The sequence below is a fragment of the Embleya sp. NPDC127516 genome, assembly GCF_044765325.1.
Lineage (GTDB): Bacteria > Actinomycetota > Actinomycetes > Streptomycetales > Streptomycetaceae > Embleya.
Map to the genome: position 1 here is coordinate 56,327 of NZ_JBIWJT010000003.1, position 112,855 is coordinate 169,181.

Sequence of the window (112,855 nt, forward strand, 5' to 3'; positions counted from 1 at the left end):
CGGGCACCGACGTGGTGTTCCACCTCGCCGCGATCCGGATCACCCAGTGCGTGGAGGAACCCCGGCTCGCGCTGGAGGTGTTGGTGGACGGCACCTACGACGTCATGGAGGCGGCGGTCGCCGCCGACGTGCGCAAGGTGGTCACCTCCTCCTCCGCGTCGGTCTACGGCCTCGCCGAGGAGTTCCCGACCACCGAGCGGCACCACCCGTACGACAACGACACGCTCTACGGCGCGGCCAAGCTGTTCAACGAGGGCCTGCTGCGCAGCTTCCGGGCGATGTACGGCCTGGACTACGTCGCGCTGCGCTACTTCAACGTCTACGGTCCGCGGATGGACGTGCACGGTCTGTACACCGAGGTGTTGATCCGCTGGATGGAGCGGATCGGCAAGGGGGAACCCCCGTTGATCTTCGGCGACGGCTTGCAGACCATGGACTTCGTGTACACCGAGGACATCGCGCGCGCCAACCTCCTTGCCGCGCGCGCCGATGCGAGCGGCGAGGTGTTCAACATCGCGTCCGGGAGCGAGACTTCGCTGCGCGGGTTGGCCGAGCGGCTGCTGGTGGTGATGGGCGCGGACGGGCTGGGGATCGAGTACGGCCCGGCCCGGGCGAGCGGCGGGGTGACCCGACGGCTGGCCGATACGACCAAGGCGGCAAGGGAGTTGGGCTTCACCGCCGAGGTGGACATCGACGAGGGGCTGCGTCGACTGGTGGCGTGGTGGCGGGACGCGGCCTGATCCGACCGGGGCACCGAGGGGGTTCGGTGCGTACCGGGTGCGGGCGGGCGCGGCGGGGACATGGGTTGGCAGGGCGGACCGGGCTGGGGGAACAGGCACGATGAGCATGGAACGAATTCCGGTGATGCGCCCCTGGATGGGCGAGGAGGAGGCCGCCGCGGCGGCCGACGCGGTGCGCTCGGGGTGGGTGGCCCAGGGGCCCCGGGTGGTCGCCTTCGAGCAGGCCTTCGCGGACCATGTCGAGGTGCCCGCGGCGATCGCGGTCTCCTCGTGCACCACCGCGCTGCACCTGGCGTTGATCAACGCCGGGGTGGGGCCGGGCGACGAGGTCGTGGTGCCCTCGTTGTCGTTCGTGGCGACCGCGAACGCGGTGCGCTACGTCGGCGCGCGACCGGTGTTCGCCGATGTCGATCTCGGCACCGGGAACCTGACCCCGGAGACGATCGAGACGGTACTCACCGCCGCGACGCGCGCGGTGATCCTGGTCGACCAGGGCGGCATCCCCGCCGATCTGGACGGCGTGCGGGCACTGGTGGACGGCCGGGGCATCGTGGTGGTGGAGGACGCGGCGTGCGCGGCGGGCTCGACCTACAAGGGCCGCCCGGTGGGCGCGGGCGCGATGTCCGCGACCTTCTCGTTCCACCCGCGCAAGCTGCTGACCACCGGCGAGGGCGGCATGCTCACCCTCGCGCGCGAGGGCGCGGCGCCTCGGCTGCGCCGGTTGCGCGAGCACGGGATGAGTGTGAGCGCGGCCGACCGGGACGCGGCGGACCGCGCGGGCGGGGCGCCCGTGGTGGAGAGCTACGACGAACTGGGCTTCAACTACCGGATGACCGACATCCAGGCGGCGGTCGGCCTGGTGCAACTCGGCCGGTTGCCGGCCATGGTCGCCCGTCGGCGCGAACTCGCGGCTCGTTACCACGAGTTGCTCGCCGACGTGGCGGGCCTGGAGACGGCTGCGGACCCGGCGTACGGACTGACCAATTATCAGGCGTTCTGGGTGCTGCTGCCCGAGGACTTCCCCGTGTCGCGCGACGACCTGCTCGGCGAGCTCGCCCGGGCCGGGATCTCGGCGCGTCGGGGGATCATGGCGGCGCACCTGGAGCCGGCGTACGCGGACGTCGAGCACGTGCCGCTGCCCGCGACCGAGCGGCTGACCCGGGACTCGCTGATCCTGCCGCTGTTCCACGAGTTGACCGAGGCGCAGCAGGACCGGGTGGTCGCCGCGGTGCGGGCGGCGGCCGGCGTCCGGGCGGCGGTCTAGTGTCCTTTCGCGACCTGCTCCTGGTCGGAGCCGGGGGATTCGCCCGCGAGGTCGCCGCGGCGATCCCGGAGTTCCGCGCGCCGCGCGGTAGTTCCGGATGGCGGTTGCTCGGTTTCCTGGACGATGATCCGGCCCGGTGGGACACCGAGGTGGACGGCTTCGCGGTGCTCGGCGGCGCCGACACGGCGCACAAGTGGCCGGACGCCCTGGTGGTGGTGTGTGTGGGGAGTCCGACGAACTGGTGGAGCCGCTCTCGGGTGGTGGCCCGGCTGGGCCTGCCGGACAGCCGCTGGGCCACGCTCGTGCACGTGAGCGCGGTGGTCCCGCGCACGTGCGAGGTGGGGCCGGGCGCGGTGTTGATGGCGCAGACGGTGTTGACCACCTCGGTCCGGGTGGGCGCGCACGCGCACGCCATGCCGCAGGTGGTGCTGACCCACGACGACGACGTGCGCGAGTTCGCCACGCTGGCCTCGGGGGTTCGGCTCGCGGGTGGGGTGACGGTGGGCCGGGAGGCGTACCTGGGGGCCGGTGCGCTGGTGCGCGAGCAACGCGTGATCGGCGCCCGGTCGCTGGTGGGGATGGGCTCGGTCGTGACGCGGGACGTGCCGCCGGCCGAGGTGTGGGCGGGGGTGCCGGCCCGCCGACTGCGGTCGGCGCCGATTCCCGCCGCCGAGCCGCAACGACGAGGGGGAGATGCGGATGAGTGCTGACCTGGACCGGATTCCGTTGGTGGACCTGGCCGCGGCACACGCCGAGGTGGCGGCCGAGGTCGAGGCCGGCATCGCCCGGGTGCTGGCCACGTGCGCGTTCGTGGGCGGTCCCGACGTCGCGGGCTTCGAGGCCGAGTACGCCGAGTTCTCCGGCGTCGCGCACTGCGTGGGGGTGGCCAACGGCACCGACGCGGTGGAGTTGGCGCTGCGGGTGCTGGGCGTCGGCGCGGGCGCGGGAGTGGTGATGCCGGCGAACACGTTCGTGGCGACCGCCGAGGCGGCCGTTCGCGCGGGCGCGCGGCCTGTGTTCGCCGATGTGGACGACGAGTACCTGTTGCTGGACCCGCAGCGGGCCGCCGAGGCGCTGGGCGGCCCGGTCGAGGTCCGTGCGCTGCTGCCGGTGCACCTGAACGGGCAACTGGCCCCGATGGGCGCGCTGCGGGCGCTGGCGGACGCACGCGGGCAGGCCCTGGTGGAGGACGCCGCGCAGTGCCAGGGTGCGACCCAGGACGGCCGCGGGCCCGGCACGTGGGGGCCCGACGCGATCGCGGCGACCAGCTTCTACCCGGGCAAGAATCTGGGCGCGTACGGCGATGGCGGCGCGGTGGTGACGAACAGCGAGGCGTACGCGCTCGCGCTGCGCGAGATGCGCGACCACGGCTCGTCGCGCAAGTACGTGCACACACGCCTTGGCTTCAACTCGCGCCTGGACACCATCCAGGCCGCGGTGTTGCGGGCCAAGCTGGGCCGGCTGGCGCAGTGGAACACACGGCGGCGGGCGGTCGCGGCCCGCTACGACGCGCTGCTGGCCGGGGTCGAGGGGGTGCGGGTGCCGCGGACCGCGCCGGGCAACGAGCACGTGTGGCACCTGTACGCGGTCCGGGTGCCCGAGCGGGACAAGGTGCTCGCGCTGCTGAACGAGGCGGGGGTCGGCGCCGGCGTGCACTACCCGGTGCCGGTGCACCTACAGCCCGCGTTCGCCGAACTGGGCTACGCGCGCGGCGACTTCCCGGTCGCCGAGCGGGCCGCCGAGCAGATCCTGACGTTGCCGCTGTATCCGCAGCTCACCGTCGCACACCAGGAGCGCGTCGTGGAGGTGCTCGCGGGAGCGCTGAGCCGGCTGTGAGGCCCGGGTCCGACGAACGGCCGGCGGGTGCGCCCGCGCCCGGCGCGATCCGCTATCTCGGCCACGCGGGCTTCACGGTCGCGCACGCGGGCGTCTCGCTGCTGATCGACCCGTGGTTCCATCCGGCCTTCCTCGGCGCGTGGTTCCCGTTCCCGGACAACCGCGAACTGCTGCCCGGGGTGCTCGCCGGCGGGCACGACCTGCTCTACCTCTCGCACCTGCACGAGGACCACTTCGACGAGCGGGTGCTGGACCGGCTCGACCGCGGCATCACCGTGGTGCTGCCCAGGTACCGGTCCAAGTCGATGGTCAAGCGGATGAGCGCGCTGGGCTTTCGCGAACAGGTGGTGCTGGGTCACCGGGAGTCGTTCACGCCCGCGCCCGGGCTGACCCTGACCATGTTGCTGGACACCAGCCACAAGGAGGACAGCGGCCTGCTCGTGGATCTGGCCGGCTTCCGCTTCCTGGACCTCAACGACTGCAACACCCCGCTGGGCGAACTACCGGGCGACATCGACCTGTTGTCCGCGCAGTACTCCGGTGCGATGTGGTACCCGAACGCGTACGCGTATCCGGAGGAGACCCAGCGCAAGAAGACCGCCGAGGTGCGCTCGGACCTGTTCGACACACTGGTGCGCAAGGTTCGGCTGACCGGGGCGCGCGCGTATCTGCCCTCGGCCGGTCCGCCGGTGTTCCTGGATCCCGAACTGGCCCGGTACAACGACCGGGAGGAGACGATCTTCCCGCTGTGGGACGCGTTCGCCGACGACTTCGCGGCGGCCTGTCCCGGCGTGCGGGTGATCGAGGCCGCGCCGGGCGACGACCTGAGCGCGCCGACCGGACCGGTGGCCCATTGGCGCACCGACGTGTACCTGAGCGCGTACCGGGACCGCCGCGAGGCCGAGTGGCGGGCGTACGGGGACCGTGCCTTCGAGCCGGTCACGGCGAACGAACTGGACGCCTATCTGGCCCGGTTGCAGAGCTGGAACAAGCGCTTCCTGGGCGACTGGCGCAAGGATGTGCGGCTGACCTCGGACGGCGGTTCGTGGTCGGTGCGGCTGGGTCGGATCGCGGGCGACATCGTGTTCGAGGAGGAACCGGTGGATCCCGCCTACACGATCGAGGTTCCGCAGCGGGCGCTGCGCGCGATCGTGGACGGCGCGGTCGGGTGGGAGGAGGCGCTGCTGTCGATGCGCCTGGGTCTGGCCCGCGACCCGGACGTGTTCGACCTGACCCTGATGAGCCTGCTGCGCTACGGCGAGCACCCGGCGCAGACCATGCAGATGGTCCGTGAGCGCGAATCGGCCGCGCACGGCGAGTCGATCGAGCGGTGCGGGGTGCGGATGCAGCGCTTCTGCCCGCACGCCGGCGAGGACCTGTCGCACGCGGACATCGAGGCCGGCGTGCTGGAGTGCCCGCGGCACCACTGGAAGTGGCGCCTGGACACGGGGGAGTGCGTGTCGGGCGGCACGGTGCCGCTGCGGGTCGAGCCGACCGGTCCGGATGCCCCGAGTCGGTGAGGGTCGCCGCCGCTCGCTCGAGACACACATTCGGGCCGCATGGGTTGACATAACGTCTCGCGCCTATCGGCAGTCGACCGGCTCGTCTTGTGTGCCGTCACCCTTGCGAGCGAGCCCGCGCAACCCGTTCGGCCTATTTGTAATAGAAGATCATTGATCGCGGTATTGCATCCTTTGTATGTCGATAACGACGCGTTAGGCATTCGAAAGGAGAACGTTCTTCTCCGGAACGTCCTGGTTTCGTCACGAGCGTGTCATGGCGTGTCGAGTGTCGGTCGCGCGGCGGTCACAAGTGCTGCGGTGTGGCCGTCCGAGTCATTCGCGTCCCTCGGTCGGGACGGGGTGGCGCCCGTGATGTCTGGGAGGTTGTCCATGAGCACCTGGGGATGGGTCTGCCAGGAGAACGGTTGTTCGTCGAAGTCCGACGGCGCCCGTCAGCGATACCGGTCGAAGGACGCGGCACAGGTGGCGGCCAAGGCGCACACCAAGGCCACCGGGCACAAGACGAAGATCGTCGAGTACAGGTAGTCGGCGGGCGTCACCCGCCGGACGCGGATGACGGCACGAGCGGGAACAGGCCGGGCCGGCGCGCGGTGGTCGACATCCACGACCACCGCGCGCCGGCCGGAACGGCCCTACAACACCTCGATGTTGGGCCCCGCGCCGAGCACCCGACGACAGTCGAGCACATAGTCGGCGGCACGCAGCAGATCCAGGTCGACGTCGTCGTGATCGACGAGCAGGACGACCGCGTCCGCGGCGGCCACCGTCTCCGCGGTCAACTCCACCCGCCGCAAACGGGCGTCCACGACCTGGGCGAGATCCACGTGCGGGTCGGCGGCGGTGACCTCCGCGCCCAGGCTCAGCAACAGCCGGGCCACGTGCGCGGACGGCGACTCCCGGGCGTCGCCGGTGTTCTTCTTGTACGCGAGTCCCACCAGCAGCACTCGCGAGCCGTTGACCGACCGGCGCCGGGTGTTGAACGCGGCGGTGAGCCGGCGGATCACGTAGTCCGGCATGTGGTTGTTGACGTCGTTGGCCAACTCCACGAAGCGAAAGCTCTGACCGAGCGCGCGCTGCACCCGCCAGGACAGGTACGACGGGTCGATCGGCAGGCAGTGCCCGCCGACGCCCGGCCCCGGGGTGAAGCGCAGGAACCCGAACGGCTTGGTCGAGCAGGCGTCGATCGCCTCCCACACGTCGATGCCCAGATCGTGGGCGAACATCGCGACCTCGTTGACGAGCGCGATGTTCACGTGCCGGAAGGTGTTCTCGATCAGCTTGACCAATTCGGCCTCCTTGGGCGAGGAGACCGGCACGACACGGTCGATCAGCGACCCGTAGAAGTCCTCCACGACCGCGAGCGAGGCGGCGTCCACCCCGGAGACCACCTTCGGGGTGTTCACCAGGTTCCAGGTCGGGTTGCCCGGGTCGATCCGCTCCGGGCTGTAGCCCAGGTGGAAGTCCCGGCCCGCGGTCAGGCCGGAGCCCTCCTCCAGGATCGGGCCGACCAACTCCTCGGTGGTGCCCGGGTAGGTGGTGGACTCGAGCACCACGCAGGCGCCGGGACGCAGGTAGCGGGCCAGTGTGCGCGCGCACTCCTCGATGTAGCTCAGGTCCGGGACGCCCTCGCGCAGCGGCGTGGGCACGGTGATCACCGCGATGTCGTAGCCGCCCAGGTCGCGCGGCTCGGCGGTGGCCCGATAGCTGCCCGCGTCCAGGATCGCCCGCACGTGCGCGGACGGGATGTCCTCGACGTACGACTCGCCCGCAGCCAGTCGCTTGACCCGCCCCTCGTCGACGTCGTAGCCGACCACCTCGTGGCCCACCTGTGCGGCCCGAACCGCCAGCGGCAGCCCCACGTACCCCTGACCGGCGATGACAACACGCATCCGAGAATCCCCCTCCTCGCGCAACCGCCCACCCCCGAGCGGCTGGTGACGCAACGTCAGGTGCGGCCCGGCACGTGATCGGCACGCGGCTTGGCCACCACCCAGGACGACACGAGCCCGGCCACGCGTTCGCCGCGCACCACCGCCCCGGGAAAGCGCGAGAGCAACTCGCCCCGCCGGGCCGGGAAAACCGCGGGCGCCGAACCGACGACCCGCGAGCGCACCCGGTCCGGCATCAGATGCAGCGCCGGCAGCGAGGTCTGCGGATCCAGCGGGTGCTCCCGGGCGGCGGCGCGCAGCCAATAGCGCTCCGCGCTCGCGTGCACGACGTCGGCCAGTCGGGCCCGCGCGGTCGGCACGGCCAACCGATCCAGCAGCCCGTCGCATACCACCAAGTCGCAACTCCCGGACCACTCCAGCGGATCGGCCGCTTCGCGGACCAACCACGAGGCGAGCTCCGCGGACTTGTCCGCGGCGTCGACCACGCGCACGTGCGCCGGCCGGACCGGGGCGTGCCACCAGAACTCGGCCGAGCCGCCCAGGTCCACCACCCGCAACCGCTCGATGTCCGGGAACGCCTCGCGGAACCACAGCCATCGCCGCGCCCGCGCCCCGGCTTCCACCTGCGTGCGCGCGGCTCCCGCGCGCACCGACCAGGCCCGGACCAGACGTTGCGGTGGTGACATCGTGCGCGATCCCCCCTGACGAGCCCGCGACCGAGCGCCCCGGGCCGAGCTCAGGTTATGGCCATAACCCGACCCCCACGCGGGAAACCGGCGAACCCGGGACGGCCCGGACGCGAACATGCGAACGGCCCCGGGGAAGGATCCCGGGGCCGTTCGCGGTCATCGCGAGCGGTCAGGCACTGGGCCAGACGATGCTCTGGATCTCGCTGTAGGCGGCCAGTCCGTACGAGCCGCCGTCGCGGCCGACACCGGACTGCTTGAAGCCGCCGAAGGCGGCCTCCATGTTGCGCCCGACGGTGTTCACACCGACACCGCCCGAGCGCAGCCGGCGGGCGATCCGATAGGCGCGCGTGCTGTCGCCGGAGAACACGTAGGAGAGCAGACCGTAGTCCGAGTCGTTGGCGATCCGGATCGCCTCCTCCTCGTCCCCGTCGAACGGGATCACCGTGACCACCGGGCCGAAGAACTCCTCGCGCGCGATGGTCATCTCGTTGGTCGCGTCCGCGAACAGCGTGGGCGCGACGTAGAAGCCCTTCTCGAAGTCCGGCCGCTCGCCACCGACCACCAGGCGGGCGCCCTCCTCGCGGCCCTTGGCGATCAACGCCTCCACCCGGCCGCGCTGCACCGCCGAGATGACCGGGGTGACCTGGGTCGCCGGGTCCAGCGGGCTGCCGACCTTCAGACCGCGCGCGTGCTCCGCGAGCCGCTCCACCAGCCGGTCGTAGATGCCGCGCTGGGCGATCACCCGGGTCGGCGCGGTGCAGATCTGGCCCGCGTAGAAGCTCCACACGGTGCCGATGCCGTGCACGGCCGCGTCCAGGTCCGCGTCGTCGAGCACGACGCACGCGCCCTTGCCGCCGAGCTCCATGAGCTGACGCTTGAACGTGCGACCGGCGACCTCGGCGATCCGCGAGCCGATCAGCGTCGAACCGGTGAAGCTGATCATGTCCACGTGCGGCGAGGCCACCGCCGCCTCGGAGACGTCCACGCCCGAGCCGGTGATGATGTTCAGCACGCCGGCGGGCAGCCCGGCCTCGGCCAGCGCCTCGGCCATCCGGTACACCGCCAGCGGGTCCTGCGGCGCGGGCTTGACCACGACCGTGTTGCCCATCGCCAGCGCGGGCGCGACCTTGCCCGCGGTGTTCGCGAGCGGGTTGTTGTACGACGTGATGCAGGTGACCACACCGACCGGCTGGCGGATCTCCTGCGCGCCGAAGATGCCCGCGCGGCTCAACGCGGTCTCCGGGGTCGGCTGCGGGTTGAGCGCGAACTCGGTCGGCTCCAGCGCGCCCTTGGCGTAGCGCTTGAAGCGCGAGTACGTGGTGCCCAACTGCATCATGCCCGCGACCGCGAGCGTGGCGCCGGTCTCGGCGGAGGCGAGCGGGACCACCTCGGCGCCCATCTGCAGGAACAGGTCCGCGGCCCGGTCCAGGATGCCGGCGCGCTCCTCGGGAGTGGTCCTCGACCAGGTGTCGAATGCCTCGGCCGCCGCCGCCGCGGCCGCGTTCGCCTGCTCCACCGACGCCTCGGGCGCCAGGCCCACGACCTCCTCGGTCGCCGGGTTGATCACTTCGTAGTGACCACGCTCCGGCTCGACCCATTCGCCGCCGATGTAGAGCTTCTGCTGCGCGCTGCTCATCGTGTCCGTCGTCTCCCCTGGTCCAGCCGCTGCCCCGGACTCCCGACGCGCCGTCGAAAATCCGACGACCCGTCAGATTCCTGTTCGCAGGCCATTGGACCCCCTAACAGTCGCATTGCCAAGAGGGTGGGGTAGGCGGTGCTGGTCACAGTCACGCATTGTCATCGCGGGCCACACGGACCCCTTCGGGCGTAGGGTTGTCGGGGAACCCCGGTCCTTTTCCAAGGTCGGGGCCGTTCGCGTTGCGGAGGATCCAACCGGCCCATGAGCCTGACCGGTCTGCTAGACATCGTCGTCCAGGACCCCGCCGTCGCCGAGGCGGTGCGGGCCGCGTCCGAGGGCCGCGGTACCGCCCTCGACCTCGTCGGACCACCGGCACTGCGCCCGTTCGTGGTGGCCGCCATCGCGGCCCGCGCGGATCGGCCCGTGCTCGCGGTCACCGCCACCACCCGCGAGTGCGAGGACCTGGTGGCGGCCCTCGGGTCGCTGCTGCCCGAGGACTCCGTCGTGGAGTACCCCTCGTGGGAGACACTGCCGCACGAGCGGCTCTCCCCGCGCTCGGACACCGTCGGGCGCCGCCTCGCGGTGCTGCGCAGACTCGCGCACCCGACCTCGGGCGGCCTCGCCGACTCCGGCACCGGAACCCTCAAGGTCGTCGTCGCGCCGATTCGCAGCGTGCTCCAGCCCCAGGTCAAGGGGCTGGGCGAGCTGGAGCCGGTGGCCCTGACCGCCGGCCTGGGCATCGCCCTGGACACCGTCGTCGAGCAGCTCGCGGCCGCCGCCTACTCCCGGGTCGACCTGGTGGAGAAGCGCGGCGAGTTCGCGGTGCGCGGCGGCATCCTGGACGTCTTCCCGCCGACCGAGGAGCATCCGCTCCGGGTCGAGTTCTGGGGCGACCAGGTGGAGGAGATCCGCTGGTTCAAGGTCGCCGACCAGCGCTCCCTGGAGACCGCCGAACACGGTCTGTGGGCACCGCCGTGTCGCGAGTTGCTGCTCACCGACGAGGTCCGCGAGCGGGCCCGCGAGTTGCTCGAGGAGCACCCGGGTCTGGTCGAGATGCTCGGGCGGATCGCCGAGGGCATCGCGGTCGAGGGTATGGAGTCGCTCGCGCCCGCCCTGGTGGACGACATGGAGCTGCTCCTGGACGTGCTGCCGGCCGGGAGCCATGTGCTGGTCTGCGACCCGGAGCGGGTGCGCACCCGTTCGGCGGACCTGGTGGCCACCAGTCGCGAGTTCCTGGACGCCTCCTGGGCCGCCGCGGCGGGCGGCGGGGAGAGCCCGATCGACCTGGGCGCGGCGTCGCTGTGGAGCCTGGCGGACGTGCGCGAGCACGCCCGCGAGATCGGCGTGCCGTGGTGGTCGCTGAGCCCGTTCAGCGCGGACGCCGACGACGCGGGCACCGAGATCGGCGCGGTCGAGGTCGAGGCCTATCGGGGCGACGCGCAGCGGGTGCTGGCCGAGATCAAGGGCCGGCTCGCCGAGGACTGGCGCGTGGTGCTGGTCACCGAGGGCCACGGCCCGGCCGCGCGCTTCGTCGAGACGTTGTCCGGCGAGGGCGTGGCCGCCCGCCTGGACGGCGACCTGGCCCAGGTGCCCGACACCGGCATCGTGCACGTGACCACGGGCTGCATCGGCCACGGCTTCAGCTCCGAGCCGCTGCGCACGCTGGTGCTCACCGAGGAGGACGTCTCCGGCCAGCGCACCTCCACCAAGGACATGCGCCGGCTCCCCAGTCGACGGCGCAACATGGTCGACCCGCTGCAACTGCGGGCGGGTGACTTCGTGGTGCACGAGTCGCACGGCGTGGGGCGCTACGTCGAGATGGTCCAGCGCACCGTGCAGGGCGCGCAGCGCGAGTACCTGGTCCTGGAGTACGCGCCGGCCAAGCGCGGCCAACCCGGCGACCGGCTGTTCGTGCCCACCGACCAGCTCGAGCAGGTGACCAAGTACGTCGGCGGCGAGAGCCCGTCGCTGCACCGGCTCGGCGGTGCCGACTGGGCCAAGACCAAGGCCAAGGCGAAGAAGGCGATCAAGGAGATCGCGGGCGACCTGATCAAGCTCTACTCGGCCCGGATGGCCGCACCCGGACACGCGTTCGGCCCGGACACCCCGTGGCAGCGCGAGCTGGAGGACGCCTTCCCCTACATCGAGACGCCCGACCAGCTCTCCTCGATCGAGGAGGTCAAGGGCGACATGGAGAAGCCGATCCCGATGGACCGGCTGATCTGCGGCGACGTCGGCTACGGCAAGACCGAGATCGCCGTGCGCGCGGCGTTCAAGGCGGTCCAGGACGGCAAGCAGGTGGCCGTACTCGTGCCCACCACGCTGCTCGTCCAGCAGCACTTCTCCACCTTCTCCGAGCGCTACGCGCAGTTCCCGGTCGTGGTCAGGTCGTTGTCGCGGTTCCAGACCGAGACCGAGGCCAAGGCCGCCCTGGAGGGCCTGCGCGAGGGCTCGATCGACATCGTGATCGGCACCCACCGGCTGTTCTCGTCCGAGACGAAGTTCAAGGACCTGGGCCTGGTGATCGTCGACGAGGAGCAGCGCTTCGGCGTGGAGCACAAGGAGCAGCTGAAGAAGCTGCGCGCGAACGTGGATGTGCTGACCATGTCCGCGACGCCGATCCCGCGCACCCTGGAGATGGCGGTCACCGGCATCCGCGAGATGTCCACGATCACCACGCCGCCCGAGGAGCGGCACCCGGTGCTCACCTTCGTCGGTCCGTACGAGGAGAAGCAGATCGGTGCCGCGATTCGGCGCGAGCTGCTGCGCGAGGGCCAGGTCTTCTACATCCACAACCGGGTCGAGTCGATCGACCGCACGGCCGCGAAGATCCGCGAGATGGTGCCCGAGGCCCGGGTGGCCATCGCGCACGGCCAGATGCACGAGAACGCGCTCGAACAGGTGGTCGTCGACTTCTGGGAGAAGGAGTTCGACGTCCTGGTGTGCACCACGATCGTCGAGTCCGGCATCGACATCTCCAACGCGAACACGCTGATCGTGGAGCGGGCCGACAACTTCGGCCTGTCCCAGCTCCACCAGCTCCGCGGCCGGGTCGGCCGAGGCCGCGAGCGCGCGTACGCGTACTTCCTGTACCCGCCGGAGAAGCCGCTGACCGAGACCGCGCACGAGCGGCTCGCCACCATCGCCCAGCACACCGAGATGGGCGCGGGCATGTTCGTGGCGATGAAGGACCTGGAGATCCGCGGCGCGGGCAACCTGCTCGGCGGCGAGCAGTCCGGGCACATCGCGGGCGTGGGCTTCGACCTGTACGTGCGCATGGTGGGCGAGGCGGTCAACCAGTACAAGGAGCTCGCGGCGGGCGGCGGGGGCGTGGAGGAGACCCCGGAGATCCGGGTCGAGCTGCCCATCGACGCGCACGTCCCGCACGACTACGTGCCCGGCGAGCGACTGCGGCTGGAGGCGTATCGGCGGATCGCGGCGATCACCTGCGAGGCGGACATCGACGCGGTGCGGGCCGAACTGGTTGACCGTTACGGGCCGTTGCCGCAGCCGGTGGAGAACCTGTTGGAGGTGGCCCGGTTCCGTGCGCACGTGCGCGGCGCGGGCGTCGCCGATGTCACCCTCCAGGGCAACTTCGTCCGGTTCGGGCCGGTCGACCTGCGCGAGTCGCAGCAGTTGCGACTCCAGCGGCTCTACCCGAAGACCCTGGTCAAGACGGCGACCCACCAGATCCTGGTGCCCAAGCCGATGACCGCGCGGATCGGTGGTCAACCACTGCGCGACGTCGCGCTGCTGGCGTGGGCGCGAGACCTGGTGGACGCGATCCTGCTGGAGCCGATCGGCGCGGCGAAGAAGTGACCAGGAATCCCGGGCCGGCGCGACCCGCCGGCCCGGGACCCGGTGCGGCCCGCCGGCCCGAGACGTCGCCGGTCCGCCGACCCGGCCCGGATGATCTTGGCCAAAGTGCGGACTTCGAGCGTGCCCACCCGTATCTTTGATCGTTGGTCATGGGTCGCACGCCTGCCGTGGCCGACAGTCGCACCGCCGTACAGCGCCATCGAGCCCCGGGAGTTCGTGTGAGTCGCACGTCGCGTTCCGTCCCTGTCGATTCCGCGCACCGCCGGCGCCGGTCCGCGGCCCGGGCCCGGGTGGCCGCGCTGGGCCTGGTGCTCGTCACCGGTTTCGCGCTCACCGGCTGCTCGGAGTCCAAGGCCGGCGCCGCCGCCGTGGTCGGCGGGGACCGGATCGAGATCTCCACCCTGAACGCCAAGGTCGACAAGCTGGAGCAGGCGTTCTCCCGGAACAACCTGTCGCTGGCCGGCACGAGCGCCCAACTGGAGGCCAATCAGGCCGAGTTGGTGCAGCTCATCTCGCGACGGGTGGTCGACGAGGCGGCCCGGCGCAACCACATCACGCTGAACGCGACCCAGGTGCTCGCGGCCCGGCGCACACTGGAGGCGCGCTTCCCCAGCCCGGAGGCGCTGCAGGTCCGGCTGTTGCAGACCGGTGTGCTGCCCGGCGAGGTGGACGACTTCGTCCGCACCGAGGCGCTCAAGCCGGAGATCGCCAAGGCACGCGGGATCCAGCTCGGCTCGGCCGATGCCCAGGAGCGGCTCGAGGCGTACCTGAGCGACGTGGCGAGCTCGATGAAGATCACGGTCAACCCCAGGTACGGCATCTGGGACTCGGCGAAGCTGACCACGGCCGCCGCGGCGTACTCGTGGCTCGCCCCGGGCACCCAGCCCGCCGGGGCCGGCCTCACCGAGGTCGTGCCCGGCGCGGGGGGCGGCGCCTGACCCGGACCGTAGGCTGGCCGGGTGAGTGACTCGCCTGCTTCCGCGCCGCCCGCCCGTCTCGTCCTGCTCGCCGGGACCCACCGGGTCGCACCCGGTCTGTTGAGCTGGCCCGCGTGGCACACGCTGCGCGAGGCCACCGACACGCCGACCGGCCGCGTGTTGTCCGCCGACGCCGACCACCCGCAGCTTCCATATCTGCGCGAGGCGGGGGTCGAGGTCGAGATCCTCGACCCGGACGCGGGCTCGCGGGTGCTCGCGCGCCGGCTGCTGGAGCGGGCCCGGACCGGCCTGGTGGTGTGGCTCGCGGCCACCGACGACGATCCGGGCCTGGGCGCCGCGCTCGCGCAGGTCGCGGCGGGCGGTGAGGACACCGAGCCGATCCCGGAGATCGAGCTGTTGCCCGGCGCGTGGGACCTGCCGGGCGCGCGACTGCTCGACCTGGTCGCGGTGATGGACCGGCTGCGCTCGCCCGGCGGTTGCCCGTGGGACGCGAAGCAGACCCACGAGTCGCTCGCGCGGTATCTGGTCGAGGAGACCTACGAGCTGGTCGACGCGATCGACTCGGGGGACCGCGAGCACCTGCGCGAGGAACTCGGCGACGTGCTGATGCAGGTGTTCTTCCACGCCCGGGTGGCCGAGGAGGACGAGGCCGACCCGTTCTCGATCGACGACGTGGCCGGCGCCATCGTGGACAAGCTGATCAGCCGTCACCCACACGTGTTCGCGGACGTCGAGGCGGATACGCCGGAGGCGGTCGAGGCCAACTGGGACGCGCTCAAGGCGGCGGAGAAGAGCGACCGGGACTCGGCACTGGACGGGGTGGCGCTGAGCCAGCCGGCGCTGGCGCTGGCGGCGAAGTTCCTGTCCCGCACCCGCAAATCGGGTCTGACCGTGCCCACACCCACGCTGCCGACGGCCTTCGAGGACGACGACTACACCGGCCCCGAGGCGATCGGCGACCTCCTCCTGGCCGTCACCGAACTCGCGGCCCGCCACGGCGTCGACGCCGAGACCGCACTGCGCGCCGCGACCCTGCGCCACGGCGACCGGGTCCGCGCGGTCGAGCGCGGCTAGAAACGCACGAGGGCCCGGAACCGATCGGTTCCGGGCCCTCCTCGCGTCAATCGATCACACGCGGCGGAAGATCAGCGCACGCTTCACTTCCTGGATCGCCTTGGTGACCTCGATGCCACGCGGGCACGCCTCGGTGCAGTTGAAGGTCGTACGGCAGCGCCACACGCCCTCCTTCTCGTTGAGGATCTCCAGGCGCTCCTCGGCGCCCTCGTCCCGCGAGTCGAAGATGAACCGGTGCGCGTTGACGATCGCGGCCGGGCCGAAGTACTGCCCGTCGCTCCAGAACACCGGGCACGACGTGGTGCACGCCGCGCACAGGATGCACTTGGTGGTGTCGTCGAAACGCTCGCGATCCTCCGGGCTTTGCAGACGCTCGCGCGTCGGCTCGTTGCCCGACGTGATCAGGAACGGCATCACGTCCTTGTACGCCTGCATGAACGGGTCCATGTCGACGACGAGGTCCTTCTCCAGCTTCAGGCCCTTGATCGCCTCGACCGTGATCGGCTTGGACATGTCCAAGTCCTTGACCAGGGTCTTGCAGGCCAGCCGGTTGCGACCGTTGATCCGCATCGCGTCCGAGCCGCAGATGCCGTGCGCGCACGAGCGCCGGAAGGTCAGCGATCCGTCCTGCTCCGCCTTGATCTTCATCATCGCGGTCAGGATGCGCTCGGTCGGGTCGGCCTCGACCCTGAAGTCCTGCCAGTACGGCTCCGCGTCGGTCTCCGGGTTGAACCGGCGGATCCGCAGCGTGATCGTGATCAGGGTGTGGTCACGCTCGGCGGCCGTGGCTCCGTGCCCCTTGCCGGGCGCGGTCTCTTCCACTACGGCAGTCATCAGTACTTACGCTCCATCGGCTGGTAGCGGGTGACCACGACCGGCTTGTAGCCCAGGCGGATCGAGTGCTCGCCCTTCGCGTCGACCTCGCGGTACGCCATCGTGTGCTTCATGTAGTTCTCGTCGTCGCGCGCCTGGAAGTCCTCGCGCGCGTGCCCGCCGCGGGACTCCTTGCGGTTCTGCGCGCCGACCACCAGGACCTCGGCGAGGTCGAGCAGGAAGCCCAGCTCGATCGCCTCGAGCAGGTCGGTGTTGTACCGCTTGCCCTTGTCCTGGATGGAGACGTCCAGGTAGCGCTTCTGCAGGCTCTTGATGTCCGCGAGCGCCTGCTTGAGCGTCTCCTCGGTGCGGTAGACGCCGGCGTTGGCGTCCATCGTCTCCTGCATCTCGGCGCGGATCGCGCCGACCCGCTCGGTGCCCGCGCTGTCCCGCAGCCGCTCGATCAGCTCGACGACCGTGGCCTCGGGGGCCTCCGGCAGCTCGACGAAGTCGTGCGTCGTGGCGTATTCGGCGGCGGCGATGCCGGCGCGCCGACCGAACACGTTGATGTCGAGCAGCGAGTTGGTGCCCAGGCGGTTGGAGCCGTGCACCGATACGCAGGCGACCTCGCCGGCCGCGTACAGGCCGGGCACCACCGTGGTGTTGTCCGAGAGCACCTCGGCCTCGACGTTGGTCGGGATGCCGCCCATCGCGTAGTGCGCGGTGGGGTACACCGGGACCAGCTCGGTGGTCGGCTCGACGCCCAGGTAGGTGCGCGCGAACTCGGTGATGTCGGGCAGCTTCTCCTCGATCTGCTCCGCCGGCAGGTGGGTCAGGTCGAGGTAGACGTAGTCCTTGTTCGGACCCGCGCCGCGGCCTTCGAGCACCTCCAGGACCATCGAGCGCGCGACGATGTCACGCGGCGCGAGGTCCTTGATGGTGGGCGCGTAGCGCTCCATGAAGCGCTCGCCGTCCGCGTTGCGCAGAATGCCGCCCTCGCCGCGCGCGCCCTCGGTGAGCAGGATGCCCAGGCCCGCGAGGCCGGTCGGGTGGAACTGGTAGAACTCCATGTCCTCCAGCGGCAGCCCGCGGCGCCAGGCGATGCCCATGCCGTCACCGGTGAGGGTGTGCGCGTTCGAGGTGGTCTTGAAGACCTTGCCGAAGCCGCCGGTCGCGAAGATCACCGACTTGGCCTGGAAGACGTGGATCTCGCCGGTGGCCAGCTCGTACGCCACCACGCCCGAGGTGGTCTTGTTGCCCGCCTCGTCCTCGGCCAGCAGCAGGTCGAGCACGTAGAACTCGTTGTAGAACTCGACGTTCTGCTTGACGCAGTTCTGGAACAGCGTCTGCAGGATCATGTGGCCGGTGCGGTCCGCCGCGTAGCACGAGCGGCGCACGGCCGCCTTGCCGTGGTCGCGGGTGTGGCCGCCGAAGCGGCGCTGGTCGATCCGGCCCTCGGGGGTCCGGGAGAAGGGGAGGCCCATCTTCTCCAGGTCCAGGACGGCGTCGATCGCCTCCTTGCACATGATCTCCGCGGCGTCCTGGTCGGTGAGGTAGTCACCACCCTTGACCGTGTCGAACGTGTGCCACTCCCAGTTGTCCTCCTCGACGTTCGCGAGGGCGGCGCACATGCCGCCCTGCGCGGCGCCGGTGTGCGAACGCGTCGGGTACAGCTTGGTCAGTACGGCGGTACGGCTGCGCTTGCTCGACTCCAGGGCCGCGCGCATGCCGGCGCCGCCCGCGCCGACGATGACGGTGTCGTACTTGTGGGTCTGCATGATGCTCGTTCAGTCCTCGGGGTACTGGTCAGCTGCCGATGTTCGGGTCGAAGGTGAAGATCACCAAGGTCCCCAGGAAAAGCACGATCAGCGCGGACGTGTAGAGCAGCGCCTTGAGCCAGAACCGGGTCTGGTCCCGCTCCGCGTAGTCGTTGATGATCGTGCGCAGACCGTTGACACCGTGCAGCTCGGCGAGCCACAGCATGATGAGGTCCCACGACTGCCAGAACGGCGAGGACCAGCGGCCCGCGACGAACGCGAAGCCGATCTTGGACACACCGCCGTCCAGGACGAGCTGAATGATCAGGTGGCCGATGACCAGGACGACCAGGAGGACGCCCGACAGCCGCATGAACAGCCAGCCGTAGAGCTCGAAGTTGGTCTTGGTCGAACGCGGTGAGCGCTTGCTGCGCGGAGACTCGATCGACGGACCGCCGCCGTGGATCTTGGGCGCGTTTTCGATGGTGGCGGACACTTCAGCTCCCGAAGATGGTCTTGATCGAGTGCTGCAGGATCGGGTAGGCACTCCCGGCCATCAGCACGACCCAGACGCCGACGACAGTCCAGAGCATCTGCTTCTGGTAGCGCGGGCCCTTCTCCCAGAAGTCCACCGCGATGATCCGCAGACCATTGAGTGCGTGGAACAGGATGGCCGCGACGAGCCCGTACTCGAGCAGGTTGACGAACGGGTTCTTGTAGATCTCGATCGTCTCGTCGTACGCCTCGGGCGATACGCGAACGAGTGCGGTGTCGAGGACGTGCGCGAACAGGAAGAAGAAGATGAGGACGCCGGTGACTCGATGAGCCACCCATGACCACATGCCTTCCCGGCCGCGGTAGAGCGTTCCAGCCGGCACGGAAACTACCCTCCGGGTGCGGTACAAGGGGGACGCGGCCGGCTGGGAGGGTGTCCGCATTCCGTGTCGGACCCTCTGGTTGTCGGTCGGCCCGGCCGGGTATCGGTCGCCCGGCCCCGGCCATGGTAGCCACCGATGAGGGAGCCTCTTGTGCCAGGGCGCGCGATGTGATCCATTCCGCATGACGGAGTGGAACCATCCGGGTGACCCGGACGTCGAGGGTCACGATTCGCTGACGCCCCGTCAGCACCCGTACGGGTGAAGCCGCACGGGTGCGGACGAAAGATCGAGGCAAGCGCTGCGCCGCAGGTCGAAGATGTGACCGGCGGGTAGGGCCGGCATCACATCGGCAGTGCGTATTCATCGGCCCCGTCGGTCCATACGATGCGACCCATGACGGAGGCTACTGTCGATGGCGGCACGTCTACCGGGTCCACCTTCGCGAGCCAATTCCCGCAGCCCACGCGGGAACAATGGCAGCGCCTCGTGGCCGGCGTGCTCCGCAAATCGAAGGTGCTGGGCGAGAACGACGCGCCCGAGCACCCCGAAGACCTGCTGGCGACCACTACCTACGACGGCATCAAGCTGTCCCCGCTGTACACGGAGGCGGCCGCCCGGCCGGGCGTGCCCGGGCTGAGTCCGTTCGTCCGGGGCTCGCGCGCGGCCGGACACGCCGCCGACGGTTGGGACGTGCGCCAATCGCACGCCGACTCCGATCCGGCCCGCGCCAACGAGAGTGTGCTCGCCGATCTGGAGAACGGGGTCACGTCCGTCTTCCTGCAGGTGGGCGACGGCGCGCTGGCGCCGGCGGACCTGGCCCGCGCGCTCGACGGCGTGCTGCTCGACCTGGCACCGGTGGCCCTGGCCACCGGTGCCGACTTCGTCGCGGCCGGCGACGCGTTGCTCGCGGTGTTCCGCGCGAGCGGCATCGCGCCGGGCGAGCCGCGCGGCAACCTGGGCGCCGACCCGATCTCGCACCACGCGCGCACCGGGGCGGGCGCCGACCTGGTGGCCGCCGCGGACCTGGCGGCCCGCGCGCACGCCGAGTTCCCCGGCCTTCAGGCGATCGCCGTGGACGGGCAGCCGTACCACGAGGCGGGTGGCTCGGAGGGCCAGGAGCTGGGCGCGGCCACCGCCGCCGGTGTCGCGTACCTGCGCGCGCTGACGGCTGCCGGGCTCGACGTGGACACCGCCCTGGGCCTGGTCGAGTTCCGCTTCGCGGCCACCGCCGAGCAGTTCCCGACCATCGCCAAGCTGCGCGCGGCCCGCCGGTTGTGGGCCCGGGTCGCGCAGGCGTCCGGTGCCTCCCCGGCGGCCGGCGCGCAGCGCCAACACGCGCTCACCTCGTGGGCGATGACCACCCGGCGCGACCCCTGGGTCAACATGCTGCGCACCACGGTCGCCTCCTTCGCGGCCGGCGTCGGCGGCGCGGACGCGGTCACCGTGCGCGCCTTCGACGCGGCGATCGGCCTGTCCGACCCGTTCTCGCGGCGGATCGCCCGCAATACCCAGGCGCTGCTCCTGGAGGAGTCGCACCTCGCGCAGGTGATCGACCCGGCCGGCGGCTCGTGGTTCGTCGAGCAACTCACCGACGACCTCGCCCGCACCGGCTGGGCGTTCTTCCAGGAGATCGAACGACGCGGCGGGATCGTCGCGGTGCTCGACTCGGGCTGGCTCGGCGAGCGCCTGGCCGAGGTCCGAACCCGGCGGGACCGGGACATCGCCCACCGGACCGACCCGATCACCGGCGTCAGCGAGTTCCCGAACCTGACCGAGGCGCCCGTCGTGCGCGAACCCGCGCCCGACGTCCCGGTCTCCGCCGCCGGGCTGCCCCGGGTGCGTTACGCCGAGGCGTACGAGTCGCTGCGCGACGCCTCGGACGCGCTGCTGGCCGCGTCCGGCGAGCGCCCGAGCGTCTTCCTGGCCACCCTGGGCCCGCTCGCGCAGTACACCGCGCGGGCCGGCTTCGCGACCAACCTGTTCGCCGCCGGTGGCATCGCCGCCGTCGAAGCGGGCATCACCGCGGTGGACGAGGGCGCGGTCGAGCAGATCCTCGAGCGCTGGACGGCGGCCGGCCGCCCGGCGACCGCCGTGCTCGCCTCCTCGGAGAAGCTGTACGCGACCCTGGCGGCACCGGTGACCGCGGCGCTGCGCGCGGCCGGCGCCCGCCGGATCCTGATTGCGGGCCAAAAGGCGCACGGAGCGGAGCCGGACGGGTACGTGTACACCGGGTGCGACGCGCTCGAGGTCCTGCACGCCACGTACCAGACCCTGGCGGAATCCCCGGAGGGGGCGAAATGAGCATTCCCGACTTCACCCAGGTCGAGCTCGACGCGCCCGCGTCCGGTGACCTCGACGCGTGGCGGGACGCCGTGCGCGAGGAGACCGGCAAGGACGCGGACGCGCTGACCCACGACACCCCCGAGGGCATCCCGCTCAAGGCGCTGTACACCGAGGAGGACCTGGAGGGGCTCGACTTCCTGGGCACCTACCCGGGCATCACGCCGTTCCTGCGCGGTCCGTACCCGACGATGTACGTCAACCAGCCGTGGACGATCCGCCAGTACGCGGGCTTCTCCACCGCCGAGGAGTCCAACGCCTTCTACCGGCGCAACCTGGCGGCGGGCCAGAAGGGCCTGTCGATCGCGTTCGACCTGGCCACCCACCGCGGCTACGACTCGGACCACCCGCGGGTGACCGGCGACGTGGGCATGGCGGGTGTCGCGATCGACTCGATCTACGACATGCGCCAACTCTTCGACGGCATCCCGCTGGACCGGATGTCGGTGTCGATGACGATGAACGGCGCGGTGCTCCCGGTGCTCGCGCTCTACATCGTCGCGGCGGAGGAGCAGGGGGTGGCACCGGAACACCTGACGGGGACGATCCAGAACGACGTCCTCAAGGAGTTCATGGTCCGCAACACCTACATCTATCCACCCAAGCCCTCGATGTCGATCATCTCCGACATCTTCGCGTACACATCGCAGAAGATGCCGAAGTTCAACTCGATCTCGATCTCCGGCTACCACATCCAGGAGGCCGGGGCCACCGCCGACCTGGAGTTGGCGTACACGCTCGCGGACGGCATCGAGTACCTGCGCGCCGGTGTCGCGGCGGGCCTGGATATCGACGCGTTCGCGCCGCGTCTGTCGTTCTTCTGGGCGATCGGGATGAACTTCTTCATGGAGGTCGCCAAGCTGCGCGCGGCGCGCCTGCTGTGGGCCGACATCGTCAAGTCGTTCGGCGCGAAGAACCCCAAGTCGTTCTCGCTGCGCACGCACTCGCAGACCTCGGGCTGGTCGCTGACCGCGCAGGACGTGTTCAACAACGTGGTGCGCACCTGCCTGGAGGCGATGGCCTCGACCCAGGGGCACACCCAGTCGCTGCACACCAACGCGCTCGACGAGGCGCTCGCGCTGCCGACCGACTTCTCCGCCCGGATCGCGCGCAACACCCAGTTGTTGCTCCAGCAGGAGTCGGGCACGTGCGACGTGATCGACCCGTGGGGCGGCTCGGCCTACATCGAGCGGCTCACCCACGACCTGGCGGTCCGCGCCCGCGAGCACATCGCCGAGGCCGAGCGGGCGGGCGGCATGGCGTCGGCGATCGCCGAGGGCCTGCCCAAGCTGCGGATCGAGGAGGCGGCGGCGCGCACCCAGGCCCGGATCGACTCGGGCCGGCAGTCGGTGATCGGCGTGAACAAGTACCTGGTCGCCAGCGACGAGGCGATCGACGTGCTCAAGATCGACAACAAGGCGGTCCGCGAGGGCCAGTTGGACAAGTTGCGCAGGTTGCGCGAGGAGCGCGACGAGGACGCGGTGCGCCGCGCGCTGGCCGCGCTGTCCGGCGCGGCGCAGGCCGACGTCGAGGGCACCCGGCCGCGCGACCTCGAACACAACCTGCTCGCGCTCGCGGTGGACGCCGCGCGGGCCAAGGCCACCGTCGGCGAGATCTCCGACGCGCTGGAGTCGGCCTACGGGCGCCACCAGGCGCAGATCCGCACGCTGACCGGGGTGTACCGGGAAGAGGTGGGCATGTCGCCGAACGTCGAGACGGCCCGCTCGCTGGTCGCCCGGTTCGAGGAGTTGGAGGGCCGCCGCCCGCGCATACTGGTCGCCAAGATGGGCCAGGACGGGCACGACCGGGGCCAGAAGGTGATCGCCACCGCGTTCGCCGACCTCGGCTTCGACGTGGACGTGGGCGCGCTGTTCCAGACGCCGGGCGAGGTGGCCCGACAGGCGGTCGAGGCGGACGTGCACGTGGTCGGTGTGTCCTCGCTCGCGGCCGGTCACCTCACCCTGGTGCCGGCGCTGCGTCAGGAACTCGCCGCGCTGGACGCCGAGGAGATCATGGTCGTGGTCGGCGGGGTGATCCCGCCCGCCGACGTACAGCCGCTGCTGGACATGGGCGCCACGGCGGTCTTCCCGCCCGGCACGGTGATCGCGGACGCCGCGGTGGACCTGCTCAGGGGCCTGTACAGGCAGTTGGACCACGAGCTGCCGGTCGACTGATGGCACGCGTGATCGACGTCGGCGCGTACGCCGAGGGCGTGCTCGCGGGCAACCGGACGATCCTGGCCCGGGCGGTCACGCTGGTCGAGTCCACCCGGGCCGACCACCGCGACCTCGCGCAGGAGTTGCTGGTCAAGTTGTTGCCGCACGCCGGCGGTGCCCACCGGGTGGGCATCACCGGCGTGCCGGGGGTGGGCAAGTCCACCTTCATCGAGACGCTGGGCACCCGGCTGACCGGCGAGGGGCATCGGGTCGCGGTGCTCGCGGTGGACCCGTCCTCCTCGCGGCACGGCGGCAGCATCCTGGGTGACAAGACCCGGATGGGTCGACTCGCGGTGGACGACAACGCGTTCGTGCGCCCCTCGCCGACCGCCGGCACCCTGGGCGGCGTCGCGCGGGCCACCCGCGAGTCGATCGTGCTGATGGAGGCGGCGGGCCACGACGTGGTGCTGGTGGAGACGGTCGGCGTGGGCCAGTCCGAGACCACCGTGGCGAACATGGTCGACTGCTTCCTGTTCCTGACCCTCGCGCGCACCGGCGACCAGCTCCAGGGCATCAAGAAGGGCGTGCTGGAACTGGCCGACGTGGTCGCGGTGAACAAGGCGGACGGCGAGTACGCGCTCGCCGCCCGCCGCGCGGCCCGCGAACTGGCGGGCGCGCTGCGGCTGATGCGACGCGCGGGGGAGTCGTGGACCACGCCGGTGCTGACCTGTTCCGGCCTGTCCGGGGAGGGTCTGGACGAGGTCTGGGAGACCATCCTCAAACATCGGCGCACGCTGGAGGAAACCGGCGAATTGGCCGAATTGCGCCGCCGGCAACAGGTCGACTGGACCTGGGCGACGGTGCACGACTCGCTGCTCGCCGAGCTGCGCGGGCACCCCTCGGTTCGGGCTATCGTGCCCGACCTCGAACGCGACGTCCGCGACGGCCATCTCACCGCGACGCTTGCCGCGTCTCGCATCCTGGACGCGTTCCATGGGCGGCAAGGGCAGTCCTGATCAATGGGGCGCTTGGTTGATACGCGGCCGAGTGGGCAGAAGCCCGCCAATGACGAAACGGACGGACAGTCATACCCCTACCGGCGGTAGCGCATGCGCCGGCGGGAGGCTTTTTTCTCACCCGAACGGGGGTAATTCGCTCTCTACCACGTCGCGAAGGCCGATGCAACGTACTCTTGCGTGGGTGAGCGAATCCCTCCACGCCCAGGCCGCCGCCAAAGCCGCGGCTTTCGCCGACGAGCTGGTCGCCTTTCGACGCGACCTGCACATGCATCCGGAGCTGGGTCGGGAGGAGTTCCGTACCACCGGGCTCATCCGGGAACGGCTGGTACGCGCGGGCCTGAGCCCGCGGCTATTGCCCGGCACGGGCCTGGTGTGCGACATCAGACCCCAGCGGGCCTCGCCCGGCACCCGGACCGCGAGTGAGCGGATGATCGCCTTCCGCGGCGACATCGACGCGCTGCCGGTGGACGACGTCAAGGACGTGGCCTACCGCTCGACGGTGCCCGGCCGCGCGCACGCGTGCGGCCACGACGTGCACACCTCGATCCTGCTCGGCACGGGCCTGGTGCTCGCGGAGTTCGCCCGGGACGGGCTGTTGCCCCGACCGGTGCGGCTGATCTTCCAGCCCGCCGAGGAGAAGCTGCCGGGCGGCGCGCTCGACGTGATCAAGGCGGGCGGCCTCGCGGGTGTCTCCGAGATCCACGCCATCCACTGCGACCCCAAGGTCGAGGTCGGCCGGGTCGGGCTGCGCGCGGGCGCGATCACCTCGGCCTGCGACCGGGTGGTGGTCACCCTCACCGGCGCGGGCGGCCACACCGCCCGTCCGCATCGCACCACCGACCTGGTCACCGCGCTGGCCAAGCTCGCCTCGGAGCTGCCCTCGGCGTTCTCCCGGCGGATCGACCCGCGCTCGGGCGCGAGCCTGGTGTGGGGGCGGATCCAGTCCGGCTCCGCGCCGAACGTGATCCCGCAGCACGGCGAGCTGGAGGGCACCCTGCGCTGCCTCGACCTGGAGGCGTGGCGGCAGGCTCCGGACGTGATGCACGAGCTGGTGGACGCGATCGCCTCGACCTACGGCGCCAAGTGGGAGCTCGAACACCACCGGGGCGTGCCGCCGGTGGTCAACGACCCCGACGCGGTCGCCTCGATGCGCACGGTCGCCACCGGGGTGCTGGGCGCGAGCGCGGTCGAGAGCACCGAGCAGAGCCTGGGCGGCGAGGACTTCTCGTGGTTCCTGGACCAGGTCCCCGGCGAGCTCACCCGGCTCGGCGTGCGACCCGCCGGGCACCCCGTATACGACCTGCACCAGGGGAGTTTCGACGTCGACGAGCGGGCGATCGGGGTCGGGGTGCGACTCTTCGCCGGGCTGGCGTTGCGGCCCTTTCGTTGACCCCGACCGGACCGGGTGCGCGCCGCGCGGGCGGGTGCGCCGAGAAGGGACGTATGCGGAACTGTTAACCGCCGCGACCCCGGTCCCCGTTCCTCCCGCGTTCGTAAGTCTGTAATGTTCCGACCCGGTGCCGTTCGATCACGTGCGGCACCGGGTCTTTTCCGTCTGTCACGTCGCGGACTGCCCGGTTCCGCGCCGACCCGTTTCCGCTCCGGCTACTCGGCCGGGCTAACGGGGCGTGTTGCGGTGGCGATTCACGGTTTTTGTCGCTCATATTCTTTTACTAGGTATGCTCTCCGACGGCTAGCAGGTCTACGCGCGTTTACCAGGGATGCAAGCGCGTCAGAGTCTGCATCTGGGAGCAGCGCCCGAAGGGGCGCTCATCGGAAGGAGACACCCGTGCGCCGGGTATCCAAGGTGACCGCGGCTGCGGTCGGCGTCACTCTCGCCCTTACTGCCACCGCCGCGTGCGGTAGCAAGCCCAAGGACGACGACAAGAAGTCGAATGGCAGCAGTGCCACCCCGGGTGGTACGCAAGCGACCAAGATCGACTTCAAGGCATGCATGGTGACGGACACCGGCGGCATCGACGACCGCTCCTTCAACGCCTCCTCGTGGGCGGGTCTGCAGCAGGCCAAGTCGGAGCTCGGCGTCGACGTGAAGTACATCACCTCGAAGACCGAGAACGACTACGTGCCGAACCTGAACAGCCTCGTGAACGACAAGTGCGGCCTGATCATCGCGGTCGGCGGCCTGATGGCCGACGCGACCAAGGCCGCCGCGACGACGCACAAGGACCAGAAGTTCGCGATCGTCGACTCGTCCAGCATCGAGCCGAACGTGCAGGGTCTGCAGTTCAACACGGCCGAGGCCGGCTTCCTCGGCGGCTACCTCGCCGCGGGCTACTCCAAGACCGGCAAGGTCGCCACCTTCGGCGCGAAGGCGATCCCGCCGGTCACCGTGTTCATGGACGGCTACGTCCAGGGCGTCAAGTACTACAACCAGACCAAGGGCAAGAACGTCCAGGTCATCGGTTGGGACGAGGTCAAGGGCGACGGTTCGCTCACGGAGAAGTTCGACTCGCCCTCCGACGGTGAGCGCACCGCCAACGACTTCATCGCCCAGGGCGCCGACGTGATCATGCCGGTCGCCGGTCAGACCGGCCTCGGTGCCACCTCCGCCGTGCAGAAGAGCAACGGCAAGGCGAGCGTCATCTGGGTCGACACGGATGGCTACGAGAGCGCCTCGCAGTACAAGACGGTGTTCCTGTCGACCGTGACCAAGGACATCAAGGGCCAGGTGTTCAACGCGGTCAAGGCCGCGGCGACGAACCAGTTCACCACCAAGTCCACGATCGGCACGCTGGCGAACAACGGGGTCGGCCTGGCGCCGTTCCACGACTTCGACGCGAAGGTCCCCGCCGACCTCAAGAGCGAGCTGGACACGGTCAAGGCCGACATCATCAGCGGCAAGATCAAGATCACCTCGAAGAACCAGCCGAAGAGCTGACTTCGACGATCGGGCGCCGCGGAAGCAGATTCCGCGGCGCCCGTGTCCGTACCGCCCGGGCCCCGAGGGGACCCGGGTCGAACCCGTAGCGGCCCCTCGCGGGGGGCGTAGCCGAGGAGGTCTCCGCGTTGAAGCTCGAACTGCGCGGAATCACGAAACGGTTCGGGTCGCTGGTCGCCAACGACCACATCGACCTGACCGTCGAGCCGGGGGAGATCCACTGCCTTCTCGGTGAGAACGGTGCCGGCAAGTCGACCCTGATGAACGTGCTCTACGGGCTCTACGAGCCCACCGAGGGCGAGATCGTGGTCGACGGCACCCCCCGCAAGTTCCGGACCGCCGGCGACGCGATCGACGCGGGCATCGGCATGGTCCACCAACACTTCATGCTGGTCCCGGTCTTCACCGTCGCCGAGAACGTCATGCTCGGCCACGAGGAGACCAAGCCGCTGGGCTGGCTGGACCGCCGTCGGGCCCGCAAGAAGGTGCTCGACCTCGTCGACGAGTACGGCCTCAAGGTCGACCCGGACATGTTGGTCGAGGACCTCCCCGTCGGTCTGCAACAGCGGGTGGAGATCCTCAAGGCGCTGGTGCGCGACGCCAAGGTGCTCATCCTGGACGAGCCCACCGCGGTGCTCACCCCGCAGGAGACCGAGGAACTGTTCCGGGTGATGCGCGCGCTGCGTGCCTCCGGCCACTCCATCGTGTTCATCACGCACAAGCTCAAAGAGGTCAAGGCGGTCGCCGACCGGATCACCGTGATCCGGCGCGGCAAGGTCGTCGGCACCGCGGACCCCGCCTCCTCGGAGAAGGAACTCGCGTCGCTGATGGTCGGCCGGCCGGTCAAGCTGGTGGTCGACAAGCCCGAGGCGAAGCCGGGCGCGGTCCGGCTGGAGATCGACGACCTGACCGTGCTCGACGGCAACGGCCAGGCCGTGGTGGACCGGGTCGACCTGCGCCTGCGCGAGGGCGAGATCCTGGGCATCGCGGGCGTGGACGGCAACGGCCAGAGCGAGTTGACCCAGGCCATCCTGGGCCTGCGTACGCCCGCCGCCGGGAAGATCAGCCTGGACGGACACGACCTCGCGGGCCGCACCCCGCGGCAAATCCTCAACTCCGGCGTCGGCTTCGTGCCCGAGGACCGTCAGCACGACGGCATCGTCGGCGAATTCACGGTGGCCGAGAACCTGGTGTTGGACATGGTCACCCAGCCGCCGTTCGGTCGCCGCGGATCGATCAACCCGGGCGCGGTGCGCGACAACGCGCGCAAGCGGGTCGAGGAGTTCGACATCCGCACCCAGACCATCGACTCGCCGGCCGGCACGCTGTCCGGCGGCAATCAGCAAAAGGTCGTCGTGGCGCGCGAACTCTCTCGCCCACTGCGGCTGTTCATCGCCTCGCAGCCCACCCGAGGGGTGGACGTGGGGGCGATGGAGTTCATCCACAAGCGGATCGTGGCCGAGCGCGACGTCGGCACCCCGGTGATCATCGTGTCCACCGAGTTGGACGAGGTGGTCGCGCTGGCCGACCGGATCGCGGTGATGTATCGCGGTCGGATCGTGGACATCGTGCCGCCCACCACGTCCCGGGGCGACCTGGGTCTGCTGATGGCCGGCGTGATCCCGAACCGGGACGGGGCCCAGGCGAGTGCACCGGCCGGCGCCACCGCGGCGACCACGAAGCCGGACGCGGCCGAGACCGCCATCGACAGCGACGAAACCCCGGGGGAGGAGGACCCAGCGTGACCGAGGACAACAAGAGCACGCCCGGCGAGCCGAGCGAGGCGAAGCCGGCCCTGAACGAGAAGACGGCCGGGCCGGGCGGGGCGAGCCCGTCGGCGCCGCCGAAGCCCTCGCTCGGTCGGGCCGTGCTCGACGCGATCATCACCGGCAACTCGGCCGTGGTGACCTTCCTGGCGATCGTGCTCGCGCTGGTCGTCGGCGGCATCCTGATGATCCTCGCGGACCAGGACGTGCTCGACGAGTACAAGTACTTCTTCGCCGCCCCCGGCGAGGCGCTCTCCAGCTCCTGGACCCTGGTCTCGGACGCCTACACGGCGATGTTCAAGGGTGCGATCGTCAACCCGGACACCTTCTCCGACGGTTCGGTCGAGGAAATCTTCCGGCCGATCTCCGAGACGATCACCCAGGCCACGCCGCTGATCTTCGGCGGTCTCGCGGTCTCGATCGCCTTCCGGACCGGGTTGTTCAACATCGGTGCGCAGGGCCAGATCATCGCCGGCGCGGTGTTCGCGTCGTGGGTCGGGTTCGTCGTCGACCTGCCACCGGTGATCCACCTGGTCTTCGTGATCCTCGCCGGCGTGATCGGCGGCGGCCTGTACGCGGGCATCGCCGGTTTCCTCAAGGCCCGCTACGGCGCGCACGAGGTGATCGTGACGATCATGCTCAACCACATCGCGGTGCTGCTGCTCGGCTGGCTGCTGACCACCGACGCCTTCCGCCGGGGCGGTCAGTCGCAGCCGATCGGCAAGGACGCGAACGAGAACGCGGTGCTGCCGAACCTGTTCGGCGACAACCTGCGGATCCACTTCGGCATCATCCTGGCGCTGCTCGCGGCCGGGGTCTACTGGTGGCTGCTGAACCGCTCCACGCTCGGGTTCGAGCTGCGCGCGGTGGGCTCCAACCCGGACGCGGCGCGTACGGCGGGCATGAGCGTGGCCCGCGCGCAGATCCTGGCGATGGTGATAGCCGGTGCGATGGCCGGTCTCGCCGGTGTCTCGCAGGTGATGAGCTCGACCAACCCGGCGCACACGCTGACCCCGAGCATCGACGCCGGTATCGGCTTCGACGCGATCACCGTGGCCCTGCTCGGCCGTACCAAGCCGCTGGGCACCGTGCTGGCCGCACTGCTGTTCGGCGCGCTGCGCGCGGGCGGCTCGACCATGCAGGCGTCCGCGAACGTGTCCGTCGACATCGTCATCGTCATCCAGGCCGTGATCGTGCTGTTCGTCGCCGCGCCGCCGCTGGTGCGCTCGATCTTCCGGCTGCGCGGGGCCCGCAAGGGTGCCGAGGGCGGGCCGTTGGCCGCCAAGGAGACCGTGGGGGTCCAGGCATGAGCGAGCGGAACCCTGAAGGAGGCACGCAGGTGGCGGACACCGTGATCGCCCCCCACGTGGAGGCACCGGTGAACCCCACCGGCGAGGCCGCCGACGTGGTGCGGGCCGCGGCTCGCAAGAAGGCCCTGATCACGGGCATCGGCTTCGTCCTGGTCGGGCTGTACGCGCTGTGGGCGTTCGGCTTCGGTACCAAGAGCGGCGTCGACGCGGTCTTCGGGATGAACGTGCCCAACCGCGACACCACCGAGGTCGGCGACCTGTCGCTGCCCGCGCGGGCCGTCGCGATCGCGATGTCCGTGGTGTGCATGATCGCGGGCGGGCTGCGGATCGCGCTGGATCGCTCGCGCCTGGCGATCCGCCTGAGCATCGCGCTGTTCCTGGTCGCGTTCGTGATCGCGTTCCTCGTGTGGGCGGTCGCGGGCAAGCAGATGTCCTTCGCCGGCGCCCTGCAGAACACGCTGCTGGCCGCCGTGCCGCTCGTGCTCGGCGCGCTCGCGGGCGTGATCGGCGAGCGCTCCGGCGTGGTCAACATCGCCATCGACGGTCAGTTCCTGTTCGGCGCGTTCGCCGCCGCGCTCACCGCCTCGGTCACCGGGTCGCTGTGGGCGGGGCTGGCCGCGGGCGCCGTGGCCGGTGGGCTGATCGGCGCCCTGCTCGCGGTCTTCGCGGTGCGCTACCTGGTCGAGCAGGTCGTCCTCGGTGTGGTGATCAACCTGCTGGTCACCGGCATCACCGGCTTCCTGTACACGCAGCTCCTGCAGAAGGACCCCGAGGGTTACAACAACCCGGGCGTGTTCGAGAACATCCGGATCCCCGGCCTCGCCGACATCCCGGTGATCGGCCCGGTGCTGTTCGACGTCAACATCATCGTGTACCTGATGTACGCGCTGGTCGTGATCGTGCAGCTCGGCCTGTTCCACACCCGCTGGGGTCTGCGGGCCCGCGCGGTGGGCGAGCACCCGACGGCGGCGGACACGGTGGGCATCAAGGTCAACGCGACGCGCTACCGCAACGTGATGATGGCGGGCCTGATCGCCGGCATCGGCGGCGCGTTCCTGACCATCGGCACGGTGGGCACGTTCTCGAAGGACATGACCTCGGGCGCGGGCTACATCGCGCTCGCGGCGGTCATCTTCGGGCGCTGGCGTCCGCTGGGCGCGGTGGCCGCGGCGCTGCTGTTCGGCTTCACGAGCGCGCTGGCCACGTCGTTGCAGCCGCTGAACACGTCGATCCCGAGCCAGTTCCTGCAGATGATGCCGTACGTCGTGACGATCTTCGCGGTGGCCGGTCTGGTCGGCAAGGTGCGCGCGCCCGCGGCGGCCAACAAGCCCTACACGAAGGGCTGACGGGGGTGCCGGAGATTGATTGGCGCGCGCTGCGGGACGCGGCGACCGCGGCGATGCGGGGTGCGTACGCGCCGTACTCGAAGTATCCGGTCGGCGCCTCGGCGCTGGTGGACGACGGCCGGATCGTGTCCGGGTGCAATGTGGAGAACGCGTCGTACGGTCTCACGTTGTGCGCGGAGTGCGGCCTGGTGTCCGCGCTGCACGCGAGCGGCGGCGGCAGGCTCGTGGCGTTTTGCTGCGTGGACAGCGAGGGCGCGGTCCTGATGCCGTGCGGGCGCTGCCGACAACTGCTGTGGGAGCACGGCGGCGCCGAGATGTTGTTGGAAACCAAGCACGGGGTACGGCCGTTGCGGGAGATCCTGCCGGATGCCTTCGGGCCCGACGATCTTCGCTAGCACGAGCTCGTGACCCGAACAGGTCGCCTCGGCGGCCAAGAGAGAACGGACAGCATGGACGCGATTTCGGTCATCCGTACGAAGCGGGACCGCGGTGAACTGACGGCGGCTCAGATCGACTGGGTGGTCGATGCGTACACGCGCGGCGAGGTCGCGGACGAGCAGATGTCCGCGCTCGCGATGGCCATCCTGCTCAACGGCATGAACGCGACCGAGATCAGCCGCTGGACCGAGGCGATGATCGCCTCGGGCGAGCGGATGGACTTCTCGGGGCTGTCCCGGCCGACCGCGGACAAGCACTCGACCGGTGGCGTCGGCGACAAGATCACCCTGCCGCTCGCGCCGCTGGTCGCCGCGTGCGGCGTCGCCGTCCCGCAGTTGTCGGGGCGCGGGCTGGGCCACACCGGCGGAACGCTGGACAAGCTGGAGGCCGTGCCCGGGTGGCGTGCGGCGCTGTCCAACGACGCGATGATGCGCGTGCTCGAGGACGTCGGCGCGGTGATATGCGCGGCGGGCGACGGTCTCGCTCCGGCGGACAAGAAGCTGTACGCGCTGCGCGACGTGACCGGCACGGTCGAGGCCATACCGCTGATCGCCAGCTCGATCATGAGCAAGAAGATCGCCGAGGGCACCGGGGCGCTGGTGCTCGACGTCAAGGTCGGCTCCGGCGCGTTCATGAAGGACCTGGCCGACGCGCGCGAACTGGCGCGCACCATGGTCCGGCTGGGTGTGGACCACGGGGTCAAGACGGTCGCGCTGCTGACCGACATGTCCACCCCGTTGGGGCTGACCGCGGGCAACGCGCTGGAGGTCCGCGAGTCGGTCGAGGTGCTCGAGGGCGGCGGTCCGGCGGACGTGGTCGAGCTGACCCTCGCGCTCGCGCGCGAGATGCTCGCGGCGGCCGGGCAGACCCGGATCGACCCGGCGGACGCGCTGCGCGACGGCTCCGCGATGGACGTGTGGCGCCGGATGATCCAGGCCCAGGGCGGCGACCCGGACGCGAAGCTGCCGGTGGCGCGCGAGACCCAGGTGGTCACCGCGGCCTCGTCCGGCGTGCTGACCCGGATGGACGCCTACGAGGTCGGCGTCGCGGCCTGGCGCCTGGGCGCGGGCCGGGCCCGCAAGGAGGAGCGGGTCCAGGCCGGCGCGGGCGTCGAACTGCACGCCAAGCCGGGCGACATGGTCACCGCCGGGCAGCCGCTGATGACTCTGCACACGGACACGCCGGAGCGGTTCGACTACGCCAGCGAGATCCTCGCCGACGCGGTCACGATCGCGCCGGCCGGCACCGCCTTCGAGGCCACCCCGATCCTGATCGACCGGATCGGCCCGACGGCCTGACGCTCCCCCGCGCACGACGAGGCCCTCGACTCCCGACCGGGAGCCGAGGGCCCGTTCGTGTACGGGCAGGCTCGCGTCCGGCAGCCGTCCGCGCGGCACCCGGGGCACGACACATCGGTCCTCCCGCGCGCCGACGGACCCGCCGAGATCCCGGGACGGATCCCGGTCACGACCCCGCGGCGCCGTATCGGCCGTGGAAGACGTTGCGCTCCAGGGCCCGGCGCCCGGGATGGCGCCGCTCCTCGGCCGGTCGGCCGACGGCGACGATCAGCGCGATCGCCAGGTCGTCGCGGTCCGCGACGCCGATCGCCCGTTTGACCAGGTCCTCGTCCCAGCCGTTCATCGGCGACGTGGCCAGACCCAGTTCGGTCGCGGCGAGCATGACGTACGTGGCGGCGATCATCGCGTCCTTGACCGCGTACTCGCGCAACAACCCGCGCGCCGCCAGGCCTTGCTGGAACTCCTGGGAGGCGGCCGCGAACATGGTCACGAACTCCTCGCTCCAGGCGCCGTTGCGGCGTGCCGACGCGTACACGTCGGCACGCTCCTCGCGCCAGGCCTGCGGCTCGGCGACGAAGACCAGCAGGACCGGCGCCTCCAGGGCCTGCGGTTGGCCGCCGGTGGCCTCGATCAGGCCCGCGCGGCCCACGTCGTCGGTGACCACCACGATCGAACGGTCCTGGAGGTTCCAGCTCGTGGGGGCCTCGACGGCGAGTTCGAGCAGCGTGCGCAGGGTTTCGGCGGGGACCGGCTCGGGGCGGTAGTGGCGGACGGTGCGGCGGGTGCGGATGGCCTCGGCCACCGAGTGGGCCCGGATCGAAGTGCCGTTGCCCAACCCGTGGTCGGCCGGTGTGCGGGTGTTCGACGTGTGGTTGCTCATGGCCACAATTCTTGGAGAGTCACTCTCCAGAAGGAAGTAGGCACTAATTGGTGCGCTACTCTCCTCTCATGGTGACCATCGTCGAATCGGTCGGCCTCCCCGCCGACGTCTACAGCGCCAAGTGCGCGACGCGTCAGGTGCTGGACCACATCGCCGGCAAGTGGACGGTGCTGATCGTGGACGCGCTGCGGGACGGCACGATGCGGTACACGGACCTGAGCCGGCGGATCGAGGGGGTGTCGCAGAAGATGCTCACGCAGACCCTGCGCAGCCTGGAGACGGACGGCTTCGTGCTGCGTACGGTGACCCCGACCATCCCGCCCCGGGTGGACTACGAACTCACCGAGCTCGGCCGCAGCCTGGGCGGGCCGATCCGCGCGCTGCGCGAGTGGACCGAGACGCACATCAACGAGATCGAGCGGGCCAGGATCGTGACCGCCGAGCGCAAGGCGGCCCAGGGCTACTGACCGCGTCGGTCACAATGCCCGCAGGAGCAGCGCGGTGATCGCCACGGCCGAGGCGAGGATCACGAACAGGCAGCCGAGCAGCGCGCAGCCCGCGCGCACGGTGTGCGGTCGGTACACCCGGCCGAAGTCGTCGCGGTCGCCCGGGCGGGGTCCCGGGGACGGGTCGTGCCGCTCGTCCATGGCGCCCCGGCATGCCAAAGCCGGCGGAGGGCCCGATCGGGCCCTCCGCCGGCCTGTGCGCACCGTTCAGGCGGTGGAGCGCACGTGTTGCGCGCGGGGCCGCCGCCGGATCGCCGCGGACGCCGTCGCCGCGCCGGTCACCCGGCCGTTGAGCCCGAAGGCCACCCACCCCGCCGCCGCCATCAGCACCAGCACGAGGAGCACCGCGCCCGCCCAGCCATGACCGTGGAAGGCGACGCCGCCGATCGGTCCGCCCACGCTCGCGCCGAGGTAGTAGGCCGCCAGGTACAGCGCGGACGCCTGCGCGCGGCCCTCGGTGACCCGCAGGCCCACCGCCGAACTGGCCGCCGAGTGGCCCGCGAAGAAACCCGCCGTGAGCACGATCAGGCCCACCACGACCAGCGCCAGGTTGTCCGGCAGGGTCAGCAGCGCGCCCGCGGCGGTGATCGCCGCCGCGGCCCACAACGTCGCGCGGTGCCCGATCCGGCCGACCAGTCGACCCGACGCGGCCGAACTGAAGGTGCCCGCCAGGTAGATCACGAAGATCGCGCCGACCACCGTCTGCGGCAGCCCGAACGGCTCGGCGAGCAGCCGGTAGCCGAGGTAGTTGTAGACCGTGCCGAACGCCGCCATGAAGACCATGCCGAGCAGGTACAGCCGGCGCAGCACCGGATCGGCCAGGTGCGAGCGCAGCACGCCGGTGAGTTGCCGGGCGGTCATGGTCGAGGGGGTGAAGTTGCGCGACGGCGGCAGCAATACCCGGAAGGCGACCGCCGACCCGAGCGCCAGCAGGCCGACAGCCACCAGCGCGACCCGCCACCCGCCCAGGTCCGAGGCCAGGCCGGTGACCAGTCGGCCGCCCATGCCGCCGATGCTGTTGCCCGCCACGTACAAGCCCATCGCCGAGCCGAGCGAGGGGCCGTCGACCTCTTCGGCGAGGTAGGCCATCGCGGTCGCGGGCAACCCGGCCAGCGCCACGCCCTGCACCGCGCGCAGCGCCACCAGGGTGCCGAAGTCCGGTGCGAACGCGGCCAGTACGCCCAGCAGGGCCGCGCCGAACACGGAGATCGTCATCACCCGGGAGCGGCCCCACCGCTCGGACAACATGCTCACCGGGATCACCGCCAGGGCCAGTGCGCCGGTGGTCACCGACACGGACAGGCTGGCCGTCGCGGGGTCCAGGTGGAACCCGTCGGACAACTCCGGCAGCAGCGTCTGGGTGGCGTAGAGCATCGCGAAGGTCGAACAGCCCGCGGCGAACAGTGCCAGGTTGACCCGACGGTAGGCGCGCGAGCCGCGCGTGTGCCGGACGGGAGCGGCGGTGATCGGGTCGGTGGTTGGGGCGGGGTCCGAAGCACTGTTCGATGCGGGCATGTGTACGAAACTAGGCCGCGTCGTTTCATGCGTCCAATGCATGTTTAGGCCACAATCCATGCTGTGTCGTATGACAGCAGATCAGCCGAGGTTTCCGCGGCCATCGCCCCGCTCCTGACGCAATTCGCCGCGGTCGCACGCGAGGAGCACATCACGCGGGCCGCCGCCGGGCTGGGTGTTCCGCAGCCCACGCTCAGTCGCACGATGGCCCGACTGGAGGCCGACGTGGGTGTCCCGCTGCTGGCCCGGACCGGGCGCGGGGTCGTGCTCACCCGGCAGGGTCACACCCTGCTCGGCTACGTGGAACAGGCGCTCGCGCTGCTGGAGCGCGGGCTGGACGAGGTGATCGAGGACGCGGGTGGGGCGCGCGGCAAGGTCGCGTTCGGGTTCCTGCACACGATGGGCCCCGAGGCGGTGCCCGGCCTGCTGCGCGCCTTTCGGGTACACCACCCCGGAATCCGGTTCCAGTTGGTCCAGGACTCCGCCTCGGCGATGTTGGAGCGGATGCGGGCCGGCGAACTCGACCTGTGCCTGACCGCGCCGCTGCCGGACGCGCCGGACCTGGCCGTGCGCGCGCTGGACGATCAGCGGCTCTACCTGGTGGTGCCGGCCGACCATCGGCTCGCGCACCGCCGCCGGGTGCGGTTGGCCGAGGCGGCCGAGGAGGTGTTCGTGTGCATGGAGCCGGGCTACGGGATGCGCCGGATCACCGACGCGCTGTTCGCCGAGGCGGGGTTCGTGCCCAGGATCGCCTTCGAGGGCGAGGAGGCCGAGACGTTGCGCGGCCTGGTCGCGGCGGGCCTGGGCGTGTCGCTGCTGCCCGCCCCCGACGCCCCGCGCCCGGGCACCGTACACCTGGCCGTCACCGCCCCCCGGGCCTTCCGCACGATCGGCCTCGCCTGGATGCCGGCCCGCCCCGAAACCACCCCCGTACGCCTGTTCCGCGAATTCGCCCTCGGCCGCCGCGGCCATCTCCTGCACCCCGAGCATGCCCAGCCCACCCCTCGCGACCCGGCGCCGCCACAAGCCGCCCGGTAGGCCACCCGCAAAGCCGGCCCGAGGAAGAGCAGATGATCTACGCGCGTAGGCAGTAAAGTCCTTTCATGTACAGCAGTCACCCGAACACGCCCGCTGCCTCGCCCACGGTCGAGCAGATCCGGCGCGCACCCAAAGTCCTGCTCCACGACCACCTCGACGGTGGGCTCCGCCCCGCCACGATCATCGAACTCGCCGAGGCAATCGGATACGACCGCCTCCCCGACACCGACCCCGAGGCGCTCGGCACGTGGTTCCGCGAGGCAGCCGACTCCGGCTCGCTGGAGCGCTACCTGGAGACCTTCGACCACACCGTGGCGGTGATGCAGACCCGCGAGGGCCTGTTCCGGGTCGCCGCCGAATGCGCCGAGGACCTCGCCGCCGACGGTGTCGTCTACGCCGAGATCCGCTACGCCCCCGAACAACACCTGGAAGCCGGCCTGACCCTGGACCAGGTGGTCGAGGCGGTCGAGGCGGGTTTCCGCGAGGGCGAGCGCCGCGCGGCCGAGGCGGGCAACCGGATCAAGGTCGGCGCGCTGCTCACCGCGATGCGGCACGCGGCCCGCTCGCTGGAGATCGCCGAACTCACCAACCGGCACCGCGACATGGGCGTGGTCGGCTTCGACATCGCCGGCGCCGAGGCGGGCTTCCCGCCCACGCGCCACCTGGACGCGTTCGAGTACCTCAAGCGGGAGAACAACCACTTCACCATCCACGCCGGCGAGGCGTTCGGCCTGCCGTCGATCTGGCAGGCGCTCCAGTGGTGCGGCGCGGACCGCCTGGGCCACGGCGTGCGGATCATCGACGACATCACGGTCAAGGACGACGGCGGTGTCGAACTCGGCCGGCTCGCCGCATACGTGCGCGACAAGCGCATCCCGCTGGAGATGTGCCCGACCTCGAATCTGCAGACCGGCGCCGCCACGTCCTACGCGGATCACCCGATCGGCCTACTGCGCCGACTCTATTTTCGGGTGACCGTGAACACTGACAACCGTTTGATGAGCGGTACGTCGATGACCCGGGAGTTCGAGCACCTCGTCGAGGCGTTCGGCTACGGCTTGGACGACCTGGCCTGGTTCACCGTGAACGCGATGAAGAGCGCCTTCCTGCCCTTCGACGAGCGGCTCGCGATGATCAACGAGGTGATCAAGCCCGGCTATGCCGCGCTCAAGTCGGAATGGCTTTTCGGTCGGAACTGACCTTTCGTGGGTGCGCCCGACCGATTAAGACCGATTCAGACAGATTCGGACCGGTTCGGATCGCGGGCGCACCCCGAGGCCCCTCCGGGTTCGGGTGAACGGTCCGGCCCGGCTCGAAGGGGATGTTTTGCGCATTCCGCGTCCGATTCGCTACGTTGCGGTCTCACTTCGTAACGGGGTGTGTCTCGCCCCGCCCGAATCGAGAAACCGAGGATGCACATGCGATCGGTAACGCGTAAGGCGGCCATCACGGCCGGGCTCGGCGCGGCAATGGCAGCGGGCGCCGCAGGCTCCGCGAGCGCCATGCCGGTGACCGACCTGGTCGAGGGACTGGCCCCGGCCGCCGCAACGGCCCAGGCGGCCCTGCCGGATGCCGCCGCGCCGTTCCCGCTGTCCCAGGTCACCGACCAGCTCCCCGTCGGCGAGGTGCTCACCCCGGGCCACACGGCCGGGACCATGGCCCGCAGCATGGAGCAGGGTATGACCGGCTTCGCCGCGCAGGGCGCCCCGGCCAAGGGCGGCCTGGGCTCGCCGCTCAACACGCTGCCGACGGGCGAGTCCTCGCCGCTTGGTGGTACGCCGCTCGGGGACCTGCCGCTGGGTGGCCTTTCTCTCTGACACCCGCATCGGGTTCCGCACCTGCCGCCGGGCCGGGTCGTCGGCGCGGAACCGGTCGGTCCTGTCGTGCCACGGGCCGTGTCCATCGCGCGTCGATCCTGCGCGAGGACACGGCTTCGTCGCGCCGCACGCACGGCGTCGCCGCGCCCGCACGGCTTCGGCCCGCCGGCCCCGCCCCCTCACCCGCCGCCGACCCGTCACCGGCCGGCGACCCGTCACAGCGAGTCGTACATGTCCTTCGCCACATCGCCCAGATACGGCCCCGTCATGGTGCGCGAGTTCCGCGTGGTCACCCCCAGCGAGACGTTGCTCACCAGGTAACTTCGCCCGTCCACCTCGGCGAACCAGCCGCCGCCGGAGGACCCGCCGGTCATCGTGCAGCCCATCCACAACATGTCCGGCTGCGGCCAGCCGTCCTCACGGAAGTCCGTGGTCGGCGACGAGCACGTGTAGAGCGCGGTGCCGTCGTAGGGCGTGTCCCCCGGGTAGCCGAACGACTGCACGCGAAGGTGTCGCGGCGCGTTCCAGAGCACGTCCGCGCCCGCCCCCGCCGTGTCCTCCAGAGTGCGCCCGCCGCGCGAGTCGACGATGAAGGCGCCGTAGTCGAACGGTGACGCGCTCGCGTCCCTGCCGCCCGGATCGGCGTTCTGCGCCCACTGGTTGCTCACCGTGATCCGCCGGGCCGGCCACCGTCCGTACGGTTCGCGCTCCGCCGGGGTGCGACCCGCGCCGTTGTACGCGGGCACGAAGGTGACCCTGTCGTAGAAGTCCCCGTCCCGGCCACCGTGCAGACAGTGCGCCGCCGTCCACACCATGTTGCCGGTGGAGTGGTGCACGACCGTGCCGCTGCACTCGGCGACGCCCTCCGGCGTCCGGAAGAAGATCTTGCCCCGGATCGCCGTGTCGGGCTCGGTGTACGGCGGGGTCACCCGGCGCGCCTGGATCGTCGGCGGTTGGCGGTAGTCCGCCTCGGGCTGCTGCTGCTCCTGGTCGGGCAACTGCGGCGGCTGTTGGTCGGGCGAGATCTCCGCGCCCCGGGGCTTGGCCTCGTCCTGCCGGTCCTGGTCCCAGAACCCCCGGGTGTCCTCGACGTCCCTGTCGCTGTACTGCTTCGAGTTCATCGCCTGGGTGCGCCCGGCCTCGACCGCCAGCGTGCCGCTGAGCACCAGCCCGACCAGGGTCACCAGGACGCCGGCGAACACCGACATCGTGATGATGAGGTTCTTGTTGTGCGTGCTTCCCGGTTGCATGTCCCCGCCCCCCGACCGAGCGCACGGCCCGGAACCCTCCGGTCCCGCGAGACCACTCGATCGAACCGCCTACCCATCCGTTGATCGGATGATAGGCGCCGATGCGGTCGGGCCGTTGCCCCGTCCCGCCCGGCTCAGTCCTGGGGCAGCAGGATCCACAGCGCGATGTACAGCAGGAACTGCGGGCCCGGCAGCAGGCAGGAGAGCACGAACACCACGCGGACGGTGGTGACGGACCAGCCGTAGCGGCGGGCGATGCCGGCGCAGACGCCGGCGATCCGGCGGCCGTGACGCGGGCGACTGAGGGTCGCGGTGCTCATGGTCATGGCGGTTCCTCCTCGATGCGGCGGCGCCTGACGCGGCGTCGTCGTACTTCGAAGGTAGGACGATTCGGACCCGGCCACATCCATCGCAGGACCCGCCTTGCTCATCCGCCTTGGGGAGTAAGGGTCTTCCCGGAGGGGCGGGACTGCGGCCAGTCCTTGTCGAACGCCGACGGCGGACCGGAGGCCCGGGCGCCGGGGGACGGCGTGGCAGTGGTCTTGCGGCTGATGTCGAGGTAGTTCTCGCACCGGTAGCTCTCCGGCGGCGTGCGCCGACCCGCGAGCAGCACCGTGTCGCCGCCGGACGCGCTCTGCAGCGTGCAGACCACCTGCCCGAGCGCGATCGTGGCCAGCGCCGACAGCGGCGCGTCCAGCCGGAAGAGGGTGGGCGGGTCACCCTCGCGCCGGTCGGCCGCGATCAGGCCGCCGGCGGGCAGCGCGGTGGTGTACCCCTCCAACGCCTCGGCGTCGTTGGGGCCCAGGTGCAACTCCTCCAGGAGCTGGTTGACCTGGTCGGTGCGTGGCTTGTCCGGGACCGCCTCGGCGGGCCGCAGCACCAACCGCCCGCCCCGGGGCAGCGCCTGGAGCCGGTTGTCCTTCACCAGGTAGACGATGTGCCGCTCCGAGCCGGGCAGCCGGCTCTGCGCGGACGGCGCCGTACGATTGGCCGGCTTCCCGGCCCCCACCGGTCCCTCGGTCGGCCGGATCCCGCACGACGTGAGCGCGGCGAGCACCCCGGTCGTCGCGAAGATCACGATCGGAAGCCGCCGGCGGGGTCTCAACGCCTGTCTCCTCGCTCGTCGTGCGTGCCGGCACCGTTGCCGCCGAGGTCGGCGCCGGCGTGCTCCGGGTGCTCCGCGTTCTCGGCGTCCAGGTCGGCGTGCACACCGTCGTCCTCGACGCCCTCGTCCGGGTCGATTATCTCTTCGAGCTCGGGTGGCACCAGCGGCAGGCGCAGGGTGAACTTGGCACCGCCGCCCGGCATGTTCGACGCGTACGCGGTACCGCCGTGGATCCGCGCGTTCTCCATCACGATGGACAGTCCCAACCCGCTGCCCTCGGACCGCGCCCGCGAACTGTCCGCCTTGTAGAACCGGTCGAACACGTGCGGCAGTACGTCCTCGGGGATGCCCGGGCCGGTGTCGGAGACCTCGATCACGAGATCCTCCTCCGGACCGGCGAGCATTCCGGGTATCGCCACGCGCGGTTCGTGGTGGATCTCGACGGTCACCGGCGAGCCGCCGTGCCGCAACGCGTTGCCGACCAGGTTGGAGACCATGACGTCCAGTCTGCGCGGGTCCACCCGGGCCAGGATGCCCCGGGGTGCCCGAAGGTCCACCGCGTCCATCCAGGCGCGCGCGTCCAGGCACGCGGTGACCAGGTCGGTGATGTCCACCTCGTCCGCGACCAGCGCGGCGGTGCCCGCGTCGAAGCGGGACACCTCCATCAGGTCCTCGACCAGCGTGGCCAGCCGCTCGATCTCGGCGACCACCAACCGGGCGGCCGGCGCGCCCTGCTCGCCGAGGCTGTCCGCCTCCTCCTCGAGCAACTCGCTGACCGCGGTCATCGCCGCCAACGGGGTGCGCAGTTCGTGCGAGACGTCCGCGACGAAGCGGCGCGAGGACGACTCCAGCGCGCGCAACTCGGCGACGCTGCGCTCCAGCTTCTCCGCCGCGTCGTTGAACGTCCGGGACAGGTCGGCGAGTTCGTCCGAGCCGCGCACGTCCAGCCGGGTGTCCAGGCGACCCGCGCCCAGCTCGCGCGCGGCGTGCCCGAGCCGGCGTACCGGGCGCAGGATGTGCCGCGCGGCGAACAGCGCGACCACCGCCGCCGCGCCCAGCGCCAGCAGGGTGCCCACGATCAGGTAGCGGGCCAGCGAGTTGAGGTCGGCCTGTTCGTCCTTGAGCGACTTGAACATGTAGCCGGTGGGCCCGTTGGGCACCACCTTGGTGCCGCCGACCAGGTAGGGCTGTCCCTCGATGTCGATCCGCTGGAAGTACATGTGGAAGCCGCCACCGCCGTCCGCGGTCTGCACCACGCGCTGCAGCTTCGCGGGCACCCGCTCCAGCGGGAACCGGGTCGGGTCGGAGGCGACCGGGCGGCCGTCGGTGCCGACCAGGACCACGGAGTAGCCGAAACTGCTCTCCCGCATCTGGTCGACGGCGGGCCCCAGATCGGCCTGGTCCGGGTGCTCCGGGAGACCCGCGGAGACTCGGCCGAGGTTGTCCCGGAACTCGGTGAGCACCGAGTCCTGCGCGCGCTCCAGCACGGCGGTCCGGGTCAGCCAGTAGGCGATGCCGGACGCGGCGACCGCGGCGATCAACGCGACCAGCGCGAAGGCGACGAGTACCCGGAACCGCAACGAGCGCAGCTTCAGGGTCGGGGCGACCCGGCGGACGATCCGGCGTACCAGCGGCGGCCGGCCCGTCACTGGGGCGGGTCGAGGCGGTAGCCGACGCCCCGGACGGTGCGGATCAGTGTCGGCGCGGACGGGGTCTGCTCCACCTTGGCGCGCAGTCGCTGGACGCACGCGTCCACCAGGCGCGAGTCGCCGAGGTAGTCGTGCTCCCACACCAGGCGCAACAACTGCTGCCGGGAGAGCGCCTGACCGGGCCGCCGGCTCAGCTCGACCAGGAGCCGCAGCTCGGTCGGGGTGAGCTGGAGCTCCTCGCCGGCCTTGGTCACCGTCATCGCGTTGCGGTCGACCACCAGGTCGCCGAACACCGACGCGTCGGACACCTCGCGCTCGCCGCGGCGCAACACCGCGCGGATGCGGGCGTCCAGCACGCGCGGCTGGACCGGCTTGACCACGTAGTCGTCGGCGCCGGACTCCAGGCCGACCACCACGTCGATGTCGTCGTTGCGCGCGGTGAGCAGGATGATCGGCAGCGAGTCGGTGCGGCGGATCCGCCGGCACACCTCGAAGCCGTCGATGCCCGGCAACATCACATCGAGCACGATCAGGTCGGGGCGCTGCTCGCGCCACCGTTCCAGGCCGGCCTCACCGGTGGCGGCGGTGACCACGCGATGGCCCTGGCGCCCCAGGGCGAGTTCGAGTCCGGTTCGTACGGACTCGTCATCCTCGATAAGCAGCAGGTAGGGCACGCAGGCCATTGTGTCTGACGTCACGGCTGGGAAGAACACGGGGAGGCCCCTTCCGGTTCGCCGCCCGAGGTCGCTGTTGCATACCTGTGACAGCTCGCCGACCTGACGATGAAGCCCGCCCAGCAGGCTGTACATCGTGAACGAGCGCCGAACCGGGGGAGAAGTCATGCAGTCCCAGACGCAGTCGCAGGGCATCCGCAAGGACAACCGCCGTACCGTCGTCGCCCTTGCCCCGCTGAACGGCAACGCGCGTAGTGCTTCGTGCACGGACAGTGTCGACGACGAATTCACCGCGTATGTCCGTGAGCGCCGGTCGGCGCTGTTCGCCACCGCGTACCACCTCACGGGTGACCGCAACGAGGCCGAGGACCTGTTGCAGAGCGCGTTGATGAGCACGTACCAGGCGTGGGGTCGGATCCAGGACAAGGCCGCGCTGGGCGGTTACCTGCGCCGCACGATGACCAACCTGCATATATCGGCCTGGCGTCGTCGCCGGATCAACGAGTACCCCTCGGAGGAGCTGCCCGAGCGTCCGGACGGTTCGGACTCGATGGGCGACACCGAGTTGCGTGCGGTGCTCTGGCGCGCGCTGGCCAAGCTGCCCGAGCCGCAGCGCACCATGCTGGTGCTGCGCTACTACGAGGGTCGCACCGACCCCGAGGTGGCCGAGGTGCTCGGATGCAGCGTCGGCACGGTCAAGTCGAGCATCTGGCGCGCGCTGCGCCGGCTGCGCGAGGACGACGCGCTGAGCTTCGGTGCCGACGAGGCGTTCGCCGAACTCGTCGCCTGAGCCCGGGACTTCGTCGCCCGAGCTGTGCCCGGTCGGCCGATCCCACTCGTGTTCGCGATCCGCGTGCGCCGTGCGCACTCGCTCGCCCACGTCTTTCTCTCGTGTCGCGGTATCCCTGTGCAGTTGTGCGTCGTACCGGTGTCGATGCGTCCCGGGCCGAAGGTGTGTCATCGGCAGGGACGGCGGATGGGGCTGTGACGGTTCCGTCGAATTGGGAGCGAATTCGGGACATCGGCGCACGGGGCGCCGAATTGCGCTCGACGTAGCCGAGTGGCTACGTTGCGTGGTCAATCTCCTAGTCGACTGGGAAGGGCCACCGCCATGTCCTCCGTTCTTCGCACCGTGCTCGCCGCCACATCCCTCGGCGCCGCCGCCGCGTTCGGCATCGCCGGGAGCGCCACGGCCGCGCCCGTCGCGCCCGACGAGATCTCCCGTACCGACGTGCCCGCGGCCGGCCAGGGCGCCGCCGCGGCGACCGGAGCCGTGCTCGGCGTCGTGGAGCGCGCGCAACTCAACCCGATGAACGGCGGCGGCCTGAACCCGCTGTCCAACAGCGTCGGCACCGACGTGGGTGACACGCCGGTCGGCACCAGCCTGGTCACCGGCGACCTCGCCGACGGGATGACCGTGCAGGAAGCGCTCGATCGGCTCTGAGCCGGCCGGCCACCGCACCCGGCGCCCGTCGGCGCCCTGCCGCGAGGCCCGTGCCCGTCTACCCTGAGCCGCGAACACGGCCACGGGGAGGCAGTCGGATGCGGCAGGAAACGGATCGTTTGCGGGAACCGGCGGCATGGGCGCTGGTCGGCTTCGTGGCACTGCAGTTGGCGGTCGACGCGTTGCGCGTCCTGTTCGGCGTGGGCTCGGGGGTGCACGGCTTCCGGGCGCGTGCCTACGGCGGTCAGTCCGCCCTGCTCGACGTGCTCACGCCGGTGCTGCTCGCAGGCGCGGTGCTGCTGGCGACCCATGCCGGCCGGCCCACGCCCAGGGCCCGGGTGATCACCCGTGTCGCGCTCGGAGTGCTCGCCGTACAGGGCGCCGTGGGACTTACCGCGGCGCTGGGCGGGCTCGCCTACGACGGCGGCGGGTTCGCCGACATACCGGCCGGGGCCCGGGTCGAACAGAGCGCGATCAACGTGGGTGTCCTGGTCATGTTCGCGCTGTGCGCCTGGTTCCTGATCGTGGTCCTGGGCGCGCCGGTCACGCCGACGGTCACCCGCGGCAAGTCGCTGCCGCATCAGGAGTGGCTCTCGCACGGGCGGGACGCGACGGGCGCCGGCCAACCGGTGAGCACGTCCGGGCAGTACCCGGCGTACTCCGGGACGGGCACCCGGTACGCCGGGTCCACCGGTGAACACGTCACCCCGACGGACGCGGACCGGACCCGGGCGAGGGGTTCCGAACCGAGTGCCGAGCCGGCGTCCACGCCGCCGCACGGCGCCGCGACCGGGCCACGGGCCGCCGTTTCCGAGACCGGCCCGCAGACCGTCGTCTCCGCGAGCACTCCGGGCACCGGCACCCCGGCCGTGCCGCCCCGGCCGGCCACTCCGCCGGCGCCACCCACACACGGAGGGACCCGGCCGTGACCGCCGAGGTCGAGACCGAGTCGGTGCGGGAGATCCCGCCGCCGCCTCGGCTGTGGCGGTTGCGCCGGCGCACCCGCACGTTCGGCCGCAGCGTGGTCGGCCTGATCTTCGCGGGCGCGGTGCTGGTGACGGGGGCGCGGCTGCTCGTGTTCGACGCGATGTGGCCGGTCGCACTCGTGACCGTCTTCGCCCCGTACGCGGCGGCGGCCTCGGTGCTCGTGCTGCTCGGGGCCGCGCTGCTGCGGATGCGGCTGACCCTGCTCGTCGCACTGGGTCTGGTGGTCGTCCACACCCTGTGGATGTTGCCGAGGCTGACCCCTGCCGATGCTCCCGCGCCCGGCGGCGCGCGGTTGCGTGTGATGACCTCGAACGCCTACTTCGGCAAGGCGGATCCGGTACGGATCACCGACCTGGTGCGCCGCGAGCGGGTGGACGTGCTGGCCGTGGAGGAGTTGACGCCCGAACTGGCGGCGGGCCTGGAGCGGGCCGGCCTCACCCGGGAACTCCCGTACTCGGCCGGGACCGGCGAGCCCGGCGCGGCCGGACTGGCGATCTACGCGCGCCGGCCGCTGACCGAGGAGCGGCTGTTGCCCGAGCGGACCACGATGCCGATGCCCGGCGCCACCGTGGAGGTGTCCGGGCGCCCGGTCCGGATCCAGGGCGTGCACACCATCCCGCCGATGCGCGGGCAGGCCGGGAAGTGGGCCCACGACATGGACGCGCTGCGCCGCGAGGCGGAGCGGCGCACCCTGCCCGCGATCTTCCTCGGCGACTTCAACGCGACCTCGGACAACGCCTCGTTCCGCGCGCTCACCGGCGCCGGGCTGCGGGACGCGCACGAGGAGCGCGGCCGGGTCCTGGCGCGCACCTGGCCGATGGCGTACTTCCACGGCTTGCCGCCGCTGTTCGGGATCGACCATGTGCTGGTCACGGGCGGGATCGAGGTGGTCTCGGTGTCCGAACACCGCGTGCCGCACACCGATCACGCCGCGGTGATCGCCGAGCTGTCGCTGCGCTGACCACTCGTCAAGATCCCGTCGGGAATGCCCTCACCCGCGTCGACGCCGCGTCAACAGGCCCGAGACGGTCGCCGCGCGCGGCCGGCGTCGAGTCTCGCAAGGCGGTTCGCCCGGCGACCGCACCTTCGCAACTGCGAGGATTCGATCGCATGTCCGCTCTGTTCGCCCTCTTCGCCGTCGTCGTGATCGTCCGCGTCCCGGCCACCTGGAAGCTCTCCACCCGGCGGCCCGCCGACGCGAAGGGCCCGGCGACGCAGACCCGCGCCGATCGCGTGCTCGCGGCCTGAAGACGCGAGGACCGTCACCCGCGTGGGTGACGGCCCTCGCGCTGTCGCCGCCCGGAGCGCTCCGGCGATCAGTGCCCGGTCGGGTGCCAGACCGTGCGGGTCTCGGTGAACGCCAGCATCCGACCCGTGCCCGGGTCCGCCGACCAGTCCGGCTCCTTGGCCTCGGGGCGCAACACGCGCTTGAGGTTGTCCGCCGCCGCGATCTCCAGGTCGCGCGCCGACGCGACTCCCGCGTCCGGCGCCACGCCGGTCAGGTCGATCGCGTTGACGTCCTGGTGGGACGCGAGCGTCGGGGCGATCTCCGCCGGGTGTCCGGTCAGGATGTTGATCACCCCGCCCGGCAGGTCGGACACCGCGAGCACCTCGGCGAAGGACAACGCGGGCAGCGCCGAGGCGCCGGCCGCGAGCACGACGGCGGTGTTGCCGGTGGCGATCACCGGCGCGACCGCGCTCGTCAGGCCCAGCAGCGACGAGCGCTGCGAGGCGATCACCGCGACCACGCCGGTGGGTTCGGGCGTGGACCAGTTCGCGAACGGACCCGCGACCGGGTTGGCGCCGCCCGCGACCTGTGCGAGCTTGTCGGTCCACCCGGCGTACCAGACCCAGCGGTCCACGGCCGCGTCCACCGACGCGAGCGCCTTGGTCCGGCCGATGCCCTCGGCCGCGGCGACCTCGGTCGCGAACTGCTCGCGCCGACCCTCCAGCATCTCGGCGATCCGGTACAGGATCTGACCCCGGTTGTAGGCGGTGGCGCCCGACCAGCCCGGGAATGCCTTGCGCGCCGCGACGACCGCGTCACGGGCGTCCTTGCGGCTGCCGCGCGGCGCGTTCGCCAGGGTCCGGCCCTTGCTGTCGGTCACCGCGTACACCCGCCCGCTCTCGGACCGGGGGAACTTGCCCCCGACGTACAGCTTGTAGGTCTTCAACACCTCAAGGCGCTCAGACATCGAGGTAGGCCTCCAGCCCGTGGCGGCCACCCTCGCGGCCGAAGCCCGACTCCTTGAACCCGCCGAACGGCGAGGCCGGGTCGAACTTGTTGAACGTGTTGGTCCACACGACGCCCGCCCGCAACCGCTGCGCGGTCCACAGGGCCTTGGCGCCCTTCTCCGTCCACACGCCGGCGGACAGGCCGTACGCGGAGTTGTTCGCCTTCTCCACCGCCTCGGCCGGGGTACGGAAGGTCTGCACGGTCAGCACCGGGCCGAAGATCTCGTCCCGGGCGATCCGGTGTGCCTGCGTGACGTTGGTGAACACCGTCGGCGGGAACCAGAAGCCCTTGCCGGGCAGCTCGCCGGCCAACGACCAGCGCTCGGCGCCCTCGGCCTCGCCCGCCGCGACCAGTTCCTGGATCCGGGAGAGTTGCGCTGCCGAGTTGATCGCGCCGACGTCGGTGTTCTTGTCCAGCGGGTCGCCCACGCGCAGCGTCTTGATCCGCCGGGTCAGGCTCGCCAGCAGCTCCTCGGCCACCGACTCCTGCACCAGCAGCCGCGAGCCGGCGCAGCAGACCTGGCCGCCGTTGAAGAAGATGCCCTCGACGATGCCGTCCACGGCGGAGTCGATCGCGGCGTCGTCGTAGACGATGTTGGCTGCCTTGCCGCCGAGTTCGAGGGTGACCCGCTTGCGGGTGCCCGCGATGGTGCGGGCGATCTCCTTGCCCACGGCGGTCGAGCCGGTGAACGCGACCTTGTCCACGTCCGGGTGCGCGATCAGCGCGCGACCGGTCTCGCCGGCGCCGGTGACGATGTTCAGCACACCGTCCGGCAGCCCGGCCTCGACGCAGATCTCGGCGAATCGCAGCGCGGTCAGCGGCGTGCTCTCGGCCGGCTTGAGCACCACGGTGTTGCCGCCCGCGAGGGCCGGCGCCACCTTCCAGGCCAGCATCAGCAGCGGGAAGTTCCACGGGATGACCTGACCGGCCACACCGATCGGCTTCGGGTCGGACCCGAAGCCGGCGTGCGCGAGCTTGTCGGCCCACCCCGCGTAGTGGAAGAAGTGCGCCGCGACCAGCGGGATGTCCACGTCGCGCGACTCGCGGATCGGCTTGCCGTTGTCGATCGACTCCAGGACCGCGAGTTCGCGCCCGTGCTCCTGGATCAGCCGAGCGATCCGGAACAGGTACTTGGCCCGCTCCGCGCCGGGCAGCGCCGACCACGACTTGAACGCCTTGCGCGCGGCCTTGACCGCGCGGTCCACGTCCGCCTCGCCGCCGACCGCGATCTCGGCCAGCACCTCCTCGGTCGCCGGGTTCACCGTCTTGAGCCGACCGCCGTCCGCCGCGTCGGCGAACTTTCCGTCGATGAACAGCCCGTACGCCGGGGCGACGTCGACGATCGCGCGCGACTCGGGCGCGGGCGCGTACTCGAATGGGTTGCCCATGGCTGTCAGTCCACCGTCACGTAGTCGGGGCCGGAGTAGCGGCCCGTGGCCAGCTTCTGGCGCTGCATCAGGAGGTCGTTGAGCAGGCTGGAGGCACCGAGCCGGAACCAGTCGGGGTCCAGCCAGTCCGAGCCCACCGTCTCGTTGACCAGCACGAGGTACTTCATCGCGTCCTTGGTGGTGCGGATCCCACCGGCCGGCTTGACGCCGACCTGCGTACCGGTGGCCTCGCGGAAGTCGCGGACCGCCTGGAGCATCACCAGCGTCACCGGCAGTGTCGCGTTGACCGCGACCTTGCCCGTGGACGTCTTGATGAAGTCGGCACCCGCGAGCATCGCGAGCCACGACGCGCGGCGGACGTTGTCGTACGTCGACAGTTCACCGGTCTCCAGGATCACCTTGAGGTGGGCACTGCCCCCACCGGCGGCGGCGCCGCGGGCGCACGCCGCCTTGACCGCGACGATCTCGTCGAAGACTGCCCGGTAGCGACCGGACAGGAACGCGCCCCGGTCGATGACCATGTCGATCTCGTCGGCGCCGGCGGCCACCGCGTGGGCGACGTCGGCCAGCTTCACGTCGAGTGCGGCGCGTCCGGAGGGGAACGCGGTCGCGACGGCCGCGACATGCACTCCCGAATCGCCGAGCGCGGCCCTGGCCTCGGCGACCAGGTCGCCGTAGACGCAGATCGCGGCGGGCCGGGGCGCGTCCGGTGCGCCCGGGTCCGGATGCAGCGCCTTCGCGCACAGGGCCCGGACCTTGCCCGGGGTGTCGGCACCTTCCAGTGTGGTCAGGTCGATCATCTTGATGGCGAGGTCGATCGCGGCGACCTTGGCCTCGTTCTTGATCGAGCGGGTGGCGAGCATTGCTGCCCGCGCTTCGGTCCCGACCCTGTCGACGCCGGGAAGCCCGTGCAGAAAGCGTCGAAGGGCCGCTTCGGACGAGGTGACCTCGGCCGGGTCGGCGAGAATTGCAGACGGCATGCTCACAAGACGAGCATATCTACTCGCGTAGCGTCGGGCCCAGTGGTCCGGTCGAGCCAAACCCGGCCGGTGTCGTGCGGCACAATCACCGGTCATGAGCAGCGACGAGGACATCACCACGTATCGCTCCCGGCCGGCGATGGCCGTCGGGGTGCTTCTGATCGCCGCCGGGGTGTGGATGGTGATCGACACGCTGATCCGCGGCGAAGGCAGCACCAAGTGGCTCGCCATCGCCGTCGTGGTCTTCTTCGCGGTCCTGGTGGTCGCGCTCACCCTGCGCTCGGCGGTGCTGGTCGGGCCGGAGCACCTGGTGATCCGCAACCCGTTCCGCACCATCGTGGTGCCCTGGGGCGCGGTGGAGCGGGTCCGGGCCGAGTACTCGATCGAGGTGCGCGCGGACGAGAAGTCGTTCCACATCTGGGCCATCCCGGTCTCCCTGCGCGAACGCAAGCGGGCGCTGCGCCAACAGGGCCGCTCGGCGGCGGAGGACCCGTACGGCCACGGCGCGCACGACCTGCCCCAACTCTCCCGTGCCGACCAGGTCGTGGACGACCTGCGCGGGATGAGCGAGCAGTTCGCCGCGAAGTCCACCGGCCCGGTCCGAGTCCAGTGGTCGATGGAGATCCTCGGCGGCCTCGTGCTCTCGGGCGCGGCCTCGCTGGTGCTGGGCCTGATCTGAGGTGCCGGCCCTGATCCGATCCGATCGGGCCCGGAACGACACGAACGCCGACCGAGCCTTGTGCGGGCCCGGTCGGCGGGTGGTGCGCGTCGGTCGTCCGGCCGCGTTCAGCGACCCCGTCGGCGCAGTACGCGCGCGGCGCTGTACAGCACGATCAGAGCGGCGGTGACGGCGAGCGCGGCGCCCGTGACCGGCTCGACCACCGCTCCGCCGAAGCCGCGTCCGGCGGTGAGATCGTCCGCCGAGGTGTCGAAGAGGGTGTCGGCGACGCCCGAGAACAGCGGATAGGCCGACACGAACGCGAGCACCGGCAGGATCAGCAGGCCGACGAAGGTCGCGAGCGCGGGGACGGAACGCCCGGCCTTCGCCCACTGCCAGACGTGCCGCGGCCGGATGCGCGGGGCGGTGTTCGGAGCGGGGAACTCGGACAGGGTGCTCATGGCGTCCTCTGGGAGCCGGGGGATCGACTGACCCTTCCACGATCCGCCGGCGACCCGTTCGGGCACATCCACCCGAAGAGCCGGCTCCGCCCCGTACCGCGGTACCACGCGCCCCCGGGCCCGTCCTCCGAAGGGCTGGGCCCGGGGGTCGTACGCGAGCGGGGCGGGACGGTCGATCGACCGTCCCGCCCCGCTCGCCCACCGGTCCGTGTCGGCCGGGAGGCGTCCTACATGCCCAGCGTCGCGGCCAGGTCCCGCTTCAGTCGCTCCAACGCCGCGTACGCCGCCGCGCGGGCGCCGTCGACACCGACCTCGGCGATCCGCTTCGGGGCGACCACGACCTCCAGGTAGGCCTTGAGCTTGGGTTCGGTCCCGGAGGGCCGCACCACGACGCGGCCCGCGAGCAGGTCCACGCCGTCGCCGGCCAGCGTGTAGCGCAGACCGTCGGTGGGCGGCAGGCCGTCGGCCGGCGGGTGCAGCAGGTCCTCGGCGCTCGTCACGGCCAGCCCTCCGAGCGTGCGCGGGGCCCGCTCGCGCAGCCCCCGCATCGCGTCCGCGATCAGTTCGAGGCGATCCACCCGCACCGAATACTGGTCGGTCGCGTACAGCCCGTACCGGGTCGCGACGGCGTCCAGCAGGTCGGGGAGCGTGCGGCCGTCCCGCTTGGCGCGGGCCGCGAGTTCGGCCAGCATCAGCGCGGCGGTGACGCCGTCCTTGTCGCACACCCCGGCCGGGTCCACGCAGTAGCCCAGCGCCTCCTCGTACGCGAACGCCAGGTCGGGCACGCGGGCGAGCCACTTGAAGCCGGTCAGCGTCTCGGTGTGGGCGATGCCGTTCGCGCGCGCGATCGCGCCCAGCAGCGAGGAGGACACGATCGTGGTGGCCAGCACGCCGTCGGTGCCCCGGCGGGCCACCTCGTCGCCGAGCAGCGCGCCGACCTCGTCGCCGCGCAACATCCGCCAGCCGCCCGCGACCGCCGGGTCCGGTACCGCGACCGCGCACCGGTCGGCGTCCGGGTCGTTGGCGATCACCACGTCCGCGTCCTCGGCGAGCGCGGTGCGGAACGCGAGGTCCATCGCCCCGGGCTCCTCCGGGTTCGGGAAGGCCACGGTCGGGAAGTCCGGGTCCGGGTCGGCCTGTTCGGGCACCGGTCGAACGTCGGCGAAGCCCGCGCGGTCGAACGCGCCGAGCATCACGGTGGTGCCCACGCCGTGCATCGCGGTGTGCACGATCCGCACGGCGCGCGGCCCGGCCGGGTCGACGACGGTCACGGCGCGGTCGAGGTAGGAGTCGATCAACGCCTCGCCGAGCGTCTCCCAGCCGTCCTCGGCCATCGGCACGTCGGCCAGGGAGCGGACCGCCGCGATGTGCCCGGCGATCTCCGCGTCGGCGGGCGGCACGATCTGCGACCCGTCGCCGAGGTAGACCTTGTAGCCGTTGTCGCGCGGCGGGTTGTGGCTCGCGGTGACCATCACCCCCGCGACGCAGCCCAGGTGCCGGATCGCGTAGGCCAGCACCGGCGTGGGCAGCGGGCGGGGCAGCAGCAGCGCGTGCAGCCCGGCCGCCTCCATGACGGCGGCGGTGTCCCGGGCGAACACGTCGGACTTGTGCCGTGCGTCGAACCCGATCACCACCGCGTTGCGGGTCGCGGCGGGCGCGGCGGTGTCGGTGACGTACGCGGTCTTGAGGTACGCGGCCAGACCCGCCGCCGCGCGGATCACCACCGCGCGGTTCATCCGGTTCGGCCCGGCGCCCAATTCGCCGCGCAGCCCCGCGGTGCCGAACTGGAGCAACCCGGCGAAACGATCCGCGAGGCCCTCCCGATCGTCCGCCTCGAGCAACGCCTCGAGTTCGGCCCGGGTGTCCGGGTCCGGGTCCTCGGCCAGCCAGGCGCGTGCGATCTCGATGACGTCGCTCAACACGGACTCCTCGGTGCGGAAAGGATCAAAGAGGACGGGAACGGTACCGCGGGCGCTCAGATGCGCGGCAGCACCCGGGTCAGCAGTCGGCCCATGCGCTCGGCGGACGCGCGTCCGGCGGCCAGGACCTCTTCGTGGTTGAGCGGCTCGCCGGTCATGCCCGCGGCGAGGTTGGTGACCAGCGAGATGCCCAGGATCTCGGCGCCGGCCTCGCGCGCCGCGATCGCCTCGATGGTCGTGGACATGCCGACGAGGTGCCCGCCGATCGCGCGGACCATGCCGATCTCGGCCGGGGTCTCGTAGTGCGGGCCGGGGAACTGCACGTACACGCCCTCTTCGAGGTCGGGCTCGACCTCGCGACACAACGCGCGTAGCCGCGGCGAATAAAGGTCGGTCAGGTCGACGAAGTTGGCCCCGACGATGGGCGACGCGGCGGTCAGGTTGATGTGGTCGCTGATCAGCACCGGCTGACCGGGCACGAAGGACGGGCGCAGGCCGCCGCAGCCGTTGGTCAGCACGACGGCCTTGCAGCCGGCCGCGACCGCGGTGCGCACACCGTGCGCGACGGCCGCGACGCCGTGCCCCTCGTAGAGGTGGGTGCGGCCGAGGAAGACCAGCGCGCGGCGGTCGCCGATGACCAGCGAGCGGACGGTGCCGGCGTGGCCCTCGACGGCGGGCGGCGGGAAGCCGGGCAGCTCGGTGACCGGGAACTCGTGCTCCGGGTCGCCCAGCATGTCGGCGGCGGGCACCCAGCCAGAGCCCATGACGAGCGCGATGTCGTGCGTCGCGGCACCGGTGAGCCGCTGAAGGCTTTCGGCGGCCTCGGCGGCGGCCGTGTACGGGTCGTGGCTATCCAATACGTTCACATCGATGAGCGTAAATGCTGTACCCGCAAAGGGCGCGAGCGGGGTCTATGCGCGTAGAAGACTGTGATACGACCGCAATGACAGCGGGGGACGACTGGTGCGGGTTTGTGGCGATACGTCCGTTCAGACGATCCGGTCGGACCGGGATCGTGTCGGTCGCCACTCGGACGCGCGAGACCTCGACGCGGCGGGTGTACACACCTGGGGTCGGCCGCCCGAGGGTGCCCCCGGCCCGGCCGGCCGGATCGGTCTTCGGGCCCGGCCGGGTGTGCCGCGGGCTACGTGCAGGGGCGGTTGCGGAGTTCCTTGACGTAGTCGTCGGGGGCGCCGGCGGACTCGGCCGACTCGGCGACCATGCCGAGGTAGCGCGCCGAGGGCAGGCCACCCTCGTAGTCGTTGAGCACGTACAGCCACGCGACCTGCTCGCCGAACAGGGACTCCACCCGGACCCGGACCTTGCGGTACAGGCCCAGCGGCATGCCCTCCCACCGGTCGAGGTCGGGCTCGTCCATCTCGGCCAGGTCGTACAACGCGACGAATACCTGGGACAACTCGTCCTCGACGACCGTGGCCAGCGATCCGTCCCAGCCCAACTGCTCGCCGCCGAAGGTCAGCCGCCAGCCGGGCAGCCAACCGGTGTGGCGCAGAGGGGAGTGCGGGGCACGCCGAGCCATCTGCCGCGCGTCGAGGTTGCTTGCGTACGCGGCGTAGAGGGGCATGGCCGCAGCCTACGCGACGCGCGGTCATGGGAGAGAATGACACCCGTGACTCGGATTGTGATCGTAGGCGGAGGACCCGGCGGGTACGAGGCGGCTTTGGTCGCGGCACAGCTCGGAGCCGAGGTGACGGTGGTAGAGCGCGAAGGGGTGGGTGGTGCGGCGGTACTGACGGACTGTGTCCCGTCCAAGACCCTGATCGCCACGGCCGAGGTCATGACGAACTTCGCCGACTCGCACCACGAGCTCGGCATCTACGTCGACGACGGCACCCCGGGCACGCTGGATCGCCCGATCGTGGGCGTGGACCTGGGCGTGGTCAACCGACGCGTACTGCAGCTGGCCAAGGCCCAGTCCAACGACATCGGGCAGAGCGTCACCCGCGCCGGCGTGCGGGTGCTGCGCGGCACCGCCCGGCTGGACGGGCCGCGCCGCGTGGTGGCCGACCTCGCCGACGGCTCCGAGCGCACGCTCGACGCGGACGCGATCCTTATCTCCACCGGCGCCCACCCGCGCGAGATCCCGGGTGCTGAGCCGGACGGCGAGCGGATCCTGAACTGGAAGCAGATGTACGGCCTGTCCGAGCTGCCGCGCGAGCTGATCGTGGTCGGCTCCGGGGTCACCGGCGCCGAGTTCGCCGGTGCCTACCAGGCGCTCGGCTCCAAGGTGACCCTGGTCTCCAGTCGCGACCGGGTGCTCCCGGGCGAGGACCCGGACGCGGCCGAGGTGCTCGAAGGCGTCTTCCGGCGGCGCGGGATGCGGGTCATGTCGCGCTCGCGCGCGGAGAGCGTCAAGCGGGACGGGGACAGCGTCATCGTCACCCTGACCGACGGTCGGATCGTCGAGGGAAGCCACTGCCTGGTCGCGGTCGGCGCGATCCCCAACACCGCGGGCATCGGGCTGGAGGAGGCCGGCGTCTTCCTCAAGGACACCGGACACGTGCGGGTGGACCGGGTTTCGCGCACCACCGCGAACGGGGTGTACTCGGCGGGCGACTGCACCGGCGTGTTCGCGCTCGCGTCGGTGGCGGCGATGCAGGGCCGGATCGCGATGTACCACATGCTCGGCGACGCGGTGGCGCCGCTGAATCTCAAGGCCGTGTCCTCGAACGTGTTCACCGACCCCGAGATCGCCACGGTCGGATATACCCAGGCCGCGATCGACGCGGGCGAGATCGACGCGCGCGGCGTCAAGCTGCCGCTGTCGCGCAACCCGCGGGCCAAGATGCAGGGCATTCACGACGGCTTCGTGAAGCTGTTCTGTCGGCCGGGCACCGGCATCGTGGTCGGTGGTGTGATCGTGGCGCCGCGCGCGAGCGAGTTGATCCACACCGTCGCGCTCGCGGTGGACCTGCACCTGACGGTCGACCAGATCGCCAGCGGATTCACCGTCTACCCGTCGCTTTCGGGTTCGATCGCGGAAGCCGCCCGGCAATTGCACCGGCGCGAGCGTTCCTGACCAAGCGGCCGAATCGGCCGGGTCGAATCCGCCGGGTGGATCCCGGGGTGTCGGGCCGATCCTTATCGGCGCGGGACACCCCGGGCGGCCCCGATGTCAAGATCATCGCAGCCCGGGCCGGGTGGCTCCGGCGCGCGAGGGGCGCGCGTAATTCGGATTCCGCGCCCCTGTGCACTCCACTTACGGGTGGCTTTTCTCGAACATCCGCTGTCCTTCGGGGCCGCCGCGCATACTCGAATCGGACCGGGTGTGATCGCCTCCTCGCGGTGTGTTCGGCGTCCGTCGAGACCGGCTGACGCGGAATCAAAATCTGTGTACAGCAGTGCTATCCGCTTCCCGGTGAGCAGCGTTATGGTTGGCCCTCGCGAACGCTGCGGCTTCGCTGCGCCCGGAAACCGAAGCGGTCTTATCACTTTGATGAACAAGTTCGGGTAAGAGTCGCAAGCGGCTGATAAGAGCCGGTCGTTCGCGTTACCTTCGTCACGTGTTCGCAGCAGAGCGTCGTCAACTGATTCTTGAAATGGTGCGGGCCAACGGAGCGGTGTCCCTTCGGGAGCTCGCCCGGGTGGTCCAGACGTCCGAGGTGACGGTTCGGCGGGACGTGCGGGCCCTGGAAGCCGAAGGGCTGCTCGACCGTCGGCACGGTGGAGCGGTACTGCCCGGTGGGCTGTCCCGTGAGCCGAGCTATTCGCAGAAGACCCACCTCGCGGCGGCGGAGAAGGCGGCCATGGCCGACCTCGCGGTCTCCCTCGTCGACGAGGGGGACGCGATCGTCGTGGGCGCCGGCACCACCACGCAGGAGCTGGCCCGCAGGCTGGCCCGGATCCCGGGCCTGACCGTGGTCACCAACTCCCTTCTTGTCGCGCAGGTCCTCGCCCACGCCAATCGGGTCGAGGTCGTGATGACCGGCGGCACGCTGCGCGGGTCGTCCTACGCGCTGGTGGGCAGCGGAGCCGAACAGGCCCTCGCGGGTCTGCGCGTGCGCCGCGCGTTCGTGTCCGGCAACGGGCTCACCGCCGAGCGTGGCCTGTCCACCCCCAACATGCTGTCCGCGAGTGTGGACCGCGCCCTGATCCAGGCCGCCCACGAGGTCGTCGTCATGGTCGACCACACCAAGATCGGTGTGGACACCATGTTCCAGACGGTGGCCCCCGAGCGGATCACCCACCTCGTCACCGACGAGGACGCTCCCGGTCCGGAGAGCGAGGCCCTGGCCGAGCTGGGCGCACAGGTGCACATCGCCCCCCTTCCGCAGCGAGCCGTCCCCGGCGCCCGCGCGGAGTTCAACGGGGAGCGGATGCGCGACATGCGCGTCCCGGGGGTGATGCCCGACCAGTGAGCAGGACCTTGCCGCCAGGTGTCACTCGCCGACCGCCCGGCGCCCCCCGGGCAACGCGCGCCGCACCTGTTCGACCAGGTCTCCGCCGAAGGCACCGAACCCCGTCGCCGACCACACGCTCCGCTCGGCCGGGACCTCGTAGTAGGGCAGGTACGCCCCGTCGGCGACCCGCGCGGTGAGGATGTCCGGCACCATGCGCTCGCTCCCGGCGACCGGACACGCCCAGCACGCCGGTACCGGCGCGGTCAGTCCTCGCATCACCCATCGCATCGTGGCGTGCGCTGCGCCGTGCAACGGATTGAACAGACACCGACACCTCGAACCGACGATCCGGGCCGAGCTCGTCGACGGAATCGGCCGCCGCGGCCACTTCCAGCGCCCGGACTCCGTGCCACACCAACACCCACGCGCCCGCGAGATCGGGGAGATCGTCGGCTTCCCGCAACACCCACGAAGCCGCCTCGCCCGCGTCCAGGGCCCGCAGTTGTGCCGCCAAGGTGGCCGGCCGCTCGGCCGGTACGAGCGCCTGCGTGCGCCGAGCCAACTCGGCGAGTCGTTCGATCACGTCTTCGCGCAGCCACACGACCAACTCGGACCGTGCCCGCTCGAGCAACTCGGGCGGGACCGAGAAGACGGCCGGTTCACTTGACGCGATGGCACGCGGGGACGGGTGCGACGAGCGGGCGCCGCGTCGACGATCGGACCACCGCACGCCCAGGGCGGCTCCGGTGCCGCCGGCAGCGCGGACGGTGGCGATCAGGAACCAGTGGTCCACGCCGAACCCCCTCCGGCGTGCGCATGGACGACCGCCCCCGCGCCGACGTGTCGGGCGGGGGCGATCGTGGCGTGCGTCGGGATCGTGGGTGATCCCGGTGGGTGTGCGCCCGGGTCAGTCCTTGATCTCGCAGAGCACCGCGCCGGACGTGACCGTCGCGCCGACCTCGGCGACCAGGCCCTTGACCGTGCCGGACCGGTGGGCGTTGAGCGGCTGCTCCATCTTCATCGCCTCGAGGACCACGATCAGCTCGCCCTCGGCGACCTGCTGACCTTCCTCGACCGCGACCTTGACGATGGTGCCCTGCATCGGGCTGGCCAGCGAGTCGCCGCTCGCCGCGGCGCCGGCCTTCTTGCCGCCGCCGCGCTTGGGCGCCTTCTTCCCGGCGGCCGGGGCCGCCGCGCCGGACGCGCCGAGGCCCGCCGGAAGGGTGACCTCGAACCGCCGACCGTTGACCTCGACCACGACGGTCTCGCGCTCGCCGGCCTCTTCGGCCCCGTCCGCGCCGCCGCCGAACGGGGCGATCGTGTTCTCGAACTCGGTCTCGATCCACCGGGTGTGCACCGTGAACGCGTCGGTCGAACCGTCGAGCTCGGGCGCGAACGCCGGGTCCACCACCACCTCGCGGTGGAAGGTGAGCGCGGTCGCCATGCCGTCCACGACGAACTCGTCCAGCGCGCGCTTGGCCCGCTGGAGCGCCTGCTCGCGGTCGCGGCCGGTGACGATCAGCTTCGCCAGCAGCGAGTCCCACGCCGGGCCGATCACCGAGCCCTGCTCGACGCCCGAGTCCAGGCGCACGCCCGGGCCGGACGGCGGCAGCCACGTGGTGACCTCGCCGGGGGCGGGCAGGAAGCCACGCCCCGGGTCCTCGCCGTTGATCCGGAACTCGAACGCGTGCCCGCGCAGCGGCGGGTCGTCGTAGCCGAGCACCTCGCCGTCGGCGATCCGGAACATCTCGCGCACCAGGTCGATGCCGGTGACCTCTTCGGTGACCGGGTGCTCGACCTGGAGGCGGGTGTTGACCTCCAGGAAGGAGATGGTGCCGTCCTGGCCGACCAGGAACTCGCAGGTCCCGGCGCCGACGTAGCCGGCCTCCTTGAGGATGGCCTTGGACGCGCGGTACAGCTCGGCGTTCTGCTCGTCGGACAGGAACGGCGCGGGCGCCTCCTCGACGAGCTTCTGGTGCCGGCGCTGGAGCGAGCAGTCGCGGGTGGACACGACCACCACGTTGCCGTGGGTGTCGGCCAGGCACTGGGTCTCCACGTGCCGCGGCTTGTCCAGGTAGCGCTCGACGAAGCACTCGCCGCGGCCGAACGCGGCCACCGCCTCACGCACCGCCGAGTCGTACAGCTCGGGGACCTCTTCGAGGGTGCGAGCCACCTTGAGGCCGCGCCCGCCACCGCCGAAGGCGGCCTTGATGGCGATCGGCAGGCCGTTGGCCCTGGCGAACTCCACCACTTCCTCGGCACCCGAGACCGGGTCCGGGGTGCCGGCGACCAGGGGCGCGCCGGCCCGCTGGGCGATGTGTCGGGCGGCCACCTTGTCACCGAGGTCGCGGATCGCCTGCGGCGGCGGTCCGATCCAGGTGAGGCCGGCGTCCAGCACGGCCTGGGCGAATTCCGCGTTCTCCGACAGGAACCCGTATCCGGGGTGGATGGCGTCCGCGCCCGAGTCCTGGGCGGCCCGCAAAACCTTGGCCACGTCCAGGTAACTCTCGGCCGGAGTGTTCCCGCCGAGCGCGTGGGCCTCGTCGGCCACCCGCACGTGCAGAGCATCCCGGTCCGGCTCGGCGTAGACGGCCACACTGGCGATACCGGCATCCCGGCATGCTCGGGCGACGCGGACCGCGATTTCCCCACGGTTGGCGATGAGTACCTTGCGCACGATCTGGCTCCCTCCTCAACTGCGGAGAGTCTAGGGATTCGGAGGCGGGCACCCTCGGCCGCCCCACCTCGTCATGGGTACGGCTACCCGCCACGTTCATGGCCATCGGTGGAGCTGCCGGCCACGTTGCCGGTGGGGTCAACGTACTCCGGACGAGGTCGGCGCCGACGCTCGGGTACGGCTGTAACGTGTTTCAGTTTATCGTCGTCCGGTCAGCCGCCCAGGCAATCGCCGCCGGACGCGTGTCCGAGCAGTCCGCTCTCGGGTACGTTCGCCCCGGCCATCTTCCCGCAGTGCTTGCAGGCCTTGGCCCACGGATTGCCGGTCGGTCCGTCGGGCCCGTACTGATACACCCACTCGTGGTCGTCGTGACCCTCGGCACACATGTCCCACGCGTTGCCCGGTTCCCGCACGTCTCGCGTCATTCGCCCTCTCCTCGCGTCTGTCGTGCGCAGGCTACGAGCGCACACGGGCAATGGAGGCCGAAACACGCGAATCGCCTGGCGCCGGGCCGGGGGTGGGGTGTGTGGGTGGGGGCGGGGCGGTTGCTCGACCGGGGGTATTCGGGCCGTGGTGTTTCCCCCGGGCGGGGCCGGCTGCCACGATGTGAGCGTCTACGGCATCCCATGCCTGGGCAGGAGGTACTGGTGGCAGAGGTGTTCTTGCGCCGGCTGACCCGTTGGCAGGCCGACCAACAGCGGGAATCCGTCGCGGATACGTACGTCAAGAGCTACGGCGAGGATCCGCCGGGCCGCCCCGATTTCCTGCGGCGCTATGCCGAGCACATCCAACAGCCGGGGTTCGAGATGGTGGTCGCGAACGGCGCCGGCGCGGCCGGTTGCACCTACGGCTTCCCGCCTCGACGGGCGAGTGGCTGGTGGACCGGCTTCCACGGCGACCTGCCCGAGGACGTGGCCGAACTGGCCTCGGCCGGAAAGGTGTTCGTGATCGTCGACCTGATGGTCGTGCCGCAGCACCGGCGGCAGGGGCTGGCCGGCCGGATGCGGGAGAGGCTGCTCGCGGGCACCGACGCGAAGTTCGCCGCGGTCCGGGTGCACCGGGACAACCACGCGGCGCTCGCCGCGTTCCGCTCCTGGGACTGGGCCCGACTGGGCGAGTGGCAACCCGACCCGGTGACCGAGCCCGCCGAGGTGTGGGGATACCGGATCCGCGCCTGAACCCGGGGCCCGGGACGCGCGCCGCCGCGGTCGCTCGCCGTGCGACGGTCCGCGCCGCCCGGGGTCAGTCGCCGTGCAACTCGCGCAGGATCTGCCCGGTGCGCTTGTCCGCGGGATAGAACGACTCGATCGAGATCTCGGCCACGGTGATGTCGACCGCGGTGCCGAACGTGGCCACGGTGCTGACGAAGGACAACACCTCCCCGCCGAACCGGATGCCCAGCGGGATCGCCGGCGCGCCGGGGCCGGCCGCGTTCGGCGGCTCGCCGCCCGGGTAGCCGCTCACCTCGTCGTACAGCGCCTGCACCAGCGGGTCCGCGGTGATCGCTGCCTGCCGACGCAGCCGGTGCAGCAGGTGCGCGCGCCACTGCGCGAGGTTGACGATCCGCGGCGCCATGCCCTCCGGGTGCAGGCTCACCCGGTAGGCGTTCAGCGGGTCGGTGAGCAACTCGGGGGCGACGCCCTCGGTGAACAGCGCGATGCTCGGCGTCGCGTCGACGATGTTCCACGCCCGGTCCACGATCACCGCCGGGAACGGACCGTGCCCGACCAGGATCTGGCGCATCGCGGCCATCACCGCGTCCAGTTCCGGCGCGTCCAGGCGGCTCTCGTTGTACACCGGCGCGTGGCCCGCCGCCTGCAACATGCGATTGCGTTCGCGCAGCGGGACCTCCAGGTATTCGGCCAGCCGCAGCACCATGTCCCGGCTGGGCACCGCGCGGCCGGTCTCGATGAAGCTCAGGTGCCGGGTGGACACCTCGACCTCCACGGACAACTCCAATTGGCTCAACCGCCGGTGCTGCCGCCAGTGGCGGATCAGCTCGCCGCTCGACCGCCGGCCGGCGGCGCGGCCGGCGGGCCGCTCGGTGGCGATGCCTGCGCTTCCCGAACTCATGGCACCAGACCGTACGCGGTGTTCCACGATCTCGGCACGGTGCGTCCGGAACGGTCCGCCGGCTCCTCTGCGTACGGTCATCGCACGGACTTGCGTGCCTTGCGCAGGGCGAACATCTGGACGTCGGCGAAGCCGAGCACCGCGATCGCCTGGAGCACGATCAACGTGGTACCCAGGCCGGTCGGGTCCATCCAGCCCGCGACGGCCGTCAGCACGCTGTCCGCGAACCACAGCAGGTTGAGTCCGATCACCACGCGCACCGCGGTGCGATGCGGCGTGGCGCGCGCGGCCACCCGCCAGACGCCGAGCGCGTAGAGCACCAGGAAGGCGCCGAGCCCGGCCAGGAAGGCGGTGGACAGGCCGAGCGCGCCGTCGAACGCGGCGCAGCCGACCAGCGCGGCCAGGCCCACCGCGCCGGTGGCGATCGCGTCGAGCCGAAGCGCGATCCGCAACAGGCCGGTGTCGCCGCGGACGGAGCCGTCCGCACCGGAACCGGCGGCCGCGAGTGTGGAGTGCAGGGACTGGGCGCTCATGGGATCCTCCAGGGTCGATTGCCGACATCGACGACTGTGCTGGAGCCCGGGTGGGGCGGTCGATTCCCTCCGAGGTAATGTCCGGCGATCGACGGGCCCGCGCGGGGGCCGGCGCACGGACGTTCCGAGGGATGGTCGAGGGACTTCCGGCGAATCCGAAACAGGCGGGTCCGCGTCTCCCGCTTCGGGAGCGGACGAGCGTCGTCCTTCCCTAAGCTGCGTGTAAAACGACCCGGGGGAGACGGCCATGGCCGGCGGAGTGGTACGCAAGGCCTACGAGGCCGGCGCCGGATTCGCGGAGGGCCGCGCGCGGCGCCCCGAACCGGTGGGCCGGCTGTCCCTGGAGTGGGTGCCCGGTGTGCTGCTGGTCGTGCTCGGCACGGCCGCCGCCCTGGTACTGCTCCGGGCGGGCATCGACCCGTCCGCACCGGCCCCGGCCGTCGCGGACCCGGACACGTACGGGTCGGCGCCGGCGCCGGTGAGCCCGGGCGCCGGCGACTGGTCGGTGTGGGACCTGATCGCGGTGTTGTTGCCGTGGGCGGTGCCGTTGGTGATCGGCGGGGTCGGGCTCACCGACAGCGTGTTCACCCACCGCCGCGGCGCGGTCGGCGGCGTGCTGGTGATCGGCCTGGCCGGCGCCGCGCTGACCACCGCGCTCGACCCGATCGCCGCGCACTACGACGGCTCGGGCGACGCGCGCTGGCTCGGCTTCGTGTACCTGCTGCGGTTCGGCTTCGCCGTCCAGGTGCTGGTCGGCGTGGTGTTGTGGATCCACCTGGCGGTACCCCGGCACCAGGCGCCGTTGAACGCCGCGTTCGCGGCGACGCTCGCGGCGGGTGTGCCGCTGCTGTTCGTGCTCGGCGGGCGGGACGTGCTCGACCCGATGTGGGAGTCCGGTGCCGGTCTACAGACCTGGCTGCCGCTCGCCGCGTTCGGCTACCTGCTGATCCTGCTGCCCACCGGTCGGGTCCTGGTGCCGCCGGGGCGCGGCTGGCAGGAGTCCCAAGTGGGCGCCTTCGGCGGGGTGTTCCTGCTCGGCCTGGCCGGCGTCGGGGTGTCCGCCGCGACCATCGTGATGGGCGACGACAAGCCCCGGGTGCTCGGTCTGTGGCCGATCGTGGCGCTGGCCGGCTGCCTGGTCGCCGCGCTGCTGACCTACCGGGTGGACGGGATCCGCTCGGTGGCGGGCGCGCTGCTGGCGATGGCGGTCGGGCTGGCCGCGTTCCCGGCCGCGCTGTTCGCCTGGGACCGCACCGAGGGCAATCCGGGCCTGGGCCTGGACGGACCGGGCGAATACGTGCCGTGGCTGCTCGGGCTCACCGTCGCGGGCATCGTGGGTGCGGTCGCGGCCCGCATGCTGGGGTCGTACGCGATCGGCCTGGCCGCACTCGCCCTGGTCCTGGCCGAGTTCATCGGTCCGGCGGCCGGCTCCGGGCATCAGCTCGCGGTGCGCTGCGCGGGCGCGGCGGCGATCGGCGTGGTGGTCGGCGGGCTGCGTCCGGAGGCCGCGATCGCGGGATTCGGGCTGGGCGCGGCGTGCGGACCGGTGTGGCCGGAGCTACAGGCCGCGTCGGCGGACTACGCGTGGGTGGAGTGGCTGACCAGGAAGCCCGGCGGCGTACCGCTGCCGCTGCTCGTGCTCGCGGCGATCGCGCTGCCGCTGGCGGTCCTGGCCGGGATGCGCGGCACGCCCACGCCGCCCCCGCGAACCGGTCCCGGGCGCGGGCCCGGATCCGGCCCGGTCGGCGCCCCGGTGCCCGGTGGCGGTCCGTGGGCCCCGAACGCCTACGCCGAACCCGCCCCGCAGCCCTATCTGCCGCAGCAGCCCGACGCCGGCTCGTACCAACCGCAACCGCCGTCGTCCGGGCTGCCCAACCTGGGCCCCGGCCCGGTCCGCCGGGACCTGAACCGGCCGGACGGTTCCGCCTCCTGAGGATCGTCGGCGCCCGGGGCGGAAGCGCCCCGGGCCGCGTCGCCCGATCAGGTCCACAGGTCGACGATCCGCACGCCCACGCCGTCCAGGAGCCGGCGCAGCAGCGGCAGTGACAGGCCGATCACATTGCCCGGGTCGCCGTCGATGCCGTCCACGAACGGCGACGCGTACCCGTCCAGGGTGAACGCGCCCGCCACGTGCAGCGGTTCGCCGGTGGCGATGTACGCGGCGACCTCGTCGTCGGACGGCGTGCCGAACCGCACCGTGGTGGCCCCCACGTCGGACACCCGCAGGCCGCTGCGGCGGTCGATCACGCAGTGCCCGGTCAACAGCACCCCGGAGCGCCCGCGCATGGCCTGCCAGCGGGCCAGCGCGTCGGCGGCGTCGACCGGCTTGCCCAGCGCACGACCGTCCAACTCCAGCACCGAGTCGCAGCCCAGGACCAGTTCGTCGGCGCCCAGGTCGGCGGCGACCGCGTCGGCCTTGGCCTCGGCGAGCAGCAGCGCGAGTTCGCGCGGGGAGGCGGCGGTGAGCGCGTCCTCGTCGACGCCGCTGACCACGACCTTCGGATCGAGCCCGGCGTCGCGCAGCAGCTTCAGGCGCGCGGGGGAGGCCGAGGCGAGCACGAGGGAACGGGAGGGGGTGCGGTCGGTCATGCCGCCAACGTACCGGGCGCCGGATCGCGGGCCGGTCACAGTCCGAGCAGGAGCAGGCCGAGGATCACCACCACGGGCAGGATCCACACGGCGCGCCGAAGCTGGGCCACGGCGCGCCGGGTTTCCTCGGAGAACTCGTCACGCTCACGCATGCGTCCATCGTGGGCCGCGCACCACGGTGCGTTCTTGAGTACGGGTACTCAAGTCGGGTCGTGCGATAGACCGACAACGCATATGCCGATGGACCGAATGGCCGATCGTCGCAGAAACGGGCTCGGTCAGGACGGCCAGGCGCTCGCGCGCCAGGCCCCCGGCCCGGGACGCAGTTGCCGGCGCACCAGCCGGGCCGGCGCGTTCCACTGCGAGGGCGCCGCCGGCTCCGGCGCGACACCGCCGCCGCGCGCCTTGGCCGCCACCACGGTGACGATCACGGCCAACTCCTCCGGGGTGGGTTCACCCCGCACCACCTTGATCATGGGGACCTCCAGGCCCTGACCGGGTCGGCCCGCCGCGCACGGCGCCGCGGGACCGACTCGGTGTGGTCCGACTACAGCGGGATGTTGCCGTGCTTCTTCGGCGGCAGCGTCTCGCGCTTGCCGCGCAGCGCGCGCAGCGCCTTGACCACGTGCGCCCGAGTCGAGGACGGACGGATCACCGCGTCGACGTAGCCGCGTTCGGCGGCCACGTACGGGTTGCACAGCGTGTCCTCGTACTCCTGGATCAGCCGCGCGCGGGTCGCCTCGGGGTCGTCGGCGGCGGCGATGGTGCGCCGGTGCAGGATGTTCGCCGCGCCCTGCGCGCCCATCACCGCGATCTGCGCGGTCGGCCAGGCCAGGTTGACGTCGGCGCCCAGGTGCTTGGAGCCCATCACGTCGTACGCGCCGCCGTACGCCTTGCGGGTGATGATCGTCACCAGCGGCACGGTGGCCTCGGCGTACGCGTAGATCAGCTTCGCGCCGCGCCGGATGATGCCGTTCCACTCCTGGTCGGTGCCCGGCAGGAAGCCCGGCACGTCCACGAAGGTCAGCACCGGGATGTTGAACGCGTCGCAGGTGCGCACGAAGCGCGCGGCCTTCTCGGACGCGTCGATGTCCAGCGTGCCCGCGAACTGCATCGGCTGGTTGGCCACGATGCCCACGGACCGACCCTCGACCCGGCCGAAGCCGACCACGATGTTCGGCGCGAACAGCGGCTGGACCTCCAGGAAGTCCGCGTCGTCCAGGACGTGCTCGATCACCGTGTGGATGTCGTACGGCTGGTTCGCCGAGTCCGGGATGAGCGTGTCCAACTCGCGGTCGTGGTCGGTGGTCTCCAGGTCGGCGGCCTCGTCGAAGGACGGGGCCTCCTCCAGGTTGTTGCTCGGCAGATAGGACAGCAGGCCCTTGACGTACTCCAGGGCGTCCTTCTCGTCCGCGCCCATGTAGTGCGCGTTGCCGGACTTGCTGTTGTGCGTGCGCGCGCCGCCGAGGTCCTCCATCGTGACGTCCTCGCCGGTGACCGTCTTGATCACGTCGGGACCGGTGATGAACATCTGCGAGGTCTGGTCGACCATCACGACGAAGTCGGTGAGCGCGGGCGAGTACACGTGGCCGCCGGCCGCCGCGCCCATGATCAGCGAGATCTGCGGGATCACCCCGGAGGCGATCACGTTGCGACGGAAGATCTCGCCGTACAGGCCGAGCGAGACGACGCCCTCCTGGATGCGCGCGCCGCCGCCCTCGTTGATGCCCACCAGCGGGACGCCGGTCTTGATCGCGAGGTCCTGGATCTTGACGATCTTCTCGCCGTACACCTCGCCCAGGCTGCCCCCGAACACGGTGACGTCCTGGGAGAACACGCACACCTGGCGACCGTCGACCGTGCCGGAACCGGTCACGACGCCGTCGCCGTAGGGGCGGTTGGCCTCCAGGCCGAAGTTGGTCGAGCGATGCCGCGCGAACTCGTCGAGTTCGACGAACGAGCCCTCGTCGAGCAGGTACTCGATCCGCTCGCGCGCGGTCATCTTGCCCTTGGCGTGCTGCTTCTCGACCGCTCGGGCGCTTCCGGCGTGAACCGCCTCGTCGATGCGACGCTCGAGGTCGGCCAGCTTCCCGGCGGTGGTGTGGATGTCGGGATCGCCCTGTACTGGGTCCATCGTGCTGGCTCCTGTCAAGTCGAACGGCGGCGATCGGTAGCGTAGCCGCGCCACGCCGGCGAGCATCACCGCCCTGCCCCGCGGTGCCTTCTAGGGTGATCGGATGGACTCTCCTTTCACGGATCTGGACCGCCCGCCCCTGAATGAGGCGGCGCTGCGCCGGGCCCTGCTGGTACCGGGTGGATTGTGGCGCGAGGTGGACGTGCTGCCCGAGACCGGATCGACCAACGTCGACCTGGCCCGCAGGGCGGACGAGGCGGAGGGCCTGATCCTGGTCGCCGAGTCGCAGGTGGCCGGGAAGGGCCGGCTGGACCGGCGCTGGAGCGCGCCGCCGCGCTCGGGCATCGCGGTGTCGGTGACGCTGGCGCCGAACGAGGTGCCGGTCGCGCGCTGGGGCTGGCTGCCGCTGCTGGCCGGGGTGGCCGCGGCCGCGGCGGTGTCCCGGGTGGCCGGTGTGCAGGCACGACTGAAGTGGCCCAACGACCTGCTGGTGGGCGAACGCAAGCTGGCCGGGATCCTGGCCGAGCGGGCCGGCGCGGGCGTGGTCCTGGGCATCGGCCTGAACGTCTCGCTGCGCGAGGAGGAACTTCCGGTACCGACCGCGACCTCGCTGCTGCTGGCCGGCGCCGAGAGCATCGACCGGGATCCGATCCTGCGCGCGATCCTGCGCGAGCTGGAGGACTGGTACACCCGCTGGCGGCTGGCCGGCGGCGACGCGCGTACGAGCGGCCTGCTCGCCGCCTACACCGGCGCGTGCGCCACGATCGGGCGCCGGGTCCGGGTCGAACTCCCGGCGGACCGCACCCTGGAGGGCCCGGCCACCGGCATCGACGACGACGGTCGGCTCCTGGTCACCACCACCGACGGCCCCACCGCGGTCGGCGCCGGCGACGTGGTCCACGTCCGCCCCACCACCGACTGACACCCGCCCCACCCACCCCACCCGCGCCCACCACCGGCCGCGCATCGCACGTTCGCCCTTTCCCGCCACGCACGCCGCGAGGCCGGCTCGGCTCCACCCCTCGCCCGCGTTCCGCAGCCTCCGCACCTTGCGCAACGGGTGGGCGGGTGGGCGCAAAAACCGTGCCTTCGGCACGCCTCCGGGCCTCCCGCCCAAGGGACCCGCACAATCGTGGGTGACCCATCAGGAGGCCCGGTGTTCCCCATCACAGCCGAGGTCGACGACGACACGCTCTTCGTCGTGCGTCCGCACTGGATGCACCTCGTCCGCCCCGCCCTCGCCCTGTTCGCCACCGTCGCGGTCACCGGCTTCCTCGCCGCGCTGACCCCGCCGGACGCCGCCGCCGGCTGGCTCCAACCCGCCGTGCTCCTGGCCGGCCTCGCGGTGCTGATCCGCTGGAGCGTCGTCCCGTGGCTGGCCTGGCTGGGCACGCTGTACTCGGTCGCCGCCGACCGGCTGACCGTGCGTACCGGCACGGTGACCCGGGAGATCCGGGTGATTCCGTTCGCGCGGGTGGAGGACGTACTGGTCGAGCACGAGTCGTTCGCGGACCGCGTGCTCGGCGCGGGCACCGTCGTGCTGGTGCCGGTCGGCGACCGGGACCAGCTCGAACTGCCCGGTCTGCCGCGCGTGGTGCGGCTGCAGAGCGAGCTGCTCGTGCTCGTACGGCGGGCCGCCGCCGAGCGCGGGAAGCAGCCGGCTCCGCCCGACCCCGAACCTTTGTGACCCCCGACACGTAGTGTGGCTCCGACGAGACCATCCTTCGCACACCGGTGGAGCCACATGCCCGAGGAACGGACCCGCGTGGAGCCCGGCGCGGGCGCCGGGGCCGACGCGGCCGATCAGCACGCCCTGCCCGACCTGTCCGACATCGAGGCGGTCAACAACACCATCGCCGACGTCGAGCAGGTCGTCCTGGGCGCACCCCGGCGATACACCTCGGGCCAGGTCGCCGACCTGGTCGGAGTGCCCCTCGACGAGGCCCGCAGGTTGTGGCGGGGCCTGGGCTTCGCCGACTTCGGTCCCGCCCGCGCGTTCACCGACGCCGACGTCGCGGCGCTCAAGCACCTGCGCGAGCTGACCGAGTCCGGGCTGCTGCCGGCCACGGTCGCGGCGCAGTTCGTGCGCTCGGTCGGCCAGACCATGGCCCGGTTCGCCGAATGGCAGACCGAGGCGTGGGTGGAGTACATCGGCAACGAGCTCACCGGCAGCCGCTCCGAGCAGGTGGTCACCACCGCGGGCGACGTGATGCTCGAACTCGAACCGCTGGTCATCTACGCCTGGCGGCGACACCTGGCCGCGGCCAGCTCGCGGGCGATGCAGGGCCTGACCGATCCGCAGACGGTGGGCCAGTCGCTGGCCGTCGGCTTCGCCGACCTGGTCGGGTTCACCCGGCTGTCGCGCAATCTGGAGGAGGCCGAGCTCGGCCGCCTCGTGCAGACCTTCGAGGACACCGCCGTCGACGTGATCGCCGAGCAGGGCGGGCGGCTGGTCAAGACGCTGGGCGACGAGGTGCTGTTCGTGACCTTCTCGCCGGACTCGGCGGTCGAGCTGGGCCTGCGACTGGTCGAGGCGATGGCACAGGAGGAGATCCTGCCCGCGCTGCGGGTGGGGATCGCGTACGGCCACGTGCTCTCCCGGATGGGCGACGTGTTCGGCACCACGGTCAACCTGGCCAGCCGGTTGACCGCGCTGAGTCCCAAGGACGCGGTGGTGGTCGACCGCGAACTGGCCGCGGCGCTGGAGGGCGACAACCGCTACGAACTGCACCCGATGTGGCGCCGCCCGGTGCGCGGCCTGGGCCTGGTCGAACCCTGGACGGTCTGCCGCCCGGGGAGCCCGCTGCCCGATCCGCTCGCCCCGGCGGTCGGGTGAGGCCGGGATCCGGTCCGGGACACCCGGCGCCCCGGTGTCCGCGACGCGGTCAGGCGAAGGCCGCCCGCAGGTCGCGCAGCGCCGGCCGCATTACCACGTGTTCGAGCTCGCGCAGCACCGCGAGTTGTTCGGCCGGCGTGCTCTCGAACCGGACCGACCACACCACCAGGCACATCGTGCCGCCGGCGATCGATTCGAGTGCGAGCCGGCCGAGCAGCGGCAGGCCGTCCAGCGCCCGGTAGGTATAGGTATGGCGTGCCGCGTCGTGCGAGACCAGCCGTTCGCGCACGGTCGAGCCGTCGGGTCTGCGGACACGTCGTTCGTTCCCGTCGTGCTCGTCCACCGGCCACGGGTACCACCCGGACGGGTCCTCGAAGTCTCCTACTGCCTCCCAGATCCGGATGGCCGGTACGTCGATCGCGGCGATGACGGAAAGCGTGGGCACGCGTCGCTCCTTCGGGCTGTGCCCGCGACCGTACTCTTTCGGTCGAGATCGTGGGACCCCTCCACGTTGTCTTCACAACCTCGTGCCCCGATGCGTCCCGTCGCGCTACGGAGCGGACACGGGGCGTTGCGGGCGCGAGGCACAGGAGTAATGTGCGCAGGACGCGAAGCCGGGGTATACAAGCGCTTCGCTCGCACCGGAGCGAGCCCCCGGGCTCACGCGCGGGCGCACGGCGGCCACGTCGGCGCCGGCCGGGGCCCACAACTTGGAACACACGCGAACAGCGACCCGTCGAGGTGGCGGCATGACGCGGGTGCACGTTGCCGTGAATCGGGCAATATATGACATATCCTCTGGTCTCGGTGCTGGTGGATTGGGGGTGAGAACCGTAGCTTCGCGACCCGATTCGAGCGCTTCCGGAACCGAGGGTTCGGGCGGCCTGCCCGACGATCTGCCGGGCATGCCCGGAGACACGTGCCCGGAACCCGTCGCCCTGGTCGAGGGACCGGACGCGGCCCGCAGGCTGCACGCGATCATCCATCTGGCCAAGACGCTCGCCACCACCCACCACTTCCCCGAGGTGGTCCGGGTGTCCGCGGCCCAGGCCCGGTCGGCGATGGGCGCCGCGCACGCCTCGATCTCGGTCTGGGAGCGGGACACCGGACGGCTGCGCGTGCTGGTCAACGACGGCGAACTCGCCGAGGGCGAGGAACCGCTGCCGGCCGCGGAGACGTACCCGGTCACCGACTTCCCGGACATCATCGAGTCCGAGTCCTGGCCCACCACGTGGTCGCGCTGCGTGGACGATCCCGAGCACGCGCGCGACCCCGAGCGGGTCGCGGCGATGCTGCGCCGGGGCCGGCACGACTGCATGGTCGCGCCGATCATGGTCGAGGGCCGGGTGTGGGGCGAGCTGTACCTGGCCCGGCGCTCCGACCAGCCGCGGTTCGAGCCGGTGGACGCCGAGTTCGCCGGGGTGCTCGCCGCACAGATCTCGGCCGGGCTGGCCCAGGCCGAGCACTTCGAGCGGATCGAGAAGCTGGCCTTCACCGACCCGCTGACCGGCCTGGCCAACCGGCGCGCGATCGACGCCCGGCTGGACGAGGCGATGGCCCGGCACTACCGCGACGGCGTCGTGGTCAGCCTGATCGTCTGCGACGTCAACGGTCTCAAGCGGCTCAACGACGAGCGCGGCCACGACGTCGGCGACCGCCTCCTGGAGCGGTTCGCCGACCAGCTCTCCGCGTGCGGCGCGATGTTGCCGGGGGCGATGGCGGCCCGGCTCGGCGGCGACGAGTTCTGTGTGCTCGCCGAGGGCTATCCGCCGGACGACGTGGTCGCGGTCGCCGAGGAACTGTGTCGGCGCGCGCTGCGGATGCACGACGGCGAGGGCGTGGCCTGCGGCGTGGCCTCCACCGGCGATCCGGTGGGCCCGGTGACCAGCGCGGACCGCCTGTTCCGGCTCGCCGACGCGGCCCAGTACCGGGCCAAGGGCTCGCGCTCGACCCGGCCGGTGGTCGCCGGGCGCGGCCAACAGCCCGACCTGACCCTGTCCCTGGCGCGCGAGGCGCAGGACGACGCGCAGGCCGAGGGCCCCGGCCCGCATCGCGACCGCCGCCGCTTCCGCGGCGCGCTGCACAACGCCGAACCGGGCCGGTTGCTCGCGGCGGTACTCGCGGTCCTGGACGAGCGCGAGCCCAAGAGCGTGCACCGCGCGGACACGCTCGGCCGGCTGGAAATCGTCGCCGACACCTTCGCGCGGATGCTGGACGGGGTCGCGTGGTGGGTGTCCTACCTGCCACCGGGCGGCCGGGTGCTGCGCACCGTGCGCTACTCGATCCACCGTTTGACCGGCGCGCAGAGCCAGGCGGGGCAGCGCTACGACGCGGTCACCGCCGAATACGACCTGGCGCACTATCCGGCCACGGCGCACGCGGTGCAGGGCGGCAGCTTCGTCGCCGAACTCGGCGACCCGGGCACCGACCCGGCCGAGGAGGACCTGCTCCTGGTCGGCGGCTACAAGGCGATGGTCGCGGCCGGCGGCAGCAACGCGGCGGGCGGCTGGCTGGTCGAGGTCTACGCCGACGACCTGAGCCTGAGCGTCACCGGCCTGGCCCCGGTGCTGCGCGCGCTGGTGGCGGTCGCGCTGACCGGAGGCGCCTCGCTCCCGGAGTGACGGCGAGGACGGGCGCCCGGCTTCCGCGGCGACCGCACGCACCGGCCCTTCGCCGACACGGTGACCGCGACTCTCGCAAGGACCCGGGCGGCCGGGCTCGGACCGCCCCCGCGATCAGGCCGACGGCCGGGACGAGCGCACCGTGACCCGATCCTGGTGGCTGTACACGTTCGCCGAGCGCCCGCGCAGGAAGCCGACCAGGGTCACCCCCGCGTCCGCGGCCAGGTCCACCGCCAGCCCGGACGGGGCGGACACCGCGGCCATCACCGGCACCCCCGCCATCGCGGCCTTCTGGGTCAGCTCGAACGAGGCCCGCCCGCTGACCATCAACACGTGGCCGGCCAAGGGCAGCAGGCCCTCGCGCAGCGCCCAGCCGACCACCTTGTCCACCGCGTTGTGCCGACCCACGTCCTCGCGCACGCACACCATGTCGCCGGCCGCGGTGAACAGGCCCGCCGCGTGCAGGCCACCGGTGCTGGCGAACACCTTCTGCGCCGCCCGCAGCCGATCGGGCAGCGCGTACAGCACCTCCGCGTCCACTCGAACCGGGTCCGCGAGCACGTCGAAGCGCGACATCCGGCGCAGTCCGTCGATCCCGGTGCTGCCGCAGATCCCGCACGCGCTCGAGGTCCACACCCCGCGCATCAGGCCCGGATCCGGGGCGGGCACGTGCGGCGCGAGCACCGCGTCCACCACGTTGTAGGTGTTGTGGCCCTCCTCGTCGGTGCCCGCGCAATAGCGCATCGCGGTCAGGTCCCCGGCGGCGCCGATCACGCCCTCGGCCGCCAGGAACCCGGCGACCAGGTCGAAGTCGTCACCCGGTGTGCGCATGGTCACCGTGATCGTGCGCCCGCCGATCCGGATGTCCAGCGGCTCCTCGGCGACGAGCGTGTCGGTGCGGGTGACGGCCGGTGCGTCGCCGCCCAGTCGCAGGACCTTGTGGCGAGAGGTGACCCGACCCACGGCACTGCCTTTCCTCGGTTGTCTCCGGGCGGTCGGATCCGCTCCGGACGGCGCACGACCGGTGGCACGGAAACGACGCGAACGTGCCGTACGCCTTCCGGCACGGTAGCCGCCCTGGCGTTGTCGCGATCCATGCACATAATGTTCGAGTGAATAATGATCTGCACAGCGCCCCCGAGACCGCCCCCGCCACCGTCCTGATCGGCGAGGCCGGGATGTCCCCGCAGGACGTCCTCGCGGTCGCCCGCGCCGGCGCGCGCGTCGAACTCGCCGAGAGCGCGATCAAGGCGATGGCCGCGTCGCGCGCGGTCGTCGAGGGCCTCGCCGCGCGCACCGAACCCGTGTACGGGGTGTCCACCGGCTTCGGCGCGCTCGCCGTCCGGCACATCAGCCCCGAACTGCGCACCCGACTCCAGCATTCGCTGGTCCGCTCGCACGCCGCCGGAATGGGCCCCCGGGTCGAGGACGAGGTGGTCCGCGCGCTGATGCTGCTGCGGCTGAAGACGCTGTGCTCGGGACGCACCGGGGTACGGCCGATCGTCGCGCGGACCATGGCCGGACTGCTCAACGCGGGCATCACGCCGGTGGTCCGCGAATTCGGCTCGCTCGGGTGCAGCGGCGACCTGGCGCCGCTGGCGCACTGCGCGCTCGTGCTCACCGGCGAGGGCGAGGCGGCCGGTCCCGACGGTGTGGTGCGACCCGCCGCGGAACTGCTCGCCGCGGCCGGGCTGGAGCCGATCGAGCTCAAGGAGAAGGAGGGCCTGGCCCTGATCAACGGCACCGACGGCATGCTCGGCATGTTGTTGATGGCCGGGGCCGACCTCGCCCGCCTGTTCACCACCGCCGACATCACCGCCGCGATGACGATGGAGGCGCTCCTGGGCACCTCCCGCGTGCTCGACCCGGCGCTGCACGCCATCCGCCCGCACCCGGGCCAGGCGGCCAGCGCGGCGAACATGCTGCGGGTACTGGAGGGTTCGGCGCTGACCGGGCACCACCAGGACGCCGCGCCGCGCGTCCAGGACGCCTACTCGGTGCGCTGCGCGCCGCAGGTCGCGGGCGCCGGCCGGGACACCCTCGCGCACGCGCTGCTGGTGGCCGACCGCGAACTCGCCTCCGCCGTGGACAACCCGGTGATCCTGGAGGACGGCCGGATCGAGTCCAACGGCAACTTCCACGGCGCGCCGGTGGGCTACGTGCTCGACTTCCTGGCCGTCGCGGTGGCCGACCTCGGCTCGATCGCCGAGCGACGCACCGACCGCCTGCTCGACCCCTCCCGCTCGCACGGCCTGCCCGCGTTCCTCGCCGACGACCCCGGCGTCGACTCCGGCCTGATGATCGCGCAGTACACCCAGGCCGCGCTGGTCTCCGAGTGCAAGCGCCTGGCGATGCCCGCGTCGGCCGACTCGATCCCCAGCTCGGCGATGCAGGAGGACCACGTCTCGATGGGCTGGAGCGCGGCCCGCAAGCTGCGCCGCGCGATCGACAACCTCAACCGCATCCTGGCCATCGAGCTCACCACCGCCGCCCGCGCCCTGGACATGCGGGTCGCCGCCGGCCTCGGTGCGCCCGCGCCCGCCACCGCCGCGGTGATCGCCGCGCTGCGCGCGAGCGGCGCCGAGGGGGTGGGCCCGGACCGCTTCCTGGCCCCCGACCTGGAGGCCGCCGACGCCTTCGTCCGGGCCGGCAAGGTGATCGAGGCCGCCGGCTCGGCGGCCGGCGAGCTGAACTGACCCCCGCGCGCCGAACCGACCCGAGCGCGCCGATCCGAACTCGCGTCGGATCGGGCAGGATTGCCTGGCGCGGACCGCCGCCACCCGCGGCGGTCCGCGCCTTCCCGCAGCGTCCGCAGCAGGCCCGCCGCACCCGGTGGGCGCGCCCGAGCGACGCGCCGGCAACGGCGACGACCCAGCAACGAGGAGACATGTCGGTGGCCGACGACGACGCGAGCCCTTCCGCCCGCCTGCTCGCCCTCTTCGAGCGCCACCGGCTCACCCCCACCCAGCGCCGGATCGCCCACTGCCTGGTCCGGCACGCGGGTGAGGCGGTGTTCCTCTCCAGCGTCGAGGTGGCCCAGCTCGCCGGGGTCAGCCAGCCCTCGGTGACCCGGTTCGCGGTCGCACTCGGCTTCGACGGCTACCCGGCACTGCGCCGACACCTGCGCGAACTCGGGCTGCCGACCACGGCCGAGTCCTCCGCCGAGGTGGACCGCAACGAGTACGTCGGCGCCGTGCACGCCGAGATCGCCAACCTGACCCGGCTCGCCGAGCAACTCGCCGACCCGGGCCCGATCGCCCGCGCCGCCGCGCTGCTCGCGCCCTCGCGCCCGCTGGTGGTGCTGGGTCTGCGGACCGGGATGGCGCCGGCGCGCGGCTTCGGCTACTTCGCGGCCAAGGTGCTGCCCGAGGTTCGGGTGCTGGACGAGGGCGGCTCGCTCCTGGTGGACCGGCTCGACCAGGCCCGCGCGGCGGGCGCCACCGGTCTGCTGTGCTTCGCGCTGCCGCGCTATCCGCGGGAGTTGGGCGAGGGCCTGCGGGTCGCGCGCGACCTGGGCCTGCGTATCGTCACCGTCACCGACAGTCCGTTCGCGCCGGCGGCGGAGCTGTCCGACGCGGTGCTGATCGCGGGCGTCGGCTCGCAGTTGGTCTTCGACTCGTACGGGGCACCGATCCTGATGGGGCAGATCCTGCTCCAGGCGATGTGCGATATCGAGCCTGCGCGGGCGCAGGCTCGACTGGAGGAGTTCGAGAAGCAGGCCGGGGAGCGCGGGCTGTTCGACGTGTGAGCCTCGCGGCGGCGGCGGCCGGGCCTGCGGCCGGCTTGTCCTCGAACGCCGGACGGGCTGATTTGCCGTGACCGGGTGCGGTGCTGGTTGTGCGGCGTCGGGTGTCCTCGAACGCCGGACGGCTCATTTGCCGTGACCGGGTGCGGTGCCGGGGTCGGGTGTCGCGCCACGTCCGGGTGTCGCGCGGCGTCGGGTGAGCTCACACGCCGGGGTGGCCGCGGTGCGCCGGCATGATCGAGATGGCGCCGAGCATGGCCAGTACGCCGACGAGCGCCGCGCCGCCGGCGATCAGCGCGGTCTCCGCGTAGCGCGGGATGCTGAGCAGGAAGCCGCCGGTGCACAGCAGCGCGCCGATCATCACCACCAGGGCCACCACGCCCGGCTCGCGCCCTCGACCGCGCACCAGCATCACCAGGCCCGCGAACGCGACGAACGCGCCCAGTGCGGTGATCGCCCAGAGCACCTCCTGCAGATCCATGCCGACCGGCTACCCGGCGCCGGTCCGCGCCGACCGCCGACCGCATGAAATGGCACCGAATGGGTCAAGTCCCTCGATGTCGCGCTGCCCACACCACCCGCTGGGCCGGCTCTCTTGGCGACGCCTTGCAGAACAGATAGATTCACTCTCGAAGCTACTGAATGTTTTCATACAGAAATCGTGCACAGGGACAGAAGGGGCGCCGCCATGTCGGACCACACCGCAGGACCGCGCGAGGTTCGCGCACCACGCGGGAGCACGCTCACCACCCGCGGCTGGCAGCAGGAGGGCGCCCTGCGGATGTTGCTGAACAACCTCGACCCCGAGGTCGCCGAGCACCCGGACAAGCTGGTCGTCTACGGCGGCACCGGCAAGGCGGCGCGCGACTGGCGCTCGTTCGAGGCGATCACCCGCACGCTGACCACGCTGAAGCAGGACGAGACGCTGCTCGTGCAGTCCGGCCGTCCGGTCGGCGTGATGCAGACCCACGAGTGGGCCCCGCGCGTGCTGATCGCCAACTCCAACCTGGTGCCCGACTGGGCCAACTGGGAGGAGTTCCGCCGGCTGGAGTCGGCCGGACTGACCATGTACGGCCAGATGACCGCCGGCTCGTGGATCTACATCGGCACCCAGGGCATCCTCCAGGGCACCTACGAGACCTTCGCCGCGGTCGCGGCCAAGCGCTTCGGCGGCACCCTCGAAGGCACCATCACACTGACCGCCGGCCTCGGCGGCATGGGCGGCGCGCAGCCGCTGGCGGTGACCATGAACGGCGGCGTGGTCATCTGTATCGACTGCGACCCCTCGCGGATCGACCGCCGGATCGAGCACGGCTACTGCGACACCCGGGTCGAGACGCTGGACGCCGCGTTGCAACTCGCGGTCGAGGCGCGCGACGCCCGCCGGCCGCTGTCCATCGGCCTGCTGGGCAACGCCGCCGAACTGGTCCCGCAGCTTCTCGCGATGGACGCCCCGATCGACATCGTCACCGACCAGACCTCGGCCCACGACCCGCTCGCCTACCTGCCGGTCGGCGTCGCGTTCGAGGACATGGCCGAGTACGCGCGCACCAAGCCCGCCGAGTTCACCGACCGCGCGCGCGAGTCGATGGCCCGCCACGTCGAGGCGATGGTCGGCTTCCAGGACAAGGGCGCCGAGGTCTTCGACTACGGCAACTCGATCCGCGGCGAAGCGCAACTGGCGGGCTACACCCGCGCGTTCGACTTCCCCGGCTTCGTCCCGGCGTACATCCGGCCGCTGTTCTGCGAGGGCAAGGGCCCGTTCCGCTGGGCCGCGCTCTCCGGGGACGCGCGCGACATCGCCAAGACCGACAAGGCCGTGCTCGACCTGTTCCCGGAGAACGAGTCGCTGGCCCGCTGGATCAAGCTCGCCCAGGAGAAGGTGCACTTCCAGGGCCTGCCCGCACGGATCTGCTGGCTGGGCTACGGCGAGCGGGACAAGGCCGGCGAGCGGTTCAACGACATGGTCGCCTCGGGCGAGTTGGCCGCACCGATCGTGATCGGCCGCGACCACCTGGACTGCGGCTCGGTGGCCAGCCCGTACCGGGAGACCGAGGGCATGCTCGACGGCTCCGACGCGATCGCCGACTGGCCGCTACTGAACGCGATGGTCAACGTGGCTTCCGGCGCCTCGTGGGTGTCCATCCACCACGGCGGCGGGGTCGGCATCGGCCGCTCGATCCACGCCGGCCAGGTCACCGTCGCGGACGGCACGCCGCTGGCGGGCGAGAAGATCCGCCGGGTGCTCACCAACGACCCCGGCATGGGCGTGATCCGGCACGTGGACGCGGGTTACGACCACGCCGTCGACGTCGCCGACGAGCGCGGTGTGCGGGTGCCGATGCGGGAAGGCGACGCGTGAGCACCGGCTTCGAGGCGATGTGGCGCGACCTGCTTCCGGTGGGTCGCGCCACGACCGGCGGCTACCGCCGGTACGCGTGGACCGACGCGGACACCGAGTGCCGCGCCTGGTTCCGCGAACAGGCCCAGAGCCGGAACCTGATCTACGAGGAGGACCGCAACGGCAACCAGTGGGCGTGGACCGCGCCCGGCGCCGACGCGATCGTGATCGGCAGCCACCTGGACTCGGTGCCGGACGGCGGCGCCTACGACGGACCGCTCGGCGTGGTCTCCTCGTTCGCCGCGCTCGACCTGCTGCGCGAGCGCGGCGCCGACCCGGAGCGGCCGCTGGGCATCGTCAACTTCGCCGACGAGGAGGGCGCCCGGTTCAACGTCGCGTGTGTCGGATCCCGGTTGTCCGCCGGGGTGCTGACGCCGGATCAGGCACGTGCGCTGAAGGACGCCGACGGCGTCTTCCTGGGCGACGCGATGGAGCGCGCCGGTGTCGACCCGGCCGGGATCGGCGCCGACCCGGAGCGGCTGGGCCGCATCCGCGCGTTCGTCGAACTGCACGTCGAGCAGGGCCGCGACCTGGTGCACCGCGACCGCGCGGTGGGCGTGGCCTCGGCGATCTGGCCGCACGGACGCTGGCGGTTCGACTTCCGAGGCGAGGCCAACCACGCGGGCACCACCCGCCTGGAGGACCGGCACGACCCGATGCTGACCTACGCCAACACCGTGCTCGCGGCCCGCAAGAAGGCCCACCTCGCCGGTGCGCTGGCCACCTTCGGCAAGGTCGACGCGCGGCCCGGCGCGGCCAACGCGATCGCTTCCGAGGTGCGCGGCTGGCTCGACTCGCGGGCCGCCGACGAGCGCACGCTGGACGACCTGGTCGCGGAGATCATCCGGACCGCCGGCGAGCGTGGCGACCGGGACGGGGTCGGCGTACAGGTCACCCGCGAGTCCTTCACCCCGGTCGTCGAGTTCGAGGGCCCGCTGCGCGACCGGATCGCCAAGCACCTCGGAGGTGCGCCGATCCTGCCCACCGGCGCCGGACACGACGCGGGCATCCTGTCCGCGCGCGTGCCCACCGCGATGTTGTTCGTCCGCAACCCGACCGGCGTGTCGCACTCGCCGGCGGAGAGCGCCGAGATGGTGGACTGCCTTGCGGGCGTCACGGCGCTCGCCGACGTGGTGACCGACCTGATCAGCGAGGACCTCGGGTGAGCGAGTACTGGTGTGAACTGGTGCAGACCCGCACCGGGATCGAACGCGACGCGCTGCTCGTGGTCGAGGACGGCCGGATCGCATCGGTCACCCCCGACCGCCCGGCGCCGGGCGGCGCCTGCGTGCTGCCCGGGTTGACCATCCCGGGCCTGGCCAACGTCCACTCGCACGCCTTCCACCGGGCACTGCGCGGACGCACCCAGACCGGCACCGGCACGTTCTGGACCTGGCGCGACCAGATGTACCAGGCGGCCGGCCGGCTGGACCCGGACAGCTACCTCGCGCTCGCGCGCGCGGTGTACGCGGAGATGGCGCTCGCCGGGATCACCTCCGTCGGCGAGTTCCACTACCTGCACCACGGTCCGGACGGCACGCCGTACGACGACCCCAACGCGATGGGCCACGCGCTGATCGAGGCGGCCCGCCAGGCCGGCGTCCGGATCACCCTGCTGGACACCTGCTACCTGCACGGCGGCCTCACCGCCGACGGCTACCGGCCGCTGGAAGGCGTGCAGCGCCGATTCGGCGACGGCAGCTCGGACGCCTGGTACGAGCGCTGGGGCGCGCTGCGCGGCGACGACAACACCCGGATCGGCGCGGCCATCCACTCGGTCCGGGCGTTCGACACCAAGGACGGCTACGCGACCTGGGCCGCGCGTACCGAGGGTGTCCCGGTGCACGTGCACCTGTCCGAACAGCCCGCCGAGAACGCGGCGTGCGTCGCGCACCACGGGCTGACCCCCACCGGGCTGCTGGACGCGCACGGCTTCTGGAGCGCGAACGCGACGGCGGTGCACGCGACCCACCTCACCGACGCCGACATCGCCGCGCTGGCCCGGGCCGAAGCCGGCGTGTGCTTCTGCCCGACCACCGAACGCGACCTAGCCGACGGCATCGGCCCGGCCGGCGAGCTGGCCCGGGCCGGTGTGCCGCTGTCCCTGGGCAGCGACAGCCAGGCGGTGATCGACCTGTTCGAGGAGGCCCGCGCGGTCGAACTCGACGAGCGGCTGCGCACCGGCCGGCGCGGCCACTTCACCTCCGCCGCGCTGCTCGCGTACGCCACCGGCACCGGCCACCGCGCGCTCGGTTGGCCGGACGCCGGCCGGATCGAACCGGGCGCCCTCGCCGACCTGACCACGATCGGCCTGGACTCGGTCCGACTGGCCGGCACCGTCCCGCGGCTGGCCACCGAGGCGGCGGTGTTCGCGGCCACCGCGAGCGACGTCACGCACGTCATGGTCGGCGGACGCACCATCGTCCGCGACGGCGTGCACCAGCTCGTGGAAGCGGTGCCGCAGGCGTTGGGCACGGCCATCCACGGCCTGTTCGGCTGATCCGCGGCCGTTCCGCCCGGAGCGGCCGTTCCCCCTCGAACCGGAAGGGACCACTCGCGCGTGGCCACCACCCTGATCACCAACATCGGCTCGCTGGTCACCAACGACCCCGACCTCGGCACCGGCCCGCTCGGCCTGATCCAGGACGCGGCTCTCGTGCTCGACGGCGACCGGGTCGCGTGGGTGGGGGCCGCCGCGGATGCCCCGGACGCCGACACCCGCCACGACGCCGAGGGACGCGCGGTGCATCCCGGCTTCGTCGACTCGCACGCGCACCTGGTGTTCGCGGGCGACCGCACCGCCGAGTTCGACGCGCGGATGTCCGGACAGGCATACCGGGCGGGCGGCATCCGCACCACGGTGGCCGCCACCCGCGCCGCGAGCGACGAACACCTCGCCGCGAACGCCGCGCGGCTGATCGAGGAGGCGGCCCGCCAGGGCACCACCACGATCGAGATCAAGTCCGGCTACGGTCTCACCGTCGCGGACGAGGAACGCGCGCTGCGGATCGCGTCCGCGTTCACCCCCGAGACCACCTACCTGGGCGCGCACATCGTCGCGCCGGAGTACGCGGACGACGTGGCCGGCTACGTCGACCTGGTCACCGGCCCGATGCTCGACGCGTGCGCCCCGCACGCCCGCTGGGTGGACGTGTTCTGCGAACGCGGCGCGTTCGACGGCGACCAGGCCCGGGCGATCCTGAAGGCCGGCGCCGCCCGGGGCCTGATCCCGCGCGTGCACGCCAACCAGCTCGGACACGGGCCCGGCGTACAGCTCGCGGTCGAACTCGGCGCGGCCTCGGCCGACCACTGCACCCACCTCACCGACGCCGACGTGGACGCGCTGGCCGGCGGCGACACGGTCGCCACGCTGCTCCCGGGCGCCGAGTTCTCCACCCGCGCGGTCTACCCCGACGCCCGCCGGCTGTTCGCCGCCGGCGTCGACGTCGCGCTGTCCACCGACTGCAACCCCGGATCGAGCTACACCACCTCGATGCCGTTCTGCGTGGCGCTCGCGGTCCGCGACATGGGCATGATGCCGGACCAGGCGCTGTACGCGGCGACGGCCGGCGGCGCCCGCGCGCTGCGCCGCGAGGATGTGGGCGTACTGCGTGCGGGCGCGCGCGCCGACGTGGTCGAACTCGACGCGCCCTCGCACGTACACCTGGCCTACCGGCCCGGGGTGCCGCTGGTGCGCGGGGTGTGGCGCGCCGGAGTGCGGGTCTGACCGGCGGTAATCGTCGGGGCACGGGTGAGGGTGCTGTCCGGGGCACCCGTCCGACAGGCCGTTCGAAATCGACGTGCCCGCGTTACGGACCCCCTCTGTCGCGACCCGCCGCGCTCGTGGATACTCCCCGGTAACTCTCTCAACCAGAAGCGTGGCCGGGACCCCGGTGGTGGGGCCCGGACATGCGCAGACGGAAGGAGCGCCGCCCATGGGCCGCCTCGCACAGACCGACGGACTCACCGATGTCCAGCGGGAGATCCTCGCCACCGTGCGCACCTTCGTGGACAAGGAGATCATTCCGGTCGCCACGGAGCTTGAACACCGGGACGAGTATCCGGCGGAGATCGTCGAGGGCATGAAGGCCATGGGCCTGTTCGGTCTGATGATCCCGGAGGAGTACGGCGGCCTCGGCGAGTCGCTGCTGACCTACGCGCTCGTGGTCGAGGAGATCGCGCGCGGCTGGATGAGCGTGTCCGGCATCATCAACACGCACTTCATCGTCGCGTACATGATCAAGCAGCACGGCACGGACGAGCAGAAGGCGTACTACCTGCCGAAGATGGCCGAGGGCGAGATCCGCGGCGCGTTCTCGATGTCCGAGCCGCACTGCGGGTCGGACGTCTCGGCGATCCGCACCAAGGCGGTGCCGGACGGCGAGTTCTACGTGCTCAACGGCCAGAAGATGTGGCTCACCAACGGCGGCAGCGCCAACCTGGTCGCGGTGCTCACCAAGACCGAGCTGGGCGAGGAGTCGGTCTACCGGAACATGACCACGTTCCTGATCGACAAGGAGTCCGGCTTCGGCGAGACCCGTCCGGGCCTGACCATCCCCGGCAAGATCGACAAGATGGGCTACAAGGGCGTCGACACCACCGAGATGGTGCTCGACAACTGTCGCGTGCCGGCCGACCGGATCCTGGGCGGGGTGCCCGGCAAGGGCTTCTACCAGATGATGGACGGCGTCGAGGTGGGCCGGGTGAACGTGGCCGCGCGCGGTTGCGGGGTCGCACATCGCGCGTTCGAGCTGGGCATCCGGTACGCGCAGCAGCGGGAGACCTTCGGCAAGCCGCTGACCGGCCACCAGGCGATCCAGTTCAAGCTGGCCGAGATGGCGACCAAGGTCGAGGCCGCGCACACGATGATGGTCAACGCGGCACGCAAGAAGGACGCGGGCGAGCGCAACGACCTCGAGGCGGGGATGGCCAAGTACCTGGCCTCCGAGTACTGCAAGGAAGTCGTCGAGGACGCGTTCCGGATCCACGGCGGGTACGGGTTCTCGCGCGAGTTCGAAATCGAGCGCCTCTACCGCGAGGCCCCGATGTTGCTGATCGGCGAAGGTACGGCCGAGATCCAGAAGATGATCATCGGGCGGCGCCTGCTGGAGGACTACAAGCTCAAGGGCTGAGGCTCGGGTGCCGTCGCAGCCCGCCCGCGAATCCTCGGGGCGGGCCGCGACGCGTGCCCAGTCGGCGACGGAGAACGGCGCGTGCGACCAACCGGGTCCGGTATCGGCTCGGTCGGCGTAGTGGTCGCGTCGTTGCGGGGCGGGGGTCGGGTGGCGACCGATGATGGCGAAACGTGTAACCGCCAGTGATCGGGGAGCCCACCATGGCCGCGAGACGCCCGGTACCGGTACCGCCCGGCACATTCGTCCGGATCGACGGGACCGCCGTGCACGTGGTGCGCGAGGGCACCGGACCGGTGGTGATCGCCACCAGCGGGCTCGGCGGCGCGTGGTTCGACTGGGATCCGGTGGTGCCGCTGCTCACCGCCGACTGCATGGTGGTGCGGTTCGACCGGCCGGGCCTGGGCTACTCCGAGCCGGACCCGCGACCGCCCACCCTGGTGGGCGAGGCCGAGCGGATCGCCGCGCTGGCCGACGCGCTCGCGCTGCCCGGTCCGTACGTCCTGCTCGCCCACTCGCTCGGCGCGTTCCACGTCGAGGGCTTCGCGCGGCTGTTTCCCGAGCGCATCGCCGGACTCGTGCTGGTGGACCCGAGCAACGAGGACAAGCCCAGGTCTCGACCCGCCCGCCGGGCCCGGGTACGGGCCGCGCGGATGGCCGGGGGAGCGATGCGGGTCAGTGGGCTGGCCCGGGCGATCGGCCCCGCCGCGCGCCGGTCGATCCTGTTCACCCAGTCGCGCCGGCATCGCGACGTGGCGGACGCGCGCTGGGTGCGCGGCAGTTACGGATCGGGCCGGTTCTTCGCGACCGCGCTGACCGAGAACGCCACCTACTTCGACGTCGCCGCCGAGCTCGCCGACCTGCGCCGGGTCGCACCGCTGCCGGACGTGCCGCTGCGGGTGCTGGCCGCCGCCGGCGGCTACGAGAGTCTGGCTGCGCGGGCCCGCTGGGTGCGCGCGCTGCGCACGCTGGCGAACCTGTCCCCGCGCGGGCGCTGCGACGTGCTGGACGACTCCGCGCACTTCGTGATGCTGGACCGCCCGGACGCGGTGGCCGACGCGGTGCGCGAGGTGTTGTCGGGTTGATCGGTTTTCGCCGGATTGGTCACGTGTTGTGACCAATCCGGTGGGTACACGCATCGGGTCGAACAACCACCCGGCATCGATGCGAGGCGGCACACCCATGTTCGGTCAGCAGAACCTTCCCCCGGGCGCCGGCGCGCCCGGCCCCGACCTCGCCAACACCGGCCAGGTGATCGCGTCGTACACGAACTACGCGGGTGCCCAGCGTGCGGTCGACTACCTCTCCGACAACGAGTTTCCGGTGGAGAACACCGCGATCGTCGGCGCCGACCTGCGGATGGTCGAGAACGTGCTCGGCCGGCTCACCGCGGGCAAGGCGGCGGCGTCCGGCGCGGCCAGCGGCGCGTGGTTCGGTCTGATGATCGGACTGTTCCTGGGCATCTTCGCGGTCCGCGCGCACGGGTGGCTCTGGCTGGTGCTGATGGGCCTGGTCTGGGGCATCGCGGCGGGCGCGCTGTTCGGCTGGCTGGGATACAAGGCCCTGGGCGGGCGCCGGGACTTCGTCTCCACGAGCCAGATCGTGGCCTCCCGCTACGACGTGGTGGTGCGTCCGGACCTGGCCGAGCGGGCCCGCAATCTGGTGGGCCGGCTCGACCTGTAGAGGTGCGTCCGTCCGGGTGGCCTCCCGGACGGACGCGCGTGGCCGCCGCGTCCGCACGTGGCCGCCGCGTCCGCGCGCGGCCGGTGGCGGCCGGTGTACGTGTGCGGGCGGCGTATGCGGGCGGTGTGTACGTGCGGCGCGTACGTGCGCGTTACAACCACCCGTTGCGGCGGAAGCCCCGGTGCATGAGCGTGCACACGACGACGATCACCGACAGCGTCATCGGGTAGCCGTACCGCCACTTCAGTTCCGGCATGTGCTCGAAGTTCATTCCGTACACGCCGGCCAGCATCGTGGGCACCGCGAAGATCGCCACCCACGCGGAGATCTTGCGCATGTCCTCGTTCTGCGCGACGGTCACCTGCGCGAGATTGGCCTGCAGGATCGAGGTCAGCAGTTCGTCGAACGAGGCCACCTGCTCGCCGACGCGCGACAGGTGGTCCTCGACGTCGCGGAAGTACTCGCGGATGTCCGGGTGCACCTGGCGCATCGGGCGCTCGGCCAGCGCGTGCAGCGGGCGGGCCAACGGTGCGACGGCGCGCTTGAGTTCGAGCAGTTCGCGCTTGAGCTGGTAGATCCGACCCGCGTCGCCCGCACCGCCGCCGCCGAACACGTCGTTCTCGACCTGGTCGATGTCGTCCTGGATGAGCTGGGCGACGTCGAGGTAGGTGTCCACCACCCGGTCGGCGACGGCGTGCAGCACCGCCGAGGGCCCGGCGGCGAGCAGTTCGCCGCCGTCCTCCAGCCGACAACGCAGGTCGGCGAGCGCGCCGTGCCGGCCGTGCCGCACGGTGACCACGAAGTCGTTGCCGAGGAAGACCATGATCTCGCCGGTCTCGACGATCTCGCTGGTCGCGGAGAGCTGCTCGTGCTCGACGTAGGTCACCGTCTTGAACACCGCGAACAGGGTGTCGTCGTAGCGCTCCAGCTTGGGCCGCTGGTGCGCGTGCACGGCGTCCTCGACGGCGAGCGGGTGCAGCCCGAACCGCTCGGCGATACCGGACAGTTCGAGCGCGCTGGGCTCGTGCAGGCCGATCCAGACGAAGCCGCCGCCGGTGCGCACCTCGTGGATGGCCGAGTCGGGGTTCGCGTACCCGTCCAGGCGCCGGCCGTCGCGGTACACGGCGCAATCCACCACACAGTTCCCGGTCGTCACGGGCGTGGTGGACGGCAGGGGGGTGCGGCGGTACGGGCGGACTGCGGCGCGGAGGTCGCGGATCATCGACATGACGGGTCTCCTGCACTGACCGGCACGCGCCGACGCCGCCACGCCGCGGCGGGAAGGCCGCAGGGAGCGTCGACACGGGCAAGCGGAACGAATCACCGAAAGAACGGCAAAAGATCCTGACGCCCCGTCACGGAGGAAATTCGGAGATCGGGCACCGGGTCGTGATGCGCCGGCCGGTACTCGGCGAAAGTCTCGGAAACCCTCAGAAAGGGCGGGGCGTGCGACTGGATCGGGGAAGATCGGGTGAGCCGCCGGTACTGCACGGTGTGCTGGTATGCACCACGATCACCTCCCACGGCCGGTCCCCGCTGGGGGAAAGCCTCCGCTCGTCGACCGGGTGGGTCGAGGCGAGGGCGAGTCCGTCATCCGATGGCGCGCGAGGATGTCCACATCCTCGGGCCGACTACGTAGAGTACACCAGGGCGCCGGCTGCAATGGCCGGTATGCGAAAGGCTCCTGACGGCGAATTAGCATGCGGGCATGTTCGACTTCACGCCGGGACCCGAGCCGGTCGACCCCACCCCGCAGGTCGAGGCGCATCTGACGGCCGCGTTCGGCGAGCCGACCGGCCGAGCCGGGGTCACCTTCGTCGGCGCGGATCGCATCGAGGTGCTGCGCTTCGGTCCCGACGCGGGCGACGTGGTCCGGTACGCGACGCTGGGCATGTCCCGGGCCCCGATGGCCGATCCGGCGGCGGTGCTGGCCGATCCGATCGCGGGCCCGCGGGCCGAGTTGGTGCTCTCGGTGCGCGGCGGGCACGACTCGGTGTTGCGGCCGTTGGCCGTGCTGGGCGCGACCCCGCAGGTGGAGGGCCTGGTGATCGCGCCCGGCGCGTCGCTCGACCTGGGCGGCCCGCTGTGGGACGGCGCCGGCTTCCACGCGGTGCTGGTCGCCGAGCCCGGCGGCCTGTTGGCCGACCTGCCGCTGCCCGAACCCGCCGACGCGGTCCGCTTCTTCCCGCTGCTGCCGATGACTCCGGCCGAGGCCGCCTGGAAGCGGGCCCAGGGCGCGGAGGCGCTCCAGGAGAAGTGGCTGCGCGCGGGAACGGACCTGCGTGATCCGAACCGGCGTGCGGTGCCGCTGGGTTGAGGGGCGGGTTGGTGTGTTCGGGGCCGCCGGCCACGGGGGTCTCGTGGGGGAGATTCCTCCGGGGCCGGCGGCCTTTTCGGGTGCGGGGGTGCCCTTCGCGTGCTCTTTTCGGGTGCGGGCACGTGCGCTTTCCGGGTGCTTTCCGGGTGTGCGTGCGCTTTTCGGGCGTGCTTCTCGGGTGGGTGGATTACGGGATCAGTAGGACCGGGCACGCCGAGCGGTGGGCGACCGCGTCGCTGACGCTGCCCAGGAACAGGCTCGCCACGCCGCCGTGTCGGCGGGCGCCGAGCACGAGCAGGTCGGCGTCGAACGCGCGGGCCTGGTCCAGGACCGCGTTGGGCACGTCGCCGCGAACGGTTTCCTCGGTCCAGCCCTCGACGTTGGTCACGCCGGCCGCCTTGAGCGTGTCGACGGCGGTGGTGACCACCTTGACCGCCGCGTCGGCGGTCTCGTCCTCGACGACGCCGCCCACTCCGCCGCCGTCCACCACGTCCAGGGTCTGTACGTGCAGGACGCGGACGGCGGCGCCGCCGGCGGTCGCCAGTCGAGCGGTGTGCGCCAGGACTTCGTCGGCCTCGGGCGTGGAGTCCACCGCGACCAGAATCCGCTCGTACATGTCGTGCACTTCCTTTTCCGCAGATTTTATGGATATCGAACTATTTGTACTCGCTCGGCCGAGTCGGGTTGTGGCCGGGTCAGGCGGCTGCCGGGACCGGCTGTGGCGCACGCACCGCCGCGGTGTCGTGGTGGTCGACCGCGGCCAGCGTGCGGCGTGCGCCGAACAGCACCGCGGCGGCGACCAGGCAGGTCACGCCGGCGACCAGGAACGGCACGTGCACGTTGAAGTGCTCCTCCAGCTTCGGCGCCAGGAACGGCGCGGCCGCGGCGGCGAACCAGCGGACGAAGTTGTACCCCGCGCTCGCCACGGGTCGCGGCGAGTCCGAGACTTCGAGCGCCATCTCGGTGAACACGGTGTTATTGATACCGATGAAGGCTCCCGAAACGATGACACCGGTCACAATGACGGCCTTCGACCCGTACGCGAGCACGCCGAGGTCGACGGCGAACAGGAGCAGGCTCACGGCGGCCACGTTCGCGGAGCCGAACCGGGCCTGGAGTCGAGGGGCGACCAGGACCGAGCAGACGGCGAGCAGGACGCCCCAGCCGAAGAACACCGCGCCGCTGCGGTAGGGGCTCATGTTCAGCACGAACGGGGTGAACGCGAGCACGGTGAAGAAGCCGTAGTTGTAGAAGAACGCGCCTGCGGCGGTGGTCGCGAGGCCCTTGTGGCCGAGCGCCTTGAGCGGGTCGAGCAGGCCGACCTTGCGGGCGGGCCTGGGTTGTTCCCGGAGTAGGGCGACGATCAGCGCGAAGCCGATCGCCATCAGCGCGGCGGTGCCGTAGAACGGGTAGCGCCAACTGGCGTCGCCGAGCACCGCGCCCAGCAGCGGGCCGCACGCCATGCCGAGGCCGAGCGCCGATTCGTAGAGCAGGATCGCGGCGGACGAACCACCGCTCGCGGCGCCGACGATCACGGCCAGCGAGGTGGACACGAACAGCGCGTTGCCCAGGCCCCAGCCGGCTCGGAAGCCGACCAGTTCGCCGACGGATCCGGAGGTGCCGGCGAGTCCGGCGAAGAGCACGACGAGGGCGAGGCCGAGCAGGAGCGTACGTCGGCCACCGATTCGGCTGGAGACGAAGCCGGTGACCAGCATGGCCACGGCGGTGATCAGAAAGTAGCTGGTGAACAGCAGCGACACCTGGCTCGGGGACGCGTCCAGCCCCTTGGCGATCGAGGGCAGGATCGGATCGACCAAGCCGATCCCCATGAACGCGACCACGGCCGCGAACGCGGTGGCCCACACGGCCATCGGTTGTTTGAGGATGCGACCTTGCTCGGGGGCGTGTTCGGGAGCGTGCTCGGCCTGGGTATTGCCCCGGGTCTGCCCGCCGTCGGAAAGGGACCGCATGCGAGACCTCCGCACTCTTTGTTCGACGCGCGCTGTTGCGCGTTGCGCCGCGAGCCTGTTCTTGCTTAGTTAGCTTCGCTAATAAATGTAGCCTACATGTATATGAGTGGCAAGGGTTCTCGAATCGAGCCGGGGAGAGGGGTCGAGGGGTCAGTCGGGCGGGTCGCATGAGCCGGCGAGGTCTCCGGGGCCGGTCGCACGTCTGCTCCGCAGCCGGGGTCGGGCCGCTCGCTCCGCGCCGGGACGCCCGTCCGCTACGCGGCCGACACGGCAACCGGTCCGGCGCGGGTGCGGTGTGGGGCGGCGGCGCGCGGGGTGCGGGTCGGCCGGTCGGCTTGCGGGAGCGGGCAAGCGAACGGCTTCATGTGCCGTCCCACCCGTCGATGGCCACCTCGGGGCGCTCACCCGCGAGGTACCGCTCCAACGCGTGCAGGGTCGACGGAACGAAGTCGGCCGGCAGGTCGTCGGTGTCGACCCAGGCCACGGCCGAGTGCTTGCCCGGCTCGGCGTTGACCGCTTCGCCGTCCCACTCCTCCGCAGCGAAGACCAGCACGACGAACCCCTCCGGCGCCTCCGGGCTGTCCGCGCTGTGCGTCACATGGGCAAGACGCAACGCCTGCGGTTTGACCTCCAGGCCTGTCTCTTCACGGAGTTCGCGAACGGCCGTGTGCGTGATGGGTTCCCCGGGCGCTCCTTTGCCGCTGGGCAGACTCCACATCCCGGGCGCGAACGCCTTTTTGTTGCCCCGACGCAGGAGTACGACTCGCTTGTTCGCCCGATCATGCACGATGACCGAGACGGCGAGCATGACCATCAGATGCGGCTCACGGCGGAACTCGTCAGGCACGTGCGCCTCCTTCCTCGTGACGTCGGCGTCGAACCGATCACATGGCGAGCAGACCCCGCGCACGTTCGTCGAGGTTGGCTGCGCCTGGAACTCGTCGCCGCTTATAGGTCGTGAGGGTACGCCGCATGGCTGCGACCGCTTCGCGATGCCTTGATGATGCGACGCCACCGAGGTGGTCCATCGCCTCGCCCCACGTGGCGACGGCCTCATCCGCTCGGACCTGTGAGGCGAGCGAGACCCCCAGATCGACGAAGGTGAGGGCGTGAATGCGGCGGAAAGCCTCTGGATCGCGCTCGGACAGGGCGGCTCGGTAGTGCCGTTCCGTGTTGCGGTGATCACCCAGGTCCCTGAGGGTCCTCGCAGTTTGACTGGCTACGGTGCCCGAAGCCGGGCCGGTTGCCGTGGCGTAGGACGGAGTCGGCTCGTCTGTGCGGGCTACGGCGTCGGCCGCGTGAAGGAGCGCCCGCGCGGCCTCGGTGGGTCGGCCGGAGGCGGCACAGGCACGCGCGCGCGTTACCCACAGGACGGCCTCCATGCCCCCGCCAACGCGCCCCGATGCCCGCCGCAGTGCCTCATCCGTCAGTTCCAGGCAGTAATCGGCGTGCTCGAGATGAAGTGCTTGATGTGCCAGTACGCGCAGCATCCACGCACTGTGACCGAGCGGGTCCGCCTCATGGGCGAGCTGATAGGCAGTGAGGTAGTAGCGTTGCGCGGCTCCCTCGCTGCCAAGGTCGTGAAATTTCCAGCCCGCGAGATAGGCGAGTTCGGCAACCGCTCCGAAGGCGTCGCGCCGCACGACCTCGGAGGGGAACCGCCCGGACAACAGCGGGGCGGCGGTATCGGCAAGGTAAGCCATCACCGTGGTCAGGCCATGGCCTCCGCCATGACGTTCGTCTGCGGCACCGAGTGCAGCGGTGACGTGCCGGATGGTGGCAACCTCCTCGGCGCCGATTGTGGTGCCTGGTCGGCGGGCCCGCAGCATGCGCGACACGGCATCGTGGTCGTAGGACAGCGGCGCGCCGATCGAGCCAACCGTGAACGCCGCCACGCTGAGGAAACTGTCCCGCCGCATCCCCGCACGGCCGAGATCTGCGGCAGCCGTGATCGGATCGACCATAAGCGGGTGAGAGTCCTCGGCCTGCGCAAGTCCGATCTCGACCAGGGTGACCGTCCGCCCAATGCGTCTGGACAGCGCTTCCGCAAGGTATCGCCGAGTTCTGTTGCCCGGCTGCACACCGGATGTCCAATGCGCAATGGCTGACTTGTTGGTGTGCAGAACTTCGCCGTTCTCGGCCGCAATCGCCCGCACTGCACGCGCGAGCCGGTCGTACGTCCAGCCCGACTGGGCGATCACGTCCACGAGGGCCGTGTTCGGTGTACGTGCGTTTGCCATGGCTCCCTGAATTCTGGGCTTAAACCCGTTAAACCGCGTGCGATCCCCATCGCGGTACCGACGAAGAGTGAAATTCAGTTGACTGATTGTCACGCCGTCGACGGGCGCGGGGCAGGCCAAACGTGAGATCAGTACCTCATTGTCAGGAGAGACCCATGGGTGTGCGAGAGGGCGAGAGCCGGATGACCATGCGCGTCTACCGCCTCTACCCCGGTGGTGAACGCGAGGACATCAAGCCTCGCGAGGACTTCGAACTGGGCGACGCTTCAAGGTCGTTGCCCCAACTGCGAAACGGCGAGCAGAGCGAGTTGCCGATGCCGTGGCCGAAGCCGTACTGACGACAACCGGAGGCAAGAGGCATGTTCACGACCGACACCGCACGCTCGGCTGCCGTGACCGGCGCGGTGGACTGGACCTTGGTCCGGATCGCGCGATGGGGAGTGCGCCATTACGGCAAGTTGTTCCGCGATCCGTATCGGGGAACCGTCGGCCGCCTTCGCGAAGTCGAGGGTCTCCTGGCCGTGCTGCGGACCCGGCAGGGGCTGGAAGTCGCCTGCTCCGTGCGGCACTTGGTGGATGCCGCCGTCGGTGACGCGGCCCGCACGGTGTTGGCCCCATGCGGCGAGGGCGGGTGACGTCGTGCGCATGGAGGAGACCACCGAAGCGGACAGGATGGCCGGGCGAGTCCTGGCATATCGCTACCTCGGGGCGCTGGTGCACGAGGACGTGCGCGGGCCCACCGGGCGCGAAGGCGAACTGACGGCCGTCGACGGTCGACAGGCATGGGTGCGAACCCGAAGCGGAATCGAATTCGTCGTACCGGTGCGCCGGTTGGTGATCGACACGTTGCCCGCGCCACGTGCGGGACAACCGGTGCGCCACCGCGACACCAAGGACCCGGTCGGCATCTACCTGTGCGTCCTTCCCGGACCGGACGGCCCGAGCGCGGTCGTACAGCGTTGCGACGGCACGCCGACCCGGGTCGGCGATCCGGACGACCTGGTGCCCGACTACCCCCCCAGGCCGCATCACCTGGCCGCCTCCTCCTTGAACCACCACACGGCTGCGTCTTCTGGAGATTGCGGGTTCACGCCGGCAATGCGCTCGCGAACCGGGTCCGAACCCGATCCGAGACGCGGGCAGTTCGACCCAGGACCGTGCTGAGCCCAGGACATCCGGCGGAAACGTGGTCGATCGGCGCAGAGGCGCGCAAGTCACCCCTGCGTCGCGGCCCGAGAGGCAGAGACACCGAACATCGGCTACCAGAGAGGACACTCGACAATGCACAACACCATCGAGGCACAGGCTCCTACGCAGCAGGCGCCGGAAGCTGATCTCCTCGTCCCCCTCCACCTGGATTACGGCATGTCGGTATCGAACGAGACTCCGTTTCCGGGGGCCGTGACCCTGGACGAGCGCCGGCAAATCACCCTGGTGGACGGCGTCCCGATCATCGAGAGCGGGCTGATCGTGCGCATGGCCATCACGTCCTCCGACGTTCACTCGGACGGACAACAGGGCGCGATTGACCAAGGCCAGCCGGACGACGCCACCCCCAATGCCTGACCCGCGAATCCTCGTTGCCACCGGCTCGTTCGACGCCACCGCCGATTTCGTGGTCGAGGAACTCAATCGACGGGGTATTCCGCTCGCACGGATCGACACCGGCGCGTTCCCGGACTCGGTGGACCTGTCGGCGACGTTCGGGCAGGACGGCTGGCGCGGCCGACTCGCGGAGGGTGCCAGGACCGTGCGCCTGGAAGACCTGCGTGCGGTCCTCTGGCGTCGCCCGTCGAACTTTCCGGCGGGCAGTGTCGAGGCGGGCCCCTCTCGGGAGTTCGCCTCGCGGGAGGCCCGTAGCGGCATGATGGGCGTGCTGTACTCGCTCCCCGACGTTGCATGGGTGAACCACCCTCTCGCGATCATGGCGTGCACCAAGCCTGCGCAACTTGCCGCGTTCGCTACGGCCGGTCTACTCGTTCCGGCCACCTGGATCGGCAATGTCCCGCAGGATCACGGCAGCTTCTGTGCGAAGGAATCGGCCGTATCGAAGACGCTCGGCCCGATTGCCTACGACGGCCCCGAGGGGTACCAGGTGCTGTACGTCGCGCGGGTTCCGCCGGAGCATTACGGGCACCCGCGAGCGCGAGCGACTGCCAACTTCCTCCAACACGAGATCCGCGACAAGGTGGTCGAGTACCGGGTGGCCGTAGTGGCGGACCGCCTGTTCATCAGCGAGGCGCACTCGTCCGTGCCGTACCTCGACGTCCGCGCGGCCGGCCGGGACGCGGTCACCTACACGCCGGGGACGCTGCCGGAGGCGGTACGGACGGGCATTCGTACCGTAACCCGCGGCTTCGGTCTGGTGTTTGCCGCATGGGACCTCGTACAGGACGCCACGGGCACCGTTTGGGCACTCGAAATGAACCCGAACGGGCAGTGGGCCTTCACACCCGACCGCGACGACATCTGCCGGGCCATCGCCGACTGCTTGGAGGAGGCCGCAACCACATGACGACTCTCGAAGGAGAAGAAGCAGTCCTACGGCGCATGGCCATGGTTGACGCGTTGATCGCCGGTGGCCACGCGCTCCGGCATGAAGTGGCCGACGCGTTCCGGGAGGAGCCGCGCCACGTCTACGTACCCCGGTTCACGCGCCGTCGTCGGGTCGAAGACGGCTCGTGGGTGTCCGAGGAGGTGGATCGCAGACACCCGGATTGGCTCGACGAAGTCTACCGCGACCAGGTGCTTCTCACCTCGACCTGGCCCAGCATGTCCTCGTCCACGGTGCCTTCGCTCATGGCCGACATGCTCGATGCGCTCGATGTGCGGCGCGGGATGACGGTGACCGAAATCGGCACGGGGACGGGATACAACGCGGGCCTTCTGGGTCGGCTCGCGGGAGACGAAAACGTCCTCTCCATCGACGTTGCCCCGGAACTGGTCTTCGACGCCCGAGCCGCACTCGAAGCCACCGGGCATGGCGAGATCACCGTTGTCTGCGGCGACGGCGGAAGCGACAGCGTGGTCAAGCCCGACAGCACCGATCGACTCATCGCGACCTGCGGAGTGAATCGTCTCCCGGCCGCGTGGCGCCGGGCCGTTCATCCCGGCGGACTCATCGTCGTTGCACTCGGCGCCGGCGTCGCCGTCCTCGACGTCGACGAGGAGCACGGCGTCCAGGGCCGGTTCCTTTCGACCGGGGCGTACTTCATGAGTCTGCGCCCGGCCGACGGCGCGCCGTTGATGGGGCGTCCCGACGACCCCAAGGGGCCTGCGGAGCCCTGCGCGATGCCGGTGACGGCCTGGGAGGACAGCGAGTTCACGTTCCTGGTCTCGCTGTGGCCGAGTCCGGACGAAGTGCTGACCGATGCCTCATCACCGGGTGTGCTTACCCTCTGGCACCGGGATGGCTCGATTGCGACCATCACCGCAGAGGGAATCGCACGCCAAGCGGGGCCGCGACGGTTGGCCGATCTACTGGGCCACATCTGGGGTGACTACCAGGCGCATGGGCGACCGTCGCGCAGTGCGTATCGAATCGCGGTCGCCCCCGACGGGACACACGCCGTGTCGGTCGAGTGCACTGGAGGGGAGTGGGCGCTTTTCCCGCCCTACGCCGGATAGCGGCTTGGTCGAGCTGCGTAGCCCCCGCTTCGGCGGGGGCTACGTGCAGTTCCCCACGGCCGACGGCACGGCGGCCGGTGATGACAGTGCGGTCGCCGGGCTCGGCCGATTGCGCAGGAAGGCCCGAGTCGTTCAGCCCTCCGTCAGTTCCGTGCCCGGGAGGCCGAATTCCTGGTTGAGGCGGTCCCAGAAGCCGTTGCGCAGTGCGCGGCGCAGGTCCTCGTGTGGGCGGAGCGAATATTGCAGCACGCTCTCCGCGTCCACGAGCAGGCCCCGGTCGATCGCCTGGGGCAACATCGGGCCCGGCATCAGGTCGGCGAGGTTCTCCCGGCCGCGCACCACCAGCCAGCGCTTGGCGATCTCCTGGCCGATCCGCCATGCCTGGTCGGCGGTCGGCGGGCCGCCCGGTTGGACCGCGAGCGCGCCGGCGTGCGACGGCGGCAGCATCACCGGTGTCACGCACGTCTCGCAGAACTCGCGATGCAGCATCCGGGTGACGTCGGCCTCCCACACCAGCGGGTCGGCCTGGTTGGTGCCGTATGCCGGCTCCACACCCCACAGGTGCACGCGTACGCCGTAGGACTGCGCGGCCTCGACCGCCGAGACCAGGTCCTCGTCACCGCTGATCACCACGGCGTCGTCGATCCCGTGGTTGCGCGCCAGCGATTCGAGGTCGCTGCGGATCAGCGAGTCGACGCCCTTCTGCTGGTTGTGCGCGTTGAGGTTGCCCAGCCGGACCTTGACGTCGGGCAGCTCGGCGATCTGCCGCTGCTCCACGGTGTGCACCCGCTCGCGCGCCCCGTCGTACCAGTACACCCGCAGCAGTCGACCCTCCGGGAAGACCCGGCGCGCCTCGTCGATCAGGCCGGTGATCAGTTGTTCGGCGTCCACCCGGAAGGCGCGACGCTCGGCCGAGCCGGCCACCAGCAGGCCCATCGCCGCGTACACGTAGCCGACGTCGACGAACAGCGCGTGCGTACCGAAGTGCAGGGGCGGCGAGACGGACTGGACCAGTACGGCCGGTCGGGTGAACGGTTCCGCCAGGTCCGGCAGCGGTCCGGGTCCGGCTTCGAAGCCTGCGACCGGATGGTCCTCGAGCGGACCACCGTGCTCGGCGCCGAGGTCCCCGCCGGATTCGTGCACCACGGCGCCGAAGACGGCCGTCGCGCCCGTCCGGACGTCGTCCTCTCCCGGATCGTGCAAAGTCTCTCGTCCTCCCATGGCCGCTGCTGCTCGATCGGCGTCCGGCCGATGTGTCAGACCGGCATTGTCCTATGCCGGTCGCTGTCGCGTCCTCGCTTGCTCGGCGCGTGATGTCGCGTCATGCGTCACGTGTAACCCGGGGAAAGTCAGGAAAGGAACATTTCAGTCAAGGGAATGCTATCGGTGTGACCGCTGTTGTTCAGTGTGGTGCCGGTAGTGACCCCTGCCGGGTCTTTGCCGATCCGTACGGATCCCGGCACCCAATCCTTGTAGACGAGGCCGTAGCACCATTCGGCCCCGTGCGACTTCGGACCGGAGGGAAGGGAGACGCGTATGCGTTACCGAATCACGAACCTCAGCCGAGCCCAGGAGAAGACCGGGTCCAACCCGGTCAGCTGCGCTGCCGACATCGACACCGTGCAAGCGGCTCTCAAACGAGCCGAGGCATACGGCGAGCGCCTGTACATCCGCCCCGTCAAGGTGGCGGAAGCCGGCTGATTGCGTGAACCGAGGGCGCTTCCCCGTGTGGGGGAAGCGCCCTCGCCATGTCCACAGGCCCTCGGGCTCGGCTCAGTGGCCTCGGGCCACCCAGGCGTCGTAGTCCTTCGCCTCCGCGCCGATCGTCGTCTCGTCGCCGTGCCCGGTGAGCACGCGGGTGCCCTCGGGCAGCGCGAGCAGGCGAGCCTTGATCGAATCGAGGATCACCGGGAACGACGAGAACGAGCGCCCGGTGGCACCCGGGCCACCCTTGAACAACGTGTCGCCGGAGAAGAGCACACCCGGCTCCGGGGCGTACAGGCACACCGCGCCCGGCGCGTGGCCGGGGGTGTGCACCACCCGCAACTCGGTGCCCGCGACGGTGATCACCTCGCCGTCGGCCAACGCGGCGTCCGGCGCGCGGTCCGGGTACACCACGTCCCACAACATCCGGTCCCGCGGGTGCAGGTGGATCGGCGCACCGGTGAGTTCGGCCAACTCGGCGGCGGCGTTGATGTGGTCGTTGTGGCCGTGGGTGAGCACGATGCCGGTCACCGTACGATCGCCCACCCGGGCCGCGATGGCCGCCGCGTCGTGTGCGGCGTCCACGACCACCACCTCGCGGTCGTCGCCGACGATCCACACGTTGTTGTCGACGTCGAAGTCCTGGCCGTCGAGCGAGAAGACGCCCGAGGTGACCACGTGGTCGATCCGCGTCACAGGATCACCACCGAACGCAGCACGTCGCCGTGGTGCATCTTCTCGAACGCGGCCTCGACGTCCTCCAGGGTGATCCGCTCGCTGACGAACGCGTCCAAGTCGAAGCGCCCCTGGCGGTACAGGTCGATCAGCGTCGGGAAGTCGCGCGAGGGCAGGCAGTCGCCGTACCAGGACGACTTGAGCGCGCCGCCGCGGCCGAACACGTCGAGCAGCGGCAGTTCGATGGTCATCTCCGGAGTGGGCACACCCACCAGGACCACGGTGCCGGCCAGGTCGCGGGCGTAGAACGCCTGCTTGTAGGTCTCCGGGCGGCCGACCGCGTCGATCACCACGTCCGCGCCGAAGCCGCCGGTCAGTTCGCGGATCGCCTCGACCGGGTCGCCGGCCTTCGAGTTCACCGTGTGGGTGGCGCCGGCCCGGCGCGCCCACTCCAGTTTGCGGTCGTCCAGGTCGACGGCGATGATCCGCGCCGCGCCCGCGAGCCGCGCACCGGCGATGGCCGCGTCGCCCACGCCGCCGCAGCCGATCACCGCGACCGTGTCGCCACGCCCGACGTTGCCGGTGTTCATCGCCGCGCCCAGGCCGGCCATCACCCCGCAGCCGAGCAGGCCGGCCGCGGCCGGGTCCGCCTCGGGGTCGACCTTGGTGCACTGTCCGGCGGCGACCAGTGTGAGTTCGGCGAACGCGCCGATGCCGAGCGCGGGGCTCAGTTCGGTGCCGTCTTCCAGCGTCATCTTCTGCTTCGCGTTGTGCGTGGCGAAGCAGTACTGCGGACGGCCGCGTCGACACGCGCGGCAATCGCCGCACACCGCACGCCAGTTCAGGATCACGAAGTCGCCGACGGCCACCTCGGTGACGCCCTCGCCGACCGATTCCACGACGCCGGCGGCCTCGTGGCCGAGCAGGTACGGGTACTCGTCACCGATGCCGCCCTCGCGATAGTGCAGGTCCGTGTGGCACACGCCGCACGCCTGGACCTTCACGCGCGCCTCGCCCGGACCCGGGTCCGGCACCACGATGGTCTCGATCGAGACCGGTGCGCCCTTGCCGCGCGCGACGACGCCGCGTACCGACTTGCTCATGTCCTCCGCCTCTCCCCAACCGCTGGATGCTCCGCTTCGCACCTTATGGCTTCGCCTCGATGAAGCCCCGGACCCCGTCCGCGCACGGTTGTACGGCGATCGCGGACAGCAGGAGGCCGGAGAGTCGGATCATCGAAACCACGCCGCCTCCTTGACCACGAGAGCGTGACGAAGGACGAGCCGTAGATGGCGACGTCGAACCGGTTCACGGGGTGATGGGTCGTGCTCCCGTTGCCAGCTCCGTGATCGCCCTGTACGAGTCAGGATCTGTGGTGTTTTCTCCGAGATCGATCGTTTTGCGGGTGCCGTGGTAGTCACTCGAACCGGTGGTGATCAGCCGCAGTTCGCCCGCCAGCCCACGCAGGTGCGCCCGCATCGCGTCGTCGTGATCCATGTGGTCCACCTCGACACCGGCCAGACCGGCATCGGCCAGTTCGGCGATCGTGGCGTCCGAGACGGTCCGGCCGCGCCCCACCGCACCGGGATGGGCGAACACCGCGACCCCGCCCGCGCCGGCGATCAGTCGGACGGCGTCGATCGCGTGGATCTCGTACTTCTCGATGAACGCCCGCCCGCCGTCCTTGAGCCACTCGGCGGTGAACGCGCCCGACACGTCCGCGACCACGCCCGCCTCGACCAGCGCGGTGGCCACGTGCGGCCGACCCACCGCGCCGCCGCCCGCGATCTCTTCGACCCGGGCCCACGTGATCGGCGCGCCGAGTTCGCGGCAGCGCTCGACCATCGCCTCGGCTCGGCGGACCCGGTCGGTGCGCACCAGTTCGCGGGCCCGGGCGAACTCCGGTTCGGTCGGGTCGAACAGGTAGCCCAGCATGTGCAGGCTGATCCCGCCCTCGGCCACACACGAGATCTCCGCGCCCCGGACCAGGGTCAGCCCGTCCGGCAGCGCCTCGACCGCGGCCGTCCAACCGGCGGTGGTGTCGTGATCGGTGAGCGCGACCACGTCCAGACCGGCCGCGCGTGCCTTGACGACCAGTTCGGCGGGCGTGTCGGTGCCGTCGGATGCGGTGCTGTGGGTGTGCAGGTCGATGCGCACGCTGACCTCGTCTGCCGGGAGGGTCGATGGACGCTCCCGACCCTAACGACCTCGGCCGAGCGCCTTCATGGGGCGGCCGTCCGGTCCGGGCGGCCGCCGTCCCGCTCGCGGCGCCGGTCGCGGTCCCGTCCGCGCGCCTTCGGGCGCGGGCCCTTTCGTCCCGGAGCGGTCAGAACTCCAGCAGTTGCGGGGACAGCGCGCCGCACGGCAACAACTGCAACTCGGCGCCGGCGTCGCGCAGATCGGTGAGCACCACGTCGTCGTAGACGAGATGGCCCGCCTTGCCCGGCCACAGGATCGCCCACAACCACAGGCCCATCGCCTCGCCCGCGTACACCGCGCGGTCGGCCGGTGCGTCGATCACGCACCACAGCGGGGTCGGCCGGCCGGCCGCCATCACCTTCGCGGGCGCGGACTTGACGAAGTCGGCGCCCGGGTCGGGCCCGGTCAACCCGGCGTACCGGGCGCCGAGTCCGACGCCCACCTCCTCGGCGATCAGCAGCAGTTCGCCGCGTCCGCCCAGCGGCGCGGGACCCGTACACGCCACCGCCACCGCCCGTGAGCCGTCCCGATCGTCGCCCGCGTGCGCGACGCCGGTGTACAACCAACCCACCGGCAGCGGCCACGGCAGCCAGACCGGGACCCTCGAGCGGCGCACCACCGCGTCCAGCGCCTCGACGCTGGGCGGCACGACGGGTTGCAGCGGGGGAACGGCGCCATGGATCTCGCACTCCCACGTCTGTGAGAACAGACCCGGAGCGCGGACCCGGCCGCCGCAGCGGGGGCAGCTCGGCTCGCCCTTCATAGGACTAGACGGTCCACTGCCCGGGGCCCCGCGTCAAGGACGATCACTCCTTCGGTGCGCCCACACCCCCGACCGGCGTACGGGAGCGCCAAGGCGTGTCCTCGATCCCCCGTCGGGCTCCGCGCGTGAGCGCGGCGAGGGAGCCCGAGGGGCGGATGGGGTGCCGGGCGTCGTGGAGCCCGACGGGGGATCGAAGACACCCCTGCGCGCCGGGTCGCGCGCCCTCGCGCTGCCGGGCGCCGCGCGGCCTGCGGTCGATGTCCCGCTGCACGTCGGCGCCGGGGACTAGGCTCGGCAGGCATGCGGCTCATTTCCTGCGTCGGCGCGATCGTCCTCGATTCCGAGGGGCGGGTGCTCCTGGTGCAACGCGCGAAAATGCCGGGCGAGGGGCAGTGGTCGCTGCCCGGCGGGCGGGTCGAGGACGGCGAGACCGACGCGGTCGCACTCGCCCGCGAGATGGTCGAGGAGACCGGGTTGCAGGTGACCGTCGGACCACTGGTCGGGTCGGTGCTGCGGCCCGCGCCCGGCGGTGGGACGTACGAGATCAGGGACTACGCGTGCACGCCGCACGGCGGGGCGCTGCGCGCGGGCGACGACGCGGACGCGGTCCGTTGGGTGGCCACCGGCGAGCTGAGTCGGCTCGACCTGGTCGACGGACTGCTCGACGCGTTGCGCGAGTGGAACGTGCCGGGGGTGGCGTGAGCGGCGACCACGCGCGGCTGCTCGTGGTCGGCTCGATCAACGCCGACCTGGTGGTCCGGGTGCCCCGGCACGCGCGGCCGGGCGAGACGGTTCTGGGCGGCGACCTGGTCGTGCACCCGGGCGGCAAGGGCGCCAATCAGGCGGTCGCGGCGGCCCGGTTGGGCGCCGACGTCGCGTTCGCCGGGCGGGTGGGCGACGACGACCACGGCCGGATGTTGCGGGCGACGCTGCGCCGGGAGGGCGTGCGGACCGACGCGACGCGTACCGTCCCCGGCGCCTCGGGGGTGGCCTTGATCACGGTGGACGACGCGGGCGAGAACACCATCACGGTGGCGCCCGGGGCGAACGGGCGATTCGGGCCGGCGGACGTGTCCGACCTGGCACCGGCGATCGAGGCCGCCACGGTCGTCTCGCTCCAGTTGGAGATCCCGCTCGACACGGTATGGGCGGTGATCCGGTGCTGCGAGGCCGCGGACACCCGGGTGGTGCTGAACCTGTCGCCGGTCGTGGCCGCGGACGTCCTGACGTCCGCGTCGGTGTTGCGGGTGTGCGATCCGCTGGTGCTCAACGAGCATGAGGCGAGCGTGACGACGGGCGCGGCGGCGGGTGACGCGGGCGAGGCGCTGAAGGTGTTGCGCGCGCTCGATCCGCGTCCGCGTTCGATCGTGCTCACCCTGGGCGGCGGCGGCGCGCTGGTCGCGGTCGGCGACGCGGAAGCGGTACACGTGGCCGCGCCGAGGGTGGCCGCGGTCGACACCACGGGCGCGGGCGACGCCTTCACCGGCGCGCTCGCCTGGCGGCTGGCGGCCGGCGACGATCCGGTCGCGGCGACCCGGTATGCGGTTCGGGTGGGCGCGGCGGCGGTCCGGAGCGCGGGCGCCCAGTCGTCGTATCCGACGGCGGACGAACTGCCGTAGGGCGAAGGCCACGCGGACCGCGAAGGCGCCTCGGGACGCGTAGGCCGCCTCGGGACGCGGAAACGGGCGGGCCGCGCCGTCCCTGGGCGACCCGCCCGCGTTCGATTCCGGGGGCGAACCCCGGGTCGGTGCCGATCGGCGAGCGATCAGCCCTCGATCAATTCGGGGCGTCCGGGCTGCTCGCCACCACGCTTGTCGCCGTAGCTCTCCTTGGGCACCATGACCTTGCGCTTGAACACGCACACGAGCGTGCCGTCCTGCTTGTAGCCCTTGGTCTCCACGTACACGACGCCGCGGTCGTCCTTGGACTTCGACTCCCACTTGTCCAGCACCAGCGTCTGCCCGTAGATGGTGTCCCCGTGGAACGTGGGTGCCACGTGTCGCAACGACTCGATCTCCAGGTTGGCGATCGCCTTGCCGGAGACGTCCGGCACCGACATGCCGAGCAGCAGCGAGTAGATGTAGTTGCCCACCACGACGTTCTTGCCGAAATCGGTGGTGTTCTCGGCGAAGTTGGCGTCCATGTGCAGCGGGTGATGGTTCATCGTGAGCAGACAGAACAGGTGGTCGTCGTACTCGGTCACGGTCTTCCCGGGCCAGTGCTTGTAGATCGCACCGACCTCGAACTCTTCGTAGTAGCGGCCGAACTGCATGTCGGTCCCCTCTCACCTGGTGGCACATCGATCAGGACGTTCGCGTCCGACGATCGTCGAGCCCCGGTCGGATACCCGCCCGGATGGGTCGGGTGACGACGGCTCGGCGAGTGCGTCGGCGGATGGCTTTGAGGATAGGGACGTTACCGGTGGGTTCAGTAGAGGCGTACCAGTGACGTAGGTCATGGGTGTGGCGACGTCGACAGGTGCGACCGGAGTCGTCCGGATCACCGGGGACGCGTGGTCGCGGACCGGCGCTCCCACCGTTCGCCGCGTGTGGTCGGGCCGGTCAGCCCTTCCGGGCCGCGTAGTACACGTTGAGGAAGTCGCCCTCCAGGGAGTGGCTCTCGATGTCGGTGAAGCCGACGCTCGTGAGCGCGGCGCGGGCGGCCTGTCGGCCCCACACCGTGCCCAGGCCCTCGCCGCCCTCACCCAGCGAGACGGTCATGCAGTAGAAGACCGAGAACGTGTACAGCCCCGGACCCAGGGGATGGTCGAGGTTCTCCTCCAAGCGGCTGGAGGCGTTGACCTCGCCCATCAGGAACACGCCGTCCTCGCGCAGCGCGTCGGAGATCGCCGCCAGCGTGCGGGTCGGCCGGGCCAGGTCGTGGATCACGTCGAACGCGGTGATCAGGTCGTGCGAGCCGAGCGGCTCGGCCGCGTCGACCACCGCGAACTCGGCATTGTCCAAGCCCAGTTGCTCGGCCTCGCGGCGCGCGGCGGCGATGCCCTGGGGGGAGATGTCCACGCCCTTGACCCGGCTCTTCGGGAACGCCCGGGCCAGCACGTTCACCACGTGCCCCTGACCCGTCCCCACGTCCAGCACGTCGATACCCGCCGTCAGGCGCTCGGTCAGCCCGGGCACCATCGGCAGTACGCCCCGCACCAGCGCCGCGTCCCAGATCCGGCCGGACTCCTCGGCCTGGAGCGCCTGGAAGCGCGGATAGGCCGAGTACGGCACGCCGCCGCCCTGCCGGAACGCGTTGACGACCTGCTGCTCGACCTCGCCCATCAGCGCCAGGTACTGGGTCAGGCCGGCCAGGTTCTCCGGCCCGGCCGCGCGGGTCAGCGACGCCGCGTGCTCGGGCGGCAACCGATACGTGGCCGTCTCCGGGAAGTACTCGACGATCCCGCCGACGACCATGCCGCCCAGCCACTCGCGCACGTAGCGCTCGGTCAACCCGCAGGACCGGGCGATCTCCTCGCTCGTCGCGGCCGGCATCCCGGCCATCGTGTCGAACAGCCCGGTCTGGTGGCCGACGCTGGTCAGGAAGGCCAGACAGGCGTCGTCGAAGATGTCGAGCATCCGTCCCGCGAAGGCTTCCCGTCGCGCGGGGTCGACGTCGATGACGGTCATGGCAACTCCCGATCGGTCGGCTCGACGGGAGCCGCCGTGGGTGCGCGAACCCCTGTGCATCCGGGGTGTGGTCACCCGGGATGTCCGGACACCGAGAGCACGGGCGACGCCCGCGGGGACACAAATGTCTCCTTGCCACGCTACGCCCGATCCGGCGGGCTCGAGGCCCCGGACCCGCCGCCGCTCGGGTCCGGGTTCAGGCCCGATCCGCGTACGCCGGCACGCTCACCCAGAAGTCGGCCAGGGCCGCCGCCGTGGCGTCGGGCGATTCCACGTTGGGGGAGTGGTGCGTGTCCGGGATCACCACGTGCGGTACGCCCAGGCGCTCGGCCATCTCGGCCTGCCAGGGCAGCGGCCACGCGTAGTCCTCGACGCCGGAGACCACCAGCGCGGGCAGGCCGGCGGCCACGAGCGCGGCCAGTTCGGCCACCCGGTCGGGTTCGGTGCGCAGTTGTTCGGCCATGCCGAGCAGGCCCTCGGGGGTGGTGCCCAGCCAGCGGGCGCGCACGAATTCGGCGATCACCGGGTCGGCGGGCGGTAGCAGACCCTCCTGAAGTTCCACGGCCCGCATCGCGTCCCACACCTCCTGCCGGGAGAGCACCGGGAGCACCTCCTCGAGCAGCAGGAGCCGGGTGATCTCGTCCGGGCAGATCGCCGCCGGGCCGGTGCTCATCAGGGTCAGCGAGGCCAGCCGGTGCGGCGCGCGCAGGGCCACCGAACGGCACACCAGGCCGCCGAAGGAATGCCCCACCAGATGGATCGGTTCGCCCGGGGCCACCGCGTCGGCGATCGCGAGCACGTCCGCCACGAGCGCGTCGCGGGTGTACGCCGCCGGATCCGTCGGACCCTCGGTCTCGTACTGGCCGCGCTGGTCCACGGACACCGTATGGAAGCCGCGTCGCGCCAGCGGGTCGCCGAGCGCGATGAAGTCCTCCTTGCTGCCGGTGAACCCGGGCACCAGCACGGCGGTGCCCAGGCGCGGCGCGGCGGTCGGCGGGGCGGACTCCAGGACGGCGAATCGTCCGCGCCCGGTCGCCAGGCGACGGGAGCGGACGGTCCCGGGCAAGGTCAGAAAGCGTGGCGTACTCACGCCTTCGAGCCTACTTACCCGCAGGTACGACAATGGCCTCCGCCGCGAAGCGCGGACGTGATCGTCCACACTCAACACCGGAGGCCGTCGGCTTCATGTTCGAGCCGATCTTCGAGCCGGCCGTCGAGCGTCGGCCCTCGTGGGTCAGCCCTCGTCGGTCGCCACGGCGCCGGCCTCGGCACCCTCGGGACGGCGACGGGTGCGACGACGGCGACGGCGCGGCACGCGCTCGCCGTCCGCGTCCGCGTCGACGGCCGGGCCGTCGGCGGGAGCCGCCTGGGCAGGCACGGTCGACGGTTCGACGAACGTCGCGGTCGGGTCGAGCACGACGGCCTCGCCGGTCTCGCCGTTGACGCGACGGCGACGGCGCGAGCCCGGTGCCCGACGGCGGCTGGGGTCGCTCGCCTCGGCGTCGGCCGAGGACGGGCCCGAGGCGGCCGGCCCGGACGCGGCGGGACCGCTGCGGCTGCGCCCACCGGTGCCCTTGCGGCCCGAGTTGCCCCGGCTGTTCTTGCCGGTCTCGCCCAGGTCCTCGACGTCCTCCGCGCCCAGGCCCGCACGGGTGCGGTCGGCGCGCGGCAGCACGCTGCCCACGGTGGTGGGGATGTCCAGGTCGGTGAACAGGTGCGGCGAGGTCGAGTAGGTCTCGACCGGTTCGGCGAAGCCCAGGTCCAGCGCCTTGTTGATCAGGCTCCAGCGCGGGATGTCCTCCCAGTCCACCAGTGTCACCGCGGTGCCGGAGGCGCCCGCGCGGCCGGTGCGACCGATCCGGTGCAGGTAGGTCTTCTCGTCGTCGGGGCACTGGTAGTTCACCACGTGGGTGACACCCTCGACGTCGATTCCGCGGGCCGCGACGTCGGTGGCCACGAGCACGTCCACCTTGCCGTTGCGGAACGCGCGCAGCGCCTGCTCCCGCGCACCCTGACCGAGGTCGCCGTGCACGGCGGCGGAGGCGAAGCCGCGCTCGGCCAGGCCCTGGGCCAGGTCGGCCGCGGTGCGCTTGGTCCGGCAGAACACCATCACCAGGCCGCGCCCGTTGGCCTGGAGTACCCGGGCCATCAGCTCGGGCTTGTCCAGGCCGTGCGCGCGGTAGACGCGCTGCTGGACCGACTTGACGGTGGCGCCCGCGTCGTCCGGCTCGGACGCGCGGATGTGCGTGGGGCGGCTCATGTAGCGGCGCGCGAGGGTGATGATCTGACCCGGCATGGTGGCCGAGAACAACATCGTCTGGCGGCGGGCCGGGAGGCGCTCGACGATCTTCTCGACGTCGGGCAGGAAGCCCAGGTCGAGCATCTCGTCGGCCTCGTCCAGCACCAGCATTTTGACCTCGGACAGGTTCACGTGACCCTGTCCGACCAGGTCCAGCAGTCGACCCGGGGTGCCGACGACGACGTCGACGCCCTTCTTGAGCGTGTCGATCTGCGGCTCGTACGCCCGCCCGCCGTACACGGCCAGCACGCGCACGTTGCGCAGCTTGCCGGCGGCCTGGAGGTCGTTGGTGACCTGTACGCACAGCTCGCGCGTGGGCACCACGACCAGGGCCTGCGGCGTACGCCCGGCAACCGTGCCGGCGGGCGCGCGGCCCGCCTCGATGTCGGCCGCGACGGTGATCCGCTGCAGCAGCGGGATGCCGAAGCCGAGGGTCTTGCCCGTTCCGGTCTTGGCCTGGCCGATCACGTCGTTGCCGGACAGGGCGACCGGAAGGGTCATCTCCTGGACGGGAAAGGCCTCGATGATGCCGAGCGCCTCGAGGGCCTCGGCGGTCTCCGAAAGTACTCCGAGTTCGCGAAAAGTTGTCAGGGGTCCAGCCTCTTCTGTGTGTTTGGGGGCCGTCCGTACCGAAAGCGGGTCGAGACCATGGCGCCCACCGAAATTGCGGGGCGCTCCACGGGACCTCTCGCCTTCGGGCGGCCACCCGAGCGGGTCGGTCGGAGCCAGTCGTCCTCCGACCGGGCATCCGCGTTCACTACCACTGTACCCGGCGAGGTGCGGCCGGTGGGGTGATGCTCATTACTGCTTGTCCGGAGATGGGCGACTCCGCCCGGACGTGGTGCCCCCGTGACCATGGTGCGCTCACTACGCTGCGTACTTGTGAACACTGGGGCGGCGGGCACGGACGAAGGGGCCGACATGAGCGCAGGTACGGAGCCGACCGGGGAGATGCGGGCCGCCGTGATCGAACTGCTCGGCGTACTCGCCTACGGCGAGATCACCGCCTTCGAGCGGCTCGCCGAGGACGCCAAGATGGCGCCGACGGTGGACGACAAGGCCGCGCTGGCCGCGATGGCGGTGGCCGAGTTCCAGCACTACACCCTGCTGCGCGATCGCATCGCCGCACTGGGCGCGGACCCGGCCGCCGCGATGGATCCGTTCATCGCGCCGCTGGACGAGTTCCATGTGCACACCGCGCCCGCCGACTGGCTGGAGGGCCTGGTCAAGGCGTACGTGGGCGACGGCATCGCGGCCGACTTCTACCGCGAGGTGGCCGCGCACCTGGACGAGGTCAGCCGGGATCTGATCGTCGAGGTGCAGCGCGACACCGGGCACTCGGCCTTCGTGGTCGACGCGGTGCGCTCGGCGATCGAGCGCGACCCCAAGGTGGCGGGCCGGCTCGCGTTGTGGGGGCGGCGGCTGATGGGCGAGGCGCTCAGCCAGGCGCAGCGGGTCGCCGCGGAGCGTGACGTGTTGTCCACGATGCTGATCGGCGGCGGGGCGGGCCCGGGCTTCGACCTGGCCGAGATCGGGCGGATGTTCAACCGGATCACCGAGGCGCACCAGCAGCGGATGGCCGCGCTCGGCCTGGCGTCCTGACCCGGAGCGGGCGCCCCGAAAACATTGCCGAAAACCCGAGAGTGGGTGGGTCCGCACGCGGATCCACCCACCCTCGGGTCGTGCGGGTGCCGGTGTCGGCACCCGGTGCTCAGGCGTTGGCGCCGAAGCCGACCTTGCGCGCCGACGACTCGCCGATCTCGACGTAGGCGAGGCGGTCGGCGGGCACGATCACCCGGCGGCCCTTCTCGTCCGTCAGGGACAGCAGCTTGGACGCCCCCGACAGCGCGTCGGCGATGGCCCGCTCGACGTCCTCCGGGTTGTCCGTGCTCTCCAGCACCAGTTCCCGCCCGGCGTGCTGTACGCCGATCTTGATCTCCACGGCTGTCCCTCCGGCCTTGAAATTCTGGAGATCGGCGCCGCGACGACCGCGGGCCGTACCCATTCCAGCAGGCTAGTCGAGAGCCGGGGTCACCCCACGCCATGACGGGTACGCCGAACGCGAACGCCGGACGGGAACAAGCGCGTCCTGGGCCCGACGCCGCAGGTCGGCGGGCGTTCAGTGCTGCGGGTCGTCCTTGCGCGGGAACCGCGAGATGCCGCGCCAGGACAACGACGAGACCAACAGCGAGGCGGCGTCGCGCGGGATGGTCGCGCCGCGCGCGATCCAATAGCGCGCGGTGACCTGCGCCATGCCGGTCAGGCCGATCGCCAGGAGCATCGACTCCTCCTGACCGAGCCCGGTGTCCTCGGCGATGATCTTGCTCACCGCCTCGGCGCACATCTCGCTGACCCGCTCGACGCGCTCGCGCACGGCGCTCTCGTTGGTCAGATCCGATTCGAAGACCAGACGGAACGCGCCGCCGTCGTCGTCGACGAACGCGAAGTAGGCGTCGACCGTGGCGGCCACGCGGAACTTGTTGTCGTGCGTCGACTCCAGCGCGCGCTGCACCGCCGCGAACAGCGCCTCGCAGTGCTGGTCGAGCAGCGCCAGATACAGCTCCAACTTGCCGGGGAAGTGTTGGTACAGCACGGGCTTGCTGACGCCGGCGCATTCGGCGATGTCGTCCATCGCGGCCGCGTGGTAGCCCTGCTTGACGAAGACTTCCTGGGCGGCGCCGAGGAGTTGCGTCCTGCGCGCGAGCCGGGGCAGCCGGGTACCGCGAGGACGGGGGTCCGCATCCTGGATGGCTGTCACGGGGCTCCTCAAGGTGTCGCTCAACGTGTCGCGGACACCGGATGGTTCGGTGATCCGGCGGGTCTCTCCACCACGTCATCCTACTTTCGGGTAACCCAGGGCGTAAGTTTCGTGGCGCAACGAAACAGGATCCCGCGCCTGTCACAACCCCCGCAAGGGGGCGCGTGAAGTGCGCGGAGGGTGCTCGCGAGCCCTGGGCGACGGTTCGGAATCGACGCTCATCGATAGTCGTCGTCCTCCTGGCGCCCGACTCCTCGGCGCTGCTCGGTCGCGTCCGCGGGGTCCACGCCATCGGGCACCGACTCCCATACGGGATCGCCGTCACCGTCGTCCGCCACCACCGCGGTGTGCTGATCCACCGCGTCCGGAACCGGAATCTCGGGGTCGTCGGCCGTCTCGTCGGAGAGTGCGGCGTCACCTTCCGTGACGTCTTCGAACTCGGGGGTTTCGTCGATGCGGTACATACGGCCTCCCTGCCCGTGCGGTGCGCCGCTATGCGGGCTTCCCGCAAGTCCATGATCCGCCCGGCGTGCGTTGCCGCACTTTCGGGATCGATGTCGAAACGTGATGTGGGAAGCGTTTACAGTGACGTCATGAAACAGGGCATAAGAGTCGAGAGCACCCGGGCCGACGAAGCCGGTCGAGGCATCCGCCCTTCCGTCTCAGTGATCATCTCGTAATATTGCCCACCGTGACGACCATCAGCCCCGCAAGCGAAGCCGACGCGACGCCTTGGCCTGCGCGTACGGTCGAAGTCGCCACCGGCAGCGAGGTCGTGGTGCGCCGCGACGCGCTCCGCGACGCCGACCTGCCACCCGCGATGATGATCCACGGCCTCGGCGGCTCCTCCCTGAACTGGACGGAACTGGCCGCCGAACTGCGGTCGGATCTTTCCGTGGAGATGATCGACCTGCCCGGGTTCGGGTATTCGCCGCCGCCGCGGAACGGGGACTACTCGATCTCCGCGCACTGTCGTGCGGTCGAGGGCGCGATCCTGTCGCTGCGCAAGGGTCCGGTGCACGTGTTCGGCAATTCGATGGGCGGCGCGGTGGCCACCCGGCTCGCCGCGCGACGCCCGGACCTGGTCCGCACGCTGACCCTGATCTCGCCCGCGCTGCCGGACCTGCGGGTGCGTACGTCGGTGCTGCCGACGGCGATGCTCGGTGTGCCCGGCGTGGGTCGCGCGTTGCTGCGGCTCAGCCGCAACATGACGCCCGAGCAGCGCACCCGGATGTCGATCGCGATGATGTACGGCAACCCGGACACGGTCGGCGACAAGGCATTTGCCGACGCCGCCGCCGAGTACCGGCGCCGACTCGAACTCCCGTACATGATGGACGCGTTCTCGCACTCGACCCGGTCGGTCATCGGGGCCTACCTGGAGCGCGGCGAGCGGGCGTTGTGGCGGCAGGCGGCCGACGTGCGGGCGTCGACGCTGCTCGTCTACGGGCGCCGGGACAGATTGGTCGACCCGCGCATGGCCAAGCGCGCGACCGAGACGTTCCCGGACGCACGACTGCTGGTGGTGCCCGACTCCGGGCACGTGGCCATGCTCGAACACCCCCGCGTGGTGGCCCGGGGTTTCCGCGATCTTCTCGACGGGGCCCTATCGCCGTCGAACGTGGTGGGGTGAACGCAGACTCATGGGACGTCACTCGGGAACGCAGACGAGCGTGCAGTACGGCGGTGAGGGGTTGCCGGACGACGCACTGTCCGGCGGCTACGCGGCGGTGCCGCAGCAGGGCGCGTACGGGCAGGTGCAGCAGGACGGATACGCCGGCGGCCTGATCGACACCTCGTACGCAGGCGCGTATCCCGGGCAGGACACCGGCTATCACGGCTACCCCGCGGACCCCGGCTACGGCGGCTACCAGGCCGCTCCGCAGGAGGGCCTGGGCTACGACGGCGGGCAGCAGCACGGCTGGGAGCACCCCGCGCCGGAGGCCGGCTC

At 71.4% G+C, this 112,855-nt stretch carries 110 protein-coding genes (2 of these 110 cut by a window edge); 59 read left to right on the forward strand and 51 right to left on the reverse strand.

From position 1 onward, the window contains the following. From ACIRL2_RS05490 to ACIRL2_RS05515, 6 genes are all read left to right on the forward strand, one after another. On the forward strand, positions 1–740 hold the 3' portion of the coding sequence (locus tag ACIRL2_RS05490; protein WP_395869901.1) for an NAD-dependent epimerase/dehydratase family protein. It extends 226 nt beyond the left edge of the window; only the last 740 of its 966 coding nucleotides appear in the window; its start codon lies beyond the left edge, outside the window; its stop codon occupies positions 738–740. Positions 741–840: 100 nt separating this feature from the next. Further along, the gene (locus ACIRL2_RS05495) at positions 841–2,004 is read left to right on the forward strand and encodes a DegT/DnrJ/EryC1/StrS family aminotransferase (protein WP_395869899.1); all 1,164 of its coding nucleotides are present in this window, start codon (positions 841–843) and stop codon (positions 2,002–2,004) included. Further along, positions 2,004–2,714 (forward strand): acetyltransferase, encoded by a 711-nt coding sequence (locus ACIRL2_RS05500; protein ID WP_402230348.1) that lies wholly within the window; start codon positions 2,004–2,006, stop codon positions 2,712–2,714. Before ACIRL2_RS05495 ends, ACIRL2_RS05500 begins: the two co-directional genes overlap by 1 nt. Then, complete coding sequence (locus ACIRL2_RS05505; protein WP_402230351.1) at positions 2,704–3,840, forward strand: DegT/DnrJ/EryC1/StrS family aminotransferase; 1,137 nt, start codon at positions 2,704–2,706, stop codon at positions 3,838–3,840. The genes ACIRL2_RS05500 and ACIRL2_RS05505 overlap by 11 nt, the downstream gene beginning before the upstream one ends. Beyond that, positions 3,837–5,360, forward strand: coding sequence for a Rieske 2Fe-2S domain-containing protein (locus ACIRL2_RS05510; protein WP_402230354.1), 1,524 nt, complete (start codon positions 3,837–3,839; stop codon positions 5,358–5,360). Before ACIRL2_RS05505 ends, ACIRL2_RS05510 begins: the two co-directional genes overlap by 4 nt. A 372-nt stretch (positions 5,361–5,732) precedes the next feature. Beyond that, positions 5,733–5,888: a hypothetical protein gene (locus ACIRL2_RS05515; RefSeq protein ID WP_395869891.1), complete on the forward strand. Its 156-nt coding sequence runs from the start codon at positions 5,733–5,735 to the stop codon at positions 5,886–5,888. Positions 5,889–5,995: 107 nt separating this feature from the next. Here ACIRL2_RS05515 and ACIRL2_RS05520 read toward each other — a convergent pair whose 3' ends face one another. The 3 genes from ACIRL2_RS05520 to ACIRL2_RS05530 form a co-directional block, all read right to left on the reverse strand. Beyond that, positions 5,996–7,252: a nucleotide sugar dehydrogenase gene (locus tag ACIRL2_RS05520; RefSeq protein ID WP_395866496.1), complete on the reverse strand. Its 1,257-nt coding sequence runs from the start codon at positions 7,250–7,252 to the stop codon at positions 5,996–5,998. A 56-nt stretch (positions 7,253–7,308) separates the two neighbouring features. Continuing rightward, a complete protein-coding gene (locus ACIRL2_RS05525; protein ID WP_395866494.1) occupies positions 7,309–7,938 on the reverse strand; it encodes a hypothetical protein in 630 nt (209 codons plus the stop codon). Between the two features lie 172 nt (positions 7,939–8,110). Then, complete coding sequence (locus ACIRL2_RS05530) at positions 8,111–9,577, reverse strand: aldehyde dehydrogenase family protein (RefSeq protein ID WP_402230357.1); 1,467 nt, start codon at positions 9,575–9,577, stop codon at positions 8,111–8,113. Between the two features lie 264 nt (positions 9,578–9,841). Between ACIRL2_RS05530 and mfd the strand changes: the two genes are divergently transcribed. The 3 genes from mfd (at position 9,842) to ACIRL2_RS05545 (ending at position 15,411) form a co-directional block, all read left to right on the forward strand. Further along, the gene (gene mfd, locus ACIRL2_RS05535) at positions 9,842–13,399 is read left to right on the forward strand and encodes a transcription-repair coupling factor (RefSeq protein WP_402230359.1); all 3,558 of its coding nucleotides are present in this window, start codon (positions 9,842–9,844) and stop codon (positions 13,397–13,399) included. 218 nt (positions 13,400–13,617) lie between these two features. Beyond that, positions 13,618–14,337: a SurA N-terminal domain-containing protein gene (locus ACIRL2_RS05540; protein ID WP_395866488.1), complete on the forward strand. Its 720-nt coding sequence runs from the start codon at positions 13,618–13,620 to the stop codon at positions 14,335–14,337. Between the two features lie 21 nt (positions 14,338–14,358). Further along, positions 14,359–15,411 carry a MazG family protein gene (locus ACIRL2_RS05545; protein ID WP_395866486.1) on the forward strand — a complete coding sequence of 351 codons (1,053 nt, stop codon included), beginning with the start codon at positions 14,359–14,361 and terminating at the stop codon, positions 15,409–15,411. Between the two features lie 54 nt (positions 15,412–15,465). Here ACIRL2_RS05545 and ACIRL2_RS05550 read toward each other — a convergent pair whose 3' ends face one another. The 4 genes from ACIRL2_RS05550 to sdhC are packed head-to-tail and all read right to left on the reverse strand — an operon-like array spanning position 15,466 to position 18,859. After that, positions 15,466–16,248: a succinate dehydrogenase iron-sulfur subunit gene (locus tag ACIRL2_RS05550; RefSeq protein WP_395866534.1), complete on the reverse strand. Its 783-nt coding sequence runs from the start codon at positions 16,246–16,248 to the stop codon at positions 15,466–15,468. After that, positions 16,245–18,002 (reverse strand): succinate dehydrogenase flavoprotein subunit, encoded by a 1,758-nt coding sequence (gene sdhA / locus ACIRL2_RS05555; RefSeq protein ID WP_395866484.1) that lies wholly within the window; start codon positions 18,000–18,002, stop codon positions 16,245–16,247. The genes ACIRL2_RS05550 and sdhA overlap by 4 nt, the downstream gene beginning before the upstream one ends. A gap of 28 nt (positions 18,003–18,030) precedes the next feature. Further along, positions 18,031–18,477 (reverse strand): succinate dehydrogenase hydrophobic membrane anchor subunit, encoded by a 447-nt coding sequence (locus ACIRL2_RS05560; protein ID WP_395866482.1) that lies wholly within the window; start codon positions 18,475–18,477, stop codon positions 18,031–18,033. A 1-nt stretch (position 18,478) separates the two neighbouring features. Further along, positions 18,479–18,859, reverse strand: a complete 381-nt coding sequence (sdhC, locus tag ACIRL2_RS05565; protein ID WP_360307991.1) for a succinate dehydrogenase, cytochrome b556 subunit — start codon at positions 18,857–18,859, stop codon at positions 18,479–18,481. A 393-nt stretch (positions 18,860–19,252) separates the two neighbouring features. Between sdhC and ACIRL2_RS05570 the strand changes: the two genes are divergently transcribed. The 10 genes from ACIRL2_RS05570 (at position 19,253) to ACIRL2_RS05615 (ending at position 33,431) form a co-directional block, all read left to right on the forward strand. Continuing rightward, positions 19,253–21,160, forward strand: coding sequence for a methylmalonyl-CoA mutase subunit beta (locus ACIRL2_RS05570; RefSeq protein ID WP_395866480.1), 1,908 nt, complete (start codon positions 19,253–19,255; stop codon positions 21,158–21,160). After that, the gene (scpA, locus tag ACIRL2_RS05575; protein WP_395866478.1) at positions 21,157–23,373 is read left to right on the forward strand and encodes a methylmalonyl-CoA mutase; all 2,217 of its coding nucleotides are present in this window, start codon (positions 21,157–21,159) and stop codon (positions 23,371–23,373) included. Before ACIRL2_RS05570 ends, scpA begins: the two co-directional genes overlap by 4 nt. After that, complete coding sequence (gene meaB, locus ACIRL2_RS05580; protein WP_395866476.1) at positions 23,373–24,371, forward strand: methylmalonyl Co-A mutase-associated GTPase MeaB; 999 nt, start codon at positions 23,373–23,375, stop codon at positions 24,369–24,371. The genes scpA and meaB overlap by 1 nt, the downstream gene beginning before the upstream one ends. Positions 24,372–24,555: 184 nt before the next feature. Further along, positions 24,556–25,764: an amidohydrolase gene (locus ACIRL2_RS05585; RefSeq protein WP_395866474.1), complete on the forward strand. Its 1,209-nt coding sequence runs from the start codon at positions 24,556–24,558 to the stop codon at positions 25,762–25,764. 399 nt (positions 25,765–26,163) lie between these two features. Continuing rightward, a complete protein-coding gene (locus ACIRL2_RS05590) occupies positions 26,164–27,273 on the forward strand; it encodes a BMP family protein (protein WP_395866472.1) in 1,110 nt (369 codons plus the stop codon). A 128-nt stretch (positions 27,274–27,401) separates the two neighbouring features. Then, positions 27,402–29,018, forward strand: a complete 1,617-nt coding sequence (locus ACIRL2_RS05595; protein ID WP_395866470.1) for an ABC transporter ATP-binding protein — start codon at positions 27,402–27,404, stop codon at positions 29,016–29,018. Beyond that, the gene (locus ACIRL2_RS05600) at positions 29,015–30,349 is read left to right on the forward strand and encodes an ABC transporter permease (RefSeq protein WP_395866468.1); all 1,335 of its coding nucleotides are present in this window, start codon (positions 29,015–29,017) and stop codon (positions 30,347–30,349) included. Before ACIRL2_RS05595 ends, ACIRL2_RS05600 begins: the two co-directional genes overlap by 4 nt. Positions 30,350–30,378: 29 nt before the next feature. After that, on the forward strand, positions 30,379–31,695 hold the full coding sequence (locus tag ACIRL2_RS05605; protein WP_395866466.1) for an ABC transporter permease: 1,317 nt from the start codon (positions 30,379–30,381) through the stop codon (positions 31,693–31,695). Between the two features lie 5 nt (positions 31,696–31,700). Continuing rightward, complete coding sequence (locus tag ACIRL2_RS05610; protein WP_395866464.1) at positions 31,701–32,090, forward strand: cytidine deaminase; 390 nt, start codon at positions 31,701–31,703, stop codon at positions 32,088–32,090. 54 nt (positions 32,091–32,144) lie between these two features. Next, positions 32,145–33,431 carry a thymidine phosphorylase gene (locus tag ACIRL2_RS05615; protein WP_395866462.1) on the forward strand — a complete coding sequence of 429 codons (1,287 nt, stop codon included), beginning with the start codon at positions 32,145–32,147 and terminating at the stop codon, positions 33,429–33,431. A 166-nt stretch (positions 33,432–33,597) separates the two neighbouring features. Here the strand turns inward: ACIRL2_RS05615 and ACIRL2_RS05620 are convergent, their stop codons facing one another. Beyond that, positions 33,598–34,311 carry a nitroreductase family protein gene (locus ACIRL2_RS05620; protein WP_402230366.1) on the reverse strand — a complete coding sequence of 238 codons (714 nt, stop codon included), beginning with the start codon at positions 34,309–34,311 and terminating at the stop codon, positions 33,598–33,600. Between the two features lie 68 nt (positions 34,312–34,379). Between ACIRL2_RS05620 and ACIRL2_RS05625 the strand changes: the two genes are divergently transcribed. Then, complete coding sequence (locus tag ACIRL2_RS05625; RefSeq protein WP_395866458.1) at positions 34,380–34,778, forward strand: winged helix-turn-helix transcriptional regulator; 399 nt, start codon at positions 34,380–34,382, stop codon at positions 34,776–34,778. Positions 34,779–34,787: 9 nt separating this feature from the next. On the opposite strand, the gene ACIRL2_RS05630 is transcribed toward ACIRL2_RS05625, so the two are convergent. Next, positions 34,788–34,958: a hypothetical protein gene (locus tag ACIRL2_RS05630; protein ID WP_395866456.1), complete on the reverse strand. Its 171-nt coding sequence runs from the start codon at positions 34,956–34,958 to the stop codon at positions 34,788–34,790. A 66-nt stretch (positions 34,959–35,024) separates the two neighbouring features. Continuing rightward, a complete protein-coding gene (locus ACIRL2_RS05635; RefSeq protein ID WP_395866454.1) occupies positions 35,025–36,332 on the reverse strand; it encodes an MFS transporter in 1,308 nt (435 codons plus the stop codon). 63 nt (positions 36,333–36,395) lie between these two features. Here ACIRL2_RS05635 and ACIRL2_RS05640 point away from each other — a divergent pair, with 63 nt between their 5' ends. From ACIRL2_RS05640 to ACIRL2_RS05650, 3 genes are all read left to right on the forward strand, one after another. Next, positions 36,396–37,370, forward strand: coding sequence for a LysR family transcriptional regulator (locus tag ACIRL2_RS05640; RefSeq protein WP_402230370.1), 975 nt, complete (start codon positions 36,396–36,398; stop codon positions 37,368–37,370). 65 nt (positions 37,371–37,435) lie between these two features. Further along, positions 37,436–38,569, forward strand: coding sequence for an adenosine deaminase (locus tag ACIRL2_RS05645; RefSeq protein WP_402230373.1), 1,134 nt, complete (start codon positions 37,436–37,438; stop codon positions 38,567–38,569). A gap of 219 nt (positions 38,570–38,788) precedes the next feature. Further along, positions 38,789–39,187, forward strand: coding sequence for a hypothetical protein (locus tag ACIRL2_RS05650; RefSeq protein ID WP_395866447.1), 399 nt, complete (start codon positions 38,789–38,791; stop codon positions 39,185–39,187). 215 nt (positions 39,188–39,402) lie between these two features. Here ACIRL2_RS05650 and ACIRL2_RS05655 read toward each other — a convergent pair whose 3' ends face one another. The 5 genes from ACIRL2_RS05655 to ACIRL2_RS05675 form a co-directional block, all read right to left on the reverse strand. Beyond that, a complete protein-coding gene (locus ACIRL2_RS05655) occupies positions 39,403–40,437 on the reverse strand; it encodes a trypsin-like serine peptidase (protein WP_402230375.1) in 1,035 nt (344 codons plus the stop codon). Positions 40,438–40,571: 134 nt separating this feature from the next. Further along, positions 40,572–40,763: a PspC domain-containing protein gene (locus tag ACIRL2_RS05660; protein WP_395866443.1), complete on the reverse strand. Its 192-nt coding sequence runs from the start codon at positions 40,761–40,763 to the stop codon at positions 40,572–40,574. 101 nt (positions 40,764–40,864) lie between these two features. Further along, positions 40,865–41,515: a hypothetical protein gene (locus tag ACIRL2_RS05665; protein ID WP_395866441.1), complete on the reverse strand. Its 651-nt coding sequence runs from the start codon at positions 41,513–41,515 to the stop codon at positions 40,865–40,867. Between the two features lie 23 nt (positions 41,516–41,538). Continuing rightward, positions 41,539–43,191 (reverse strand): ATP-binding protein, encoded by a 1,653-nt coding sequence (locus ACIRL2_RS05670; RefSeq protein WP_395866439.1) that lies wholly within the window; start codon positions 43,189–43,191, stop codon positions 41,539–41,541. Further along, positions 43,188–43,865 carry a response regulator transcription factor gene (locus ACIRL2_RS05675; RefSeq protein WP_174861367.1) on the reverse strand — a complete coding sequence of 226 codons (678 nt, stop codon included), beginning with the start codon at positions 43,863–43,865 and terminating at the stop codon, positions 43,188–43,190. The genes ACIRL2_RS05670 and ACIRL2_RS05675 overlap by 4 nt, the downstream gene beginning before the upstream one ends. A gap of 166 nt (positions 43,866–44,031) precedes the next feature. Here ACIRL2_RS05675 and ACIRL2_RS05680 point away from each other — a divergent pair, with 166 nt between their 5' ends. The 5 genes from ACIRL2_RS05680 (at position 44,032) to ACIRL2_RS05700 (ending at position 47,544) form a co-directional block, all read left to right on the forward strand. Further along, on the forward strand, positions 44,032–44,655 hold the full coding sequence (locus tag ACIRL2_RS05680; RefSeq protein WP_395866437.1) for a SigE family RNA polymerase sigma factor: 624 nt from the start codon (positions 44,032–44,034) through the stop codon (positions 44,653–44,655). Positions 44,656–44,976: 321 nt separating this feature from the next. Continuing rightward, positions 44,977–45,309 carry a hypothetical protein gene (locus ACIRL2_RS05685; protein WP_395866435.1) on the forward strand — a complete coding sequence of 111 codons (333 nt, stop codon included), beginning with the start codon at positions 44,977–44,979 and terminating at the stop codon, positions 45,307–45,309. A 98-nt stretch (positions 45,310–45,407) separates the two neighbouring features. Then, complete coding sequence (locus ACIRL2_RS05690) at positions 45,408–46,238, forward strand: hypothetical protein (RefSeq protein WP_395866433.1); 831 nt, start codon at positions 45,408–45,410, stop codon at positions 46,236–46,238. Continuing rightward, positions 46,235–47,257, forward strand: a complete 1,023-nt coding sequence (locus ACIRL2_RS05695; protein ID WP_402230379.1) for an endonuclease/exonuclease/phosphatase family protein — start codon at positions 46,235–46,237, stop codon at positions 47,255–47,257. The genes ACIRL2_RS05690 and ACIRL2_RS05695 overlap by 4 nt, the downstream gene beginning before the upstream one ends. 149 nt (positions 47,258–47,406) lie before the next feature. After that, on the forward strand, positions 47,407–47,544 hold the full coding sequence (locus ACIRL2_RS05700; protein WP_395866429.1) for a hypothetical protein: 138 nt from the start codon (positions 47,407–47,409) through the stop codon (positions 47,542–47,544). Between the two features lie 68 nt (positions 47,545–47,612). Here the strand turns inward: ACIRL2_RS05700 and ACIRL2_RS05705 are convergent, their stop codons facing one another. Genes ACIRL2_RS05705 through deoC form a run of 3 tightly spaced genes read right to left on the reverse strand, consistent with a single transcriptional unit; the run spans position 47,613 to position 50,900 of the window. Further along, the gene (locus tag ACIRL2_RS05705) at positions 47,613–48,491 is read right to left on the reverse strand and encodes an aldehyde dehydrogenase family protein (RefSeq protein WP_395866427.1); all 879 of its coding nucleotides are present in this window, start codon (positions 48,489–48,491) and stop codon (positions 47,613–47,615) included. Further along, complete coding sequence (locus tag ACIRL2_RS05710) at positions 48,484–49,920, reverse strand: aldehyde dehydrogenase family protein (RefSeq protein WP_402230382.1); 1,437 nt, start codon at positions 49,918–49,920, stop codon at positions 48,484–48,486. The genes ACIRL2_RS05705 and ACIRL2_RS05710 overlap by 8 nt, the downstream gene beginning before the upstream one ends. A gap of 5 nt (positions 49,921–49,925) precedes the next feature. Beyond that, positions 49,926–50,900, reverse strand: a complete 975-nt coding sequence (gene deoC, locus ACIRL2_RS05715; RefSeq protein WP_395866533.1) for a deoxyribose-phosphate aldolase — start codon at positions 50,898–50,900, stop codon at positions 49,926–49,928. 94 nt (positions 50,901–50,994) lie between these two features. Here deoC and ACIRL2_RS05720 point away from each other — a divergent pair, with 94 nt between their 5' ends. After that, a complete protein-coding gene (locus tag ACIRL2_RS05720; protein WP_395866423.1) occupies positions 50,995–51,579 on the forward strand; it encodes a PH domain-containing protein in 585 nt (194 codons plus the stop codon). Between the two features lie 107 nt (positions 51,580–51,686). Here ACIRL2_RS05720 and ACIRL2_RS05725 read toward each other — a convergent pair whose 3' ends face one another. From ACIRL2_RS05725 to ACIRL2_RS05740, 4 genes are all read right to left on the reverse strand, one after another. Then, positions 51,687–52,019 carry a hypothetical protein gene (locus ACIRL2_RS05725; RefSeq protein ID WP_395866421.1) on the reverse strand — a complete coding sequence of 111 codons (333 nt, stop codon included), beginning with the start codon at positions 52,017–52,019 and terminating at the stop codon, positions 51,687–51,689. Between the two features lie 227 nt (positions 52,020–52,246). Beyond that, entirely contained in the window at positions 52,247–53,941 is a 1,695-nt protein-coding gene (locus ACIRL2_RS05730; RefSeq protein ID WP_402230386.1) for a phospho-sugar mutase, read from the reverse strand. Positions 53,942–53,994: 53 nt separating this feature from the next. After that, positions 53,995–54,804, reverse strand: a complete 810-nt coding sequence (locus ACIRL2_RS05735; RefSeq protein ID WP_395866417.1) for a purine-nucleoside phosphorylase — start codon at positions 54,802–54,804, stop codon at positions 53,995–53,997. 278 nt (positions 54,805–55,082) lie between these two features. Next, positions 55,083–55,523 (reverse strand): gamma-glutamylcyclotransferase, encoded by a 441-nt coding sequence (locus ACIRL2_RS05740; protein ID WP_395866415.1) that lies wholly within the window; start codon positions 55,521–55,523, stop codon positions 55,083–55,085. Between the two features lie 36 nt (positions 55,524–55,559). Between ACIRL2_RS05740 and ACIRL2_RS05745 the strand changes: the two genes are divergently transcribed. Continuing rightward, on the forward strand, positions 55,560–56,978 hold the full coding sequence (locus tag ACIRL2_RS05745; protein WP_395866413.1) for an NAD(P)H-quinone dehydrogenase: 1,419 nt from the start codon (positions 55,560–55,562) through the stop codon (positions 56,976–56,978). Positions 56,979–57,498: 520 nt separating this feature from the next. Further along, positions 57,499–58,317: a DeoR/GlpR family DNA-binding transcription regulator gene (locus ACIRL2_RS05750; RefSeq protein WP_020552647.1), complete on the forward strand. Its 819-nt coding sequence runs from the start codon at positions 57,499–57,501 to the stop codon at positions 58,315–58,317. A gap of 21 nt (positions 58,318–58,338) precedes the next feature. Here the strand turns inward: ACIRL2_RS05750 and ACIRL2_RS05755 are convergent, their stop codons facing one another. The 3 genes from ACIRL2_RS05755 to ACIRL2_RS05765 all read right to left on the reverse strand — a co-directional run bounded on the left by ACIRL2_RS05755 (position 58,339) and on the right by ACIRL2_RS05765 (position 61,401). After that, entirely contained in the window at positions 58,339–58,578 is a 240-nt protein-coding gene (locus ACIRL2_RS05755) for a hypothetical protein (protein ID WP_402230390.1), read from the reverse strand. Positions 58,579–59,206: 628 nt separating this feature from the next. Beyond that, positions 59,207–60,976 carry an acetyl/propionyl/methylcrotonyl-CoA carboxylase subunit alpha gene (locus ACIRL2_RS05760; RefSeq protein ID WP_402230393.1) on the reverse strand — a complete coding sequence of 590 codons (1,770 nt, stop codon included), beginning with the start codon at positions 60,974–60,976 and terminating at the stop codon, positions 59,207–59,209. A 212-nt stretch (positions 60,977–61,188) separates the two neighbouring features. After that, positions 61,189–61,401 (reverse strand): hypothetical protein, encoded by a 213-nt coding sequence (locus ACIRL2_RS05765; protein ID WP_395866405.1) that lies wholly within the window; start codon positions 61,399–61,401, stop codon positions 61,189–61,191. Between the two features lie 222 nt (positions 61,402–61,623). On the opposite strand from ACIRL2_RS05765, the gene ACIRL2_RS05770 reads away from it, so the two are divergent. Further along, complete coding sequence (locus ACIRL2_RS05770) at positions 61,624–62,154, forward strand: hypothetical protein (protein WP_402230396.1); 531 nt, start codon at positions 61,624–61,626, stop codon at positions 62,152–62,154. A 64-nt stretch (positions 62,155–62,218) separates the two neighbouring features. On the opposite strand, the gene ACIRL2_RS05775 is transcribed toward ACIRL2_RS05770, so the two are convergent. After that, on the reverse strand, positions 62,219–63,049 hold the full coding sequence (locus ACIRL2_RS05775; protein ID WP_395866401.1) for a helix-turn-helix domain-containing protein: 831 nt from the start codon (positions 63,047–63,049) through the stop codon (positions 62,219–62,221). A gap of 77 nt (positions 63,050–63,126) precedes the next feature. Next, positions 63,127–63,582: a hypothetical protein gene (locus tag ACIRL2_RS05780; protein ID WP_395866399.1), complete on the reverse strand. Its 456-nt coding sequence runs from the start codon at positions 63,580–63,582 to the stop codon at positions 63,127–63,129. A 247-nt stretch (positions 63,583–63,829) separates the two neighbouring features. Between ACIRL2_RS05780 and ACIRL2_RS05785 the strand changes: the two genes are divergently transcribed. Continuing rightward, positions 63,830–65,515: a hypothetical protein gene (locus tag ACIRL2_RS05785; protein ID WP_395866397.1), complete on the forward strand. Its 1,686-nt coding sequence runs from the start codon at positions 63,830–63,832 to the stop codon at positions 65,513–65,515. A gap of 47 nt (positions 65,516–65,562) precedes the next feature. On the opposite strand, the gene ACIRL2_RS05790 is transcribed toward ACIRL2_RS05785, so the two are convergent. From ACIRL2_RS05790 to ACIRL2_RS05805, 4 genes are all read right to left on the reverse strand, one after another. After that, positions 65,563–66,171: a Maf family protein gene (locus ACIRL2_RS05790; RefSeq protein ID WP_395866395.1), complete on the reverse strand. Its 609-nt coding sequence runs from the start codon at positions 66,169–66,171 to the stop codon at positions 65,563–65,565. Positions 66,172–66,206: 35 nt separating this feature from the next. Then, positions 66,207–66,323, reverse strand: coding sequence for a morphogenic membrane protein MmpB (mmpB, locus tag ACIRL2_RS05795; protein ID WP_395866393.1), 117 nt, complete (start codon positions 66,321–66,323; stop codon positions 66,207–66,209). Between the two features lie 126 nt (positions 66,324–66,449). Beyond that, complete coding sequence (locus ACIRL2_RS05800; RefSeq protein ID WP_395866391.1) at positions 66,450–66,647, reverse strand: acyl-CoA carboxylase subunit epsilon; 198 nt, start codon at positions 66,645–66,647, stop codon at positions 66,450–66,452. Positions 66,648–66,718: 71 nt separating this feature from the next. After that, positions 66,719–68,305, reverse strand: a complete 1,587-nt coding sequence (locus tag ACIRL2_RS05805; RefSeq protein ID WP_395866389.1) for an acyl-CoA carboxylase subunit beta — start codon at positions 68,303–68,305, stop codon at positions 66,719–66,721. A gap of 103 nt (positions 68,306–68,408) precedes the next feature. On the opposite strand from ACIRL2_RS05805, the gene ACIRL2_RS05810 reads away from it, so the two are divergent. The 3 genes from ACIRL2_RS05810 to ACIRL2_RS05820 all read left to right on the forward strand — a co-directional run bounded on the left by ACIRL2_RS05810 (position 68,409) and on the right by ACIRL2_RS05820 (position 71,141). Continuing rightward, positions 68,409–69,227, forward strand: a complete 819-nt coding sequence (locus ACIRL2_RS05810) for a biotin--[acetyl-CoA-carboxylase] ligase (protein ID WP_402230401.1) — start codon at positions 68,409–68,411, stop codon at positions 69,225–69,227. A 234-nt stretch (positions 69,228–69,461) separates the two neighbouring features. Continuing rightward, positions 69,462–69,992 (forward strand): PH domain-containing protein, encoded by a 531-nt coding sequence (locus tag ACIRL2_RS05815; RefSeq protein WP_402230403.1) that lies wholly within the window; start codon positions 69,462–69,464, stop codon positions 69,990–69,992. A gap of 57 nt (positions 69,993–70,049) precedes the next feature. Next, a complete protein-coding gene (locus ACIRL2_RS05820) occupies positions 70,050–71,141 on the forward strand; it encodes an adenylate/guanylate cyclase domain-containing protein (protein WP_395866383.1) in 1,092 nt (363 codons plus the stop codon). A 49-nt stretch (positions 71,142–71,190) separates the two neighbouring features. On the opposite strand, the gene ACIRL2_RS05825 is transcribed toward ACIRL2_RS05820, so the two are convergent. Next, positions 71,191–71,586, reverse strand: coding sequence for an SRPBCC family protein (locus ACIRL2_RS05825; RefSeq protein ID WP_395866381.1), 396 nt, complete (start codon positions 71,584–71,586; stop codon positions 71,191–71,193). A gap of 460 nt (positions 71,587–72,046) precedes the next feature. On the opposite strand from ACIRL2_RS05825, the gene ACIRL2_RS05830 reads away from it, so the two are divergent. After that, positions 72,047–73,762, forward strand: a complete 1,716-nt coding sequence (locus ACIRL2_RS05830; protein WP_402230408.1) for a diguanylate cyclase domain-containing protein — start codon at positions 72,047–72,049, stop codon at positions 73,760–73,762. A 114-nt stretch (positions 73,763–73,876) separates the two neighbouring features. On the opposite strand, the gene fdhD is transcribed toward ACIRL2_RS05830, so the two are convergent. Next, positions 73,877–74,725 (reverse strand): formate dehydrogenase accessory sulfurtransferase FdhD, encoded by an 849-nt coding sequence (gene fdhD / locus ACIRL2_RS05835; RefSeq protein WP_402230411.1) that lies wholly within the window; start codon positions 74,723–74,725, stop codon positions 73,877–73,879. 197 nt (positions 74,726–74,922) lie between these two features. Between fdhD and hutH the strand changes: the two genes are divergently transcribed. Both hutH and ACIRL2_RS05845 read left to right on the forward strand, forming a co-directional pair. Then, positions 74,923–76,458, forward strand: a complete 1,536-nt coding sequence (gene hutH, locus ACIRL2_RS05840) for a histidine ammonia-lyase (RefSeq protein ID WP_395866531.1) — start codon at positions 74,923–74,925, stop codon at positions 76,456–76,458. 191 nt (positions 76,459–76,649) lie between these two features. Beyond that, a complete protein-coding gene (locus tag ACIRL2_RS05845; protein ID WP_395866375.1) occupies positions 76,650–77,510 on the forward strand; it encodes a MurR/RpiR family transcriptional regulator in 861 nt (286 codons plus the stop codon). A gap of 199 nt (positions 77,511–77,709) precedes the next feature. Here the strand turns inward: ACIRL2_RS05845 and ACIRL2_RS05850 are convergent, their stop codons facing one another. Further along, complete coding sequence (locus tag ACIRL2_RS05850) at positions 77,710–77,988, reverse strand: hypothetical protein (protein ID WP_395866373.1); 279 nt, start codon at positions 77,986–77,988, stop codon at positions 77,710–77,712. 207 nt (positions 77,989–78,195) lie between these two features. On the opposite strand from ACIRL2_RS05850, the gene hutU reads away from it, so the two are divergent. From hutU to ACIRL2_RS05885, 7 genes are all read left to right on the forward strand, one after another. Continuing rightward, complete coding sequence (gene hutU / locus ACIRL2_RS05855; RefSeq protein WP_402230414.1) at positions 78,196–79,869, forward strand: urocanate hydratase; 1,674 nt, start codon at positions 78,196–78,198, stop codon at positions 79,867–79,869. Between the two features lie 17 nt (positions 79,870–79,886). Then, positions 79,887–81,074, forward strand: coding sequence for an allantoate amidohydrolase (locus tag ACIRL2_RS05860; RefSeq protein ID WP_395866529.1), 1,188 nt, complete (start codon positions 79,887–79,889; stop codon positions 81,072–81,074). Beyond that, a complete protein-coding gene (locus tag ACIRL2_RS05865) occupies positions 81,071–82,408 on the forward strand; it encodes a formimidoylglutamate deiminase (protein ID WP_402230417.1) in 1,338 nt (445 codons plus the stop codon). Before ACIRL2_RS05860 ends, ACIRL2_RS05865 begins: the two co-directional genes overlap by 4 nt. Before the next feature lie 60 nt (positions 82,409–82,468). After that, positions 82,469–83,635, forward strand: a complete 1,167-nt coding sequence (hutI, locus tag ACIRL2_RS05870) for an imidazolonepropionase (protein ID WP_402230420.1) — start codon at positions 82,469–82,471, stop codon at positions 83,633–83,635. A 208-nt stretch (positions 83,636–83,843) separates the two neighbouring features. After that, entirely contained in the window at positions 83,844–85,040 is a 1,197-nt protein-coding gene (locus ACIRL2_RS05875) for an acyl-CoA dehydrogenase family protein (RefSeq protein WP_402230422.1), read from the forward strand. 203 nt (positions 85,041–85,243) lie between these two features. Beyond that, positions 85,244–86,125 carry an alpha/beta fold hydrolase gene (locus ACIRL2_RS05880; protein WP_395866364.1) on the forward strand — a complete coding sequence of 294 codons (882 nt, stop codon included), beginning with the start codon at positions 85,244–85,246 and terminating at the stop codon, positions 86,123–86,125. A gap of 97 nt (positions 86,126–86,222) precedes the next feature. Next, entirely contained in the window at positions 86,223–86,723 is a 501-nt protein-coding gene (locus ACIRL2_RS05885; RefSeq protein WP_395866362.1) for a general stress protein, read from the forward strand. A gap of 151 nt (positions 86,724–86,874) precedes the next feature. Here the strand turns inward: ACIRL2_RS05885 and corA are convergent, their stop codons facing one another. Next, positions 86,875–87,951, reverse strand: a complete 1,077-nt coding sequence (gene corA, locus ACIRL2_RS05890; RefSeq protein WP_395866360.1) for a magnesium/cobalt transporter CorA — start codon at positions 87,949–87,951, stop codon at positions 86,875–86,877. A gap of 480 nt (positions 87,952–88,431) precedes the next feature. Between corA and ACIRL2_RS05895 the strand changes: the two genes are divergently transcribed. After that, the gene (locus tag ACIRL2_RS05895) at positions 88,432–89,040 is read left to right on the forward strand and encodes a suppressor of fused domain protein (protein WP_402230426.1); all 609 of its coding nucleotides are present in this window, start codon (positions 88,432–88,434) and stop codon (positions 89,038–89,040) included. 187 nt (positions 89,041–89,227) lie between these two features. Here the strand turns inward: ACIRL2_RS05895 and ACIRL2_RS05900 are convergent, their stop codons facing one another. From ACIRL2_RS05900 to ACIRL2_RS05915, 4 genes are all read right to left on the reverse strand, one after another. Continuing rightward, entirely contained in the window at positions 89,228–89,656 is a 429-nt protein-coding gene (locus ACIRL2_RS05900) for a universal stress protein (protein WP_395866356.1), read from the reverse strand. Positions 89,657–89,735: 79 nt separating this feature from the next. After that, complete coding sequence (locus ACIRL2_RS05905; protein WP_395866354.1) at positions 89,736–91,010, reverse strand: MFS transporter; 1,275 nt, start codon at positions 91,008–91,010, stop codon at positions 89,736–89,738. 361 nt (positions 91,011–91,371) lie between these two features. Beyond that, positions 91,372–91,857: an NUDIX domain-containing protein gene (locus tag ACIRL2_RS05910; RefSeq protein ID WP_402230428.1), complete on the reverse strand. Its 486-nt coding sequence runs from the start codon at positions 91,855–91,857 to the stop codon at positions 91,372–91,374. A 37-nt stretch (positions 91,858–91,894) separates the two neighbouring features. Beyond that, positions 91,895–93,250 carry a tetratricopeptide repeat protein gene (locus ACIRL2_RS05915; protein ID WP_402230430.1) on the reverse strand — a complete coding sequence of 452 codons (1,356 nt, stop codon included), beginning with the start codon at positions 93,248–93,250 and terminating at the stop codon, positions 91,895–91,897. A gap of 155 nt (positions 93,251–93,405) precedes the next feature. Here ACIRL2_RS05915 and ACIRL2_RS05920 point away from each other — a divergent pair, with 155 nt between their 5' ends. The 6 genes from ACIRL2_RS05920 (at position 93,406) to ACIRL2_RS05945 (ending at position 96,877) form a co-directional block, all read left to right on the forward strand. Next, positions 93,406–93,588 (forward strand): hypothetical protein, encoded by a 183-nt coding sequence (locus ACIRL2_RS05920; protein WP_402230432.1) that lies wholly within the window; start codon positions 93,406–93,408, stop codon positions 93,586–93,588. A 21-nt stretch (positions 93,589–93,609) separates the two neighbouring features. After that, entirely contained in the window at positions 93,610–93,885 is a 276-nt protein-coding gene (locus tag ACIRL2_RS05925) for a hypothetical protein (RefSeq protein ID WP_402230434.1), read from the forward strand. A gap of 10 nt (positions 93,886–93,895) precedes the next feature. Beyond that, positions 93,896–94,414 (forward strand): hypothetical protein, encoded by a 519-nt coding sequence (locus ACIRL2_RS05930; RefSeq protein ID WP_402230436.1) that lies wholly within the window; start codon positions 93,896–93,898, stop codon positions 94,412–94,414. Positions 94,415–94,531: 117 nt separating this feature from the next. Further along, complete coding sequence (locus tag ACIRL2_RS05935) at positions 94,532–94,816, forward strand: hypothetical protein (RefSeq protein ID WP_402230438.1); 285 nt, start codon at positions 94,532–94,534, stop codon at positions 94,814–94,816. Then, entirely contained in the window at positions 94,776–95,765 is a 990-nt protein-coding gene (locus tag ACIRL2_RS05940; protein WP_402230441.1) for an MvdC/MvdD family ATP grasp protein, read from the forward strand. Before ACIRL2_RS05935 ends, ACIRL2_RS05940 begins: the two co-directional genes overlap by 41 nt. Then, positions 95,762–96,877 carry a methyltransferase domain-containing protein gene (locus ACIRL2_RS05945; RefSeq protein WP_402230443.1) on the forward strand — a complete coding sequence of 372 codons (1,116 nt, stop codon included), beginning with the start codon at positions 95,762–95,764 and terminating at the stop codon, positions 96,875–96,877. Before ACIRL2_RS05940 ends, ACIRL2_RS05945 begins: the two co-directional genes overlap by 4 nt. Before the next feature lie 132 nt (positions 96,878–97,009). On the opposite strand, the gene ACIRL2_RS05950 is transcribed toward ACIRL2_RS05945, so the two are convergent. Then, positions 97,010–98,098, reverse strand: a complete 1,089-nt coding sequence (locus ACIRL2_RS05950) for an NYN domain-containing protein (protein ID WP_402230445.1) — start codon at positions 98,096–98,098, stop codon at positions 97,010–97,012. 315 nt (positions 98,099–98,413) lie between these two features. Between ACIRL2_RS05950 and ACIRL2_RS05955 the strand changes: the two genes are divergently transcribed. Continuing rightward, positions 98,414–98,578, forward strand: a complete 165-nt coding sequence (locus tag ACIRL2_RS05955; protein ID WP_395866336.1) for a hypothetical protein — start codon at positions 98,414–98,416, stop codon at positions 98,576–98,578. Positions 98,579–98,650: 72 nt separating this feature from the next. On the opposite strand, the gene ACIRL2_RS05960 is transcribed toward ACIRL2_RS05955, so the two are convergent. From ACIRL2_RS05960 to ACIRL2_RS05975, 4 genes are all read right to left on the reverse strand, one after another. Continuing rightward, the gene (locus ACIRL2_RS05960; protein WP_395866334.1) at positions 98,651–99,277 is read right to left on the reverse strand and encodes an MBL fold metallo-hydrolase; all 627 of its coding nucleotides are present in this window, start codon (positions 99,275–99,277) and stop codon (positions 98,651–98,653) included. Next, a complete protein-coding gene (locus ACIRL2_RS05965; protein WP_395866332.1) occupies positions 99,274–100,359 on the reverse strand; it encodes an S-(hydroxymethyl)mycothiol dehydrogenase in 1,086 nt (361 codons plus the stop codon). The genes ACIRL2_RS05960 and ACIRL2_RS05965 overlap by 4 nt, the downstream gene beginning before the upstream one ends. Positions 100,360–100,564: 205 nt before the next feature. Then, positions 100,565–101,413, reverse strand: coding sequence for a PHP domain-containing protein (locus ACIRL2_RS05970; protein WP_395866330.1), 849 nt, complete (start codon positions 101,411–101,413; stop codon positions 100,565–100,567). Positions 101,414–101,582: 169 nt separating this feature from the next. Further along, a complete protein-coding gene (locus ACIRL2_RS05975; RefSeq protein ID WP_395866328.1) occupies positions 101,583–102,218 on the reverse strand; it encodes a DUF6758 family protein in 636 nt (211 codons plus the stop codon). A 300-nt stretch (positions 102,219–102,518) separates the two neighbouring features. Between ACIRL2_RS05975 and ACIRL2_RS05980 the strand changes: the two genes are divergently transcribed. Continuing rightward, positions 102,519–102,920 carry an NUDIX hydrolase gene (locus ACIRL2_RS05980; protein WP_395866326.1) on the forward strand — a complete coding sequence of 134 codons (402 nt, stop codon included), beginning with the start codon at positions 102,519–102,521 and terminating at the stop codon, positions 102,918–102,920. Next, complete coding sequence (locus ACIRL2_RS05985; protein ID WP_402230450.1) at positions 102,917–103,837, forward strand: ribokinase; 921 nt, start codon at positions 102,917–102,919, stop codon at positions 103,835–103,837. Before ACIRL2_RS05980 ends, ACIRL2_RS05985 begins: the two co-directional genes overlap by 4 nt. Before the next feature lie 146 nt (positions 103,838–103,983). Here the strand turns inward: ACIRL2_RS05985 and ACIRL2_RS05990 are convergent, their stop codons facing one another. The 4 genes from ACIRL2_RS05990 to ACIRL2_RS06005 form a co-directional block, all read right to left on the reverse strand. Next, positions 103,984–104,490, reverse strand: coding sequence for a MaoC family dehydratase (locus tag ACIRL2_RS05990; protein WP_395866322.1), 507 nt, complete (start codon positions 104,488–104,490; stop codon positions 103,984–103,986). A gap of 289 nt (positions 104,491–104,779) precedes the next feature. Further along, a complete protein-coding gene (locus ACIRL2_RS05995; protein WP_402230452.1) occupies positions 104,780–105,847 on the reverse strand; it encodes a class I SAM-dependent methyltransferase in 1,068 nt (355 codons plus the stop codon). Between the two features lie 196 nt (positions 105,848–106,043). Then, positions 106,044–106,937 carry an alpha/beta fold hydrolase gene (locus ACIRL2_RS06000; RefSeq protein ID WP_402230455.1) on the reverse strand — a complete coding sequence of 298 codons (894 nt, stop codon included), beginning with the start codon at positions 106,935–106,937 and terminating at the stop codon, positions 106,044–106,046. A gap of 144 nt (positions 106,938–107,081) precedes the next feature. Continuing rightward, positions 107,082–108,647 (reverse strand): DEAD/DEAH box helicase, encoded by a 1,566-nt coding sequence (locus tag ACIRL2_RS06005; RefSeq protein ID WP_395866316.1) that lies wholly within the window; start codon positions 108,645–108,647, stop codon positions 107,082–107,084. Positions 108,648–109,067: 420 nt separating this feature from the next. Here ACIRL2_RS06005 and ACIRL2_RS06010 point away from each other — a divergent pair, with 420 nt between their 5' ends. After that, entirely contained in the window at positions 109,068–109,748 is a 681-nt protein-coding gene (locus ACIRL2_RS06010) for a ferritin-like fold-containing protein (protein ID WP_395866314.1), read from the forward strand. 109 nt (positions 109,749–109,857) lie between these two features. On the opposite strand, the gene ACIRL2_RS06015 is transcribed toward ACIRL2_RS06010, so the two are convergent. From ACIRL2_RS06015 to ACIRL2_RS06025, 3 genes are all read right to left on the reverse strand, one after another. Then, positions 109,858–110,088, reverse strand: coding sequence for a DUF3107 domain-containing protein (locus tag ACIRL2_RS06015; RefSeq protein ID WP_395866525.1), 231 nt, complete (start codon positions 110,086–110,088; stop codon positions 109,858–109,860). Positions 110,089–110,265: 177 nt separating this feature from the next. Next, positions 110,266–110,904, reverse strand: a complete 639-nt coding sequence (locus ACIRL2_RS06020; RefSeq protein WP_395866312.1) for a TetR/AcrR family transcriptional regulator — start codon at positions 110,902–110,904, stop codon at positions 110,266–110,268. A gap of 218 nt (positions 110,905–111,122) precedes the next feature. Further along, on the reverse strand, positions 111,123–111,368 hold the full coding sequence (locus tag ACIRL2_RS06025) for a hypothetical protein (protein WP_395866310.1): 246 nt from the start codon (positions 111,366–111,368) through the stop codon (positions 111,123–111,125). Between the two features lie 227 nt (positions 111,369–111,595). On the opposite strand from ACIRL2_RS06025, the gene ACIRL2_RS06030 reads away from it, so the two are divergent. Together ACIRL2_RS06030 and ACIRL2_RS06035 are read left to right on the forward strand one after the other, a co-directional pair. Then, positions 111,596–112,537, forward strand: a complete 942-nt coding sequence (locus tag ACIRL2_RS06030) for an alpha/beta fold hydrolase (RefSeq protein ID WP_395866308.1) — start codon at positions 111,596–111,598, stop codon at positions 112,535–112,537. Positions 112,538–112,547: 10 nt separating this feature from the next. Beyond that, positions 112,548–112,855, forward strand: the 5' end (the start) of a protein-coding gene (locus tag ACIRL2_RS06035; RefSeq protein WP_402230459.1) for a DUF3152 domain-containing protein. 1,600 nt of this gene lie beyond the right edge of the window; only the first 308 of its 1,908 coding nucleotides appear in the window; it begins with the start codon at positions 112,548–112,550; the stop codon falls past the right edge of the window.

Coding starts and splice junctions, on each gene's coding strand:
- ACIRL2_RS05625 (WP_395866458.1), top strand. CDS start 34,380: ATGGTGACCATCGTCGAATCGGTCGGCCTCCCCGCCGACGTCTACAGC.
- ACIRL2_RS05955 (WP_395866336.1), top strand. CDS start 98,414: ATGCGTTACCGAATCACGAACCTCAGCCGAGCCCAGGAGAAGACCGGG.
- ACIRL2_RS05690 (WP_395866433.1), top strand. CDS start 45,408: ATGCGGCAGGAAACGGATCGTTTGCGGGAACCGGCGGCATGGGCGCTG.
- ACIRL2_RS05915 (WP_402230430.1), bottom strand. CDS start 93,250: ATGGCAAACGCACGTACACCGAACACGGCCCTCGTGGACGTGATCGCC.
- ACIRL2_RS06025 (WP_395866310.1), bottom strand. CDS start 111,368: ATGTACCGCATCGACGAAACCCCCGAGTTCGAAGACGTCACGGAAGGT.
- ACIRL2_RS05520 (WP_395866496.1), bottom strand. CDS start 7,252: ATGCGTGTTGTCATCGCCGGTCAGGGGTACGTGGGGCTGCCGCTGGCG.
- ACIRL2_RS05950 (WP_402230445.1), bottom strand. CDS start 98,098: ATGGGAGGACGAGAGACTTTGCACGATCCGGGAGAGGACGACGTCCGG.
- ACIRL2_RS05920 (WP_402230432.1), top strand. CDS start 93,406: ATGGGTGTGCGAGAGGGCGAGAGCCGGATGACCATGCGCGTCTACCGC.
- ACIRL2_RS05650 (WP_395866447.1), top strand. CDS start 38,789: ATGCGATCGGTAACGCGTAAGGCGGCCATCACGGCCGGGCTCGGCGCG.
- ACIRL2_RS05525 (WP_395866494.1), bottom strand. CDS start 7,938: ATGTCACCACCGCAACGTCTGGTCCGGGCCTGGTCGGTGCGCGCGGGA.
- ACIRL2_RS05740 (WP_395866415.1), bottom strand. CDS start 55,523: ATGCCCCTCTACGCCGCGTACGCAAGCAACCTCGACGCGCGGCAGATG.
- ACIRL2_RS05705 (WP_395866427.1), bottom strand. CDS start 48,491: ATGTCTGAGCGCCTTGAGGTGTTGAAGACCTACAAGCTGTACGTCGGG.
- ACIRL2_RS05720 (WP_395866423.1), top strand. CDS start 50,995: ATGAGCAGCGACGAGGACATCACCACGTATCGCTCCCGGCCGGCGATG.
- ACIRL2_RS05645 (WP_402230373.1), top strand. CDS start 37,436: ATGTACAGCAGTCACCCGAACACGCCCGCTGCCTCGCCCACGGTCGAG.
- ACIRL2_RS05635 (WP_395866454.1), bottom strand. CDS start 36,332: ATGCCCGCATCGAACAGTGCTTCGGACCCCGCCCCAACCACCGACCCG.
- ACIRL2_RS05680 (WP_395866437.1), top strand. CDS start 44,032: ATGCAGTCCCAGACGCAGTCGCAGGGCATCCGCAAGGACAACCGCCGT.
- ACIRL2_RS05800 (WP_395866391.1), bottom strand. CDS start 66,647: ATGATCAAGGTGGTGCGGGGTGAACCCACCCCGGAGGAGTTGGCCGTG.
- ACIRL2_RS05515 (WP_395869891.1), top strand. CDS start 5,733: ATGAGCACCTGGGGATGGGTCTGCCAGGAGAACGGTTGTTCGTCGAAG.
- ACIRL2_RS05495 (WP_395869899.1), top strand. CDS start 841: ATGAGCATGGAACGAATTCCGGTGATGCGCCCCTGGATGGGCGAGGAG.
- ACIRL2_RS05765 (WP_395866405.1), bottom strand. CDS start 61,401: ATGACGCGAGACGTGCGGGAACCGGGCAACGCGTGGGACATGTGTGCC.
- ACIRL2_RS05530 (WP_402230357.1), bottom strand. CDS start 9,577: ATGAGCAGCGCGCAGCAGAAGCTCTACATCGGCGGCGAATGGGTCGAG.
- ACIRL2_RS05710 (WP_402230382.1), bottom strand. CDS start 49,920: ATGGGCAACCCATTCGAGTACGCGCCCGCGCCCGAGTCGCGCGCGATC.
- ACIRL2_RS05660 (WP_395866443.1), bottom strand. CDS start 40,763: ATGACCATGAGCACCGCGACCCTCAGTCGCCCGCGTCACGGCCGCCGG.
- deoC (WP_395866533.1), bottom strand. CDS start 50,900: ATGCCGTCTGCAATTCTCGCCGACCCGGCCGAGGTCACCTCGTCCGAA.
- ACIRL2_RS05875 (WP_402230422.1), top strand. CDS start 83,844: ATGGGCCGCCTCGCACAGACCGACGGACTCACCGATGTCCAGCGGGAG.
- ACIRL2_RS05820 (WP_395866383.1), top strand. CDS start 70,050: ATGCCCGAGGAACGGACCCGCGTGGAGCCCGGCGCGGGCGCCGGGGCC.
- ACIRL2_RS05990 (WP_395866322.1), bottom strand. CDS start 104,490: ATGCAGTTCGGCCGCTACTACGAAGAGTTCGAGGTCGGTGCGATCTAC.
- ACIRL2_RS05655 (WP_402230375.1), bottom strand. CDS start 40,437: ATGCAACCGGGAAGCACGCACAACAAGAACCTCATCATCACGATGTCG.
- ACIRL2_RS05685 (WP_395866435.1), top strand. CDS start 44,977: ATGTCCTCCGTTCTTCGCACCGTGCTCGCCGCCACATCCCTCGGCGCC.
- ACIRL2_RS05700 (WP_395866429.1), top strand. CDS start 47,407: ATGTCCGCTCTGTTCGCCCTCTTCGCCGTCGTCGTGATCGTCCGCGTC.
- corA (WP_395866360.1), bottom strand. CDS start 87,951: ATGTCGATGATCCGCGACCTCCGCGCCGCAGTCCGCCCGTACCGCCGC.
- mmpB (WP_395866393.1), bottom strand. CDS start 66,323: ATGCGTGAGCGTGACGAGTTCTCCGAGGAAACCCGGCGCGCCGTGGCC.
- ACIRL2_RS05780 (WP_395866399.1), bottom strand. CDS start 63,582: ATGAGCGCCCAGTCCCTGCACTCCACACTCGCGGCCGCCGGTTCCGGT.
- ACIRL2_RS05775 (WP_395866401.1), bottom strand. CDS start 63,049: ATGAGTTCGGGAAGCGCAGGCATCGCCACCGAGCGGCCCGCCGGCCGC.
- ACIRL2_RS06005 (WP_395866316.1), bottom strand. CDS start 108,647: ATGACCCTTCCGGTCGCCCTGTCCGGCAACGACGTGATCGGCCAGGCC.
- ACIRL2_RS05935 (WP_402230438.1), top strand. CDS start 94,532: ATGCACAACACCATCGAGGCACAGGCTCCTACGCAGCAGGCGCCGGAA.
- ACIRL2_RS05805 (WP_395866389.1), bottom strand. CDS start 68,305: ATGGACCCAGTACAGGGCGATCCCGACATCCACACCACCGCCGGGAAG.
- ACIRL2_RS05630 (WP_395866456.1), bottom strand. CDS start 34,958: ATGGACGAGCGGCACGACCCGTCCCCGGGACCCCGCCCGGGCGACCGC.
- ACIRL2_RS05845 (WP_395866375.1), top strand. CDS start 76,650: ATGTCGGTGGCCGACGACGACGCGAGCCCTTCCGCCCGCCTGCTCGCC.
- meaB (WP_395866476.1), top strand. CDS start 23,373: ATGGCACGCGTGATCGACGTCGGCGCGTACGCCGAGGGCGTGCTCGCG.
- ACIRL2_RS05750 (WP_020552647.1), top strand. CDS start 57,499: ATGGTGCGGGCCAACGGAGCGGTGTCCCTTCGGGAGCTCGCCCGGGTG.
- ACIRL2_RS05980 (WP_395866326.1), top strand. CDS start 102,519: ATGCGGCTCATTTCCTGCGTCGGCGCGATCGTCCTCGATTCCGAGGGG.
- hutU (WP_402230414.1), top strand. CDS start 78,196: ATGTCGGACCACACCGCAGGACCGCGCGAGGTTCGCGCACCACGCGGG.
- ACIRL2_RS05975 (WP_395866328.1), bottom strand. CDS start 102,218: ATGAAGGGCGAGCCGAGCTGCCCCCGCTGCGGCGGCCGGGTCCGCGCT.
- scpA (WP_395866478.1), top strand. CDS start 21,157: ATGAGCATTCCCGACTTCACCCAGGTCGAGCTCGACGCGCCCGCGTCC.
- ACIRL2_RS05995 (WP_402230452.1), bottom strand. CDS start 105,847: ATGACCGTCATCGACGTCGACCCCGCGCGACGGGAAGCCTTCGCGGGA.
- ACIRL2_RS05895 (WP_402230426.1), top strand. CDS start 88,432: ATGTTCGACTTCACGCCGGGACCCGAGCCGGTCGACCCCACCCCGCAG.
- ACIRL2_RS05745 (WP_395866413.1), top strand. CDS start 55,560: ATGACACCCGTGACTCGGATTGTGATCGTAGGCGGAGGACCCGGCGGG.
- ACIRL2_RS05785 (WP_395866397.1), top strand. CDS start 63,830: ATGGCCGGCGGAGTGGTACGCAAGGCCTACGAGGCCGGCGCCGGATTC.
- ACIRL2_RS05905 (WP_395866354.1), bottom strand. CDS start 91,010: ATGCGGTCCCTTTCCGACGGCGGGCAGACCCGGGGCAATACCCAGGCC.
- ACIRL2_RS05615 (WP_395866462.1), top strand. CDS start 32,145: ATGGACGCGATTTCGGTCATCCGTACGAAGCGGGACCGCGGTGAACTG.
- mfd (WP_402230359.1), top strand. CDS start 9,842: ATGAGCCTGACCGGTCTGCTAGACATCGTCGTCCAGGACCCCGCCGTC.
- ACIRL2_RS05885 (WP_395866362.1), top strand. CDS start 86,223: ATGTTCGGTCAGCAGAACCTTCCCCCGGGCGCCGGCGCGCCCGGCCCC.
- ACIRL2_RS05925 (WP_402230434.1), top strand. CDS start 93,610: ATGTTCACGACCGACACCGCACGCTCGGCTGCCGTGACCGGCGCGGTG.
- ACIRL2_RS05810 (WP_402230401.1), top strand. CDS start 68,409: ATGGACTCTCCTTTCACGGATCTGGACCGCCCGCCCCTGAATGAGGCG.
- ACIRL2_RS05880 (WP_395866364.1), top strand. CDS start 85,244: ATGGCCGCGAGACGCCCGGTACCGGTACCGCCCGGCACATTCGTCCGG.
- ACIRL2_RS05965 (WP_395866332.1), bottom strand. CDS start 100,359: ATGAGCAAGTCGGTACGCGGCGTCGTCGCGCGCGGCAAGGGCGCACCG.
- ACIRL2_RS05930 (WP_402230436.1), top strand. CDS start 93,896: ATGGAGGAGACCACCGAAGCGGACAGGATGGCCGGGCGAGTCCTGGCA.
- ACIRL2_RS06010 (WP_395866314.1), top strand. CDS start 109,068: ATGAGCGCAGGTACGGAGCCGACCGGGGAGATGCGGGCCGCCGTGATC.
- ACIRL2_RS05900 (WP_395866356.1), bottom strand. CDS start 89,656: ATGTACGAGCGGATTCTGGTCGCGGTGGACTCCACGCCCGAGGCCGAC.
- ACIRL2_RS05830 (WP_402230408.1), top strand. CDS start 72,047: ATGCCCGGAGACACGTGCCCGGAACCCGTCGCCCTGGTCGAGGGACCG.
- ACIRL2_RS05725 (WP_395866421.1), bottom strand. CDS start 52,019: ATGAGCACCCTGTCCGAGTTCCCCGCTCCGAACACCGCCCCGCGCATC.
- ACIRL2_RS05570 (WP_395866480.1), top strand. CDS start 19,253: ATGACGGAGGCTACTGTCGATGGCGGCACGTCTACCGGGTCCACCTTC.
- ACIRL2_RS05790 (WP_395866395.1), bottom strand. CDS start 66,171: ATGACCGACCGCACCCCCTCCCGTTCCCTCGTGCTCGCCTCGGCCTCC.
- ACIRL2_RS05620 (WP_402230366.1), bottom strand. CDS start 34,311: ATGAGCAACCACACGTCGAACACCCGCACACCGGCCGACCACGGGTTG.
- ACIRL2_RS05945 (WP_402230443.1), top strand. CDS start 95,762: ATGACGACTCTCGAAGGAGAAGAAGCAGTCCTACGGCGCATGGCCATG.
- ACIRL2_RS05505 (WP_402230351.1), top strand. CDS start 2,704: ATGAGTGCTGACCTGGACCGGATTCCGTTGGTGGACCTGGCCGCGGCA.
- ACIRL2_RS05850 (WP_395866373.1), bottom strand. CDS start 77,988: ATGGATCTGCAGGAGGTGCTCTGGGCGATCACCGCACTGGGCGCGTTC.
- sdhA (WP_395866484.1), bottom strand. CDS start 18,002: ATGCAGACCCACAAGTACGACACCGTCATCGTCGGCGCGGGCGGCGCC.
- ACIRL2_RS05860 (WP_395866529.1), top strand. CDS start 79,887: ATGTGGCGCGACCTGCTTCCGGTGGGTCGCGCCACGACCGGCGGCTAC.